Raw genomic sequence first — 112482 nt, 5'->3', positions numbered from 1 at the left:
CTCGCGGGTGGATGACATCAGCTGTTGTGGCCGCCTCCGCTGTGCTGGCCGCCCTTGCGCCCGGCTTCGGAAGCCTTTTCGCGGTCATTGGCAAAATTGCCGCCGCTGTTCTGCCCACCTTTGCGACCCGCTTGCGCGGCGCGCTCGGGATCATTCTTGAAGTTGCCGCCACTGGCCTGGCCGCCCTTGCTTCCGATGTCCTGATAGAACTCCTTGTCGTGGCTTGCGGCGGTCGCCTCTCCACCTTTGCGGCCCGCTTCGTTCACGCTCATGCTGTCTTTCTTGTCAGCCATTGGGTCCCCCAGAAAATTGGATCGACAAAGTCGGACGATGCCTTTCGCGTCGTCACACCTGTTCTGAAAGAGTCCGGCAGGCCAAGTTCAGCCGCCTGAGACGAGTGGTAAATGGCCTTGCGCCATGCCCTTGGCGCTTGCGCTAGGCCTGTTCCTCGGCCAGCTGCGCGATCTCTCCGATCAGCCATTGCAGTGCGGCATCGTTCTGCCGTTGCGCCACGCTGACCAGGTCCAGCTGGAAAGGCCCGAGTGCGAAGGGCAGGTCCAGCAATGCCAGCGGCATGAGCGCGGCGAAGTGCCGGGCCAGCCGTGTCGGCAAGACCACCGCCAGGTCGCTGGCCGCGACGACGTGCGGCGCCTGCAGATAGCTCGGCGTGGTGTACACGACCTCGCGGCTCAGGCCCTGCTCCTGAAGCCACAGGTCGACCATGCCGCGGGTCTGGCCGCCGTGTACCCAGAGGTGCCGCAGCTGCAGGAAAGCCGGTAGATCAAGTGGCCGTTGGGCCAGCGGGTGCCCCTTGCGCAGCACCACCTGCAGGCCTTCGCTGGCCCAGCGGCGGGTCTGGAAGCGGGTCGGCACCTCGAGGAAACGGCCCAGCGCCAGGTCGATTTCGCCGCGGTCGAGCGCCTCGGCCGGCAGCGTCGGGGTGAGCGGCTCGATCGCCAGTCGGACGCCCGGCGCCACCTGGGCCAGGCGCTTCATCAGCGCCGGCATGCACAGCAGCTCGACGTAGTCGGTGACGGCTACGGTGAAATGCGCCTGGCTGCTGGCCGGATCGAACAGGTCGCCGGCATTGAGCGAATCCTCGATGCGTGCAAGCGCGTCGCGGATCGGCAACTCGAGGCCGAGCGCCCGCGGCGTTGGCTGCATGCTGCGGCCGACGCGAACCAGCAGCGGATCGTCGAGCAATTCGCGCAAACGCCCCAGCGCATTGCTCACCGCCGGCTGGCTGAGGGACAGGCGTTGCGCAGCGCGTGAGACGTTGCGCTCGCGCAGCAGGGCGTCGAGCACCTTCAGCAGATTAAGATCGAAGCCAGATATATTCACTTGGTGAATCCAAACCATCACAAGACAAAATTTCAAAAATAGTACCGGCTTCGTCTAAGGTTGGTCTCCTGTTTTTCGCCCCTGCGATGAGGATCGTGCAATGCAGCAAACCCGCTACGACATCCACTGCGCCGCCGTCATCGGCGCCGGAACCATGGGCCGCGGTATCGCCATGAGCCTGGCCAGTGCCGGCATCGAGGTGCTGTGGCTGGACAAGGACGCACAGATGCTCGAGCAGGCGCTGGGCGTGGTCGCCGACACCTTTGCCCACAACGTGCGCCAGGGGCGTATCGACGAGGGCGAAGCGGCTGCCCGGCGCCAGCGTATCCGGCCGGTCGCCGGCTACGCGGAGCTGGCCGAGGTCGATCTGGTGATCGAGGCGGTCTACGAGAACCTGGCGCTCAAGCAGGCGATCTTCGGCGAGCTGGATGGCGTGGTTCGCGCCGGTGCGATCCTTGCCAGCAATACCTCGGCGCTGGATATCGATGCCATCGCCGCCGTCACCAAGCGTCCCGAGCAGGTGCTGGGCCTGCACTTCTTCAGCCCGGCGCACATCATGAAGCTGCTGGAAATCGTCCGCGGCGCGCAGACCGACAAGGCCGTGCTGGACGCCGCGCTCGAGCTGGGCCGCCGCATGGGCAAGGTGGCGGTGGTCTCCGGCAATTGCCCGGGCTTCATCGGCAACCGCATGCTCAAGACCTACGTGAGCGAGGCGCGCGCCATGCTGCTCGAAGGTGCCTACCCGCACCAGGTGGACGCCGCCCTGCAGGGCTTTGGTTTCGCCATGGGGCCGTTCCGCATGTACGACGTGGTCGGCATCGACCTCGAATGGCGTGCCCGCGAGCTGGCCGGCCAGGGGCAGGACGATCCGCTGGTGCAGGTCGACAACCGCCTCTGCGCGCTCGGCCGCTTCGGCCAGAAGAGTCGCATGGGCTATTACCGCTACGCCGAAGGCAGCCGCCAGGCCGAACACGACCCCGAGGTCGATGCGCTGGTGCAGCAGATCGCCGAACGGCTGGGCTATCAGCGCCGCGCGATCGGCGCCGAGGAGATCGTTGAGCGCTGCTTGCTGGCGCTGGTCAACGAGGGCGCGAAGATCCTCGAGGAAGGCATCGCGGCCAACAGCCACGATGTCGACCTGGTGTACCTGAATGGTTATGGCTTCCCGGCCGACAAGGGCGGGCCGATGGCCTGGGCCGACGCGCAGGGTGTGACCGGCATTCGCGATCGTCTGCTGGCGCTGCAGGAACGCTTCGGCGCGCACTGGCAGCCGGCCGCGCTGATCGAACGCCTCGCGGCTGAAGGCAAGCGATTCAGCGACGTGCAGGAGGGCCGCGCATGAACTACGTGGCCCCGCTGCGCGACATGCGCTTCAACCTGCACGAACTGTTCGACGTCAGCGCGCACTGCGAACGGCTTGGCAATGGCCTGGATCGCGAGCTGATCGATGGCGTACTGGAGGAAGCGGCGCGCTATACCGGCGGCGAGATCGCCCCGCTCAATCGCAACAGCGATGAAGAAGGCGTGACCCTGGAGAACGGCGAGGTGCGCACGCCGCAGGGCTTCGTCGAGGCCTACCGGCAATACGTCGACAATGGCTGGGCGAGCATGACCGGGCCGACCGAATATGGTGGCCAGGGCTTTCCGCAGCTGGTGGCGTGCAACTTCCACGAGATGCTGATGGCCGCTTCGCTGTCCTTTCGCATCTACTCGGGCCTGACCGAGGGCGCGGTGCTGGCGTTGTACAAGCACGGCAGCGAGGCGCTGAAGAACGCCTATCTGGAGAAACTGGTCAGCGGACGCTGGAGCGGCACCATGTGCCTGACCGAACCGCAGGCCGGCACCGACCTCGCGCTGCTGCGCACCAGGGCCGAACCGCAGGCGGACGGCAGCTACAGGGTCACTGGCAGCAAGATCTTCATCTCCGGCGGCGAGCACGACATGAGCGAGAACATCGTGCACCTGGTGCTGGCCCGTCTGCCGGATGCGCCGGCCGGGGTGAAGGGCATCAGCCTGTTGCTGGTGCCCAAGTTCATCGCCAACGCCGACGGCACCCCGGGCGAGCGTAACGCACTGGCCTGCGGCGCCATCGAGCACAAGATGGGCATCAAGGGCGCGGCAACCTGCGTGATGAACTTCGACGGCGCCACCGGCTGGATCGTCGGCGAGCCGAACCAGGGCCTGGCGTGCATGTTCACGATGATGAACGACGCACGCTTCCAGGTCGGCCTGCAGGGGCTGGGCATCGCCGAGCAGGCCTACCAGGGCGCCCTGGCCTATGCCCGAGAGCGGCTGCAGTCGCGCTCGCTGGCAGGCGCGGCGCACCCGGACAAGCCGGCCGACCCGATCATCGTGCACCCGGACGTGCGGCGCATGCTGCTGACGCAGAAGACGCTGGTCGAGGGCAGCCGCATGCTCGCCGCCTACTGCGCGCGCGAGCTGGACCTCGAACACGGCCACCCGGATGCGGCGGCCCGCAAGGCCGCCGGCAAGCGCGCGGCGCTGCTGATTCCGATCGTCAAAGCCTTCTTCACCGACATGGGCCAGGAAGTCGCCAGCCTCGGCGTGCAGGTCTATGGCGGTCATGGCTATATCCGCGAGTGGGGCATGGAGCAGCTGATGCGCGACAGCCGCATCACCCAGCTCTATGAGGGCACCAACGGCATCCAGGCACTGGACCTGATCCGCCGCAAGCTGATGGGCGATGGCGGCGCCGAGCTGAAGGCGATCGCGGACGAGTTCCTGGCCCTGTGCGACGCGTTGGCAGACGTCCAGGCGCTGGCCGATCTGGTCGCGCCGGTGCGGGCGCGCCTGCAGGAGTGGCGCGCGCTGACCGATGAGGTGCTGGCCCGTATCGCGCAGGATCCGCAGGAGATCGGCGCGGTGTCGGTGGATTTTCTCCAGTATTCGTCCTACGTCTTATTGGCCGGGCTCTGGCTGAAAGCCGCCGGCCGCGCCCAGCAGGTGCTGGCGGCGGGCAGCGACGAGGCCGCGTTCTACGACGCCAAGCTGCACAGCGCGCGCTTCTACGTGCGACGCGTGCTGCCGCGTGCCAGTGCGCATCGCGAGGCGCTGCTCGGCGGGGCGGACTGCCTGATGGCGATGCCGGAGGCGCAGTTCGCGTTTTGATCTGTGCCTGATGCGCTCAATGCGTGTTCCCGCCAGGTCGGCGGGCGTGGCCGCCCCGTTCGCCAGCAAGCTGGCTCCTACAGGTGAGCGGCCTCTGGCCGTTTTCGTACCAACCAGGCCCGCGTTGCCTTTCGTAGGAGCCAGCTTGCTGGCGAAGCGTCCAACGCTCAAATCCTCCCCCCGCGGGGAGGCGGTCTTTTCTGGAATAAGGAGGCACCGATGCACCCGTTCAGTTTCGCCACCACCGCCCAACTGATCTGCGAGCCGGGCTCGGCCAAGCGCCTGGCCAGCCTGTGCCGTGAGCGCGAAGCGCGCTCGGTATTGATCGTCACCGACCCGGGCATCACCCGCCTGGGCCTGCTCGACCGGGTGCTGCCGGGCTTCGCGGCCGAGGGGGTAGAGGTCGCGGTGTATGACCAGGTGCTGGCCGACCCGCCGGAATCCGTCATCCTGGCGGCGGTGGAGCAGGCGCGGGCGCAGCAGGCGGGGCTGATCGTCGGCTTCGGTGGCGGCAGCTCGATGGACGTCGCCAAGCTGGTCGCGCTGCTGGCGCACCCGGACAACAGCCAGACCCTGCAGGACATCTACGGCGTCGGCAACGCCAAAGGCCAGCGCCTGCCGCTGATCCAGGTGCCGACGACCGCCGGCACGGGTTCGGAAGTGACGCAGATCGCGATCGTCACCACCGGCGAGACGACCAAGATGGGCGTTGTCTCGCCCTTGCTGCTGCCCGACCTGGCCCTGCTCGATGCGGACCTGACGCTCGGCCTGCCGCCGGCGGTGACGGCGGCGACCGGAATCGACGCCATGGTGCATGCCATCGAGGCCTACACCAGTGCGCTGAAGAAAAACCCGCTGTCCGACCTGCTGGCCTGCGAAGCGCTGCGGCTGTTGTCGGACAACCTCGAAGAGGTGGTGCGCAACGGCACCAACCGCGAGGCGCGCCAGGCCATGCTGCTGGGTGCCTGCCTGGCCGGACAGGCGTTCGCCAATGCGCCGGTTGCCGCGGTGCATGCGCTGGCCTATCCGCTGGGCGGCAACTTCCATATTCCGCACGGGCTGTCCAACGCGCTGGTTCTGCCCCATGTGCTGCGCTTCAATCTCGAGGCCGCCCGGCCACTGTACCGCGAGCTGGCGCCGATCCTGCTGGGCGCACGCCTGCAGGCCGGACGCTGTGCCGCCGAGCAGCTGATCGAGACGTTCGACCAGCTCAGCGCCCAGGTCGGCCTGCCCACGCGCCTGCGCGACGCCGGCGTGCCCGAGGCGATGCTGCCGCAGCTGGCGCGCGAGGCGATGCAGCAGCAACGGCTGCTGGTGAACAATCCGCGCGAAGTCACCGAGGCCGACGCGCTGGCGATCTACCGCGCGGCCTATTGACCGACGCTCGACATTCAGGAGGCGGCGATGACCGCGCAACCGAAACGCCTGCGTAGCGATTACCGGCACTTTCAGCCGATCACCACGCGCTGGCACGACAACGATATCTACGGGCACGTCAACAACGTGACCTACTACGGATTCTTCGACACGGCGGTCAACACCTATCTGATCCAGCAGGGCGGGCTGGATATCCATGGCGGGGAGGTGGTGGGGTTCGTGGTCAGCTCGTCGTGCGACTACTTCGCCTCGATCAGCTTTCCCGACCTGATCGAGGTCGGTGTGAGGGTCGCCCAGCTGGGCAATTCGTCGGTGCAGTACGAGTTGGCGATCTTTCGCCAGGGCGAGCATGAAGCCTGTGCCGCCGGGCGTTTCGTGCATGTCTTCGTGCGCCGGGCCGACAACCGGCCGACGCCGATACCCGAGCGTCTGCGCGGTGCACTGGAGGCGCTGGCCTGAAACGAAAAAAGGGCCGGCAGCGCAGTGCTGGCCGGCCCTCGACAGGCGGTTGATGCTCAGCGGTGATGCTTGTGCCACTTGTGCTTGTAGTGGCCCTTGCCCGGATGACCGTAACGGTAGCGTTCGCGGTAGCCGCGGCCATCGCGATAGTCGTCGTCATCGTCGCCATAGGCATTGCCCAGTGCACCGCCGGCACCACCGCCCACGGCCGCGCCGATCAGCCCGCCGGTGCTGCCGCCGACCCGCTGGCCGATGACGTTGCCGCCAGCCGCGCCGAGGCCGCCGCCGAGCGCCGCTTCGGTGCGGCTGCGCTTGTCCGCGCCGATGGCGCCACCGGCGGCGCCGCCGACCCCGGCGCCAATCGCGGCGCCGGTGGTGCCACCCAGATGTTCCCCGACGACCGAGCCCAATGCCCCGCCGAGCGCGCCGCCCACGGCCGCCTCGGTATTGCTACCGGCAAACGCGGTGCCGCTGAGCAGGCTCGCAGACAACAGCAGAATCGACGAATACTTCATAGGAAAACCCCGATTGGTGGATTGCGCCGCGATCTGAACCCGTAACGCCGCCGTCCACAAGCATTCATCGATAAATTGCGTGAGCCATCTCTCGATTGACAAGTATTTGAAATAGTTGAGGAACTTGGTCGCAAGCGAAGCGGTCAGAGGCCATTCGGCTTGCGCTGCCGTGGGCGCTAGGCGCCGGGTTCGGCGGGGCTGTAGACCCGTGGCTCGCTGTGGTGCGGCAGGTGGATCAGGTTGAGGTTGTGCTGCTGTGCCCAGCGCGCGGCCAGCCCGGTCGGTGCCGACAGGCTGACCAGGGTGCCGATGCCGGCGCGCTGCACCTTGTGGATCAGTTCCAGGCTGCAGCGGCTGGTGACGATCGCCAGACCGCCGGCAGCCTCGAGCCGCTGCCGCGCCAGCGCACCGATCAGCTTGTCCAGTGCGTTATGCCGGCCGATGTCCTCGCGCGCCAGCCGGATCTCGCCGCTGGCGTCCATGAACAGCGCACAGTGCACCGCGCCGCAGTCGTGCGCCAGGGGCTGGAAGGCCGCGATGCGCTGGCGCAGACCGTTCAGATAGCCTGGCTCGGGCAAGGCCGAAGGTGGCAGCGGTGCCAGCCGCGGCAGCGCCTGTTCGAGCGCCTCGACTCCGCACAGGCCGCAGCTGCTGGTACCCGGCAGGCCGCGGCGCTGCTGCTTGAGCCGCCAGAAGGCGCGGCTGGATATCTCGACCTCGGCCTGCCGCGCGCTACGGGTGCCGCTGAGACGGAGGTCGTAGATCTCGCCGCGGTGCTCGACGATGCCGGCGCCCAGGCTGAAGCCGACCACGAAATCCTCGAGATCGGCCGGCGAGACCATCATCACCGCCTGGCTGATGCCGTTGTAGGCCAGCGCCAGGGCGCATTCCTCGGCGAGCTCGACCGGCTGCTCGGCCGGCTCGCCAAGAGCGTGGAAGTGATAGCGACGACTCGCGCCAACCGGCACGGCATCGACGACTTTCAGGTTGGCACGGGCAGCGGATCTCATGGCGTAAACGTCAGACAGGGCACGGGTTCAATTGTGAACCCGGGCTGCCGGCGAACGTTCCGCGCCCGGCGATGGCCGGTCGCGCTGGCGCTAGGCGTCCCTGCCGGCGGCGAGCATGTCGCGCACGTGCTGGGCCAGGGCATCGACGCTGAACGGCTTGCTGATCATGTCCATGCCCTGTTCGAGAAAGCCCGAACTGGCAGCCTGCTCGGCGTAGCCGGTCATGAACAGCACCGGCAGCTCGGGGCGGTGCTGGCGGGCGATGTCGGCCAGCTGGCGGCCGTTCATGCCGGGCAGACCGACGTCGGTAACCAGCAGGTCGATGTGTTCGCTGCTTTCGAGGATGCGCGCTGCGGCGCGCGGTTCGGCGGCCTCGATCGCGCAGTATCCGAGCATGCCGAGCACATCGAGGACCAGCAGGCGCACGGCCGGGTCGTCCTCGACCACCAGCACGGTTTCGCCTTGTTGCGCCTGTGGTGCTTCGCTTGCCTGGCGCAGGTCCTCGGCCGGCAGCGTCAGCTGCGGATGCACCGGCAGGTACAGGCGTACCTCGGTGCCCTGGCCCGGCTCGCTGTCGATCAGCACATGGCCGCCGGCCTGGCGGGCGAAACCGTAGATCATCGACAGGCCGAGGCCCGTGCCCTGGCCGATCGGCTTGGTGGTGAAGAACGGTTCGAAGGCGCTGGCCAGTACCTTGGCACTCATGCCGCAGCCGCTGTCGATCACGCTCAGCGTCACGTAGGGGCCGGCTTCCAGGTCGCCGACTTCGCCATCGCGCCGCAGCTCGACGTTCGCCGTGGCGATGCACAGGGTGCCGCCGTCGGGCATCGCGTCGCGCGCGTTGATCACCAGGTTGAGCAGTGCGCTTTCGAGCTGGTTTTCGTCGCTGATCGCCGGCAACAGATCGGTGGTCAGCTGGGTATCGATGCGGATGTGGCTGCCGAGCGTGCGCACCAGCAGGTCGTGCATCGACACGATCAGGCCGTTGAGCTCGACCCGGCGCAGGTTCAGCGGTTGCCGGCGGGCAAAGGCCAGCAGGCGATGGGTCAGGGCGGCGGCGCGATTGGCCGAGGTGAACGCGGCCTCGATGAAACGGCCGGTTTCCAGGTGGCGGCCCGACTGGTTGTAGCGCTGAATCAGCTCCAGGCCGCCAATGATGCCGGTGAGCATGTTGTTGAAGTCATGGGCGATGCCGCCGGTCAGCTGGCCGACCGCCTCCATCTTCTGCGCCTGGCGCAAGGCCTCCTGCGCCTGCTCGCGGCTGGCCATTTCCTTGAGCAGGCGTTCGTAGACCTGCGCCAGCGCCTCGGTGCGCTCCTGGATGCGGCTTTCGAGCGTCTCGTTCAGCTCGCGCAGCGCCTGCTCGGCCTTCCAGCGTTCGGTCACGTCGATGGCCATGGCGAAGAAGCCGCGCACCTTGCCCTGCTCGTCGTGCCTGGGCAGGTATTGCACCAGGGCGTGTCGAGCCGAGCCGTCGCAGTGCGGCGCATAGGCTTCGAAGTTCACCGGCTCGCCGGCCAGCGCCCGCTGGATGGCGGACTCGCGGATCAGATAGGCCTTGTCGCCGATCACCTCGCGCACGGTCTTGCCGTACAGCCACTGCGGTGAATGACCGAACCAGTCCTCGTAGTGACGATTGTTGAAGCGGAATCGCTGCTGGTCGTCGACATAGCCGATGAGGATGGGCAGCGAGTCGGTGATCGCCTTGATCTCCGTCTCGCTCTTGCGCAGCGCCTGCTCGCTGGCGTGCTGGCGGGTAATGTCCATCACCGCGCCGGTGAAGTGCAGCGCCTCGTCGCCGTCGCGCTGACAGCGGCCGCGTGCCTGGGCCCAGCGCGGCGTCTCGTGCGCAGCGGCGAGCCGATAACGCTCGTTGAAGGGGCCGCCCTGGCGCAGGCAGCGTTCGACGGCCTGGCGCACCGCGCTGCGGTCCTCCGGGTGGATGTGCGCGAAGAAGTCCTGGACGTGGAAGCCCTGTTGCCCGGCCTCGCTACGCTCGTCCAGGCGCGACAGCAGCTCCAGTTCCTGGCCGGGCAGCGCGCGGTTGGCATCCCAGTCCCAGATGCCGATCAGGTCGCTGGCCTCGAGCGCCAATTGCAGCCGGCGCACGCTGTGGCGCTGGAAGTCGGCGTCCAGCTGGTGGCGCAGCGCGGCCTGCGACAGGCGTTCTTCGGTGCGGATCTGCTGGGTGGTCTCACGCAGGCACAGCAGTAATCCGCAGATGCCGCCTTCGCTGCCGCGAATGGGGCTCAGGGCGAGGTCGAACCAGGCGTCGTAGGCCTGGCCGTCGCGCTCTAGGCGCAGCCGTTCGCTTTCCAGCAGACGGGCCTCGCCACGGCGCGCGCGGTCGCAGGCCGGTGCCAGCAGCGCCCAGCTCTCCTGCCAGCCGCGGCAAGCCGGCGCTCCCAGCTCGGCCGGATGGCGGCTGCCGATGAGACGGGCGTGTGCGTCGTTGTAGAGCTGGATGTCCGCCTCGCCCCAGAGAATGCACATCGGCAACGGGGCTTCGAGTACCGTCTCGACCAGCAGGCGCAGCGTGGCTGGCCATGCCTCGGGCGCGCCGAGCGGCGTCGCGGTCCAGTCGTGCCGGCGAATCCGTTCGCCCATTTCGCTCTCGCTGTGCGGCCAGCGCTGCGCTAATGCCATGCGTTCTCCATCCCTTTGCACCGGGCTCGACGGCCCCTGGTTCGCTTTGTATCAGCTGCAGGTCGCGCGACCTGCAGCGGGCGGTGTCAATCGAACGTCCGTTGTCGAACGACCCGCCAGTCATCTGGCGCAGAGTGTAATGATTTCGGCCCGCTGCCGCTGCTGTTTCGTCTAGCCGGCGGCCTCCAGGCTTTGCACCAGATCACGGTAATCGTCCACGGCGGCGAATTCCTCGGTGTCCTTGGCGCCGCGTCGGCTGTCGGGCTCGCGCACCGCCAGCAGATGCGCCACGCCGAAGCGCCCCGCACTGCGCAGGATCGGCAGGCTGTCGTCGATGAACAGCGCGCGACCCGGCTCGAACGCGATGTCCTGCTTCAGCGCATGCCAGAACTGCGCCTCCTCCTTCGGGTAACCATAGTCGTGCGAGCTGATCAGGCGATCGAACCAGGGCGCCAGCTCGACGCGCTCGAGCTTGAGCGAGAGCGAATCGCGGTGGGCGTTGGTGATCAGCACGACCCGCTTGCGCGCCTGGCGCAGCGCGGCGAGGAAGGTATCGGCCGCCGGGCGCAGGGCGATCAGGTGGGCGATCTCGCGCTTCATCTCGCGGATCGGGAGGTCCAGCTCGCGCGTCCAGTAGTCCAGGCAGTACCAGGTCAGGCGGCCCTGGTGCTCGTTGAACAGCGGACCGAGCTCGAGCTCGGCCATCGCCTGGCTGATGCCGTGGCGTTCGGCGTAGCGGGCCGGAAGAAACTCGAGCCAGAAATGGTTATCGAAATGCAGGTCCAGCAGGGTTCCGTCCATGTCCAGCAGGACGGTGTCTATCTCGCGCCAGGGCAGGTTGGCAGTCATGGCAGGCTCGCGGCAGGTGGCGGATCGGCGGTGCGTTCGCTGGCAAAGCGCTCGCAGCCGCCGCGAAAAAGCCGGGTTATGATAGCCCCTCGCGTTTGCAGGAGTGCCCCATGCGCCAGAAACCCACCGTGCTCGCTCGTGAGATCGTTGCCAGCAGCCGCCTGTTCCGCGTCGAGGAGCTGCAGCTGCGGTTCTCCAACGGCGTGGAGCGCACCTACGAACGCCTGGTCAGTCGGGGTTCGGGCTATGGCGCGGTGATGATCGTCGCCATGGCCGATGCGCGCAGCGTGCTGCTGGTCGAGGAATATTGCGGCGGAACCGACAGCTACGAGCTGTCGCTGCCCAAGGGGCTGATCGAGCCCGGCGAGGATGTACTCGAGGCGGCCAATCGCGAGCTGAAGGAGGAAGCCGGCTTTGGCGCCCGTCAGCTGGAGTTTCTCGCCGAGCTGTCGCTGTCGCCCGGTTACATGAGCCAGAAGATCCAGGTGGTCCTTGCGCGCGACCTGTATGTCGAGCACCTGCCCGGCGACGAGCCGGAGCCGATGCGTGTCGAGCGCTTCGACCTGGCCGAGCTGTCGAGCCTCGTGCAGCACCCGCAGTTCAGCGAGGGGCGGGCGCTGGCCGCGCTGTACCTGGCGCGCGATCTACTGACCCAACGCGGGGAGTTCGCCGCATGAGCCATCCCTATCTGCCTTCGGTCATCGAGCTGGTGCGCAAGGCCGGCGATGCGATTCTGCCGCACTGGCGCCGCGAGCTCGCGGTTACCGCCAAGGCCGACGACTCGCCGGTGACCGCGGCCGACCTGGCGGCGCACGATGTGCTCGTCGAGGGGCTGCGAGCGCTCGATGGCGGCATTCCGGTGCTGTCCGAAGAGGACTGCCAGCTGCCGCTGACCGAGCGGGCCGGCTGGCAGCGCTGGTGGCTGGTCGATCCGCTGGACGGCACCAAGGAGTTCATTGCCGGCAGCGACGAGTTCACCGTCAACGTGGCGCTGATCGAGCGTGGCGTGGTGCGCTTCGGCGTGGTCGGCATCCCCGCCAGCGGGCGTTGCTACTACGGTGGCGCCGAGTTCGGCGCCTGGCGCAGCGAGGCCGATGGCAGCAGCCAGCCGCTGCGTGTGCGGCAGGCGCCGCATGAGCGCTTCACCCTGGTCGCCAGCCGTCGGCACAGCAGCCCGGCGCAGGAGCACCTGGTCAGCAGCCTGCGCGAGCGCTTCGGTGACCTGGCGCTGGCCAACGTCGGCAGCTCGCTGAAGTTCTGCCTGCTGGCCGAAGGCAAGGCCGACTGCTACCCGCGCCTGGCGCCGACCTCGCAGTGGGACACGGCGGCCGCCCAGGGTGTGCTCGAAGGTGCCGGCGGCGAGGTCATCGAGGTCACTGGTGCGCCGCTTCGCTACGCGGCGCGCGAGGGCTACCTGAACCCATCGTTTCTCGCCCTGCCCAAGGGTGTCGACTGGCGTGCGCGCCTGCTGGAGCTGGCGCAGCACGCCTGACCCTTCAGCGGCGTTCGGCGACCGGCGGCGTCTCGGGCAGGAACCAGTTCATCAGCAGGGCGCAGATGCCGCCGGTGGCGACGCCCGACTCCAGTACGTTGCGCAGTGCCGCCGGCAGGTGCGCGAGGAATTCCGGCACCTGGGAAAAGCCCAGGCCCAACGCCAGCGAGACAGCGATGATCAGCAGGGCACGGCGATCGAGCTGTACGCCGGCGAGGATGTTGATGCCGGCGGCGGCCACCGCACCGAACATCACCAGCGCGGCGCCGCCGAGCACCGGCTCGGGGACGGCCTGCAGTACGCCGGCGACCACCGGGAACAGGCCTAGGATCACCAGCATCGCCGCAATCCACATGCCCACGTAGCGGCTGGCGATGCCGGTCAGCTGGATGATGCCGTTGTTCTGTGCGAACACCGAACTCGGAAAGGTGTTGAACAGCCCGGCCAGCAGCGAGTTGGCGCCGTTGACCAGCACGCCGCCCTTGATCCGCTGCATCCACAGCGGGCCCTCGACCGGCTGGCGCGACAGCTTGCTGGTGGCGGTGATGTCGCCGATGGCTTCGAGCGAAGTCACCAGGTAGATCACCACCATCGGAATGAACAGGCTCCAGGAGAAACTCAGGCCGAAGTGCAGCGGCATCGGTACCTGGAACAGCGCGGCCTGGTGCATGCCGCTGAAGTCCAGCCGGCCCAGCCAGGCGGCCAGCGCGTAACCGATGGCCAGCGCGATGATGATGGCGCAGCTGCGCATCCACACCACCGGCATCCGGTTGAGAACGACGATGGCGCCGAGCACCACGCCCGAGAGCAGCAGGTTCTCGCCGTTGGCGAAGCTGCCGTCACCCATTGCGGCGAAGCCGCCGCCCATGCTGATCAGCCCGACCTTGATCAGGGTGAGGCCGATCATCAGCACCACGATGCCGGTCACCAGCGGGTTGATCAGTCGCTTGACGAACGGCAGCACGCGCGACACGCCCATCTCGACGAAGGAACCGGCGATCACCACACCGAAGATCGCTGCCATCACCGCCTCGACCGGCGTGCCGTCCTTGACCATCAGCACGCCGCCGGCGATCAGCGGGCCGACGAAGTTGAAGCTGGTGCCCTGCACGATCAACAGGCCCGCCCCCAGCGGGCCGAAGCGGCGGCACTGCACAAAGGTGGCGATGCCGGAAATCACCAGCGACATGGAGACGATGATATTGGTGTCGCGTGGCGACACGCCGATGGCCTGACAGATCAGCAGGCCCGGCGTGACGATCGGCACGATGATCGCCAGCAGATGCTGCAGCGCAGCGAGAAAGGCGACCCAGGGCCGCGGTTTGTCGTCCAGGCCAAGGACCAGGTCATGGGTGGCCGGTGCGTCGGAAGTGTGCGCGTTCATGGGGCGGGTCCGGGAAAAAGCCGCGATTCTACCGGCGCGCCGGACGGCCGCACAGCGCCGGCCGAAACGAAACAGCCCGGCGCGAGGCCGGGCTGTTCAGGCAGGACGGCCGGCTCAGCCGTCGAGCAGCGCCTTGTTGCGCACTGCGCCCTTGTCGGCGCTGGTGGCGAGCAGGGCGTAGGCCTTCAGTGCGGTGCTGACCTTGCGTGCGCGCGGCTGCACCGGTTTCCAGCCCTTGTGGTCCTGGTGCAGGCGACGGGCCTTGAGCTGCTCGTCATCGACCAGCAGGTTGATGCTGCGGTTGGGAATGTCGATGAGGATCTTGTCGCCGTCCTCGACCAGGCCGATGGCGCCGCCGGCTGCCGCTTCCGGCGAGACGTGGCCGATCGACAGGCCCGAGGTGCCGCCGGAGAAGCGACCGTCGGTGAGCAGGGCGCACTGCTTGCCCAGGCCCTTGGACTTGAGATACGAGGTCGGGTAGAGCATTTCCTGCATGCCCGGGCCGCCCTTCGGCCCTTCGTAGCGAATGATGACCACGTCGCCCGGCTTCACCTCGTCGGCAAGGATGCCCTTCACCGCGGCGTCCTGACTTTCGTAGATCTTCGCCGTGCCTTCGAAGACGAGAATCGACTCGTCGACGCCGGCGGTCTTCACCACGCAGCCGTCCAGGGCGATGTTGCCGTACAGCACCGCGAGGCCGCCTTCCTGCGAGTAGGCATTGTCGACACTGCGGATGCAGCCCTCGGCGCGGTCGGTATCCAGGCTCGGCCAGCGCGTGCTCTGGCTGAAGGCGACCTGGCTCGGGATGCCGGCCGGGCCGGCCTTGAAGAAGGTATGCACCGCTTCATCGGCGGTCTGGGTGATGTCCCACTCGGCGATGCCTTCCGCCAGGGTCCGGCTGTGCACGGTCGGGACCTGGGTGTTGAGCAGGCCCCCACGGGCCAGTTCGCCGAGGATGGAGAAGATGCCGCCGGCGCGGTGCACGTCTTCCATGTGGTACTTCTGGATGTTCGGCGCCACCTTGCACAGCTGCGGCACGCGGCGCGACAGCTGGTCGATGTGGCGCAGGTTGAAGTCGACCTCGGCCTCCTGCGCGGCGGCGAGCAGGTGCAGGATGGTGTTGGTCGAGCCGCCCATGGCGATATCCAGGGTCATGGCGTTCTCGAACGCCGCGAAGCTGGCGATCTCGCGCGGCAGCACGGAGGCATCGCCTTGGCCGTAATAGCGCTGGCACAGCTCGACGATCAGGCGCCCGGCGCGCAGAAACAGCTGCTCGCGGTCGGCGTGGGTGGCCAGCGTGGTGCCGTTGCCCGGCAGCGACAGGCCGAGGGCTTCGGTCAGGCAATTCATCGAGTTGGCGGTGAACATGCCGGAGCAGGAGCCGCAGGTCGGGCAGGCGCTGCGCTCGTATTCGGCAACGGTCTCGTCGGAGCAGGAGTCGTCGGCGGCGGCGACCATGGCATCGACCAGGTCCAGGCCGTGGCTGGCCAGCTTGGTCTTGCCCGCTTCCATCGGCCCACCGGAAACGAACACCACCGGGATGTTCAGGCGCAGGGCGGCCATCAGCATGCCGGGGGTGATCTTGTCGCAGTTGGAGATGCACACCAGTGCATCGGCGCAGTGGGCGTTGACCATGTACTCGACCGAGTCGGCGATGATCTCGCGGCTCGGCAGCGAATAGAGCATGCCGTCGTGGCCCATGGCGATGCCGTCGTCCACGGCGATGGTGTTGAATTCCTTGGCCACGCCGCCGGCCTTCTCGATCTCGCGGGCGACCAGCTGGCCGAGGTCCTTCAGGTGCACGTGGCCGGGCACGAACTGGGTGAAGGAGTTGGCGATGGCGATGATCGGCTTCTTGAAGTCCTCGTCCTTCATGCCGGTGGCGCGCCACAGGGCACGGGCGCCGGCCATGTTGCGGCCGTGGGTGGAGGTTTTCGAGCGGTAGTCAGGCATGACGGTTCCTGCGGCTGATCAGGGGGCGATTAGGGTAGCGTGAGCGCCTCGCGCGCTGCATGCAAACGGCGGTAGCCGTGCGTCTGTCGATGACCGGTCCGCGGGATCACCGCGTGGGCGGCCGGCTCACAAGCACGCCGGGGGATGACTGGCGAAGAGGATCGATTCTACGCCCGGCCCCCCGCCGCGCCAAGGCTGCGCCCGGCGCGTGGCAAAAAGGCGCTGCTCGGGTTGTGTCTTCCGGTGCGTGACTGATGTCACAACGCCATGGCAAGGGATGGCAAGGTGACATAACGGAATGAGCGAACTTCAAGGCGAGCGGCGCAGCCTGCATGCGCTGCGCGAACATATCGATTGCCTGCTGGCCCGCGGCGCGGTGATCAGCAGCCGTGAGCCGCTGCGCCTGCAACTGCACGGACGCATGCTCTTGGTCGATCACGGCATGCTGATTGCCGAGCAGGGCGCCCTGGACCTGATCCGCATGCTGGCGACCATGGACTGGGACAGCGGCCAGCGCGACCGCATCATCGACATGTGTCTGAAGCAGCTCGATCAGGCGATCGAGCAGCTCGTGCCGCAGGCGCCCCGCGCGCAGCCGACCCCGGAGCGGGTCGAGTGAAACTCAGCTGTTGGGCAGCAGGCGGCAGGTCAGGCTCTTGATGTAGCGCGTCTCCGGGATCGCCGGATGCACCGGATGGTCCGGGCCCTGCGCGCCACGTTCGAGCAGCTGGATGTTGCGGTCCAGATGCCGCGCCGAGGCGAGCAGGATGTTCTGCAGATCGTCCTCGGGCAGGTGCATCGAGCAGCTGGCGCTGACCAGGATGCCGTCCTTGGTCAGCAGGCGCATGGCGGTTTCGTTCAGGCGACGATAGGCCGCCTCGCCGTTCTTCAGATCCTTCTTGCGCTTGATGAAGGCGGGCGGGTCGGTGATCACCACATCGAAGCGTTCCTCGGCCGCCTTGAGCTCCTTCATCGCCTCGAAGGCATCGCCCTCGACGCAGGTCATTTTCTCGCTCAGCCCGTTGAGTGCCGCATTGCGCTCGACACCATCGAGGGCAAAGGCCGAGGCGTCGACGCAGAACACTTCGCTGGCACCAAAGGCCGCTGCCTGCACGCCCCAGCCGCCGATGTAGCTGAACAGGTCGAGTACCCGCTTGCCCTTGACGTAGGGCGCCAGGCGCGCGCGATTCATGCGATGGTCGTAGAACCAGCCGGTCTTCTGCCCGGCCACCACGGGCGCCTCGAATTTCACGCCGTTTTCCTCCAGCGCGACCCACTCGGGCACTACGCCGAAGGCGGTCTGGACGTAGCGCTCCAGGCCCTCGGCATCGCGCGCGCTGGAATCGTTCTTCCACAACACGCCGCGCGGCTTGAGCACCTGTACCAGCGCTTCGAGCACGGCATCCCTGTTGCGCTCCATGGTCGCCGAGGCGAGCTGTACGACGAGAATGTCGTGGAAGCGGTCGACCACCAGGCCGGGCAGCAGGTCGGCGTCGCCGTACACCAGGCGGTAGCAGGGCACCTCGAACAGCCGTTCGCGCAGGCTCAGGGCTACCTGGATGCGATGCACCAGCAGCGACTTGTCGAGGCTGTGCTTGAGGTCGCGCGACAGCAGGCGCGCGCAGATCAGGTTGTTCGGCGAGACGCCGACGATGCCCAGCGGCTTGCCGTTGGCGGCTTCGAGCACAGCCTGGTCGCCGGCGACAAAGGCGCCGAGCGGCGTTGCCGCGGTGTCCACTTCGTTGCTGAAGATCCACAGATGGCCGGCGCGCAGGCGGCGGTCGGCATTGGCTTTGAGGCGCAGGCTGGGCAGGGACATGGGCGGCTCCAGATGAAGGGGCGGGCATTCTAAACGAGCGCAGGCGACTGCGCCGGTCGGAATCGCCGCAGTCGCCTGCTCGCCTCGGCCGCTAGCCGCCGAGCGCCTCGACCAGGGCCTTGCTGAAGGCCGGAATGTCGTCCGGCTTGCGGCTGCTGATCAGGTGCCCGTCGACCACCACCTGCTGGTCGACCCAATCGGCGCCGGCATTGCGCAGGTCGTCGGCCAGCGAAGGCCAGCTGGTCATGCGCTTGCCGCGCACCAGGTCGGCAGAGATCAGCAGCCAGCCGCCGTGGCAGATCACGGCGATCGGTTTGCTGGCGCGCGCCGCGTCGCGCACCAGCGCCTGGGCCATCTCGTCCATGCGGATATTGTCGGAGTTGACCACGCCGCCGGGCAGCACCAGGGCGTCGTAGTCCTCGGCGCGGACGCGGTCGAAGCTGTGGTCGACCTTGAACTCGTCGGCCGGTGTGGTGTGGTTCCAACCGCGCACCGTGCCGCTCTTGGCCGAAAGGATTTCGGCGCTGGCGCCGGCCTGCTCGAGGGCCTCCTTCGGGCCGGTCATCTCGACCTGCTCGAAGCCGTCGGTCACCAGGATTGCCACGCGTTTGCCTTGCAGTCTGGCCATGTAGTTGCCTCCTCGGTCTTGGAAAAGGACGTTCGCCGATCGCGAGTCACTTGAAATCCGACCGCCTTCTCGGCCAAAGTTCGGCCGATTTTCCGCTGGCACTTTGCCGCCCACCCGCCGAGCTTTTCCGATGGCCGTCGAACTCACCGCCGAACAGATTCGCCATGTCCTGCAGGGCATCAGCGTGCCGCCGCAACCGCAGATCATGGTCGACCTGCAGATGGAACAGGTCATGCCGGTGCCCGACCTGAAGACCATTGCCCGGCTGATCAGCCAGGACCCGGGGCTCTCCGGCGCGCTGCTGAAGATCGTCAATTCGAAGTTCTTCGGACTGACCAACCGCATCGCCTCGATCCAGCAGGCGGTCAACCTGCTGGGCTGCGACACGGTGATCAACCTGATCAACGCGCAGTCGATCAAGGGGGAAATGACCGATGAGACGATCGTCACCCTGAACCGCTTCTGGGACACCGCACAGGACGTCGCCATGACCAGCCTGACGCTGGCCAAGCGCATCGGCTACCAGTCGCCGGATGAGGCCTACGCCTTGGGCCTGTTCCACAACTGCGGCATTCCACTGATGCTCAAGCGCTTCCCGCAGTACATGGCGGTGCTCGAAGAGGCCTATGCCAGCACCGATGCCGAGCAGCGCATCGTCGACATCGAGAACCGCGTGCTGTCGACCAACCACGCGGTGGTCGGCTACTTCACCGCCAAGTCCTGGAACCTGCCGCTGCATCTGTGCGACGCCATCGCCAACCATCACAACGCGCTGTCGCTGTTCGCCGACGACTCGGGGCGCGACGCGCAGCTCAAGACGCTGCTGGCGATCCTCAAGATGGCCGAGCACATCTGTGCCTGCCATCGCGTGCTCGGTGGCCAGGCCGAAGACCATGAGTGGGACAGCATCGCGCATCTGGTCCTCGACTACGTCGGTCTGTCCGAATACGACTTCGAGTGCCTCGAGGAGAGCATCCGCGAGCTGGGCGTCGGCTGACCGCCGCGGCGTTAGCTGCTAAGGTCGCGCCTCTGTACCGCCGTCACCTGCCGTCATGCCCGAACTCCCCGAAGTCGAAACCACCCGTCGCGGCATCGCGCCGCATCTGCTCGGCCAGACGATCGAGCGTGTCGTCGTACGCGACCGGCGCCTGCGCTGGCCGATTCCCGAGGACCTCGACGCGCGCCTGTCCGGCCAGCGTATCGAGGCGGTGGAGCGGCGCGCCAAGTACCTGTTGATCCGGGTACAGAGCGGCACGCTGATCGCCCATCTGGGTATGTCCGGCAGCCTGCGCCTGGTGCCGGCGGAGCTGCCGGCGGCCAAGCACGAGCACGTCGACATCCTGCTCGGTTCGGGGCAGGCGCTGCGCTACACCGACCCGCGTCGCTTCGGTGCGCTGCTCTGGAGCGAGCTGCCGCTCGAGCATCCGCTGCTCGCCAGCCTCGGCCCCGAGCCGCTGGACGAGGGCTTCGATGGCCGCCGGCTGTACGAGCTGTCGCGCGGGCGCAGCATGGCGGTCAAGCCGTTCATCATGGACAACGCCGTGGTGGTCGGTGTCGGCAATATCTATGCGAGCGAGGCATTGTTCGCCGCCGGCATCGATCCGCGGCGCCCGGCAGGCGGCATTTCGCGGGCGCGCTACGAGCGCCTGGCCGCTGAGATCAGGCGCATCCTGGCCATGGCCATCGAGCGCGGCGGCACGACGCTGCGCGACTTCGTCGGCGGCGACGGCAAGCCCGGCTACTTCCAGCAGGAGCTGTTCGTCTACGGACGTGGCGGTGCGTTCTGCAAGCAGTGCGGCAGTACGCTGCGCGAGGTCCGTCTCGGCCAGCGCGCCAGTGTCTACTGCGGTCGCTGCCAGCGCTGACCCGGCAGCGCGTGCATTGACGGTGTTCACGACTAAGGCGCCGTGGCCGCTGCTATAGTGCGGCGACAACGATAACGCCTCGTTTCACAGCTGAAGGACCACATCATGAAACTGTTCCGCTCCACTGCTGCTGTGCTGGCCCTGACCACCGGAATGCTGGCCCTGCCGGCGCACGCCCAGGTGGTCGAGCAGAACAGCACGGCCGACCCGATCTACAACGTCGAGGCGCCCAAGGCCTATTCGATGATCGGCGATCTGGTCATCGCCCGGCCGCTGCTGATCGGCGCCACCGTGATTGGCGCCGGCCTGTTCGTGGTCAGCCTGCCGTTCAGCGCACTGGGCGGCAACGTCGCTGAGGCTGGCCAGGCGCTGGTGGTCGAGCCTGGCAAGGCGGCATTCGTGCGCTGCCTGGGTTGCACGCGCAGCGGCTACGGCAACCAAGACTAAAGACCATGCGGCCGGTGGGGGTTGACCCTTCCGGCCGCGGTGACCTTGCAGTAGGCTTTGCCCGCACCGCGATGTGCAAAGCGAAGCTCCCTCCTTGAAGCGATTTCTCAAGATTGTCCTGCCGCTGATCGGCGCCCTGGCGCTGTTCTGGTCATTCTGGGCCAGCCATGGCTGGCTCGAACTCTGCGCCGGTCTCGCGCTCTTCCTGTTCGGCATGCAGTGCCTGGAGGAAGGGCTGCGCCAGCTGGCCGGGAGCCGCCTGGAGCAGCTGCTCGGGCGCGCCACCGCGACCCCCTTCAAAGGTCTGATGTTCGGCATCAGCGGCACCATGCTGCTGCAGTCGAGCACCCTGGTGTCGCTGCTGACCATCGCTTTCATCAGCACCGGACTGATCCAGCTGGCCGGCGGCATCGCCATTCTGTTCGGCGCCAACCTGGGCTCGACCAGTGGCATCTGGCTGCTGGCGCTGCTCGGCCATAACCTCAGCCTGAGCCCGCTGGCACTGCCGTTGCTGGTGGTCGGCGTGCTCGCCGGGTTCACCGGTGAGCGCGGCAAGGGCATCGGTCGCGTGCTGCTCGGCATTGCCTTCATCTTTCTCGGGATCGATCAGATCAAGGACGGTTTCGCCGGTTTCGGTGGCGCGGCGGACTTTTCCGCGTACCAGGCCGAGGGGCTGGCCGGCCAGCTGGGCTTCGTCGCGGTCGGCCTGCTGGCCACCGTGGTGCTGCAGTCGAGCCACGCCACGCTGATGCTGACGCTCGCCGCACTCGGCGCCGGGCAGCTGACCCTGGGGCCGGCGCTGGCGATCGCCATCGGCGCCAACGTCGGCACGAGCGTGACGACCGCCTTTGTCGGCTCGCTCGGCGGCAACCGCTGTGGCCAGCGCCTGGCGCTGGCGCATGTGATCTTCAATGTGGTGACCGCAGTGGTCGCCCTGGCGCTGCTCGCGCCGTTGACCTGGGTGGTGCACTGGCTGAGCGAGCCGCTGGGCCTGGGTGACAATGCGCTGATTCAGCTGGCGCTGTTCCACACGCTGTTCAACGCCCTGGGTGTCGCCCTGTTCTGGTTCTGGCAGGCACGGCTGGCGCACCTGCTCGAGCGGCTGTTGCCCGAGCGCCGCGAGCCGGCCGTGCTGATTACCGAGTTGGCCCAGCCAGTGGCGCCGCCGCAGCAGACCCATGCGCGCTACCTCAGCGAGCGGGCCCTGGATTCCGCCGACTCGGCGGCCAGCGCCGTGGCGCAGGAGCTGCAGCACCTGACCCGGCTGAGCCTGGAGGTGATCTGTCATGCGATCTATCTGCCGATCGATCTGCTGCAGCATCCGGAGCGGCTCGACGACGCCCTGCTGGTAGGGCGCCCGAGCGACCAATCGCTGGATGCCGAACAGCTCTACCAGCGACACATCAAGGGCGTCTACGGCGACCTGCTGGCCTTCATGGGACGGCTGGACACGCCGCTCGACGAGCAGCACCAGAGCTTCTGGCTGAGCAGCCAGGTGGCTGCGCTGCAGCTGGTCGATGCGGTCAAGGACAGCAAGCATCTGCAGAAGAACCTGGGCCACTACCTGCGTGGCGACGAATCGGCGGCACGCCAGGCCTACGTCGAATTGCGTCGCCATCTGCTCCAGGCACTGCAGGAGATCCGTGCGCTGAGTCGTTCCGAGCTGCCCGAGGAGCGTTGGCGGGAGCGCCTGGCATGGCTGGACGATCAGGCGGCGAGCTTCGATGCGGCATTCCGGCGGCAGTTGTTCGAGGCGGTCCGCAGCCACACCCTCGATGGTCTGCAGATGAGCTCGCTGATGAACGACCTGGGTTACGCCAGCCGCATCATCCAGAGTTTGCGCAATGCGCTGATGCTCGGCGATGCGCAGGAACTGACCCGGCAGCTGCGCAGTGTGGAGGCCGACGACGGCCCGGTCATCGTGCAGGCGTAGCCGGCACCGTGAGGGCGCGGCCGATCCCGCGCGGATCGCTGGCGGCCTGTACCGCACCGCTGCGCTTGTCCCAGAACAGCACCTGCTGGTTGCCGTAGTCACGCTCGATCAGGCTCAGCCGGTGGCCGCGAGCGCGCAGTGCGGCAAGCTGCGACTCGTCGAACGCGTCGGCCTCGTACTGCACCCGGTCCGGCAGGTACTGGTGGTGGAAACGCGGCACCGCCGGCCAGGCCTCGACGGGCCGGCCCTCCAGATACGCAAGCACCGACAGCAGCACCATGCTGGGGATGCGGCTGCCGCCAGGCGTGCCGAAGCTGGCCATGGCCGCGTCGCTCTCGATAAAGGTCGGGCTCATGCTCGACAGGGGTCGCTTGCCGCCCGCGATGGCGTTGGCCTGGCTGCCGACGAGGCCATAGGCATTGCTGCCTTCGATGTCCGCGGCAAAGTCGTCCATCTCGTCATTGAGCAGCACGCCGGTGCCGGGCACGGTGAACGCGGCGCCGAACATCATGTTCAGCGACAGGGTGGCGGCCACCGCATTGCCCTCGGCATCCATTACCGCGAAATGGGTGGTGTGCTCGCCTTCGCGCCAGGGCGAGGCGGGCGGCAGCTCGGCGCTCGGCGTGGCCCGGGTGCGGTCGATGCCCGCGGCAAGCCGATCCAGGTAGGACGGGGCGAGCAGCCGGGCGAGCGGCGGTTCGACGAAGTCCGGATCGCCCAGCTCGCCGCGGTCGCGGTAGGCCCGGCGCAAGGATTCGATGATCAGATGGCTGCGCTCGACGCCATCGCTGGCGCGCCAGTCCAGGCGCTGCAACAGGCCGAGGCTCTGCGCCAGGATCAGCCCACCGGCAGACGGCGGCGGGGCGCCGATCAGCTCGTGGCGCGTATCGATGGCGAAGCGCAGCGGTTCGCGCTCGACGGTGCGGTAGCCGGCCAGATCGTCCAGCGTCCAGATGCCGCCGGCGGCGCGCACGCCCTCGACCAGGCGCTCGGCGAGTGGGCCGCGGTAGAAACCGTCATGCCCTTTGTCGGCGAGTAGCCGCAGCGTGGCGGCGAGCTCGGGCTGGCGCAGCCGATGACCGAGCGGGGGCAGATCGCCTGCGTGGAGGAACAGGCGGGCGCTCTCGGCGTCGTCGCGCAGCGCGTCCAGGCGCCAGCCGGCGCGCTGCCGATACACCGAGTCGACCTCGAAGCCGCCTTCGGCGAGCGCGATCGCCGCCGCCAGGCTGCGCTGCAGCGGCAGGCGACCACGGCGCTCGGCGAGCTCGACCAGCGCCGCCGGCGTGCCGGGAATCGCGGCGGCCAGCGGACCGTTGAGCGAGAGTTCGCGGCGCACCTGGCCATCGCGGCGGTAGAGATCGGCGCTCGCCTGCAGGGGCGCGCGTTCGCGGGCATCGAGAAACCGGTAGTGCGGTGGCTCGCCGGCTTCGCGCAGCAGGAAGAAGCCGCCGCCGCCCAGCCCGGAACCGTAGGGCTCGACCACGGCCAGTGCGGCGGTGACGGCCACCGCGGCATCGAAGGCGTTGCCGCCGCTGGCGAGAATGTCGCGGCCGACTTCGCTGGCCAATGGATGCGCCGTGGCCACGGCACCGCGTTCGGGAACTGCGGCCTGCGCCGTGCAGGCCAGCAGGAGGAGGGAAAGGCAGGCACCGGTCAGGTGGCGCAGGGCGCCGCCGCTGAGCCGTGCCGCGCCGACCATCAGGCCTTGCCGGTGATGATCAGGTACTTCTGCATCAGTTCGTCCTTGCTCTCGACGTTGTTCTCGTCGAGCGGAATGCAGTCTACCGGGCACACCTGCTGACACTGCGGCTCGTCGTAGTGGCCGACGCACTCGGTGCACAGGTTGGGGTCGATGACGTAGATTTCCTCGCCCTGGGAAATCGCGCCGTTCGGGCACTCGGGCTCGCAAACGTCGCAGTTGATGCAGTCATCGGTGATTTTCAGGGACATCGAAGCGGACTCCCGCCATGGCTCTTGTCATGGCACAGCAATAGAACGACGCGCAATTGTGCCGCAAGCGCGCCCGCCGTGCACGGGCGCGTCGATCAGCGCTGACCGAAGCGCGTCTTCAGCGCCTGCATCACCACCGGATGCACGAACTTGGAGACGTCGCCCTCGAGCGAGGCGATCTCGCGCACCAGCGTCGAAGAGATGTAGGAGTACTTCTCCGAGGGCGTGAGGAACAGGCTTTCGACGTCGGGGGCGAGCTGGCGGTTCATGTTGGCCAGCTGGAACTCGTATTCGAAGTCCGACACCGCGCGCAGGCCGCGCAACAGCACGTTGGCCTGTTGCTCCTTGACGAAGTGCGCCAGCAGTGTGGAGAAACCCATCACCTCGACGTTCGGCAGGTGGCGAGTGACTTCGCGGGCCAGCTCGACGCGTTGCTCCAGCGGGAACAGCGGATTCTTCTTCGGGTTCGCCGCCACGGCGATGATCACTTGATCGAACAGGCGCGAGGCGCGCTCGACCAGGTCGGCGTGGCCCATGGTGATGGGATCGAAGGTTCCCGGATACAACACTCGGTTCATCGCGGCGTCCTGACGCAGGCGTTGGGGGTGCCGATGGTAGCGGCTGCAAGTCGGCAGCGTAAAGCATCAATCCCCCAGCCGAAAAAACGGGTGATCGGCGGCGATTTCACGCTTTGCGCAGGGAATTCGCCAGCGTATCCGCGAACTTGGCGCTGAATGCGTAGATCGACAGCTGCGGGTTGGCACCGATGCTGGTGGGGAATACCGAGCCATCATGGATCGACAGGTTGGCCAGCTGGTGATGCCGGCCAAGGCTGTCGACCACCGCCTGGCGTGGGTCTTCGCCCATGGCGCAGCCGCCCATTACGTGCGCACTGCCAAGCCGCACACGGTAGCGCTCCAGCGGCAGCCGTGCGATCAGCTCGCGCGCCGCCGCGGGGCTCCTGGCGTAGCGGGCGTCGCCGTGCAGCGGCAGCACGGCGCGCGCACCGGCCGCGAACTGGATCTCGGCCATGCTCAGGTAGGCGCGGCGAATACCGTCCCAGAGGTAATCGGTCAGCGGGTAGTCGAGCACCGGCGAGCCGTCGCTGCGCAATTCGACACGGCCGCCGACGCTTTGCGGGTGAAAGCCGTCGCGCAGCAGCGCGATCATGGCGTGGGTGTGCGGCAGCTCGGCCATGCGCCGGGCGTTGTCCTGGCCCAGGCCGCCGAGCAGCGTGGCGGCGAGTGCCGGGTGCACCGGCGGCACCTCGAGCTTGTAGCCGATGCCTTCGTCCGGCCAGAGGAAGTGGTCGCTGTGGATCGACTGCGGCGCGCCGTAGAAGGGTTTGATCGGTTCGGCGAAGCGCGCCGCGGAAAAATTCACCAGATGCAGGAAGGTGCGTCTGCCTAGCCGATCATGCGGGTCGGGGGCCGCCGAACGTTTGAGGAGCGCCGGGGTATTGATGCCGCCCCCGGCGAGGATGTAGTGACGTGCGTGCACCTCGATGCGCCGGCCGGTGGGCGCCACGCCGCGCTCGTCCAGGGCCAGGCATTGCAGCGCGCGGACCCGCTCGCCGTCGTGCAGCAGGCGCTCGGCGCGGGCGAGGTAGAGCAGCTCGCCGCCGTTGTCGAGCAGCGCCGGGATGCTGGTGACCAGCATCGACTGCTTGGCGTTGGTCGGGCAGCCCATGCCGCAGTAGCCGAGGTTCCAGCAGCCACGCACGTTGCGCGGGATCACGCCCCACTCGTAGCCGAGTGCCGCACAGCCGCGACGCAGGACGTCGTTGTTCGGGTTGGGTTCGACCGTCCAGGGCGCGACGCCGAGGCGTGCTTCCATCCGCGCGAACAGCGGCGCCATGGCTTCGGCCGAGTGGCCGGAGACGGCATGCTCGCGCGCCCAGTGGGCGAGCGTCTGCGGCGGCGTACGAAAGCTCGAGGTCCAGTTGACCAGCGTGGTGCCGCCGACCGCGCGCCCCTGCAGGATGGTGATGGCGCCGTCCTTGCTCTGCCGGCCCAGGCCTTCCTGGTACAGGCTGCGGTAAGCGGTGGTCTCCTGCATGTCGAAGTCGCGGCTGCTGCGCAGCGGGCCTTCCTCGATCAGCAGCACGCGCAGGCCCGCGGCACTGAGCAGCTCTGCGCTGGTCGCACCACCGGCACCGCTGCCGACGATGACGACGTCGGCTTCGAGTGTCAGGTCCTGTTCGAGCCGGGCACCGTTGCGGGTCTTCCAGCCGCGGGCCAGGCCCTCGGCGACGGGGTCGGGAAGGCTCATGGGATCAGGCTCCAAGCGTGGGTGGGCCGGGGTAGCCGCAGTGCGCCCAGGCTTCGCGGCGGCCGTACCAGCCCATCTGGATCAGCTGCAGCAGGGTCGCCTGGCCCTGACGCAGCAGATCGAAGTGGCTGGTGCGCCAGCGCTCGAGAAAGGTGAGCAGCTGCGCGTCGCTGGCATCTTCCCAGCGCCCCCAGATGCCGGTGGCCGGGCCGCGGGTGATGGGCAGGGCGAGCAGATCGAACAGCTGCCGAACCTGCGTCAGCAGCGCTGGCGAGAGGTGCGCCAGATTGCCGTCGAGTTCCTCCAGCGTGCCCTCGACCGCGCCGGCGAGTGCCGGTGGCGCGACGCTGCCGGCGAGCACCACCTCGGCGAGGCGACGCAGCAGCGGCAGATCGCCCTGGCGCAATGTCGCGAACCCCGCGGCGGCCGGCGCCTCGCCGATACCCTGCAGGCCGGCCAGCAGGCCGACCCCGCCGAGCACCAGGCTGCCGCCCAGGCCCAGCTTGAGCAGTCGTCGGCGCGTCAGGGTCGAGGCTGGATTCATCATTACCTCAGCGCACGAGCAGCTGACGGATCAGCCGCTGCAGGCGCCCACCGTAGGGCGGATAGATCAGCCGGGCGGCGTTGAAGCGCGGCTTGCTGAACACGGCCTTGGCCTTGCTGAAGGTCAGAAAGCCCTCGTGGCCGTGGTAGTGGCCCATGCCCGAGGCGCCGATGCCGCCGAACGGCAGGTCGTCCTGGGCGACGTGCAGCAGGGTGTCGTTCAGGCAGACGCCGCCGGAGTGGGTCCGCTCGAGGACCTGCTGCTGCTCGGCGCGGTCGTGGCCGAAGAAGTAGAGCGCCAGGGGCCGGGGGCGCGCATTGACGTAGGCGATCGCCTCGTCGAGCGAGGCATAGGGCAGTACCGGTAGCAGCGGGCCGAAGATCTCGTCCTGCATCACCTGCATGTCGTCATTGACGTCGAGCAGGATGTGATGCGGCAGGCGCCGGCCCTGGCCCTCGTCGAACAGCGGCAGGAGCAGCGCGCCGCGTGCCCGGGCGTCGGCCAGGTAGCCCTCCAGGCGGAGCAGCTGACGCTCGTTGATGATGCTGGTGTAGTCCGGGTTGTCGGTCAGCTGCGGAAAGAAGCGCTGTACGGCCAGGCGATAGGCCTCGACAAAGGCTTCCAGGCGCTGCTGGGGAACCAGTACGTAATCGGGCGCAACGCAGGTCTGGCCGGCATTGAGCGTCTTGCCGAAGGCGATCCGCTCGGCGGCCTGCTCCAGCGGTACGTCGGCCGCGACGATGGCCGGCGACTTGCCGCCCAGCTCCAGGGTCACCGGCGTCAGGTTGGCCGCGGCGCTCTGCATGACCTGCCGGCCGACCTCGGTGGAGCCGGTAAACAGCAGGTGATCGAAGGGCAGGCGGGTGAACTGCTTGCCGGTCTCGACATCGCCCAGAACCACCGCAACTTCGTGTTCGGCGAAAACCTGGCCGAGCAGGTCGCGCAGCAGGCGGCCGGTCGCCGGCGCCGATTCGCTCATCTTCAGCAGCGCCCGGTTGCCGGCGGCGAGCGCGCCGATCAGCGGGCCGATGGCCAGATACAGCGGGTAGTTCCACGGCACGATGATGCCGACCACGCCCAGCGGCTGGTAGAGCACCCTCGCGCTGGCCGGCTGGAAGGCCAGCCCGACCCGGCGCCGTGAGGGTTTCATCCAGCGGGCCAGGTGGCGCTTGGCATGGCGGATGCCGTGCAGGCTGGGCATGACCTCGGCGAGCAGCGTCTCGTCGGCCGAGCGGTTGCCGAAATCGGCGCTGATTGCCTCGACCAGCGCCTGCTGGTGGCTGGCGATGACCTCATGGAGTGCCTCGAGCCATTGCAGGCGCTGCTCGAGGTCCGGCATGGGCAGCTTGTCGTAGGCCCTGCGCTGGCTGGCGTAAAGCGCGTGGAGGCGCTTGGTCTCGGCGGACTGGTCGACAAGCATGGGCAGGCTCGGCAAGGGTTGATGCGAGATTTCTAGAGTAAATGCTCTAATCTGTCAACGCAGCGTGCCGCCGGACGCGTGAGCGTGTACCGTGGCGCTCTTTCGCCGTCGTCCCTTCGAGTCGCCTGCCATGGCCCCACGTGCAAAGACCCGAGATCGCATCATCGAAGCCAGCCTGGAGCTGTTCAACGCCCAGGGTGAGCGCGCGGTGACGACCAACCACATCGCCCAGCACCTGGGCATTTCGCCTGGCAACCTGTACTACCACTTCCGCAACAAGCAGGCGATCGTCGCGGAGCTGTTCGGCGCCTACGAGCGGCGTGTCGCCGAGTTTCTCCGCCTGCCGGAGCAGCGGTCGCTGACCGTGGCCGACAAGGCGGCTTACCTGGAGGCCCTGCTCGAGGCCATGTGGCGCTATCGCTTCCTGCACCGCGACCTGGAGCACCTCCTGGCGGCCGATACGCAGCTCGCCGAGGGCTACCGCCAGTTTGCGCAGCGCTGCATGGCGCAGGCGGCAACGCTGTATCAAGGCTTTGTCGAGATCGGCGTGCTGCGCATGACCCCGGCGCAGATCGAAGCGCTGGTGGTCAATGCCTGGATCGTCCTCACGTCCTGGGTCAGTTTTCTCGGCACCGTGCGAGGCGACTCCGGCGAGCTGGACGAGGCCCAGCTGCGGCGCGGCATCTATCAATTGCTGGCGCTGGAAACCGCGTTCGTCACGGAGTCGGCGCGGGGCGAGGTCGACGCCTTGCTCGCGCGCCTCTACGTGCCGCTGGAGGCGGTGCTCGGCGCTGGCTGAACGGCGCTGCGCAGGCGTTCGCCGAGCCAGCCGGCGATGCGTCGTTCCAGGTAGTAGCGCGGCCGCAATGGCGTGCCTTCGACGAAGCCGACGTGGCCGCCGTGGCGATGCAGTTCGAGCTGGGTGCAAGGCGACAGTTCGGCCACCTCGGGAATGCTGTGGCGAAACACGAACGGGTCGTCCTCGGCCTGGATCAGCAGGGTCGGTACCGCGATGCCACCGAGGTAGTAGCGGCTCGATGCGCGTCGGTAGTAGTCGCTGGCATCGCTGAACCCATGCAGCGGTGCGGTGATACGGCCATCGAAGTCCCAGAATGTCCGCATGCCGTCGAGCGTGCCGAGTGCGTCGAGCGTGGCCAGGTGCTGATCGAGGCCGCGCTCGCGGAACAGACGCTGCTTGTCGCGCACGTAGGCGATCATCGCCTTCATGAAATGCGCCTGATAGACGCGTGAAAAGCCCAGGCCGATGCGGTCGGCGCACTGGTCCAGGCGAAAGGGCACCGAGACCGCGACGGCGGCGCGCACGGGGCAGTCGGCGCCGCGCTCGCCCAGGTACTTGAGCAGCACGTTGCCGCCCAGCGAATAGCCCACCGCGTGTAACGCAGCCTGCGGCCGGCACGCCTGCAGGTGCTCGATGACTTCGGCCAGGTCGTCGCTGGCGCCCGAGTGGTAGGCCCGCGGCAGCAGGTTCGGTTCGCCCGAGCAGCCCCGCCAGTTGATCGCCACGCTGCTCCAGCCCTGTGCCGCGAGACGCTGCTGCAGGCCGAGCACATAGAGCGATGCGGACGAGCCGGTCAACCCGTGCAGCACCAGCGTCAGCGGGGCCTGCGCGTCGTGCGGGCCGTGCCAGTCGAGGTCGATGAAGTCGCCATCGGCCAGCCACAGCCGCTCGCGCCGCCGCGCCAGTTGCGGTGCACGGCGGAAAAAGGGGTTCCATAGCGTCTGCAGGTGCGGCCCCGGCAGCCACCAGGCGGGCTGAAACGGGAGCTCTGCGGGGGCTTGCATGGCGTTCATGGCACGAAGCTAAGCCGCCGCCGGTCGCGTCGCAAGGGCCATGCACTCGCTGAATGCACGGCCGTGGGCAGGGCATATGCCTTTGGGGATATGGTCAAGCCTGGCGGGCCGTCCGAGAGTGTCGGCTGGCCAGAAACGCTCGGGAACACTCACGATGCCTTGCTCCTTCGATCACCTGTTGCACGCCGCCCGCCAGCAGACCGAGCCGCAGCGGTTGCTGTTCGTCTTCGCCGTGGCGGAATTGCCCGATGATGCCAGCGCCGCCGAGCGCGAACGGTTCGCCCAGGGCGGCGGCGGCTCGCTGCGCCCGGTGCTCTGCGTGGACAAGCTGCCGGAGGAGCTGGAGAGCTTCGCCGTGCTGCTGGCCGAGTCGCAACGCACCGGGCAGGCCTGGGACCTGGTGTTCGCCGCCGCGCTACCCGGCGTGGGGGGGCTGACGCCGGGCAGCGAGGATGCGCAGGCACCCCTCGAGGCGATGGTCGCGTCCATCGAGAGCGGCAGCGTGGGTCGCTTCGCCGCTTTCGACCGTGCCGGGCAGACGGTGGATTTCTACTAGGCGGCGTTGCGCTCCCACAGCGCGTAATACACCTTGCCGGCCTTTTTCTCGCGGTGCAGCCGCCAGTTGGCAGGCAGGCCGAGTGCCGACGGCGCCGCCTCGCTTTCGGTGTAGATCCAGGCGCGCTCGGCCAGCCAGCCCTTGCCTTCGAGTAGCTCGCAGGCCGGCAGCAGCAGGTTCTTGTTGAACGGCGGGTCGAGAAAGACCAGGTCGAACGGGGTCGCGGCCTGGGTTTCCAGATAGCGCAGGGCATCGCTCTGCAGCAGCTGGCCATTGCCACAGTTGAGCGTGTCCAGGTGCTTGCGCAGGCTGGCGATGGCATTGGCATTGGTGTCCAGCGCCAGGGCCATCCCGGCACCGCGTGACAGTGCCTCGAGATAGAGCGCGCCGCTGCCGGTGAAAGGATCCAGCACGCGCGCTCCTGACAGGTAGGGCATCAGCCAGTTGAACAGCGTCTCGCGCACCCGGTCGGGCGTCGGCCGCAGCCCGTCGGCGTCCGGAAACGCGAAGCGCCGCGAGCGCCATTCGCCGCCGATGATGCGAAGCTGGCCCTTGCCGCCATGGGCGGAGGGGCGTACGGGTGGGTTGGCCATCAGTGCTCCGGAACTGCGCTGGGTCGTTCAGCAGGGTGGTCGGTGGGCGGCGGCAGCGGCTGCTGCGCCACGCTCGGGCCGGCGGTGACGATGACGAAGTCATCGGCGCTCAGGTACTTGCGCATTGCCTGGCTGACCTGTTCGACCGTCAGGGCCTGGACCTGCTCCATGAAGTCTTCAAGGTAGGTCAGCGGCAGGTCGTAGAAGCCGATGCTGCCCAGTTGACCGACGATATCGGCGTTGCTCGCGGTGGACAGCGGGAAGCTTCCGGCGACCTCGCGCTTGGCGCGCTCGAGTTCCGCCTCGCTCGGCCCCTTGGCCAGATAGTCGCGCACCAGTTGCTGAACCAGCTGCAGCGAGCCGTCGGTGAGTTCGGCGCGCGTCTGCATGCTGATCATGAAAGGCCCTGCGGCACGCATCGGGCTGAATCCCGAATAGATGCCATAGGTCAGCCCGCGCTTCTCGCGCACTTCTTCCATCAGCCGGGTGCCGAAGCCGCCGCCGCCGAGAATCTGGTTGCCCAGGTACAGCGCGGCGTAGTCGGGGTTGCCACGCGCGATGCCGAGCTGGGCGAGCATCAGGTGGGTCTGGTTGGACGGGAACTCGATATGCCGTTTACCCGGCTGCGGCTCGCTCGGCGCCGCGGTCGCCGGCAGCGCCGGGCCTTGCGGAAGCGCGGCGGAGACCTGGGCCGCTGCCGCCTCGGCCTGCTCCCGGCTGAGATCGCCGACCAGCGCGATCACCAGGTTGCCGGCGGCGTAGGCGCGCTGGTGAAAGGCGCGCAGCTGCTCGGCGCTGATCGCCGGGATCGATTCGGCAGTGCCTTCGCTGGGGTGGCCGTAGGGATGGTCGCCGTAGAGCTGGGCGAACAGCTCCAGGCTGGCCAGCTTGCCGGGGTTCTGCTTCTGCAGTTCGAAGCCGGCCAGCAGCTGGTTCTTGATCCGTTGCAGCGACTCCTCCGGGAAGGTCGGCTTGCCGACCACCTGGCTGAACAGTGCCAGCGCGGCGTCGCGCTTGTCCGGCGCGCTCAGGCTGCGCAGGCCGACGACGCCCATGTCACGGTAGGCACCGTTGCTGAAGTCGGCGCCCAGATCCTCGAAACCGCGGGCAATGGCGCTGACGTCCTTGCCTTCGATCCCTTCGTTGAGCATCGCGTTGGTCAGCAGCGCCAGGCCAGGCGTGCCTTCGTCCTGCGCGCTGCCGGCGGCGAAGGTCAGGCGCATGTCGAACATCGGTAGCTCGGGCGCGCGCACGAAGAGCACCTTGGCGCCTTCGGCGGTCCGCCAGGTCTGGATGTCCAGATGCCGCCGCGCCAGGGGCTTGTCGCTCAGTTGCTCGAGCGTTTCCAGGCGAGGCTCGGCCGCGTCGACGGCCTTGCTGGCGTCTTCCGCCTCTTTGACCGGCGCGGTGGGCGCGCTGGCCGATTCGGCGGGCTGAGCGACCGCCAGCGGTGCGTTCGTGCCGGTCGCCTGGTCACAGGCGGACAGGCCGAGACAGGCTGCCAGCAGCAGGGCGATGGCGCCGCGCGGCCACAGGCTTGGCTTATTCATCTTGGCTTTCCTTCTGCTCGGGGCCTTGTTCCGGCAATACGTGGGCAACGCTCATTCGCGAGCGGGTGAAATAGTGGCGCGCCGCCTGCTGGATGTCCTGCGGCGTCACCGCCTCGAGTGCGGCGAGCTCGTCGTCCATCAGCCGCCAGGACAGGCCAACGGTTTCCAGCTGGCCGATGGTGGTGGCCTGCTGGGTGATCGAATCGCGCTCGTAGACCAGGCCGGCGATGACCTGCGCGCGCACCCGTTCGAGCTCATCGGGGCTCGGCGGCGTCTGCTGCAGGCGCTCGAGCTGGCGCCAGAGTCCGGCTTCGGCCGCCTCGAGATCGTGGCCCTTCTGCAGGTTGGGCGTGGCGCTGAGCACGAACAGGCTGTCGCCGCGGGTATAGGCGTCGTACCAGGCCGAGGCGCTGGTCACCAGCTCCTCGCCGCGCTCGAGGGTTTCGGCCAGGCGCGCACTGTAGCCGCCGTCGAGCAGGGCGGCGATCAGGCGCAGTGCATGCACCTGCCGCGGGTTTTCCGCGGTGGACAGGCTGGGCACGTTGAAGGCCATCAGCAGGCTCGGCAGCTGCGTGCGCAGATGCAGCGTCAGGCGCCGCTCGCCGGGCTCGTCAAGCTCCAGCGGAGCCTTGGCGGTGGGAATCTCGCGGCGGGCCACCGGGCCGAAATGGCGCTCGGCCAGGGTCCTGACCTCCTCAGCGGTCACATCGCCAACCACCACGAGGGTGGCGTTGTTCGGTGCGTACCATTTCTCGTACCAGGTGCGCAGGTCGTCGACGGTCATGCGCTGCAGGTCGCTCATCCAGCCGATCGTCGGGTTGCGGTAGCCACTGGACGGGTAGGCGATCGTCTTGAAGCGCTCGAAGGCCAGCGCGCTGGGTTTGTCATCGGTGCGCAGGCGCCGTTCTTCCTTGATCACTTCGATCTCGCGCTCGAACTCCTCCGGTGGCAGGCGCAGGCTGGCCAGGCGGTCGGCCTCCAGCTCGAAGGCGACCGGCAGGCGGTCGCGGGCCAGCACCTGGTAGTAGGCGGTGTAGTCGTTGCTGGTAAAGGCGTTTTCCTCGGCACCCAGCTCGCGCAGGATGCGCGAGGCCTCGCCCGGGCCCAGCTTGGCGCTGCCCTTGAACATCATGTGCTCGACCACGTGGGACAGGCCGGTCAGCCCGGCGCTCTCGTAGCTCGAGCCGACCTTGTACCAGAGCTGGGAGACGACGACCGGCGCGCGGTGGTCTTCGCGCACGATGACCTTCAGACCATTGTCGAGGAAGAATTCGTGAGTGGGCTGGCTGTCCGCGGCCGAAGCCAGCGGGACATGCAGCGCGATGAGCAGCAGGGCCGCAGCGCGGCGGAATGTCGGGAACATGCAGAAGATTCCGGATTCGATGGCGTAGACCGTGTGCCGACGCCAGCACGCGGCCATGGTACTGAGCTGCGCCGACCAGGCAAAGCCGCTGGTCGAAGCGGCCTGCCGCGGCGGCCTGTCGCGGCTCGGGCGCCTTTGGCGCAGGCGCTCGGGTAGGTGCTAGGATAAGCCCCCGTCCGGCCGGCGGCGTGGCTGCCGGCGTAACGCCCCCTTGAGAATACCGTCTGCATGTTTGGTTCAAACGACGACAAGAAGACGCCGGCCGAGGCCGGCGAAAAGAAAGGGCTGTTCGGCTGGTTGCGCAAGAAGCCGCAGACGCCTGCCGCCGAGCCGCCGGCGACCGAACCGCCGGAAGAGAGCCAGCCACTGGCCGATGAGCCCGACCGCGAAGCCGAGCAAACGGAGCGCGAGCAACTGGCCGCGGCGCACGAAGCGCCGGTGCATGAGCCCGCCCCTGAGCCGGTCGAGCCGCCCTCGGTGCAGCTCCCCGAGCCCGAGCCTGTACCGAGTGCCGAGCCCACGCAGCCGACCGCTGCTGCGCCGGAGCCCGCTGCGCCGACCCGGCTGGGCTTCTTTGCCCGTTTGCGCCAGGGCCTGTCCAAGACCAGCGCCAGCATCGGCGAGGGCATGGCCAGTCTGTTCCTTGGCAAGAAGGCGATCGATGACGACCTGCTCGAAGAGCTGGAAACACGCCTGCTGACCGCCGACGTCGGCGTCGAGGCGACTGGCGCGATCATGCAGAACCTGACCCGCCGGGTCTCGCGCAAGGAGCTGGCCGACAGCGGCGCGCTGTATCGCGCGCTGCAGGAAGAGCTGGCCGGGCTGCTGCGCCCGGTCGAGCAGCCGCTGGTCGTCGATGGCGCCAAGCAGCCCTACGTGATCCTCGTGGTCGGGGTGAACGGCGTCGGCAAGACCACCACCATCGGCAAGCTTGCCAAGAAGCTGCAGAACGAAGGCAAGAAGGTCATGCTCGCCGCCGGCGATACCTTCCGCGCCGCGGCAGTCGAGCAGCTGCAGGTCTGGGGCGAGCGCAACCGTATTCCGGTGATTGCCCAGCATACCGGCGCCGATTCCGCCTCGGTCATCTTCGATGCGGTGCAGGCGGCCAAGGCGCGCGGCATCGACGTGCTGATCGCCGATACCGCCGGTCGTCTGCATACCAAGGACAACCTCATGGAGGAGCTGAAGAAGGTGCGCCGGGTGATCGGCAAGCTGGACGAGACCGCGCCCCATGAAGTGCTGCTGGTGCTCGATGCCGGCACCGGGCAAAACGCGATCAACCAGACCCGCCAGTTCAACCAGGCGGTCGCGCTCAGTGGCATCGCCCTGACCAAGCTCGACGGCACGGCCAAGGGCGGCGTGATCTTCGCGCTGGCCAAGCAGTTCGGCACGCCGATCCGCTACATCGGCGTCGGTGAAGGGATCGACGACCTGCGCACCTTCGAGGCCGATGCCTTCGTCAAGGCTCTGTTCGGTCAGGACGAGCGATGATCCGCTTCGAACAGGTCGGCAAGCGCTATCCCAACGGCCACGTCGGGCTGCATGAGCTGTCGTTCCATGTGCAGCGGGGCGAGTTCCTCTTCGTGACCGGGCATTCCGGCGCGGGCAAGAGCACCTTGCTGCGTCTGTTGCTGGCCATGGAGCGCCCGACCAGCGGCAAGCTGCTGCTGGCCGGGCAGGATCTGTCGCGCATTACCACCGCGCAGATCCCCTTTCTGCGTCGGCAGATCGGCGTGGTGTTCCAGAATCATCAGTTGCTGTTCGACCGCACGGTGTTCGACAACGTCGCCCTGCCGCTGCAGATTCTCGGGCTGAACAAGCGCGAGATCGGCCAGCGGGTGATGACCGCGCTCGAGCGCGTCAGCCTCAAGGACAAGGCGCTGCAGTTTCCCGCGGATCTCTCCACCGGCCAGCAACAGCGCGTCGGCATCGCCCGCGCGGTGGTGCACCGGCCGGCGCTGCTGCTGGCCGACGAACCGACCGGTAACCTCGATCCGCGTCTGGCGGCGGAAATCATGGGTGTGTTCGAGGACATCAACCGTCTCGGTACCACCGTGCTGATCGCCAGCCACGACCTGGCTCTGATCGCGCGCATGCGTCACCGCATGCTGACCCTGCAACGTGGTCGCCTGATCGGCGACGGGGAGGCCGGCCGATGAGCGCATCCCGCAAGAACGACACCAAAGCCAGCCCGAGCACGGCCGAGCGTGTCGGTGGCTCGGTCAAGAAAGTCGAAGCGAAACACGATGAGCCGGACTTCAAGACGCTGTTCCATGCCTGGCTGGAGAGCCACCGCGCCAGTCTCGTCGATAGCCTGGGGCGCCTGCTCAAGCAGCCGATCGGCAGTTTTTTCACCTGCCTGGTCATGGCCGTCGCGCTGAGCCTGCCGATGGGCCTGGCGTTGCTGCTCGACAACGTCGAGCGGCTAGGCGGCTCCTGGCAGCGTGCCGCGCAGATTTCGGTGTTCCTCAAGCTGGATGTCGACGCCGCCGCGGGCGAGCGCCTGCGCGACGAGATCGCCGCGATGCCGGACGTGGCTGAGGCGCAGTGGATCAGTCGTGACGCCGCGCTCGAGGAATTTCAGCAGCTGTCGGGTATCGGCGAAGCGCTCAGGGAGCTGCCGGATAATCCGCTGCCCGGCTCGGTGCTGGTGACGCCGAAGGAAATCGACAAGGAAAAGCTCGAGGCCCTGCGCCAGAGCCTGGCCGAGCTGCCTGGCGTCGAACAGGCGCAGCTCGATCTGCTCTGGGTCGAGCGGCTGACGGCGATCCTCAAGCTCGGCGACCGTTTCGTCTTTGGTCTGACCCTGTTGTTGGTGGCCACGCTGCTGCTGGTGATCGGCAATACCATCCGCCTGCATATCGAGAACCGTCGCACCGAGATCGAGGTGGTCAAGCTCGTCGGTGGGACCGATGGTTACGTGCGTCGACCGTTTCTCTACATGGGGGCGATCTACGGCCTGGGCGCCGGGCTGATCGCCTGGGGCCTGCTGGCTTACGGCCTAGGCTGGCTGAACGAGGCGGTGGTGCGGCTCGCCGGGCTCTACGGCAGCGATTTCGGCCTGGCCGGCGTGCCCGCCGGCGACGCGCTGTCGCTGGTGGTCGGTGCCGTGCTGCTGGGCTACATCGGCGCCTGGCTGGCGGTCGCGCGGCACCTCAGCGAGCTGGCGCCGCGGTAGGCTAATTTTCTGTTTTGAAAGGTCTTTTTCCGGGGGTTGTGGGAACTTATCCACAGCCCTTGCAGTCATAGGGCCCAGTGCTACACTGCAGCAGCTTCACATCTGGAGGAACTGCATGACAACTTCTCTGCAACCTGTTCACGCCCTGGTCCCGGGAGCCAATCTCGAGGCCTACGTGCAGACCGTAAACAGCCTGCCGCTGCTTACCGTCGAGCAGGAGCGCGAGCTGGCTGAGCGCCTCTTCTATCATCAGGACCTCGAGGCCGCTCGGCAGATGGTCCTTGCGCACCTGCGCATCGTCGTCCACATCGCTCGCAGCTACTCGGGCTACGGGCTGGCCCAGGCCGACCTGATCCAGGAAGGCAACGTCGGACTGATGAAAGCGGTCAAGCGCTTCAATCCCGAGATGGGCGTGCGTCTGGTGTCCTTCGCGGTGCACTGGATCAAGGCCGAGATCCACGAATTCATCCTGCGTAACTGGCGCATCGTCAAGGTCGCCACGACCAAGGCGCAGCGCAAGCTGTTCTTCAACCTGCGCAGCCAGAAAAAGCGCCTGGCCTGGCTCAGCAATGACGAGGTCAACCGCGTCGCTGACAGCCTGGGAGTCGAACCGCGCGAGGTGCGCGAGATGGAAGGCCGTCTCAGCGGTCACGACATGGCCTTCGACCCGCTGGACGATGCGGACGATGACAGCGCCTACCAGTCGCCGTCCCACTACCTCGAAGACCAGCGCTACGACCCGGCGCGCCAGCTCGAGGACGCCGACTGGAGCGACAGCTCTTCGGCCAGCCTGCACGAAGCGCTGGAAGGCCTGGACGAGCGTAGCCGCGACATCCTCCAGCAGCGCTGGCTGAGCGAGGAGAAGGCGACGCTGCATGATCTGGCCGCCAAGTACAACGTCTCCGCCGAGCGTATTCGTCAGCTTGAAAAGAACGCGATGAACAAGCTCAAGGGCTGCATCCAGGCCTGAGATTGCGGCAACGACCAGAACGCGGAGCCTGCCCTGTGCAGGCTCCGCGTTTTCGTTTCCGTGGTTCGGCGTGCGCCGTGTTGCTCAATCCGGCGTGGCGCTGGCGATCGCGGCCTGCAGGGTATCGAGCAGCTGCGCGCTGCTGATCGGCTTGTGCAGCCAGAACAGGTGCGCGGCCGGAGCGGACACCTCGACCTGTGCCGCTGCCGAGATCACCACGACCGGCAGGGCCGTTAGCGCCGGGTTGGCGCGGATCTCCTCGAGAAACTGCCGGCCGCTGCCATCGGGCAGGTGCAGATCGAGCGTCATCGCCTGATAGGGAACCTTGGCCAGGCACTCGCGGGCCTGTTCCAGGCTCTGTACGCGGTCGACCGCATAGCCCCCCTCGCTGAGCATCAGGTGCAGCAGGCGGCCGGTGTCGGGCTCATCCTCGACAACCAGCAGGCGCGGGCGATCACCTTGCTCCGGCGATTCGCTGGCCATTGCCGGCTGAATCGGCAGCTCGAACCAGAAGGTCGAGCCGCGGCCCTCCTCGCTGTCGAAACCTACGCTGCCGCCCATGCGCTCGACGAGCTCTTTGGTAATCGCCAGGCCGAGCCCGGTGCCGGCCTTGGTACGGCTGTCGGAAGAGTCCGCCTGGGCGAACTTGGTGAAGACCTGGCTGCGAAAGCTGTCCGGGATGCCAGGGCCCTGGTCGGTTACGCAGACGCGGATACGGCCGTCGCCGTGCCGGGTATGCACGCGGACCTCGCCGCCCTGATGGGTGAATTTGATGGCATTGGACAGCAGGTTGCTCAGCACCTGCTGCAGGCGCAGGCCGTCGACCCAGACGCGCACGTCCGGCACCGGCTCGAGCGTACAGCGCACCCCGTGCTGTTCGGCGAAGCCCTGAGTGCTGGTCAGCGCCTCTTCGAGCAGTTGCGGCAGGCGATGTTCGCGCAGGTCGAAGGTCATCTTGCCGGCGGCGATCTTCTCCATGTCCAGCAGATCGTTGATCAGGTGGCCGAGGCGCACGCTGTTACGGTAGGCGATCTCCAGCATCTGCTGCATGGCCGGAGGCGCCTTGCCGAGTGCGCCGCCGTTGATCAGGCCGAGCGCGCCGGTAATGGAGGTCAGTGGCGTACGCAGCTCGTGGCTGACCGTCGAGACGAACTCATTCTTCAGTTGCTCGATGCGTTTGCGTTCGGTCAGGTCCATCACGGTGCCGGTGATGCGCTGGGCCTGGCCATCGGCATCGCGCTGGATATAGCCACGCAGCAGCACCGGAACGATACGCCCGCTCTTGTGCTGCAGGCGCAGTTCGTCGGTGAAATGATCGATCTGCGACAGCATCGTCCTGGCCAGCCGTGCACGCTCGTGGGGCAGGTCTTCGGCAACCACGAAGCGCTCCCACAGCCGCAGGTCGCAGGGGAATTCCTCGGCACGGTAACCGAGCATCTCCCAGGCGCGTGCGGAGGCGTACAGCGTGCCGGCCTCCAGATTGAGGTCCCAGAGGCCGTCATTGCTGCCCTTCAGGGCGAGTGAAAGGCGCTCTTCGCTCAGCCGCAGGTCGTGTTTGCTGCGCCGGATCGTTTGCGTCATGCGCTCGGCCAGCGCCTTGGCACGGCGGTGACGCAGCGCCAGCGAGGCGGTGAGAAAGAACAGCAACAGGCTCATGCCGATGCTGAGCAGCACCAGCGTGCCCCAGTTGCCGTGAAAGCGTGCGTCGAATTCCGGCAGGCTGGTCATGCGCAGCGTCCACACCTGGCCATAGGCCCGCAGCTGCTGCAGCTCGCTGTATTGCCCGAGCACCGGAGCGCGGCCTTCGTCGGAGGCGAAGATACGCTTCTCGGGCTGCTCGCCCTGGCCCGCATAGATGTTCAGCTGCAGCGGCAGGTCCATGTTGCGCAGGATGCCGTTGACCAGATTGCCGACGCGATAAGGGCTGTAGACGAAGCCCTTGAGCGCCTGCATACGCTGCTCTGGGCTGCCCAGCGGCATGCCCTGCTGATAGACCGGCACGTAGAGCAACACACCGGCCTGAGTCTTGCCGTGGGTTTCCTGGACCAGCGTGACCTTGTCGGTGATGCTCGTCAGGCCTTGCTCGGCCGCGCGCTGCATGGCCTGGCGGCGTGCCGGGTCGGAATACATGTCGAAGCCCAGCGCGGCGCGATTGCGTGCGGTGAGCGGTTCCAGGTAGACGATCGAGGTGTATAGCGGTCGTTGTCCGGGCGGGTGAACGGCGTACTCGGCAAGCCCTTCTTGCTGCACCCGACGCTCGTGCGCCTCCAGCTCCTCGGGGAGGATCGCACGGCTGAAGCCGACCCCCTGGATACCGGGATAATGATCGGCCAGCTGCAGGCGCTGCACATAGAGACGCCACTGCTCGCGGCTGACCGTGCCGCTCGCATCGAACAGCCCGGCGCCGCCGAGCAGGATTTGTTCGTGATCGAGCAGGCGCTTGCGAATGGACTCGGTGACCTTTTCGCTGAGCATATGGAACTGCTGGCGTGCTGCGCGCACTTCGCGGTTCTGGAAATGCTGAAACAGCACCAGCTGGACCAACAGCGTGAAAACCAGCACCAGCCAGGCAACGCCGTTGCGCCAGTCGAACAACTGCTTGAGGCCCGGTATCGGGCTTGGATCGATGGCAGGGTCGCTCATGGCCTTCACTGCTGGGCGCCGCTGGGCGCGAGGGATTACGGCTCGATCATGGCCCGCTCCACGGGGTCGGGGACACGTCAGCGTGGCGGTGCCACCTAGCTTACCCGCGGTCCCGGGCCATTGATACCGGCGTTACGAGCAATGCTGGCGTTCATGCTGGCCATAGGGCATGAGTTCGCGTTGCCAGTCGATCGCCTCGGCGGCGCAGGGGCGCGCCAGGCCGAAGCCCTGGCCGTAATCGCAGTGCTGCTCGAGGAGGAAGCGCGCCTGTCCGGCCTGCTCGATGCCCTCGGCGACCACCTTCAGCCCCAGGTTGTGCGCCAGGCCGATCACTGAACGGGTGATCGCGGCATCCTCGCGGTCATCCGGCAGGCCGGAGACGAAGCCCTGGTCAATCTTCAGCTTGTGCACGTTCATGCGCTTGAGCCGCAGCAGCGAGGAGTAGCCGGTGCCGAAGTCGTCGATGGCCAGCCGCACCCCGAGTTGTCGCAAGCGGTGCAGGAGCTCGATGGCGGCGTCCGGATCCTGCATCACGGCGCTCTCGGTGATTTCGAGTTCGAGATAGCGGGCTTCCAGGCCGGTTTCAGCCAGCGTCGTGGCGACCTGCAGGTCGAGCTCGCCAAGGCCGAACAGGCGGCTGGAAATGTTCACCGCAACGAACTCGACGGGGCGACCCTGGGCACGCCACTGGCGCATCTGTCGGCAGGCCTGCTCCAGCACCCAGCGGTCGATGGCTCCGATCAGACCGTTTTCCTCGGCCATCGGAATGAACAGTGCGGGCGACACATGGCCGTGCTGCGGGTGTTCCCAGCGCACCAGCGCCTCGAACCCCTGAATGCGGCCGGTGGCCAGATGATAGATCGGCTGGTAGTGCACGCGTAGCTGGTGCTGCTCGAGGGCCTGGCGCAGGGCGGTGGCCAGCTCGACGCGCTGTTGCGCCAGGCTGGTCAGCTCCTGACTGTAGAACGCGTAGGTCGAGCGTCCGCTGCCCTTGGCCTTGAACAGCGCCGAGTCGCCGTTGCGCATCAGCTGCTCGACGTCGCGGACGTCGTTGGGGTATTGCACGATGCCGATGCTGGCGCTGGTGAACAGGTTGCGCTGCTGCAGCTCGAACGGCAGGTTGAGCGCATCGAGCACATGCAAGGCGAGGGCGGCGGCCTGGTCGGCACTGCAGTCTTCATGAAGGATGGCGAATTCATCGCCGCCCAGTCGCGCCAGCGTCATGCCGGGCTGGACGAATTCCTCCAGGCGGCGCGCCACGGCCTGCAGCAGGGCATCGCCGAGGTTGTGGCCGAGGCTTTCGTTGATGTCCTTGAAATGGTCCAGGTCGATCAGCAGCAGCGCGCCGCTGCGCCGACTCGCCCGGGCGCGCTCCAAACTCTGCGTTGCCCGCTCGCTGAACAGCAGGCGGTTGGGCAGCCGGACCAGCGGATCGTAGTGCGCCAGCTGGTCGAGCTCGTCCTGCGAGCGCTTGAGTGCGGACAGGTCGGAGAACACCGCAACGAAGTGGCTGATCTGGCCGGCTTCGTCATAGATGCAGCGCAGGTTCTGCCACTGCGGGTACACCTCGCCGCTCTTGCGCCGGTTCCAGATCTCGCCGCTCCAGGCGCCGTCCTTCTGCAGGATCCGCCACATCTCGCGGTAGAAATCGGGGTCGTGCTTGCCCGAAGCGAACAGCCGGGGTGTCTTGCCCAGTACCTCCTCGATGGAATAGCCGGTGATGCGGCTGAATGCGGGGTTCACATGGATGATGTGCTGGCGATGGTCGGTGACCAGCACGCCCTCGAGGGTGCTGTCGAACACCGCGGCCGCCTGGCGCAGGCTGCATTCCTTCAGGCGCAGCGCCTTCTGCTCTGCGGCCAGGCGCCCCAGGTGACGGCGTTCGAGCACATAGAGCATGCAGCTGGTCAGCAGGATGAACAGCGTGCCCTTGCCGAGCTGCCAGAGGTAGGCGCTATCGTCGTCCTGCAGCAGCCAATGCAGCAGCGGGTCGCTGAACAGCAGCCAGAGCATGGAGAGTGCGAAATAGCCGAGGCTGAGCCGCAGCAGATGCTTGTTCATCTTCAAAACCGGTCACCGGTACTTCATGAAGGCCCCGCCCGGCGGGACACGCAGCGGCCCGAGCGGCCGTGCAAACGGCACAATGATAGATGGATTTTCAATGAACTGCGTCACGCCTTTCTTGCCGCCGGTCATCCATCGGCTGGGTCAAGGCGTCGCAGGTAGTCGCTACCGCCTAGCTGGCGAACCTGCTGGCGGATCCAACTGGCCCGGCGCTCGATGTAGCGGGTCGGCCGGCTGGCGTTCCAGCTGCGCGGGTTGGGCAGCACGGCGGCGAGCAGGCTGGCCTGGCGTGCCGACAGATAGGGCGCCCCGCGGCCGAAATGTTGGCGCGCGGCTGCTTCGGCGCCAAAGATGCCGTCGCCCCATTCAACACTGTTGAGATAGACCTCGAGAATGCGCTGCTTCGGCCACAGCAGCTCGATCAGCGCCGTGAACCAGGCCTCCAGGCCCTTTCGCAACCAACTGCGGCCCGACCAGAGAAACAGGTTCTTGGCCACCTGCTGGCTCAGCGTGCTGGCTCCGCGTAGCGAGCCGCCGGCCTGGTTGTGCTGCAGGGCCGCATGGATCGCGGCGAAGTCAAAGCCCCAGTGCTCGGCGAACTTCTGATCCTCGGCGGCGATCACCGCCATCTTCAGGTCGTCCGGCAGTTCTTTCCAGGGGCGCCACTGGCGCTCCAGGTCGATGCTCGGGCCGGAGACCCATGACTGCACCTTGCGCTCGATCATCAGTGCCGTGAACGGCGGGGCCACCCAGCGCAGCGCGAGCACCAGCAGGGCCGACAGCGCGGCGGACCAGAACAGCAGCTTGAGTAGGCGGTGCAGGAGGGAGCGAAGCATGGGCGCTTGGTCGGCGGCGGGAGGAGCGGGCATTATAGCGGCCTCCTCGGCCCGCTCACGTTGCCTGTCATGATTCGTCCGTTCCTGCTGATCTCTGCCTTCTATGGACTGACCGGCGTCGCCCTTGGCGCGTTTGCCGCGCATGGTCTGCGCGCCCGGCTGACTGCCGAATACCTGGCGATATTTCAGACCGCCGTGCTCTACCAGCTGGTCCATGCGCTGGCGCTGCTCGGTGTCGCGCTGCTGACGCGCCACCTGCCGGGGCGTTTGCCGGTTGCAGCCGGCTGGTCGTTCGCCCTCGGCGTGTTGCTGTTCTCCGGTAGCCTCTATCTGCTGACCCTGACCGGGGTAGGCAAGCTCGGCATCGTCACGCCCATCGGGGGCGTCGCCTTCATGGTGGGCTGGTTCTGCCTGCTGCTGGCCGGCTGGCGGCTCCGCTAGCCGGCCAGCAACAGCCCGGCGCCTTTGCCTTGGTCGTGGATGAGGTTCGGGCTAGAATGCCCGACCCCCAATCGATGGCGGCGATCCCCATGCAGATTCACTTGAATGGCGAACCCTACGAGCTGCCCGACGACCAGAGCGTCGCTGATCTGCTCGAGCGGCTGGAGCTGAGCGGTCGCCGGCTTGCAGTGGAACTGAATCTGGACATCGTTCCGCGTAGCGAGCACGGCACAACGCGCCTGAAGGCAGGTGACCGCGTCGAAGTGGTCCATGCCATCGGCGGCGGTTGAGCGCCGCGCAGCCCGCAGTCCCGGCGACCCAGTCGCTTCCCGCAACGTCCGAACGAGGAATTCCCGATGAGCGCAGTTGCGCACGACAAGCCCTTTATCCTGGCCGGCCGGACCTATGAATCGCGTCTGCTGGTCGGTACCGGCAAGTACAAGGACCTGGAAGAGACCCGCACCGCGATCGAGGCGTCCGGCGCCGAAATCGTCACGGTGGCGGTGCGCCGCACCAATATCGGCCAGAACCCGGGCGAGCCGAACCTGCTCGACGTCATTTCGCCGGAGCGCTACACCATCCTGCCGAACACTGCCGGTTGCTATACCGCCGAAGAGGCGGTGCGGACCTGCCGCCTGGCGCGCGAGCTGCTTGATGGGCACAAGCTGGTCAAGCTGGAAGTGCTGGCCGACCAGAAGACCCTGTTCCCCAACGTCATCGAGACCCTCAAGGCCGCCGAGGTGCTGATCAAGGACGGCTTCGACGTCATGGTCTATACCAGCGACGACCCGATCATCGCGCGCCAGCTCGCCGAGATGGGCTGTATCGCGGTGATGCCGCTGGCCGGCCTGATCGGCACCGGGCTGGGCATCTGCAATCCGTACAACCTGCGCATCATCCTCGAAGAGGCGACCGTACCGGTCCTTGTCGATGCCGGTGTCGGCACCGCTTCGGACGCCACCATCGCCATGGAACTCGGCTGTGAGGCGGTGCTGATGAACAGCGCCATCGCCCATGCGCAGAACCCGGTGTTGATGGCGCGTGCGATGAAGCATGCGATCGAGGCGGGGCGTCTGGCCTATCTCGCCGGACGCATGCCGAAGAAGCTCTATGCCAGCGCCTCGTCGCCGCTGGAAGGGCTGATCCGCTGACCCCTCGGCGGTGCGTGCGCACTGCCGATGCTTGACCCTGAAGCCGACTGTGGAGTCGGCTTCGTTCATTTCAGGATGCCGTTCATGACCGATGAAACCCAACAGGCGCAGCAACCGGCTGACGCTGCGCCGCGCATGCGCACCATCAAGAGCTTTGTGATGCGAGCCGGGCGCACCACCCTCGGCCAGCAGCGCGGGCTGGAGCTGGGTTGGCCCAGGTTCGGCCTGGAGCTGAGCGACGGTCGGCTCGACTTCGACCAGGTATTCGGGCGTCAGGCCCCGCGGACCTTCGAGATCGGTTTCGGCATGGGGCACTCGACCCTGGAAATGGCGGCGGCAGCGCCCGATCAGGACTTCATCGGCGTCGAGGTGCACAAGCCGGGTGTCGGTGCGCTGCTCAGCGGACTTCTGTCACAAAATCTGCAAAACGTGCGGATCTACAGTTGCGATGCGCTGGAAGTGCTGCGTGAATGCGTCGCCGACGCCAGCCTGGATCGGGTGCTGCTGTTCTTCCCCGACCCCTGGCACAAGAGCCGTCACCACAAGCGGCGCATCGTGCAGCCGGCATTTGCCGAGCTGGTGCGGCAAAAGCTGAAGATCGGTGGCGTGCTGCACATGGCTACCGACTGGGAGCCCTATGCCGAGCACATGCTCGAGGTGATGATGGCTGCGCCCGGCTACCGCAACCTGGCCGAGGACGGCCGTTACGTGCCACGCCCGCCGGAGCGCCCGATCACCAAGTTCGAGCGGCGCGGTGAGCGCCTGGGGCATGGCGTCTGGGACCTGAAGTTCCAGCGCTGCGAATGATCGACCACCGCCGCCGGAGAAGCGGTGCAGGCGGGGCCATGTCCTCGTCGCCAATCCAACACTTAGGCCACGGACGGCAGCTGGTGCCCGCAGGGTAGCGCTCGGTCGTCCGATCCACAGGGAGAAGACGATGAACGCAAAGTTGGGAGTGCTGCTGCTGGCCGCCTGTGCCGCTTCGTCGGCGTATGCCAAGGTTGACGCCACACAGGCCGCCCGTCTGGGCACGGATCTTACCCCGCTTGGCGCCGAGCGAGCCGGTAATGCCAGCGGTACCATTCCGCCATGGAGCGGTGGCGTGACAGCACCGGCCGGCTACCAGCCGGGCATGCATCACCCCGATCCGTTCGCCAGCGATACACCGCTCTATCGCGTCGATCAGAGCAACCTGAACGAATATGCCGAGCTGATTCCGGCCGGGCTGCGCGATCTGCTCGAGCGTCATCCGGACTTCTACCTGCGCGTATTTCCCACTCGGCGAAGCGCTGCGGCGCCGCAGCGCATCTATGATGCGACCCGCTTCAATGCGCAGAGCGCCGAGCTGATCGCCAACGGTAACGGCATCAAGGGCGCGGCATCCGGCATCCCCTTCCCCCTGCCGCAGGACGGCATGGAGGTGATCTGGAACCACATCCTGCATTACAAGGGCGACCAGACCCACATGATCAACAACCAGGCGGTGGTGATCGGCGGCAAGGCGTCCTACATCAAGCGCGATCGCCACGTCTATTACGTCTACAACCGTGATGGCATGACGCAGGGCGAGCTGAACAACACGCTGCTGTATTACAAGTATCGCGTCACCGCACCTTCGAAGCTGTCCGGCACCGCACTGGTGGTCCAGGATCCGGTCGATCAGGTGCTGACCATCCGCAAGGCCTGGCGCTACAGCCCGGGCGACCGCCGTGTTCGCCGCCTGCCTTCGCTGGCCTACGACTCGCCGCAGCCGGACACCAGCGGCCTGGCAACCGCCGATGTGGTGGATTCCTTCAATGGCGCCCCCGATCGCTACGAATGGACCCTGCTCGGCAAACGCGAAATGCTGGTGCCCTACAACAGTTATGCGGTGCACCAGAAGGGCATCGCCTATGACGATATCGTGCGTCCGGGCACGCTCAATCCCGAGCTGCTGCGTTACGAGCGGCACCGCGTCTGGGTGGTCGAGGCGACCCTGCGCACCGGGTTCAGCCATTCCTACGACAAGCGCCGGTTCTACATCGACGAGGACAGCTGGGCGATCCTCGCGGCCGACCTGTACAACGAGAAGGGCGAACTGATCGGCCTGCAGGAAAGCCATCCGATCAGCTATTACGAGGTGCCGATGTTCAACAGCACGCTGGAGACGCTGTATCACCTCAAGGATGGCAACTATTTCGTCGATGGCCTGGACAACAACGAACCCATGTACGACTTCGACGTGCGACTGACGCCGCGCGACTTCTCGCCGCAGGCACTGCGCCGCGGGCTCTGATCCTCAGCAGGCTGCCGCGTGGGTCGGGCGCTGGCGTGCGGCGTGGCCGAACGGGCATCGAGGCATCCCGGGGCGGTCTCCAGCCGAGCCCGGACGCGCCGTCAGGCGCTACACACCGCGGCTTGATGCCCGTCAACACCTTCGCTGCCGGGCCGCGGGACGATGCACCACAGCGTTCGCATCGCCCGCGAGCGAGCCAGCAGGAGGACAGCGATCATGTTCAAGCCCGGCCAGGTGGAAGTCAGCCAGTTACCCTCCGAGACCGTTCCCGGTTATCAGCTAACGCTCGACTACCACGTCGAGGGTGAGGCGGCAGTGCCCGAATGGGCCTGTTTCCATCTGCATGGCTCAGTCGGCCAGGTGGCGGTCGACGAGCGTTTTCGCATGCACCGGGACGTGGCCTTCAACTTCCTGCAGCGGATCGGCCAGCGCCTGCGCCAGCGCGGTCTGCGCGTGGCTCGGGCGCCGTTGTTCGGCCTGCACGCCGACTACGATCCGATGTTCGAGGACCTGCGTCGGCAGCTGCATTGTCAGCCGGGCGAGCCGATCGACCTGGAGCGCTTCCTGCGTAGCGGGGCGGGCGATTAGCCGGATGCCGTTGGGCTAGTTGCGGTCGGCGATCACGCCGATGATGAACAGCACCAGAAGCAGCACGGGCGCCAGCGTATAGTTGTTGAACTGCGCCAGGCCCTTGGCCAGCCACGGGCTCAGATAGATGATGCCCAGCCCGTAGACAATGGCGCAGAAGATCACGAAAAGCAGGGTGCGCAGGATGAAATTCAGGCCGCCGATGTTCTTCTGTACCCAGGCATTGAGCGCCGGGCCGAAGAGCACGAAGAGCGTGGCCATGATCGCCAGCGAGATGTCCGACAGATGGCTGCGGCTCCAGCGCGACAGTGTGGCGATCAAGTCGAGTACGAGGTCCATTCGGCTTCCTTAGGGCAGGAACAGTTGCAGCAGGTCGTTGAGAAACAGCTGGCCATGCGGTGTCGCCAGCAGGCGCTGGGCATCCCGCTCGAGCAGTCCGCGGACTTCGGCCTGGCGACGGCCCTCGGCGAGCCGCTCGAGCGGCAGGCCGGTGCGCTCAGTGAACAGCATCGCGGGCACGCCGTCGGTGAGCCGTAGCACGTTCATCAGGAACTCGAATGGCAGCTCCTCGTCCGGCAGGCACTTTTCGCCGGCTCGAAAGGCCTTGTCGGCCGCCAGATAGTCTTTGGGCAAGCGCGTCTTCCAACGCCGCAGGATGCGCCCGTCGGCCAGGGTCAGTTTGGCGTGGGCTCCGGCGCCGATCCCGAGAAAGTCGCCAAAGGTCCAGTAGTTCAGGTTGTGTCGCGCCTGACGCCCGGGCTGCGCATAGGCAGAGGTTTCGTACTGTCGGTAGCCGGCTTCGCTCAGTGTCTGTTGGCCGGCTTCCTGGATGTCCCAGAGCAGGTCGTCCTCGGGCAGCTGCGGCGGCCGGCTCCAGAACACCGTGTTCGGCTCGAGGGTGAGCTGATACCACGACAAGTGCGTCGGCTGCTGGGCGATGGCGGTCTGCAGATCCTGCAGTGCATCGGCCAGATTCTGCCCCGGCAGCCCATGCATGAGGTCGAGGTTGAAGTTTTCAAAGCCCGCCGTACGCGCCATATCGGCGGCACGGACCGCTTCGGCGCCATCATGGATGCGGCCCAGCGCCTTGAGCTTGTCGGCCTGAAAGCTCTGTACGCCAATCGACAGGCGATTGATGCCGGCGCTGCGGTAATCGCGGAATTTGGCCTGCTCGAACGTACCGGGATTGGCTTCAAGGGTGATCTCGATATCGTCGGCGAAGCCCACGGCCCGCTCGAGCATCTCGAGTACGCGCCCCAGCGCCGATGCGGAAAACAGGCTGGGCGTGCCGCCGCCAAAGAAGATCGAGGTCAGGCGACGGCCCTGCACGTAGGCCAGGTCTTCGCGCAAGTCGGCCTCAAGCGCCGCGACGTAGGCGTCCTCGGGCAGCTGCGCATCGGCGGTATGCGAGTTGAAATCGCAGTACGGGCATTTGCGCACGCACCAGGGGATATGCACGTAAGCGGCCAGCGGTGGCAGCGCGAACCCCGGGAGTGTCTGGCTGGCGGCGGGGATCATATCCCCAGTCGCGCTTTCAGCTGCGCCATGGCCCGGGCCCGGTGGCTCAGCCGATTCTTCTGCTCGGGTGGCAGTTCGGCGCTGGAGCAGTCGGCTTCCGGTACCCAGAACAGAGGGTCGTAACCGAAACCGTGCTCGCCGCGCGGGGCGTGCAGGATGCGTCCGTGCCACAGGCCTTCGCAAAGGATCGGCAGCGGATCCTCGGCATGCCGAACCAGCGCCAGCGCGCAGACGAACTGCGCGCCGCGCTCGGCATCCGGGACCTGACTGAGGGCATCCAGCAGCTTGGCGTTGTTCGCGGCGTCGCCCAGGCCATCGGCGTAGCGTGCCGAATAGATCCCCGGAGCCCCGCCGAGGGCGTCCACGGCCAGGCCCGAGTCGTCGGCCAGCGCCGGCAGGCCGGACACGCGTGCCGCGTTGCGTGCTTTGAGAATCGCGTTCTCGATGAACGACAGGCCGGTCTCTTCGGGCTCCACGTCGCTGAACTCACCGACCGAGCGCACGCGCACCGCATCGCCGAGCATGGCCTGCAGTTCCTTGAGCTTGCCGGCGTTGTGGCTGGCCAGCACCAGTTCGTTGAAAGGCATCATTCGTCTGGGAAGAATTCCTGGTTGAAGTCGAAGTTGACCGGCTCGCCGCCCATGGGTTGCACGCTCAGGCTGAAACGCAGGGTCTCCTGCGAATCGAAGGGAAATTGCGCCAGGTAGTAGATGGCGGCGTCGCCTTCCTTGAGTTGTTTGAACTGCAAGGGGTAGTCCTGGCCGAGCAGGTTCTTCACCTTGCCGCTGACCAGCGCCGGCACCGGCTTGCCCTGCTTGAGCACCGATACGTTGACCACGCCTTGTTTCTTGCTGCGCACCAGCCCCGCCGCAGCGGCCACCTCGGGCTGCAGGAAGCCCGAGTTGAAGGCGCTGTAATGGATGTCGTACTCGCCGACGCTATGCTTGCGCTCGGCCAGTGCCGGAAGGGCCAGCAGGCTGGCCAACAGAACGATCAGGGCACGTTTCATGGTGGTTCTCCTGTCCAAACGGCCGCTCAGCGGCCAGGTCCGATGACGCGGTAGATGCCGATTTCGCCGAGCAGGTTGGGCCACAGTCGACTGGCCCAGCCATGGCGGTGATCGCGGTCGACCGCCAGCCGATCGAGCACTCGCGCACCCCGTTCACGGCAGAGGCGCTCGAAGTCCTCGAAGGTGCAGAAATGGATGTTCGGCGTGTTGTACCAAGTGTAGGGGAGGAACTCCGAGACCGGCATGCGGCCCTTGCTCGCCAGATACCAGCGGCAACGCCAGTGACCGAAGTTGGGAAAGGTGATGATGCACTCGCGACCGACGCGCAGCATTTCCTTGAGCAGCTTGTCCGGGTAGTGCACGGCCTGCAGGGCCTGGGTCATGACGACCATGTCGAAACTGTCGCTGGCGAAGTTGCCCAGCCCCTTGTCCAGGTCCTGCTCGATGACGTTGACGCCCTTTTCGATACAGGCAGCGATATTGTCCGGGTCGATCTCCAGCCCGTAGCCGCTGACGCCCTTGTGGTCGCGCAGCCAGGCCAGCAGCTCGCCATTGCCGCAGCCGAGGTCGAGCACTCGGCTGCCGGCCGGAATCCACTCCTGGATGATGTCCAGATCGGCGCGCATGTTCGCTCCTTATACGGCGATGCGGTGCATGTATCCGCGGAAGGCCTGCAGATAACGCGGGTTGGGAATGAGAAAGGCGTCGTGCCCTTGCGGCGCGTCGATCTCCAGGTAGCAGACGTCCTTGCGCGCGGCGAGCAGGGCGTCGACGATCTCGCGCGAGCGCTGCGGCGAGAAGCGCCAGTCGGTGGTGAAAGACATCACGCAGAAGCCTGCCTTGGCACCCTCGAAAGTCCGTGCCAGGTCGTCATCATGCGCGGCGGCGGGGTCGAAGTAATCCAGCGCCTTGGTCATCAGCAGATAGGTATTGGCGTCGAAACGAGAGGAAAACTCCTCGCCCTGGTAGCGCAGGTAGCTTTCGACCTGGAACTCGACGCTGTTGAAGTCGTAGTTGAGCTTCTCGCTCTTCAGCTCGCGGCCGAACTTGGTGCCCATGGCATCGTCGGACAGATAGGTGATATGCCCGACCATGCGCGCCAGCATCAGGCCGCGTTTGGGAATGACGCCCATTTCCTGGAAGTGGCCGCCATGAAATTCCGGGTCCGAGAGAATCGCCTGACGCGCGACTTCGTTGAAGGCGATGTTCTGCGCCGACAGCTTCGGCGCCGTGGCGATCGCCAGGCAGTGGCGGACGCGCTCGGGATAGGTGATCGTCCATTGCAGCGCCTGCATGCCGCCGAGGCTGCCGCCAACGACTGCTGCCCACTGCTCGATGCCGAGCTGATCGGCCAGGCGCGCCTGGCTGTGGACCCAGTCTTCCACTGTGACGACCGGGAAGTCCGCGCCGTAGACCTTGCCGGTGGCAGGGTTCAGGCTGCCGGGCCCGGTCGAGCCGTTGCAGCCGCCGAGGTTGTTCAGGCTGACGACGAAAAAGCGTTCGGTATCGATAGGTTTGCCCGGGCCGATGCAGCTGTCCCACCAGCCCGGCTTGCGATCGTCCATGCTGTGGTAGCCGGCCGCGTGGTGATGGCCGGACAGCGCGTGGCAGATCAGCACCGCATTGCTGCGGCTGGCGTTGAGTTGGCCGTAGGTTTCGTAGATCAGCTGGTAATCGGCCAGCGTGCGGCCGCAGGCGAGCGTCAGCGGTTCGGCGAAGTGCGCGACCTGCGGGCTCACCAGGCCAACGGAATCGGCTGGAATGGCAGTGGGCATCGACCCTGGCTCTTGCAGACGGAAGGTCGCAGAGTCTAAAGGGAAGCGCGCGTCAATTCATCCTGTATCGCCGGCCCGCTCGGCTTGGCCGAGGCCGACCAGGTTGACCACCTTGTGCTGTCGGCGGATCGGCGACGGGCGGCGAAGCGCGCGGAGCATCTCGCCGGCCTGCGCGGCCTGCTGCTGGAGCTCGTCGACATAGCGCGCCAGCAGCTCGCCGCGCCGGGCATCGCTGGCCAGCTGCTTGAGTTGCAGCATGTGGCCTTCGATCTGTTGCTTGTGTTCCAGCGAGAACTGCAGCAGCGGCGTCAGCGCGTCGCTGGCCCACAGATCGGCCTGCTGGCGCACCCGGGCATGCAGGCCGATGACTTCCTGAACCAGGGTGGCGAAGAAACGGCGGGTCAGGGCGTGCTGCTCGGTGAGCAGGGTCTTGAGCTGTCGGCGGAACTGATCGGCCTTGTGCTGCAGTCCGCGTAGCTCGCGCAGAAAGGGTTCGGTGCGAAAGCTCGGGGCATCGAGGCCGTGCAGCGGATTCTCTTCGTTGTGCCGGCGGTAGATGGCCTCGAGCATCTTGTTCGCGCGCTGGGCTTCGAGCTCAAGCGCAGCAAGATCCTGATCGAGCGAACGGAAGAAGTGCTGGATCGCCAGGTTGATTCCCAGCGTGGTGAGGCTGCCGGTGAGGCTCCGGCGCAGGCGACCAAGGTGCTCCTGCAGACGCTCGGCACGAATCGCCACGCGCAACTGCTCGCCCTGGCGTTGCAGCAGACGCTGGTTGGTTTTCAGGTCGAGCAGGCGCTTGTGATGGCGATTGTGCTCATGGCGAGTGCGGGCCGTCAGTTCCAGCAGCGTCTGTCCGCTGCCCTGCCGGCGTTCGTCAAGCAGGTTGCGCTGCTCGGTGATTCGCTCCAGGCGCCCGTTGAGCACTTGCTGGCTGTTGTGCATCAGGCTCAGAACCTGCTGCACCACGCCTTCTTCGATCAGTCGCTCCTTGTGTGCCAGGACCCGTTCGCTGAGCAGGCGTTCGAGCTGGTCGATGCGACTGCGCTCGAGCAGCGCTTCATCGTTCCGGGCCCTGGCCAGCAGTGCCTGCTTGGCGGACAGCGGCAGCACGTCTTCGACGCAAATGCCCAGCTGCTGGGCGGTGGTCGCGCGTATCTGGTCGATGCTCTCCTGCACGAAGCCTTCCCCGGCCAGGTCGTCCCAGAGCACGTCGATCTTGTTCAGAATGGCAAACAGATTGCCCTCGGTGTCCTCGCCAAGGGGCGCGATATGTCGCTGCCAGATCTGCATGTCGCTAGCGGTGATGCCAGCGTCGGCCGACAGCATGAACAGCACCGCCTGGGCGTTGGGCAGCATGGACAGGGTCAGTTCCGGCTCGCTGCCGAGGGCATTGAGCCCGGGCGTGTCGATCACGCGCAGGCCCTGGCGCAGCAAGGGGTGGTCGAAGTTGACCAAGGCATGCCGCCAGGCCGGCACCAGTACCTTGCCCGGCACATCAGCCGGCTCCAGCGCCTGGGCGTCGAATCCGAGTTCGATGGCGACCTCGGCCGGCACCGCCTTGGTGGTGGCGATCTGGCCGAAGGCTTCGGTCATGTTGGTCGGGTCATGCGGATCGAGTGGCAACTGCAGCCACTGCCGAGGCATGCGCCTGAGCTGGGCGAGCCCGGCATCTTCCAGGCGCGTCTCGATTGGCAGCAGGCGGATGTAGGAACGCTCCGAGCGCGGGTCGAAGAACAGCTCGGTCGGGCACATGGTGGTACGCCCGGCCTGCGAAGGCAGGATGCGACGGCCGAAATTGGCAAAGAACAGACTGTTGATCAGTTCGGTCTTGCCGCGCGAGAACTCGCCAACGAAGGCGAGGGTGATGTGGTCCGTGCGCAGCAGGCGCAGGGCGCGCTCCAGTCGAGCGTCCACCGCTTCGCTGGTCAGGCGGTTGTGAGCCAGCCAGCTGCGATAGCGGGTGATCTCGCGGATGAGATCACGCTTCCAGCCAATGTAGGCGTCCACCTGCCGGTCGAGTCGTTCCATGTGCATCCCTGCCGTGTTGGAAACGGAGTGGCTCGCGCGGTGGCGATTCTGTTCGCCAGGCCGCGCGCCCGCTGCGAGGCCCGGCCGCAGCCGATGGCCAGGCTAGTCTAGAGCGGGCCGGCGGAGCTGCAAACCGCGCAGGCCCGCCCGGCGAGCGGTCGATGATCAGAGCTTGAAACGGTTCTCAGATCAGCGTGCGCAGGATGTTGGGCATGTGCGTCATGGTCGCCAGGTTGCCCACCACCAGCATGTCCAGCAGCTTGATCGCGAGAAACGCGAAGATCGGCGAGATGTCCAGGCCGCCCATGCTTGGCAGCAAGCGCCGGAAAGGTGCCAGGACCGGCTCGCACAACTGGTTGATCAGCTCGGCGGCCGGGTTGTGGCTCTGTGGGGCGACCCAGGACAGGATCACGCTGATCAGCAGAGCCCAGAAGAAGATGTTGAGAAACAGGCCGGTGATGCCGACCAGTGCCCAGATCAGCAGCAGCACCGGGTTGCCGGTGGTGCCGTAGGCGATCAGCAGGATCAGGCCCATCAGTACCATTTGCACCAGCAGCGCGAGAATCAGCGATGACAGGTCGAGACTGCCGATGCTGGGAATGACCCGGCGCATCGGGCGCAGCAGCGGGTGCGTGGCGCGGACGATGAACTGGCTGAGCGGGTTGTAGAAGTCGGCGCGCGCCAGCTGCAGGATGAAACGCAGCAGTACGATCAGCAGGTACAGGCTGCCGAGCGTCTGCACGACAAGAATCAGGGCTTGCGAGAGTTGGGACATGAATGCTCCTTATTGGCCCAGTTGTTCGGCCAGTTCGGCCGAGCGCTTGGCGGCGGCGTCCAGGGCCTGCTGCACCAGCTGCTCGAAGCCGCCGGCCTGGAAGGCTTTGATCGCCGCCTCGGTGGTTCCGTTCGGCGAGGTTACCCGGCGGCGCAGCTCGCTGGGTTCGACGTCGCTTTCGCACGCCATGCGGGCCGCGCCCAAGGCCGTGTGGGCAGTCAGCTGCGCAGCTGTCTCGCGTGGCAGGCCGAGGCGCTCGCCAGCTGCCGTCATGGCTTCCATCAGCAGGAAGAAGTAGGCCGGGCCACTGCCGGAAACTGCGGTCACCGCGTCGATCAGTCCCTCGTCTTGTAGCCACAGGGCCAGGCCCACTGCGCTGAGCAGCTGCTCGGCCTGCTGCTTCTGCGCGCTGCTGACCTGGGCGTTGGCGTACAGGCCGCTGACGCCCTGGCGCAACAGCGAAGGTGTGTTGGGCATGCAGCGAACGATCGGGCGCGGCCCGCGGGCGCCCTCGCCAAGCCAGCGTTCGAGGCTGGCGCAGCTGATGCCGGCGGCGATGGAGACGATCAGCGCCTCCGCCCCCAGGTGTGCGGCCAGCTCTCGGCAGACCGTCTGCATCACCTGGGGTTTGACCGCCAGCACCACCACCTCGGCGCCGGCGAGCGCCTGTGCATTGTCGGCGAAGACCTCGATACCGTGCTCGGTTGCCAGGCGCGCACGCTGCTCGCTGCCCGGGTCGCTGGCACGGATGGATTCGGCGGCGATGCCCTGGCCGCGCAGGCCGCCAATGAGGCTGGCAGCCATGTTGCCGGCACCGATGAAGGTGATGCGGGGATTGCTCACGGGAACTCCTTTGGTCTATTCAGGCAGGGCGCCCGTAATCACGGGCGCCGAACAGTGCCGTGCCGATGCGGACCCAGGTCGCGCCTTCGGCGATCGCGGCTTCCAGATCCTGGCTCATGCCCATCGAAAGCGTATCGAGCGGCAGGTCGAGCGAGTCCTTCAAGTGACGCAGGCGGGCAAAGGCTGCGCGTTGTTCCTGAGGATCGTCAGTGGGTGCGGGAATGCACATCAGGCCGCGCAAACGCAGGTTCGGCAAAGCCGCGACCGATTCGGCCAGTGCCGTGACGTCTTCGGGCGCACAGCCGGATTTGCTGGCCTCGCCACTGACGTTGACCTGCAGGCAGAGGTTAAGTGGCGGCAGGTGCGCTGGACGCTGAGCCGAGAGGCGCTGGGCGATCTTAAGACGGTCCACCGAATGCACCCAGTCGAAATGCTCGGCGATGGGTTTGGTCTTGTTCGACTGGATGGGCCCGATGAAATGCCAGGTCAGCGCCAGGTCGCCGAGTTGCGCCTGCTTGTCGAGTGCTTCCTGCAGGTAGTTCTCGCCGAAATCGCCCACGCCGGCGGCGAAGGCTTCGCGGATCGCGGCCGCCGGCTGGGTCTTGCTCACGGCCAGCAGACCGACTGCTGACGGGGTTCGACCCGCAGCTTGAGCCGCCTCACGGATGCGTGCTGCGACCTTTGCAATATTGTTCGCTATCGTGGACATTACCTGCGCCCGCCGCCTAGGGTCTGCGCGGCATTCTACCCGCTTGCCTGTAATTGGGGAGTCCCATGGATATCACTGAGCTGCTGGCGTTCAGCGCCAAGCAGGGTGCATCGGACCTGCACCTTTCCGCCGGCCTGCCGCCGATGATTCGCGTCGACGGCGACGTGCGCAGGATCAACCTGCCGGCGATGGACCACAAGCAGGTGCATGCGCTGATCTACGACATTATGAACGACAAGCAGCGCAAGGATTTCGAGGAGTTTCTCGAAACCGACTTCTCGTTCGAGGTCCCCGGCGTGGCGCGTTTCCGGGTCAACGCGTTCAACCAGAACCGCGGCGCCGGTGCGGTATTCCGGACCATTCCGTCCAAGGTGCTGACCATGGAAGACCTGGGAATGGGCGAGGTGTTCCGCAAGATCACCGACGTGCCGCGTGGCCTGGTGCTGGTTACCGGCCCGACCGGCTCGGGTAAGTCGACCACCTTGGCGGCGATGCTCGACTACCTCAACAACACCAAGTACCACCATATCCTCACCATCGAAGACCCGATCGAATTCGTCCATGAGTCGAAGAAGTGTCTGGTCAACCAGCGCGAGGTCCATCGCGACACCCTGGGTTTTTCCGAGGCGCTGCGTTCCGCACTGCGTGAGGACCCGGACATCATCCTCGTCGGCGAGATGCGCGATCTGGAAACCATCCGGCTGGCGCTGACAGCCGCCGAAACCGGACACCTGGTATTCGGGACCCTGCACACCACCTCGGCGGCCAAGACCATCGACCGTGTGGTCGACGTGTTCCCGGCCGAGGAAAAGGCCATGGTCCGCTCGATGCTCTCCGAATCGCTGCAGGCAGTGATTTCGCAGACACTGCTGAAGAAGATCGGAGGCGGTCGGGTTGCGGCTCACGAGATCATGATCGGCACCCCGGCGATTCGTAATCTGATCCGCGAAGACAAGGTGGCGCAGATGTATTCGGCCATCCAGACCGGCGGTGCGCTGGGCATGCAGACGCTCGACATGTGCCTCAAGGGGCTGGTCGCCAAGGGCCTGATCAGCCGCGAGAGCGCCCGCGAGAAAGCCAAGACCCCGGAAAATATCTGATCGGCCCGGCGGCCCTGCCGCCCGGTCGCCAAGTGCCGCATGACGCGGCTTCGCCAGACGATTGCGAGTCAGCCAAATGGAATTCGAGAAACTGTTGCGCCTGATGGTGGAGAAGGGCGGCTCCGACCTGTTCATCACGGCCGGCGTGCCGCCGTCGATGAAGGTCAACGGCAAGATCATGCCGGTCAGCAAGACGCCGATGTCGCCGGAGATGACCCGCGAAACCGTGCATGGGGTGATGAACGAGCAGCAGCGTCGCGAGTTCACCGAGAACCACGAGTGCAACTTCGCCATCAGCGCTCGGGGGATCGGGCGTTTCCGGGTCAGTGCGTTCTACCAGCGCAACCTCGCCGGCATGGTCCTGCGGCGGATCGAGACCAACATCCCCACGCTCGAAGACCTCAAACTGCCCGACGTGTTGAAGAAGCTGGCGCTGACCAAGCGGGGGCTGGTGCTGTTCGTCGGGGCGACCGGTACTGGCAAATCCACGTCGCTGGCGGCAATGATTGGCTACCGCAACAAGAACACCAGTGGCCACATCATCTCCATCGAAGACCCGATCGAATTCATCCACCAGCACCAGAGCTGCATCGTGACTCAGCGCGAGGTGGGCATCGATACGGAGTCGTTCGAGGTGGCGCTGAAGAACACCCTGCGCCAGGCGCCTGACGTCATCCTCATCGGCGAAGTGCGGACCCGCGAGACGATGGATTATGCCGTGGCGTTCGCCGAGACCGGCCACTTGTGCCTGGCCACGCTGCATGCCAACAACGCCAACCAGGCGCTGGACCGCATCATCAACTTCTTCCCGGCTGATCGGCAGCAGCAGGTATGGATGGACCTGTCGCTGAACCTCAAGGCCATCGTCGCCCAGCAGCTGGTGCCGACACCCGACGGCAAGGGGCGGCGAGCGGTGATCGAGGTGCTGATCAACACCCCGCTGGCCGCCGACCTGATCCGCAAAGGCGAGGTACATGAGCTCAAGGGGCTGATGAAGCGATCCACCGAGCAAGGCATGCAGACCTTCGATCAGGCGCTCTACAACCTCTATGTGCAAGGCGAGATCACCTACGAGGACGCCTTGGCTCATGCCGATTCGGCCAACGACCTGCGCCTGATGATCAAGCTGGGCTCGGAAACCGACAGCGAGCACCTCACCAGCGTGTCCCAGGGGCTGCGCCTGGAAGTCAGTGACGACGATCCGGGCTTCCGGATGCGCTGATGCCGGGCCGGCTCGACGCAACGCCGGGCGCTTCCCGGCCGATGCGCCGGCCGGCGCGTCCTACCAGAGCCGCCGCCTGGCCGGTGCGTCGGTCACCGTTACGTGCGTCGATCAGCAGTTCGCAGATGGCAGTGCCTTCGGGGAGGTCCTTCCAGAACCGCGCCGGCAGACCCTTGAGCAGAGCCTCGCGGTTGACCCGCGCCGGGTTGAAGACGCTGCGGTAATAGGTCTGCCAGAGCGCCTCGTCCGGATCCGCCGTGGTGCGCGCGAGCGCCTGCCAGGTGGGCGGGCAGGGGCTGATCAGCGCGGCCTGGCGACCGTTCCAGAGGGCGGCAGCCTGTGGCGTTGCAATCATCCAGGGCGTCCCGCCCATGCGATTGGCGAAATGCTCGATCGCCAGGTCGAGCACATCATGTGCCGGCTCGTGCCAGGCCACGAAGTGCTCGGCCGGCTCGCCCAGGGGGCGGAAGCGAACGAAGGCATGTAGATGGTGGAGCTCGCGCTGCACCGCCTTTACCCGCCGCTGCAACAGGCTGCCGTCGCGGTCGCCGGCGAGCATCGCGCAGCGGTCGCCCCGGCTGGCACGCCAGAGTACTCGGTAGAGCAGGCTCCAGCGATCCTCGCTGCGAAAACGGGCGGCGAGCTGGAGCAGGGCGGGGAGTTCGCGCGGTATGCGGAGCGAGCCTGCCGGCTCGGTTGGGGGTAAATCCGTCGCCGCGCTGAAGAGCTCGGTCTGGTCGGTGGTAGCGTCCAGCCAGACGACTTCGGATGGCGCTAGGCCTGCCAGCAGGCAGTGGCGGGCTTGCAGACGCCACGCCTCGAAGGTGCCGTCGAAGCGGATCGGCTGCATCACCACAGCTCCAGTTGGGTCGAGTGATCGCGCAGGCGCTGACGCAGGACGGCCGATTCGAGCGTGGCCTGCTGCGGCCGGTAGTCCTGGGTGATGATGAAGGGGGCCGCTTTTTCCACGGCACAGCGCAAACGCTGCAGGTCGGCGTAGCGCAGTCGCCGCTCGCGGCGCAGTTCGACCAGCCGCCGGGCGTTGAGGACCCCAATCCCCGGTACCCGCGCTATCAGCGCAGGCTCGGCACGGTTCAGGTCCAGTGGAAAGAGTGCCCGGTTGGCCAGCGCCCAGGCCAGCTTGGGGTCAATATCCAAAGCCAGGTCGCCAGCTTTCGGTAGTAGCTCCTCGCTCTTGAATCCGTAGCCGCGCAGCAGAAAATCCGCCTGGTAGAGACGATGCTCGCGCAGCAGCGGCGGCGGTTGCTGCGGTACCGAGCGCGGGCTTTGCGGAATGGGGCTGAAGGCCGAATAGTAGACGCGCTTGAGACGATAGGCGCCATAAAGGGTCTCGGCGGTACGCAGGATGGTCCGATCATCGGTCGCGTCGGCACCGACGATCATCTGCGTGCTTTGCCCGGCTGGCGCGAAGCTGGCCGCCCTGTGTTCGGCTTGCGCCTGATGTGCACCCTCGTGAATCACCTTCATGGCCAGGCGAATGCTGCCAGCCTGCTTCTCCGGTGCCAGGCGTGACAGGCTCTGATCGGTGGGCAGCTCGATATTCACGCTCAGGCGATCGGCGTAGCGGCCGGCTTCCTCGATCAGTAGCGGATCGGCATCGGGAATGGTCTTTAGGTGAATGTAGCCGCGAAAGGCGTGCTCCTCGCGCAGCAGCCGGGCCACGCGATTGAGCTGCTCCATGGTGTAATCGGCCGAGCGGATGATGCCGGAACTGAGAAACAGCCCGCTGACCAGGTTGCGCCGATAGAAGTCGAGCGTCAGGCGGACCACCTCCTCCGGCGCGAAGCGCGCTCGCGGCACGTCGCTGGAGCGGCGATTGATGCAGTACTGGCAGTCGTAGAGGCAGAAGTTGGTCAGCAGGACCTTGAGCAGTGAGACGCAGCGGCCGTCGGGCGTGAAACTGTGGCAGATGCCCATGCCGCTGGTCGAACCCAGGCCGTTGCGCCCTCTCGAGCTACGCTTGGGGGCGCCGCTGCTGGCACAGGACGCGTCATACTTGGCAGCATCGGCAAGAATGCTGAGCTTTTCGATCAATTGCATGGCGGGGCACGTGATACTGTTTATGCGTACAGTATCACGCTGCGCGAGCCTTACAACTCCGGCCGGCGAACGGTCGGCAACGAAGGGGGAGAACTCATGTATCAGGACACCCACAGCAAGGTCATTGGCTACCTGCTATGGATCTTCGGCTTTCTCGGCTCGCATCGCTTCTATTACGGCAAGCCGGTTACCGGCACCATCTGGTTCTTCACGCTCGGCCTGTTCTTCGTTGGCTGGATCATCGACCTGTTCCTGATTCCCTCGATGGACCGCGAGGCAGATCTGCGCTTTCAGGCCGGTCCGATCGACTACAACATCGCCTGGATTCTGCTGACCTTTCTCGGCGTATTTGGCGTGCACCGTCTGTATCAGGGCAAGTGGATCACCGGCATCCTCTACCTGTTCACCGGCGGCCTGTTCTTTATCGGGGTGCTCTACGACTTCTGGACGCTGAACGACCAGATTTCCGTGCGCAACGCCGAGCGTCGCGGGCTCTGAAAAAAGCAAAGGCCGGAGCGGGCTCCGGCCTTTTGCGTCACGCCTGGTAGACGAGCTTGCCGTCGACCAGCGTGTAGCGCACCGCGCCGGGCAGGCAATGTCCGAGGAAGGGGCTGTTGCGCCCCTTCGATAGCCAGCGCTCGCCGACCAGGGTCGAGGCGTTAGGGTCGAACAGCGTCAGGTCCGCGGCTTCGCCTACCGCCAACCGGCCTACCGGCAGCCCGAGGGCCTGTGCCGGGCCGGACGCCAGCCGGGCCAGTAGGGTCGGCAGGTCGAGCAGGCCGTCCTGCACAAGCGTCAGGGCCAGTGGCAGCTGGATTTCCACGCCACTGATGCCAGGTTCGGTTTCACCGAACGGTGCCAGTTTGGCATCGGCCTCGTGCGGCTGGTGGTGACTGGCGATGGCGCCGATCACGCCCGCGCGCACTGCCTCGCGCAAGCCGTCGCGGTCGGCCAGGCTGCGCAGCGGCGGTTGCACGTGATACAGGCTGGAAAAACCGTGCAGCGCTTCGTCGGTGAGAATCAGTTGGTAGAGGGCGACGTCGGCCGTTACCGGCAGGCCGCGGGCCTGGGCGTCGGCAATCATCTGCGCGCCGCGGGCGCTGGTCAGCTGGGTGAAATGCGCGCGCACGCCGGCGCGCTCGACCAGGAGCAGGTTGCGCGCCAGGGCAACCGTTTCGGCCGTCTCGGGAATCCCGGCCAGGCCAAGGAAGCTGGCGGCCGGGCCCTCGTGAGCGAGGCCGCCGGCGGCCAGGTCGCGATCCTGCGAGTGAATGACCACCGTCAGGTCGAACGTCGCGGCGTACTCCAGCGCCCGGCGCAGGTTACGCGTGCTGCCAAACTCGGTCAGCCCGTTGCCGAAGGCGACGCAGCCGGCGTCGCGCAGCGCGACCAGCTCGGCCAGCTGTTCGCCGGCCAGGTTGCGAGTCAGGGCGCCGATGGGGAACACCTTCGCATGGCCGGACTCGCGGGCCCGGTCGAGAATGAGTTCGGCAACCGCGGTAGTGTCGAGTACCGGCTTGGTGTCCGGCGGGCAGCACAGGCTGGTCACGCCGCCGGCTGCGGCCGCCAGGGTTTCGCTGGCAATGCTGCCTTTGCGGCTGTAGCCCGGTTCACGGAGCGCCACTGACAGATCCACCAGGCCCGCCGTGGCGACCAGTCCGCCAGCTTCGATGCGCTGCTCGGCGGCAAAGCCTGCCGGTGCGGTGCCGATGGCGGCGATGCGGCCGTTTTCCACATGGATGTCGGCGATCTCGTCCCGCCCGCTGGCCGGGTCGATGACGCGCGCGCCGAGGATGCTCGTCAGCATCGGGTCTGCTCCTCGGTGAGATGTTCGGATTCGAGCTGGCGCTGGGCGGTCTGGCCGCTCATCGCCATGGACAGGACGGCCATGCGAATGGCGATGCCGTAGGTGACCTGGTTGAGGATCACCGATTGCGGGCCGTCGGCGACGGCGGATTCGATCTCGACACCGCGGTTGATCGGTCCAGGGTGCATGACGATGGCATCGGGTCTGGCCAGGGCAAGACGCGCAGTGGTCAGGCCGTAGAGGCGGTAGAACTCACCTTCGCTCGGCAGCAGCCCGCCCTGCATGCGTTCGCGCTGCAGCCGCAGCATGATGATCACGTCGACGTCGCGCAGGCCCTCGTTCATATCGTTGAACACTCGCACCCCATACTGCTCGAGCCCTTCGGGCAGCAGGGTGCGCGGGCCAATGACGCGGATGTCGGGGCAACCCAGGGTGCGCAGGGCCAGCATGTTCGAGCGCGCCACCCGCGAATGCAGGATGTCGCCGACGATCGCGACCGAAAGGTTTTCGAAGCTGCCTTTGTGTCGGCGGATGGTCAGCATGTCGAGCATGCCCTGGGTCGGGTGCGCATGGCGGCCATCGCCGCCATTGATCACCGCCACGTTGGGGCTGACATGTTCGGCGATGAAATGTGCCGCGCCCGACTCGGCGTGCCGCACTACGAACATGTCGGCGGCCATGGCCTCCAGGTTACGCAAGGTGTCGGTCAGCGTTTCACCCTTGCTCGTCGAGGATGTCGAAACGTTCAGGGTAATGACGTCGGCTGACAGGCGCTGGGCGGCCAGCTCGAAGGTTGTGCGGGTGCGCGTCGAATTCTCGAAGAACACGTTGCACACCGTCTTGCCGCGCAACAGCGGAACCTTCTTGACGGCCCGTGCGCCGACTTCGAGAAAGGAATCGGCCGTATCGAGGATTTCGGTGAGCAGTTCGCGGGACAGACCGTCCAGCGAGAGGAAGTGGCGCAGCTGTCCGTTGTCGTTCAGCTGCAGCGGGCGCTTGGCAGCGGTAGGCATCATCGCGGGATCTCAGTTGGCGGCGTCGAGCGTCTGGAATTCGAGTGCGAGTGGCGCAGGGCCGAGCAATTTTACCCGCTGGTCAGCGGGCAGCGACAGCGTTGCACCCACCACATCGGGCCGGATCGGCAGTTCGCGTGCATCGAGGTCGAGCAGGCAGACCAGGGTGACACTGGCGGGGCGGCCGTAATCGAACAGTTCGTTCAGCGCGGCACGAATAGTACGGCCGGTCATCAGCACATCATCGACCAGTACCAGATGTTGCCCCTCGATCTCGAATGGCAGTTCCGACGGGCGCACCTGCGGGTGCAGTCCGTTCTGCGTGAAATCGTCGCGATAGAAGGAGACATCGAGGATGCCCAGGGCCGTTTCCCGGCCGCCGGCGGCTAGCAGCGCCTGGGCGACCCAGACGCCACCGGTGCGAATGCCGACGAAGCGTGGTTCGGCGATACCGCGGCGCGACAGATGATCGTCCAGTGCCGCGGCCATTTGTGGCAGCAGCTGGTCGGGGTTGGGCAGGTTCATGCGGTCTCCTTGAAATCAGTCATGCTGGCCGTGCTGGTCAAGCCAGCCTTCCAAAAGCAGTGCGGCAGCCAGCGCATCCACCGGGCGCTCGCGGTAGCCGCCACGCTGGCCCTGGTGCAGGCGCTGGCCCTTGGCCTCGAATGTGGTGAGGCGCTCGTCGTGAGTGTGCACGGGCAGGTTGAAGCGACCCTGCAGCCGGCGGGCAAATCTGAGCGCGCGCTCGCTCATTTCGCTGGGCGTTCCGTCCATGTTCAGTGGCAGGCCGACGACGATCGCATCGGGCTGCCACTCGCTGACCAGCCTGGCGACCTGGTCCCAGTCCGGCACGCCGTTCTGCGCCTTCAGGACACAGAGTTCGCGCGCCTGGCCGGTGACGGCCTGGCCGACGGCTACGCCGATCTGTTTGGTACCGTAGTCGAAGCCGAGTAGCAGTCGCGGCGCGCTCATGCATGGCCCGCCTGGCTGCTGAGCAAGGCGAGATCGATGCCGAGGCTGGCGGCCGCGGCCTTCAGGCGCTGTTCGTGCGGCAGCTGGAAGAGGATGTCGTGCCGAACCGGACAGCTGAGCCAGGTATTGTCGGCCAACTCCGCTTCGAGCTGGCCGGCATCCCAGCCGGCGTAGCCGAGGGCGACCAGGTAGTGCTGTGGGCCGTGGCCGTCGGCGATAGCGAACAACACATCCTGCGACGTGGTCATGGCCAGCTCGCCCAGTGCAAGGGTGGCCTGATAGCTGTGGCTGCCCGGATGCAGCACGAAGCCGCGATCGGTCTGGACCGGGCCACCGGCAAACACCGGCAGGCTCTGGCAGATGATCGGGCAAGGCTCGTCCGGGCGCAGTTGCTCGAGAACGTCCGCCAGATTCAGGCCGCTCGGGTCGTTGACCACCAGCCCCATCGCGCCTTCCGGGCCGTGCTCGACGACATAGATCAGCTTCTGGGCAAAGTTGGGGTCGGCCATGTGTGGCATGGCCATCAGGAATTGATGCTTGAGGTAGCTTGGCGCGGTGTTCTTCATGCCGGCTAGCTTAAGCGCTGGGCGGGCGGCCGGCTACTGGGTGGTGCGAACCGACCCGGGTCAGCGGCTGGAGAGGCGGTCGCCGCGTTCGAAACGCCAGGTCCGGATGATTTCCACCTGATCGAACTTCTTCGCCAGCTCGCCGCTGAACGGCGCGAAGGGGGCCGCGAGCCGAACGATGCGCATGGCGGCGTCGTCCAGCAGCTTTTGTCCTGACGATTCGATGACGCGCAGTTCCTGTACCGTGCCGTCACGATTGATCGTCACGAGCAGCCGCAGGCTGCCGTAGATGCGCTGGCGCCGGGCTTCGTCCGGATAGTTGAGGTTGCCGATGCGCTCGACCTTTTTACGCCACTCGTCGCGATACCAGGCGCTGATGTCGCGCATGGTTGCCGCGCTGTTCTGACGGTTCACCCGCGGGCGCTTGGCATAGCGCTCGATGTCTTGCGCAAGCTCGGCCTCGAGGCTGGCAATCTCGGCGCTCAGTTGTGAGGAGTCGAAAGCCGGCGTCGGTTGAGGTTCGGGCTGGGGTTTTTCCTGGCGCTTGACCGGTGTCTTGTCCGGCTGTGGCGCGCGCGTCGCGACTGCAGCCTTGGGCGCTTCCTGGCGCACCGAGCGGGGCGGAGTGGCCGGCGGTGACACCTTGCGCACCTCGGTGTCGTGAAATGGCGCCTGCTCGGTCGTTTTGGGCGCTGCCTTGTGCTCCAGCGTACCGCTGCCCTGCTGGTTGTCCTGTGCGAGGAAGTCGGCCTGTTCGGGCTGCTTCTCGCTGCGAAACGTGGACAGCGTGATTTCCAGCGTCTTGCTGATCGAGCGCGGCTCGCTCAGTGAAAAGCCGAGCCCGAGGATCAGCGCCACATGCAATACCGTTGCGACAAACAAGGTGAAGCCCAGACGATCCGCAGGGCGCACCTGAGAAGGTTGGGGGGTGGGCTGACGGGCTGCTGCGTTCATCGCTATGGGGTCGGTTCGAAGTGCGGCGCAGTCTGCCGGCTTTGGGCTTCAGGCTGCAAGCGCGGCGCTCAAAGCTGTTAGCTGGTTCAAGCTTGCAGTCTGGCTGCGATGACATCCATGAGCCGCTCACCGATTCGCGTATCGAAGGCATTATCGATCTCGCGGATACAGGTCGGACTGGTGATGTTGATTTCGGTCAGGTAATCGCCAATCACGTCCAGGCCGACGAACAGCAGCCCGCGTGCGCGTAGTTCCGGTCCTACGATCGACGCGATCTCGCGGTCGCGTTCGGAAAGCGGCTGCGCCACGCCGCGTCCGCCGGCCGCCAGGTTGCCCCGCGTTTCCCCAGCCGCTGGGATGCGCGCCAGGCAGTAAGGCACCGGTTCACCGTCGATCATGAGGATGCGCTTGTCGCCGTCCTTGATCGCAGGGATGTAGCGCTGCGCCATGATCTGCCGGCTGCCGTGCTCGGTCAGTACCTCGAGCATTACCGAGAGGTTCGGGTCGCCCTCGCGATGACGGAAGATCGATGCGCCGCCCATCTCGTCCAAGGGTTTGAGAATGATGTCACGATGCTCCGCGGCGAACTGACGCAGAATGTCCGAGCGCCGGCTGACCAGCGTCGGCGGGGTGCACTGTGGGAATTGGGTGGCAAAGAACTTTTCGTTGCAGTCGCGCAGGCTCTGCGGACGATTGACTACCAGCGTGCCGGCCTTTTCAGCGAGTTCGAGTAAGTAGGTAGCGTAAACGTACTCGCTGTTGAACGGTGGGTCCTTGCGCATGAGGATGACGTCCAGCTCGGCGAGCGGCGCGTCGATTTCCTCACCCAGCTCGAACCAGCGCTGCGAATCATTGAACACCCTGAGCGAACACATCCGCGCGCGCGCCTGGCTCTGCAGCTGGTAGAGGTCGCGCTGCTCCATATAGTGCAGTGACCAACCGCGCGCCTGTGCGGCAAGCAGCATGGCAAGCGAGCTGTCCTTCTTGAAGGAGATCTGCGCGATGGGGTCCATGATGATTCCGACGCGAATGGTCATGTGCGTTGCTCCGGCGGTTGGCAGGTTTGTGCCTGGGTTCGACCGCGGCAGATTGGCGTCGGTTGAGCACTGGGTCAAGGAAAAAACAGCCACTTGCGGCGTCGATGGCATGCCGTCAATCGACTGTGCTACAAAGGCTTGCGCTCGTGCCGATGCCCCAGCATGCGGCGGCTCGCACTGCGCGAAGAACGAACGAAGATTGATTCACCGAGGCGATGGTAGGGCGAAATGGAACAGCACTCCGAGGGCTTGAAGGTCATGGTGATCGACGATTCGAAAACGATTCGTCGGACCGCTGAAACCCTGCTGAAAAAGGTAGGGTGCGACGTCATCACCGCGGTGGATGGATTCGATGCATTGGCCAAGATCGCCGATACCCACCCCCGCATCATCTTCGTAGACATTATGATGCCCAGGCTGGATGGCTATCAGACCTGTGCGCTCATCAAGAACAACAGTTCCTTCAAGTCGACGCCGGTCATCATGCTCTCGTCCAAGGACGGGCTGTTCGACAAGGCCAAGGGGCGGATCGTCGGGTCTGATCAGTATCTGACCAAGCCGTTCAGCAAAGAAGAGCTGCTCGGTGCGATCAAGGCCCATGTGCCGGACTTCGCGCCAGTGGAGCAGGCATCCTGAACCTTGGCATAGACTTGCCGCTGAAGCCTTTGTAACGGAGATAACATGGCCCGCGTTCTTATTGTTGATGACTCGCCGACCGAAATGTACAAGCTGGCTGCGATGCTCGAGAAGCATGGCCACGTAGTGCTCAAGGCCGAGAACGGCGCCGACGGCGTGGCCCTCGCGCGGCAGGAAAAGCCCGATGCGGTTCTGATGGATATCGTGATGCCGGGGCTCAACGGCTTTCAGGCCACGCGCCAGCTGACCAAGGATGCGGAAACCAGTCACATTCCTGTGATCATCGTCACCACCAAGGATCAGGAAACCGATAAGGTCTGGGGCAAGCGCCAGGGGGCCAAGGATTACCTGACCAAACCGGTGGACGAGGCAACCCTGCTCAAGACCCTGAACGCCGTGCTGGCGGGCTAAGCATCGCGCACGCGGACAAGGGAATGGCCGGTATGTCGGAACAGCAGACACCCTTCCAGCGATTGCTTGAGCTTGATGCGCGGTCGCGCGCATCGGCTGCCGGTTTGCCCTCGCAACAGGAGGCGGTGCAGACCTGGGGGGGGATCGGATTTCGTATGGGCGGGCGGCTGTTTGTCGCGCCGATGGGGGAGGTCAGCGAAATTCTCCACGAGCCTCGTTTCACCGCTCTGCCAGGCGTCAAGGATTGGGTGAAGGGAGTGGCCAACGTGCGAGGCCGGCTGTTGCCGGTAATGGATCTGTGCGGTTACCTGGGGTACGAGTTGGCGCCACTGCGTAAGCAGCGGCGGGTGCTGATCGTCGATCACCAGGAAGTTTTCGCGGGGCTGACCGTGGACGAGGTCTTCGGCATGCAGCATTTCCCGGTGGAAGCCTACTCCGAGGAGCTGCCGCCAGTGGAAGCGGCGATCCAGCCTTTCCTGCACGGTGTTTTTCAGCGCGAGCAGCCCTGGTTGGTGTTCAGTCCGCACGCTCTGGTTGGGCATCCGTCATTCATGGATGTGTCGTGCTAAACGGATGAGTTGTAGGCGAGGTCGGCCTTGGGCCGGCCTTTTGGTTCTTGATGGAAGCGTACTGGGGGCCAGGCGGGGGCTCGGATAATGAGAAAGATCAATGCCAATGCTTTGTTGAGCGGAGTGCGGAGCAACACGCTCATCACGGGTCTCTTCGTCGTTCTGATCGTTGCCATCGTATTGCTGTTCGCGAACTTCGCGTACATCAATACGCAGGCCGATTACGACAACGAATACATCGCCCATGCTGGCGAGCTGCGAGTGCTGTCCCAGCGTATCGCGAAGAACGCGGTTGAAGCCGCGGCCGGTACGCAAGAAGCCTTCGTGTCTCTCAAGGAAGCACGCAACGAATTCGACAAGCGCTGGGGCTACCTCGCTCAGGGCGATGAGGCCATCGGCCTGCCGCCTGTGCCGCAGTCGCTGGCGACCGAAGTCGAGGCCGTGCAGCAGGACTGGAACACCCTGCGCCGCGACACCGACGCCATCCTGGCGAGCGAGCAGACCGTACTCTCACTGCATCAGGTCGCCACGACGCTCGCCGAGACGATTCCGCAGCTGCAGGTCGAATACGAAGAGGTGGTCGACATCCTGCTCGAAAGCGGCGCACCCGCTGCGCAGGTTTCGGTCGCTCAGCGCCAGTCCTTGCTCGCCGAACGTATTCTTGGCTCTGTCAACAAGGTACTTTCCGGCGACGAGGATTCGGTACAGGCGGCGGACATGTTTGGTCGCGACGCCAGCCTCTTTGGCCGGGTATTGAATGCGATGCTCGAAGGCAACGTTGCCATGGGCATCTCCAAGGTGTCCGACGAGGAAGCCCTGGACCGCCTGGGCGAGATTTCCGAGTTGTTCCAGTTCGTCTCCGGTTCGGTAGACGAAATTCTCGAAACCTCGCCTGAGCTGTTCCAGGTGCGTGAGTCGGCGAATAGCATCTTTGAAGTCTCGCAAACCCTGCTCGACAAGACCTCGGCGCTGTCCGGCGGTCTGCAGGCGCGCGCCGATGCGCGCTACCTGAATACGCTTGCTGGCTATGTGCTGGGTGCGCTGGCTCTGGCGGCGATCATCCTGATCGGTCTGGTCATGGTTCGGGAGGCCCGTCGGCGTCTCAGCGAGACGGCGGAGAAGAACGAGCGTAACCAGGCCGCGATCCTGCGGCTGCTCGATGAAATCGGCGACCTCGCAGACGGCGACCTGACGGTGGCAGCGACCGTGACCGAGGATTTCACTGGCGCCATCGCCGACTCGATCAATTACTCGATCGATCAGCTGCGCGAACTGGTGGCGACGATCAACCAGACCGCGGTGCAGGTGTCCGGTGCGGCCCAGGAAACCCAGGCAACCGCGATGCACCTCGCGGAGGCTTCCGAGCATCAGGCCCAGGAAATCGCCGGGGCTTCGGCTGCGGTGAACGAGATGGCGGTGTCCATTGACCAGGTATCGGCCAACGCCGCGGAGTCCTCGGCGGTAGCAGAGCGCTCGGTAGCCATCGCCAACAAGGGCAATGAGGTGGTGCATAACACCATCACCGGCATGGACAACATCCGCGAGCAGATTCAGGACACCTCCAAGCGAATCAAGCGTCTCGGGGAGTCGTCACAGGAGATCGGGGACATCGTCAGCCTGATCAACGATATCGCCGACCAGACCAACATCCTCGCGCTCAACGCCGCGATCCAGGCATCCATGGCGGGCGATGCGGGTCGTGGCTTCGCGGTGGTAGCGGACGAGGTTCAGCGTCTGGCAGAGCGCTCCTCGGCGGCTACCAAACAGATCGAGGCGCTGGTCAAGACCATTCAGACCGACACCAACGAGGCGGTGATTTCGATGGAACAGACCACTGCGGAGGTGGTGCGTGGAGCGCGCCTGGCGCAGGACGCGGGTGTCGCCCTGGAAGAGATCGAGAAGGTATCCAAGACGCTTGCGGCGCTGATCCAGAACATTTCCAACGCGGCGCGTCAGCAGGCATCCTCGGCCGGCCACATTTCCAACACCATGAACGTGATCCAGGAGATCACTTCGCAAACGTCCTCGGGTACCACCGCTACGGCGAAGAGCATCGGTAACCTCGCGAAGATGGCCAACGAGATGCGTCAGTCGGTTTCGGGCTTCACCTTGCCGGAAACGAACGGACAGGCCTGAGCGCTGGGCGATGGCGGCTGAACCTGCCGTCGCCGGTCTTGAACGAGGGCACGACATGCAGCCGCAGTTTGACTGGTCGCTCGAACCCCCGGTCGATATGTCGCTCACGGAATTTCGTGATTGGCAGATGCTGCTCGAAGAGCGCTCCGGCATGGTGGTGAACGAGGGGCGTCGCGCCTTTCTCCAGACAAACCTCCGGGCGCGCATGCGCGAGGTCGGTGTCGGTGATTACGCGAGCTATTACCGGCGGGTGACCGACGGTCCCCGCGGCGCGGTGGAGTGGTCGACCCTCATGGATCGGCTGACGGTGCAGGAAACCTGTTTCTTTCGGCATCCGCCCTCGTTTTTCGCCCTGGAGACTTACCTGGCCGGCCGCCTGGCCCGCGAAGGGATGCGCAGACCCTGGTCGCTGTGGAGCGTTGGTTGTTCCAGCGGCGAAGAGACCTATTCCATGGCCATGAGTGCAGCCGAGGTGCTGCGTGAAGCCTCGGTTAGCGGCAGTTTCGGCGTCACCGGGACGGATATCAGCCTCAGCGCGCTGGGCAAATGCCGTGAGGCGACTTACGCGGGCAGGCGCCTGGAGCAGGTCCCGATTGAGCGTAGGGAACGCTACTTTCAGAGCGTCGCCGACAGTCGCTTCCAAGTCACCGCTACGCTGGCCTCGCGCGTCTGCTTTGCGAAGCTGAACGTGCTGGACCTGGCCGACGCGCCAATGTCCGGCCTCGACGTCATCTTCTGTCAGAACCTGCTGATCTATTTCCGACGCTGGCGTCGGCGCGAGATCCTCAATCGGCTCGCTGAACGGCTTGCGCCTGGCGGCTTACTGTTGATCGGGGTGGGCGAAATGGCAACTTGGCAACATCCGGACCTGACGCCGTTGGACGACGATCGGGTTCTGGCCTTTATCCGGAAAAAACAATGAGCGGAGTCGCTATGGGTGATCGGCACGATTATGTCGCCCTGGAGTGGGTGAAAGGCGAGATCGCCGAGACGCTTAAGCAGGCACGCCAGGCGCTCGAAGCCTATGTTGAGTCGCCGGCGGACCCGACTCAGATGGGCTTCTGCCTGACCTATGTGCATCAGGTCCACGGTACGCTGCAGATGGTCGAGTTCTTCGGTGCTGCGCTGCTCGCCGAAGAGATGGAGCAGCTGGCTCGCGCATTGCTCGAGGAGCGTGTGGCCAATCGCACCGAGTCGCTCGAGGTCCTGATGCAGTCGATCCTGCAGCTGCCTGCTTACCTGGATCGGATCCAGAGCGCGCGGCGCGACCTGCCTATGGTCGTGCTGCCCTTGCTCAACGACCTGCGTGCCGCACGCGGAGAAAAGCTGCTTTCGGAAACCAGCCTGTTCGCTCCCGATCTGTCCAGCCGGCTGCCGGCGCTGCCGCGCGAGTCGGTGGAGCGATTGCGGACCGACGACCTGCCGGGGTTGCTGCGCAAGCTGCGCCAGATGCAACAGACGGCGCTGGTCGGGATCATTCGCAACCAGGACCTGGCAACCAACCTCGGCTATATGGCGAGGGTGTTCGTCCGGCTCGAACAGCTATGCAAGGACGCGCCGCTCGCGCCGCTCTGGCAGATATCCGCGGCGCTCGTCGAAGGGCTCGCCAGCGGTGGCGTTGCCAATGGTGCATCCATCCGAACGTTGCTACGCCAAGTCGACCGTGAGCTCAAACGTCTGGTCGAGCAGGGCGTGGACGGCCTCAATCAGCCGGCTCCGGAAGAGCTGATCAAGAATCTGTTGTTCTACGTGGCCAAGGCGCCCGGGCAGTCGTCCCGGCTGCTCGCGGTCAAGGAGCAATATCGCCTAGACGAAGCGCTGCCGGACACCGCGATCGTCGACCAGGAACGCGCGCAGCTGGCCGGCCCTGACCGGGGCGCCATGCGCTCTGTGGTTGCCGCGCTCTGCGAGGAGCTGGTCAGGGTCAAGGACAGTCTCGATCTTTTCGTTCGCAGCGAGCGCAAGATACTGACCGAGTTGCTCGGACTCCCGGCACCGCTCAAGCAGATTGCCGACACGCTGGCGGTATTGGGCTTCGCCCAACCGCGTCGGATCATTCTTGACCAGATCGTATTGGTACAGGCGCTGGTCGATGGCGACCGCGAGCCGGACGATGCAGTCCTGATGGACATCGCCGGCGCACTGCTCTATGTCGAGGCCACGCTTGCCGGCATGGTGGGCTCGAGCGAGGATCGGGGCGAAGACAGCCATTTGCCGACGACCGACGTCGCGCGCATTCATCAATTGGTGATCAAGGAAGCGCGCACGGCCCTGGAACAGGCGAAGGACGCCATCATCGAATTCATTGCCTCGCAATGGAACCACGAGCATCTGGCGCGGGTGCCTGAATTGCTTACCCAAGCGCGTGGCGGCCTGGCGATGATCCCCCTGCAGCGCGCGGCAGCTTTGTTGCAGGCCTGCAACGGCTACATCGAAGAACAGCTGCTGGCCCGCAAGGCGGTACCTGACTGGCAGAGCCTCGACGCCCTGGCCGATGCGATCACCAGCGTCGAGTACTACCTGGAGCGACTGGCCGACGATTGTGGCAGCCAGGGCGATCTGATTCTAGATGTCGCCGCGGACAGCTTGGCGGATCTGGGCTATCCGGTTGAGGGCCCCGCGCACGCCGAGACGTGCAGCAGTGCCGACGCGGTGTCGAACGAGCCCGACGAGATCGAGGTGCTCCCTGCGGATGAGCCGGCGGCAGGGGCCGGAGAGGAATGGCTCGTTGCCGCTGACGCGTCGAACGACGAAATCGCGTTGTCGGCCGAGCTCTTGGTCGAGGAAATCGATTTCGACACCCAGCCGTCCGATCCCTGGGCAATTGAACCGGAGCTTCCGGTCATAGCCGACAGCGGCGATGCGACGCTGGGGTCGAGCGACTTGCCCGTCGACAGCCAAGGCTCTCAAGAGGCGGCGTTGGCCAATGATGACGCGGCCCTCTCTTCCGACTTCATGCAGGCGGAGGTTGCTTCCGAAGAGGCCTGGGCGCTGTTCGACGAGACGGTTTCCGACTCCCGGCCTGCCAGCTGGGATGAAAGCGAGCTGCTCGATCTGCAACTGCCGGAGGTTGAGCTCCCGCCGCTGGCGGCGGAAACGGTGGAACACACTAGCGAGCCGGAGCAGGTCACCCTTGAAGATGTGATGGCCGCCCCGGTAGCCAGTATCAACCCGCCGGCGCAGGATGCCCCGCCGAGCCTGTTGCCGCCGCCGGCGGACGAAGAGCCGGTGGACGACGAATTGCTCGAGGTCTTCATCGAGGAGGCTGCCGAGGTATTGGAGACGATCGGCGAGAACCTGCCGGCCTGGGCTGCAGCCGATGACAGTGATGCGCTGGTGGAGATCCGCCGCGCATTCCATACCCTCAAGGGCAGTGGACGGATGGTTCGCGCACTGGTGATCGGCGAGTTGGCCTGGTCGATCGAGAACCTACTCAATCGGGTCCTCGACGGCAGTATCCAGACCGACGAAGCGGTACAGCATGTAGTGGCTGATGTGGTGGCGTTGATGCCCGAGCTTGTCGAAGAGTTCGCCGGCAAGGCCCAGCGCCAGCGCGACGATGTCGACCGTCTGGCTGCCGCCGCGCATGCGCTGGCCAGAGGCGAGGCGCCTGTGGCCATCATGCCGGCCCAGCCAACCACTTCGTCCGCGTCGGCTCTTGAACTGCCGGTCGCCGACGAGCTTGATCCGCAGTTGCTGGAAATATTCCGCAACGAGGCGGAGGCACATCTGGCGACCTTGGTCGGTTTTCTCGCCGATTGCGCGCAGTCCCTTCCTCAGCCGGTGACCGATGCGTTGCAACGTGCCCTGCATACGCTCAAAGGCAGTGCGCACATGGCCGGTGTATTGCCCGTGGCGGAGATCGCGACGCCACTGGAGAGGATGGTCAAGGAGTTCAAGAACAACCTGCTGCAGATCGACCTGGCCGAGGCAGAGCTGCTGCACGATGCCGAGCAGCTGCTGCGCCAGGGGCTGGCGAATCTGGACGAGCAGCCGCTGGCGGCCATCCCGGGCACAGACGCGTTTCTCGAGCGCGTCCAGGCGTTGCACCAGCGCCGCCTAGCCGAGGCGGCTTCACGCACCGAGAATGACAAGGGCGAAGCGCGTGACCCTAGTGTGATCGCCCGCTTCTTGGCCGAAGGCATGGATATTCTGCTCGATGCCGAGGCACTGCTGCGCAGCTGGCGCGACCATCCCTCCGAGCGTCAGGAACTCACCGCTCTGCTCGATGAGCTGGCCGCACTGGGCCGCGGCGCGCAGATGGCCGATCTGCCGCAGATGGACGATCTGTGCCAGGCGCTGCTGGCGCTTTATGGTTTGGCGCAAGAGGGCCGTCTGCTGCTCGACGAGCAGTTTTTCGATACCGTCGAGGCCGCACATGAGGCTCTTGTCGGGATGATGGATCAGGTGGCGGCGGCCCTGCAGGTCACGCCGCAGCCCGAGTTGGTCGAGCGCCTTCAGGGGCTGCGTCAGGCGGCACGGCCCGAGACAACGCTGAATGTCAGCGAGCCCGTGCAGTGTGATGAGCCGGTTCTGGAGCCTGCATCATCTAGTGCCGAAGCCGAAGCCGAAGCCGAAGCCGAAGCCGAAGCCGAAGCCGAAGCCGAAGCCGAAGCCGAAGCCGAAGCCGAAGCCGAAGCCGAACCGCAAGATTTTGATCAGGATATGGTCGAGATCTTCCTCGATGAGGCGGTGGACCTGCTGGAGAGCGCCGGTGAGGCGCTGGAGCGCTGGCTGGCCGAGCCGTCTGATCAGTTGACCCTGTCCTCGTTGCTGCGCGATCTGCATACGCTCAAGGGCGGCGCACGCATGGCGGGAGTCCGTCCAGTAGGCGATTTGGCTCACGAACTCGAGTCGCTTTACGAAGGGCTGGCCGACGGGCGCTATGCCTACTCGGGTGCGCTCTCCGGGTTGTTGCATCGCAGCCACGACCAGCTGGCCCAGCAGCTCGAGCAGCTACAGGCGCACGAGCCGATGGTTTCTGCCGCACCCTTGATCGAAGCGATCAGGGCCTATCGGCAGGGCGCGATGACCGAGCTTGATGAGCCGGTCGATCGCCTGCAAGCCGAATCGACGTTGCCGGCCGACGAACAATCCGATGTTCTCGTCGACGAGCCGCTGGACCAAGCTGTGCCCGAAGCCGAAGCCGAAGCCGAAGCCGAAGCCGAAGCCGAAGCCGAAGCCGCGGAGACCGAAACGGATGTGGGCGTCGGGGCCGACGAACCCGCGTCGCTCCCACGGGCCATGGCAGACGAGTCTTCGGTGCCTGCCGTATCACCCGAGCACGACCCCGAACTGGTGGAAATCTTCCTCGAGGAAGGGCTCGATCTGATCGAAAGCGCTGCAGCCGGCCTGCATCGCTGGATGGCCGATGTCGACAACAGTCTTGAGCTCGAAGCCTTGCAGCGCGATCTGCATACGCTCAAGGGCGGTGCGCGCATGGCCGAGGTCCGCGAGGTAGGCGATCTCGCTCATGAACTGGAGTTTCTTTACGAAGGTCTGTGCGCTGGCCGTTACCGGGCCAGTCCGGTGCTGTTCGAGCTGCTGCTTGGTGCGCAGGATGCACTCGCTGCCATGCTCGAGGCGCTACGCAACGGCGCTCCCATCCCTGACGGGAACGCCCACATCGAGGCGATTCGGCACTTCCGTCTCAACCCTCAAGAGCAACTGAGCGAGCCAAGCACGGTCACGCTGCGTGCCGCCAGCCAGCCGAATGCAGCTGCCGAAGCGGAGATTCTGGACATCTTCGTCGAGGAAGCCGACGAACTGCTCGAGGAGCTGGACGCTGCCTTGGGCCGCCTTGACGGCGCGGCAGCGGACGGAGGGCAGCTCGGCGAGATGCTGCGCATCCTTCACACGCTCAAGGGAGGTGCCCGTCTGGCCGGCCAGGCGGACCTGGGCAATCTGGCGCATGACCTCGAACAGCGTCTGACCGAGGCGCAACAGCAGGGAGCGCCCTGGGCCGATAGCCTGCATCTGGATGTGCAGCGTGGTTATGAGGCGCTGCAGAACGCTGTCGATCAACTCAAGGAAGTTCTGGCCAGTGACGGCGAGACAGCGAGCGCTGCCGAGAGCACCGAGCCTGCTGTGGTCGCGCAGCTGCCACGGCCCATCGTCGCCGCGAGTGCGGCGGACGACCTGGCCAACCATACGCCGGCCAAGGTTCTGCCTTTCATTCGACGTGCCCAGCAGGCAGCCCAGGACGCCGCGGCGCGCAGGGCACCGCAGGAGATGATCAAGGTTCCGGCCGAGCTGCTTGAAGGGTTGGTGAACCTGGCCGGGGAGACCTCGATTTTCCGTGGTCGGGTCGAGCAGCAGGTCAGCGATGTGAGCTTCACGCTGAGCGAGATGGAAGCCACCATCGAGCGGGTCCGCGATCAGTTGCGTCGCCTCGACACCGAAACCCAGGCGCAGATTCTCAGCCGCTATCAGGCCGAGGCAGAGCGCGCCGGCTACGATGACTTCGACCCGCTCGAAATGGACCGTCATTCGCAGCTGCAACAGCTGTCGCGCTCGCTGTTCGAGTCGGCCTCCGACCTGCTCGATCTGAAAGAAACGCTGGCGGCGCGCAACCGCGATGCCGAAACGCTTTTGTTGCAACAGGCGCGAGTCAATACCGAGCTGCAGGAAGGCCTGATGCGCACCCGCATGGTGCCGTTCGAGCGGCTGATACCGCGCCTGCGGCGCATCGTCCGGCAGGTTGCCTCCGAGCTGGGCAAGCAGGTCGAATTCGTGGTCGGCAACGCCAATGGCGAGATGGACCGCAGCGTGCTCGAGCGCATCGTCGCCCCGCTGGAGCACATGCTGCGCAATGCGGTCGACCATGGGATCGAGGCTACCGCCGCCCGGCGGGCAGCCGGCAAGCCCGAGCAAGGCACGATTCGTCTGGATCTCGGCCGTGAGGGTGGCGACATCCTGCTGACGCTGAGCGACGACGGCGGTGGCATCAATCTCGAGGCGGTCCGGCGCAAGGCGATCGAGCGGGGGCTGATGACCAACGACAGCGAGCTCACCGAGCACGAGATCCTGCAGTTCATTCTGGAAGCCGGATTTTCCACGGCTGCGCAGGTGACCCAGATCTCCGGGCGGGGCGTGGGCATGGACGTGGTCCACTCGGAGGTCAAGCAGCTCGGTGGCTCCATGAGTATCGAGTCGACGCCGGGCCAGGGTACCCGCTTCCTGATTCGCCTGCCGTTCACCGTGTCGGTGAACCGGGCTCTGATGGTGTATTCGGGCGAGGATCTCTACGCGATTCCGCTCAACACGATCGAGGGCATCGTGCGGGTCTCGCCCTATGAACTCGAGGCCTATTACCAGCCCGGTGCGCCGCGCTTCGAGTATGCCGGCCAGGCCTACGAACTGCGCTACCTGGGGGACCTGTTGAACAATGGTCAGCGACCCAAGCTGGTCGGGCAAAGCCTGCCGTTGCCGGTGATTCTGGTGCGCTCCAAGGACCACAGCGTTGCTGTGCAGGTGGACAGTCTCGCCGGTTCGCGTGAAATCGTGGTGAAGAGCCTGGGCGCGCAGTTCGCCGGAGTGGCGGGCATTTCCGGGGCCACCATTCTCGGGGATGGACGCGTGGTGGTGATTCTCGACCTGCTGGCGACCATTCGCCTGCAACACGCGCAGCAACTGATCCAGCAGCGTCCGCAACTGCTGCCGCAGGTGCCCGAGTCGGTCGAGCCCGAACATGGGCGGCCGACGCTGGTGATGGTGGTCGACGATTCGGTGACCGTGCGCAAGGTGACCAGCCGGTTGCTCGAGCGCAACGGCATGAACGTGATGACCGCAAAGGATGGCGTCGATGCGATCAGTCAACTGCAGGAACGCAAGCCGGACATCATGCTGCTGGACATCGAGATGCCACGCATGGACGGCTTCGAGGTCGCGGCGCTGGTGCGCCATGACGAGCGTCTGAAGGACCTGCCGATCATCATGATCACTTCGCGTACCGGCGAGAAACACCGTGAGCGGGCGCTGGCGATTGGCGTCAACCATTACCTGGGCAAGCCCTATCAGGAGTCGCTCTTGCTGGAGAGTATCGAACAGTTGGTGCACGGTCATGCCTGAGTCCAGTTCCGCTCGCATCGCCGTGCTCGCCGACACCTCGCTGCAGCGGCACGTCCTGCAGCAGGCGCTTGGCGCCAATGGTTATCAGGTCGTGCTCAATAGCGACCCGGCTCGTATGGAGCCGGCCGATCTCGCCGAGGCCGAGGCCGATCTGTGGCTGGTCGATCTCGCGCAGACCGAAGATTCGCCGCTGGTCGATGCGCTGCTCGCCCGCGACGGCACCCTGGTGCTGTTCGGCGAGGGCCATGCGCCCGAGCGTCATTCGGAACATTACCCGCGCTGGGAGCGTCGACTGTTCGGCAAGCTCAAGCGTCTGGTCGGCGACCCCAGCCGGGAGGTCGGGCCGCGTCTGGACGTGTTGCAAGGCAAGCCTGGCGACGGTGGTAGTGGCCGGCTGGCGCTGCCTCCGACATTGCAGGCTGCCTTGGCCGAGCCCGGCACGGTGGCGCCTGAGGTCTGGTTGCTGGGGGCGTCGCTGGGCGGCCCCGAAGCGGTCAAGGCGTTTCTCGACGCGTTGCCGGCAGGGCTGCCGGTAGGCTTCGTCTACGCGCAGCACATCGAGGCGAGTTTCGAGCAGACTCTATGCCAGGTCATTGGTCGGCACAGCCAATGGCATGTAAGTCTGTGCCGCGATGGCGACGCGGTGCGCTGTGGCGAGGTGGTCATCGCGCCGATTGGCAACGAGCTGGCGTTCAGCGCCGATGGCCGCATGGCACGCAGTGCGCGCTGCTGGCCCGAGCCCTACAGTCCGTCGATCGATCAGATGATGCTCAACCTTGCGCAGCAGTTCGGCGCGCGTTGCGGGGCCATCGTGTTCAGCGGCATGGGCAGCGATGGCAGTACCGCGGCGGCCTACCTGCTGCGTCAGGGAGGGCGGATCTGGACCCAGCGGGCCGATTCCTGCGCCTGCTCCAGCATGCCGGACAATCTGCGAGACGGCGGCTACAGCGCGTTGAGCGGGGACCCGCGAGAGCTGGCCCAGGCGCTGGTCAACCATTTCGCACAGCGTGCCACTGCCACGCTCACCCAGGGGGTTCAGCCATGAGCCAATCGCTTGTTTCTTCCGAGGCTCCGGCCACGCTCAACTGTCTGTTGGTGCCGCTTGCCGACCGCCACCTGCTGATGCCCAACGTTACGGTGGCCGAGCTCATTGCCTACCGTCAGCCGCAGGCTACGCCGGGGTTGCCGGCCTGGTTGCTGGGACAGGTGCAATGGCGAGATCTGAACCTGCCGCTGCTCTGCTTCGAGGCGGCCGACGGCGGCGAAGCCCGATTAGGCGCGCAGGCGCGGGTCGTGGTGCTCAATGCGCTTGGCGGGCGCGATCACGTCAAGTTCATCGCGCTGCTGGTGCAGGGCATTCCGCGTCCGGTCAAGGTCGATGCCGGCCTGCCGCGCGCGAACGTCGCGCTAGGCCCGCTAGAGCTCGATGCGGTGAATCTGGGCGACGTGCAGGCGCGTATTCCCGATCTGGTCGCGCTGGAGCAGAAACTGGCGGACGCGGGGCTGATCTGAGGCTCCCGGCCTTCAGGCCAGGTCCCCCCATAGATACTGCGCTACGCTGAGCGCAACGACTGGCGCAGTTTCGGTACGCAACACGCGCGGCCCCAGACGAGCCGGCAGGAAGCCCTGCTGGCGCGCCTGGTCGATTTCCGCCTCGCTGAGGCCACCTTCCGGCCCGATCAACATCGCCAGGTTGCTTGGCGCAGCGTGCTCGGCGAGCGGGCTGGCAACCGGATGCAGCAGCAGTTTCAGATCGGCCTCGATGCCCAACCATTGCGCCAGGGTCTGCGGGGCGTGAAGGGTGGGTAGCACCGAGCGGCCGCACTGCTCGCAGGCGCTGATCGCAATCTGCCGCCAATGGGCCAGGCGCTTGTCCGCTCGCTCGTCGTTCAGGCGTACCTCGCAGCGATCGCTGATGATCGGCGTGATCTCCGTTGCACCGAGTTCCGTGGCTTTCTGAATGGCCCAGTCCATTCGCTCGCCGCGCGACAGGCCTTGGCCCAGGTGGATTTTCAGCGGCGACTCCGCCTGGCCGTGAAGCCGTTCGTCGAGCTCGACCTGCACCTGCTTCTTGCCGACCGCGCAGAGCCGGCCGCGATACTCGAAACCGCTGCCGTCGAACAGCTGGACTGCATCACCGACCCCCAGACGCAATACGCGCGCAATGTAATGGGCCTGGGCATCCGGCAGCTCGTGCCGGCCAAGAGTCAGGGTGAGATCGACGAAAAAGCGGGATAGGCGCATGGGTAACGAGCGAGCCGGCTGCACACAGAAAGGGTGCGCGATTGTAGCGCGTTGGCCCTGGCTGTGCGCCGTCAGCCCGGGTCGCGGAAGTCCGGATAGCGGCCTGGTACGGCGACCGTGACGGCATCGCGGGTGGCCAGGTCGATGCCCTGCTCGGCGACTTCGGCGAGAAAGTCGATCTGTTCCTCGGTGATGCAGTAAGGCGGCAGGAAATACACCACGCTGCCCAGCGGTCGCAGCAGCGCGCCGCGGCTCAGCGCATGTTCGTAGACGCGCAGTCCGCGGCGCTCCTGCCAGGGGTAGGCGGCCCGGCTGGCTTTGTCCTGGACCATCTCGATCGCCAGGGCCATGCCCGTCTGGCGAACCTCGGCGACATGGCGATGGTCGGCCAGGTGTGCGGTGGCCTGCGCCATGCGCGCTGCCAGGCGCTTATTGGCTTCGATGACGTTGTCCTGCTCGAAGATATCCAGCGTCGCCAGCGCGGCGGCGCAGGCCAGCGGATTGCCGGTGTAGGTGTGCGAGTGCAGGAATGCGCGCAGGGTTTCGTAGTCGTCGTAGAACGCCTGATAGACCCGGTCTGTGGTCAGTACGGCGGCCATCGGCAGATAACCGCCGGTCAGCGCCTTCGACAGGCAGAGGAAATCCGGTGTGATACCGGCTTGTTCGCACGCGAACATCGTGCCGGTGCGACCGAAGCCCACGGCAATTTCGTCGTGGATCAGGTGCACGTCGTAGCGATCGCACGCCTCGCGCAACAGTTGCAGGTAGGCCGGGTGGTACATGCGCATGCCGCCGGCGCCCTGGATCAGCGGCTCGACGATGACTGCGGCAATCTCCTGATGGTGCTCGGCCAGGGTCCGCTCCATGTGCGCGAACATGCTGCGCGAATGCGCTTCCCAGCTCATGCCTTCCTCGCGCAGGTAGCAATCGGGGCTGGGCACCTTGAAGGTATCGAGCAGCAGCGGCTTGTAGGTGTCGGTGAACAGGGCGACATCGCCGACCGACATCGCCGCCACGGTTTCGCCGTGGTAGCTGTTGGTCAGGGTGACGAAGCGCTTCTTGCGCTCGCGCCCGCAGTTGCGCCAGTAATGGAAGCTCATCTTCAGCGCGACTTCGATGCCGGTCGAGCCGTTGTCGGTGTAGAACACCCGGTCGAGCCCCGCTGGGGTCAGCGCCACCAGTCGTTCGGAAAGCTCGACCACCGGCTGATGGCTGAACCCGGCGAGCATGACGTGCTCGAGCTGATCGAGCTGGTCGCGGATGCGCTGGTTGATCCGCGGGTTGGCATGCCCGAACACGTTCACCCACCAGGAACTGACCGCATCGAGGTAGCGGTTGCCGTCGAAATCCTCGAGCCAGACACCTTCACCACGCTTGATCGGAATCAGCGGCAGCTGTTCGTGATCCTTCATCTGCGTGCAGGGGTGCCAGAGCACGGCGAGATCGCGTTGCATCCAGATCTGGTTCAGGCTCATGGTGTCGGGCTCCTTCATCGGGACGCCGCAGCCTAGCAGAAGGCGGCAGGTCGGTGCGGGCGGATCATATCGACAGGTGCGATGGTACGAAGCGAAAAAATGCGCTCTACGTCGATAGGTTTATCGCTAGGCTTCACAGCATTGTTGAGAGGGAAAGTGTCATGCAATGGCGTAATACTGCACACCGTTACGGGCTGGTCAGCGTCCTGCTGCACTGGTTGATCGCTGCGGCGGTGTTCGGCCTGTTCGGGCTCGGCCTGTGGATGGTGGGCCTGGACTACTACAGCAGCTGGTACCGCACCGCACCGGACCTGCACAAGGGCATCGGCGTGCTGGCCTTCCTGGTCATGCTGGTTCGTCTGGGCTGGAAGGTATTCAACCCTCAGCCGCAGCCGCTCGCCAACCACGGTCCCGGCGTTCGCACCCTGACCCGGTTGGGGCACGGGCTGCTCTATCTGGGGTTGTTCGCGGTGATGATCAGCGGCTACCTGATCTCGACCGCCAAGGGGCGGCCGGTCGACGTCTTCGGCTGGTTCGAGGTGCCGGCACTGGTTTCCTCCCTGCCGCGGCAAGCCGATGTGGCCGGGGTGATCCACGAATACATGGCCTGGGCGCTGGTGATCCTTGCCGTGCTGCACGCCCTGGCGGCACTCAAACATCATTTCATCGATCGAGACGCGACCCTCCAGCGCATGCTGGGTCGTGGCTGACAACCAAAGGAGAAGCTCGGATATGTTCAAGCACCGCATCGCTGCCCTGGCACTGGGTTCGGCGCTGTTCGCCGGCCAGGCGATGGCCGCTGACTATGTGATCGATACCGAGCGCCAGCATGCCTTCGTCAACTTCAAGATCAGCCACCTCGGCTACAGTTGGCTATGGGGCACCTTCAAGGAATTCGACGGGCGCTTCAGCTTCGATGCCGACCAGCCCGAAGCCAGCAAGGTCGAGGTGAACCTGGAAACCGCCAGCGTCGATACCAACCATGCCGAGCGCGACAAGCATCTGCGCAGCGACGACTTCCTCAACGTGCAGGCCCATCCGAAGGCGACCTTCACGTCGACTTCGGTGAAGTCGACCGGTGAGGGCACGGCTGACATCCATGGCGACCTCACCCTCAATGGTGTAACCAAGCCGGTGGTGATTGCCGCCCGGTTCATCGGCGAAGGTGAGGATCCCTGGGGTGGCTACCGGGCGGGTTTCGAAGGCCAAACGACGCTGAGGCTGAAGGATTTCGACATCGCCAAGGACCTCGGCCCGGCAGCGCAGACGGTCGATCTGATCATTTCCGTCGAAGGGGTGCGTCAGTAACGCCTCCCCGAGGGATTGAACGCCGGCGCTTGCCGGCGTTCTGCTTTGTGGTCGCTTGCGCCAAAGCGCTCTGCCGCGGGCCGTCGAAGGCAGCAGATGCGGCCGCTGGCGGTTTGCAAACAGTGGTGGATGTAAGTATATTTCCGGGCTTCGCCTTCCGCTGCGGCGTGCGCCGCCGACGGCCAGCCAGCTTCTGAAAGAGGTCTCCCATGTCGATCAAGCCAGCCAGTGCTGCTCTGGTTTCCGTTCTCTGCTTCGCTGCGTTGCTGGTCGGCTGCGACGAGCAGTCCGCGCCAGAACAGCAGCAGCCAGCGCCCAAGGTCGGTATCGTCACGCTGCAGACCGAGCCTTATGCTCTCACCACCGAACTGCCCGGTCGCACTCGCGCGTACCGGATCGCCGAAGTCCGCCCGCAGGTCAGTGGCATCATCCAGAAGCGTCTGTTCGCCGAGGGCAGCGAAGTCAAGGCCGGGCAGCAGCTGTATCAGATCGACGCCGCCGTCTATGAGGCGACGCTCAAGAGTGCGCAGGCGCAGCTGGCGTCGACCAAGTCGCTGGCCGATCGCTACGCCGATCTGGTGAAGGACCAGGCCGTAAGCCGCCAGGCCTACGACGAAGCCCGTGCCGCCAGCCTGCAGGCCGAGGCAGAGGTCGAGCGTGCCCGCATCGATCTGCGCTACACCAAGGTGCTTGCGCCGATCTCCGGCCGCATCGGACGGTCGGCCGTGACCGAAGGGGCTCTGGTGAGCAACGGCCAGGCGCAGGAACTGGCGACGATCCAGCAGCTCGATCCGATCTACGTGGACGTGACGCAACCGGCACGCGATCTGCTGGCGCTGCGGCGCGATCTGGAGCAGGGCCGGTTGCAAAAGGCGGGCGACAACGCTGCCAAGGTCACGCTCACGCTCGAGGACGGCAGCCAGTACGCCCACGAGGGGACGCTCGAGTTCAGCGAGGTGTCGGTCGATCCGGGCACCGGGTCGGTCACCCTGCGCGCGACCTTCCCGAATCCCGACCGGCTGTTGCTGCCTGGCATGTTCGTGCATGCGGAGCTCGTCGCCGGCCTGAAGAAAGAGGCCATTCTGGTACCCCAGCAAGGCGTTACCCGCAATGCCAAGGGCGAGGCGACCGCCATGCTGGTCAACGCCGAGAACAAGGTCGAAGTCCGCACCCTCAAGGTCCGCAGCACGGTCGGCAACCGCTGGCTGGTCGAAGAAGGCCTGCAGCCTGGCGATCGCGTGATTACCGAGGGCCTGCAGTTCATCCAGCCCGGCGTCGAAGTCAACGCCGTTCCGGCCACCAATGTGGAGCCGCGCACTGGCGCGGCGCCCGCTGACCAGGGCGCAGAAGGCTAAGGGGTAGCGAGTTCATGTCCAGATTCTTCATCGACCGGCCGATCTTCGCCTGGGTGATCGCGCTGGTGATCATGCTGGCGGGTGGGCTCTCCATCCTCAAGCTGCCGATCAACCAGTATCCGAGCATCGCGCCCCCTGCCGTCGGCATCCAGGTCAGCTACCCCGGCGCTTCGGCACAGACCGTGCAAGACACCGTGGTGCAGGTGATCGAGCAACAGCTCAACGGTATCGACGGCCTGCGCTATATCAGCTCGGAGAGCAACTCCGACGGCAGCATGAGCATCACCGTCACCTTCGAGCAGGGTACCGACCCGGACATCGCGCAGGTGCAGGTGCAGAACAAGCTGCAGCTGGCCACGCCATTGCTGCCGCAGGAAGTGCAACAGCAGGGCATCCGCGTGACCAAGGCGGTGCGCAACTTCCTCATGGTGGTGGCGCTGGTGTCCGAGGATGGCCGGCTGGACAAGAACGACCTGGCCGACTACATCGTTTCGAACATCCAGGATCCGCTGTCGCGGACCAAGGGCGTCGGCGACTTCCAGGTGTTCGGTTCGCAGTACGCGATGCGTATCTGGCTCGATCCGGCCAAGCTGAACAACTACGCGCTGACGCCGGTTGACGTGAAGAGCGCGATCCAGGCGCAGAACGTACAGATTTCCGCCGGCCAGCTGGGCGGGTTGCCGGCGGTCCAGGGCCAGCAGCTGACGGCTACGATCATCGGCAAGACGCGTCTGCAGACCCCCGAGCAGTTCCGCAACATCCTGCTCAAGGTCGACAGCGACGGATCCCAGGTGCGCCTGGGTGACGTCGCCCGCGTCGAGCTCGGCGGCGAAAACTACGCCATCAGCGCCGAGTACAACGGCATGCCGGCCACCGGCATCGCCATCAAGCTGGCCACTGGCGCCAACGCGCTGGACACCGCCAAGGGTGTGCGCCAGACCATCGGCGAGCTCGAGCCGTTCTTCCCCGCGGGCGTCAAGGTCTATTACCCCTACGACACCACGCCAGTGATTGCCGAGTCCATCCAGGGCGTGGTGGATACGCTGTTCGAGGCCATCGTCCTGGTCTTCCTGGTGATGTATCTGTTCCTGCAGAACTTCCGCGCGACGCTGATCCCGACCATGGCGGTGCCGGTGGTACTGCTCGGCACCTTCGGCATCCTGGCCGCCTTCGGCTTCAGCATCAATACGCTGACCATGTTCGCGATGATCCTGGCCATCGGCCTGCTGGTGGACGACGCCATCGTGGTAGTGGAGAACGTCGAGCGGGTGATGAGCGAGGAGGGGCTGTCGCCGGTGGAGGCGACCCGCAAGTCGATGGGGCAGATCCAGGGGGCGCTGGTCGGTATCGGCCTGGTGCTCTCGGCAGTATTCCTGCCGATGGCGTTCTTCCCCGGTTCCACCGGGGTGATCTACAAGCAGTTCTCGATCACCATCGTCTCGGCCATGTCGCTTTCGGTGCTCGTGGCGCTGGTCTTCACCCCGGCGCTCTGCGCCACGCTGCTCAAGCCGATCGCCCAGGGCGAGCACCATGAGAAGCGCGGTTTCTTCGGCTGGTTCAACCGCAGCTTCCAGCGCGGCGTCGGGCGCTACGAGCGCGGCGTCAAGGCCATGCTGCGGCACAAGGCGCCTTACCTGCTGCTGTATCTGGCGATCATCGGTGTGATGGCCTGGACCTTCACGCGGATTCCGACCTCGTTCCTGCCGGAAGAGGATCAGGGCGTACTGTTCGCCCAGGTGCAAACCCCCGCCGGTTCCACGGCGGAGCGGACCTACGAGGTGTTGCGGCAGATGCGCGAGTACCTGCTCAACGAGGAGCAGGACGTGGTGCGGTCGGTGTTCACCGTCAACGGCTTCAACTTCGCCGGTCGCGGGCAGAACTCCGGCCTGGCGTTCATCGGCCTGAAGCCCTGGGAGGAGCGCGGCGAGGACGGCCAGAGCGTGTTCGATCTGGCCCAGCGTGCGCAGCGGCATTTCTTCACCTTCCGTGACGCCATGGCGTTCGCCTTTGCCCCGCCTGCGGTGATGGAGCTTGGCAACGCGACAGGCTTCAACGTCTTCCTGCAGGACCGCGCCGGTGTCGGGCACGAGGTGCTCAGCCAGGCCCGTGACAAGTTTCTGCAGCTGGCCGGGCAGAACCCCAAGCTGACCGGCGTGCGTGCCAACGGTCTGCGTGACGAGCCGCAGTTCAAGCTGACCATCGATGACGAGAAGGCGCGTGCGCAAGGCGTGTCGCTGTCGGACATCAACCAGACGCTGTCGATCGCCTGGGGTGGCAACTACGTCAATGACTTCATCGATCGCGGCCGGGTGAAAAAGGTGTACATGCAGGGCCGTCCGGATGCGCGGATGAACCCCGAGGACCTGGCCAAGTGGTATGTGCGCAATGCCGACGGGCAGATGGTCCCGTTCAGCGCCTTCGCCACGGGCGAGTGGATTTACGGCGCGCCGAAGCTGTCGCGCTACAACGGCGTGCCGGCGATGGAGATGCTTGGCGCCGCCGCACCCGGCTACAGCTCGGGTGAGGCAATGGAAGAGGTCGAGAAGATCGCCGCCCAGCTGCCGCCAGGCGTCGGTATCGCCTGGACCGGGCTGTCCTATGAGGAGCGACTGGCCGGTTCCCAGTCCACCGCGCTCTATGCGCTGTCACTGCTGGTGGTGTTCCTCTGCCTGGCGGCGCTCTACGAGAGCTGGTCGATTCCGTTCGCGGTCATGCTGGTGGTGCCGCTGGGGATCATCGGTGCGCTGCTGGCGACCTACGGGCGCGGGTTGTCCAACGACGTTTACTTCCAGATCGGCCTGCTGACGACCATCGGTCTGTCGGCGCGCAACGCGATCCTCATCGTCGAATTTGCCAAGGCCTTGCACGAGCAAGGCATGAGCCTGGTCGACGCGGCTGCCGAAGCCTGCCGGATGCGACTGCGCCCGATCGTGATGACGTCGATGGCCTTCATCCTTGGCGTGGTCCCGCTGGCGATCTCCAGTGGCGCCGGCTCCGGCAGCAAGCACGCCATCGGTACCGGCGTGATCGGCGGCATGTTGTCTGCGCTGGTCCTGGCGATCTTCTGGATTCCGCTGTTCTACGTGCTGATCGCCAGCCTGTTCGACCGCAAGAAGCCCGCCGAGAAAGGCGCGCAGGAGAGCTCATCGTGAACAAGTCCCTGTTGAGTCTGGCATTGCTGGCGACGCTCGGGGGCTGTTCGCTGATTCCCGAGTACCAGCGCCCTGAAGCGCCGGTGGCCGCCCAGTGGCCGCAGGGGCCGGCCTACGACGAGCGTGCGACTGCCGTGCAGGCTGTCGAACTCGGCTGGCGGAATTTCTTCCGCGATCCGGCCTTGCAGCAGCTGGTGTCCATCGCCCTGGAAAACAACCGCGACCTGCGCGCCGCCGCGCTGAACGTCGATGCCTATCGCGCGCTGTACCGTATTCAGCGCGCCGACCTGCTGCCCGCGGTCAGCGCCGATGCGGGCGGCACCCGCACGCGCATGCCTGGCGATCTGAACATGAGCGGCGAGCCGGCGATCAGCAGCCAGTACAGCGCCACCTTTGGCGTGTCCTGGGAGCTGGACCTGTTCGGTCGCCTGCGCAGCCTGCGTGAGCAGGCGCTGGAAGAGTTCTTTGCCAGCGAAGCGGCGCAGCGCAGTACCCAGGTGAGCCTCATCGCCAGCGTCGCCAACGCCTGGCTGACCCTGCAGGCCGACCGGGCGCTGCTCGATGTTACCCGGGAGACACTGCAGACCTACGAACGCAGCCTGTCGCTGACCCAGCGCAGCTTCGACGTCGGCGTCGCTTCGGCACTCGAGCTGCGCCAGGCGCGCAGCGCCGTGGAAACGGCACGGGTAAGCATCGAGCGCTACACGCGCCAGGTCGCGCAGGATCGTAATGCGCTGGAGCTGCTGCTCGGTCAGAACCTGCCGGCGACGATAGACGGGAATTTCGGCCTCGATCGCGAGCAGCTCGGCGACTTGCCGGTTGCCCTGCCTTCGGATGTGCTGCAGCAACGCCCGGACATCCTGCAGGCCGAATACCAGCTGCGCGCAGCCAACGCCAATATCGGCGCCGCACGCGCGGCGTTCTTCCCGAGCATCAGCCTGACCGGCGCGGCGGGTTCGGCCAGCGGCGAGCTGTCCGGTCTGTTCGAGGGCGGCTCGAAGTACTGGACGTTTTCACCGAGCATCAGCGTGCCGATCTTCAATGCCGGGCAGCTGCGGGCCAATCTGGACTATGCGCGCATCAGCCAGAACATCCAGGTTGCCCAGTACGAGCAGGCGATTCAGACGGCCTTCCGCGAAGTGGCCGATGGCCTGGCCGCACAGGGCACCTATCGGCGCCAGGTCCAGGCGCAGCGTGACCTGGTCAAGACCAGCGAGGAGTACTTCAATCTTGCCGAGCGCCGTTACCGCACGGGCATCGACAGCTATCTGACTGTGCTCGACGCCCAGCGGCAGCTTTTCGAAGCCCAGCAGCAGCTGATCATCGACCGGCTCGCGCAGCTGACCAGCGAGGTCAACCTGTTCAAGGCGCTCGGCGGGGGCTGGCAGGAGAGCACTTCGGCCCGGCCTGCCAAGGCGCCGGACGAAGGCTGACCCGTTCAGCCGCCAGGATAAAAAAAGGTTCTTCGCGGACTCTGGGGGAAGAGCGAGTTGACAGTCAGGGAAGCAGGTAAATTGGCAGTCGCCAAACACACCCTCCACCTGTCCCTGCTGTCGCCGTGCATCCTATTGATCTTGCCTCGTTCTGGCCAGGCTATGACGCCGTTGCCTGCCGTTCATCCGCCAACAACTCCCTTCTGATTGAGCTCGAGCCTCAAGCCGGTTCAGTGCCCAAGTGCGGGCGTTGTGGTCAGCTCAGTCCGTTGATTCACGAGCGCCGAATTCGTCTGGTGCGCGATCGTGATCTGTTCGATCAGCGCGTCTTGCTTCAACTACCCGTGCGCCGAGTCGATTGCCTGCACTGTGGTCGGGTGACCGAGCGGATCGACTGGCTGGAGCCTGCATCTCGCCTGACCCGGCGGTTACGGGTCTGGCTCGAAAGCTTGCTGCGGCTGCTGCCGATCAGCCACGTCAGCCAGCTCACCGGCCTGCACTGGCACACCCTCAAGACGCTCGATAAACGACGCTTACAAGCCGAGGTAGGCACCTTCGATTCAAGCGGTGTCCGCCGCCTGGTGATGGATGAGTTCGCCCTACACAAGGGGCATCGCTATGCCACGGTCATCATGGATGCCGAGCGAACACGGGTGCTGTGGGTCGGCCATGGCAACAGCCGTGAGGCGATCCGCCCGTTCTTCGAATTGCTCGGCGAGCACTGCCAACAGATCGAGGCGGTGGCTATGGACATGAATACGGCTTTTGACCTGGAGGTGAAGAAGCATTGCCCGCAGGCCGAAGTGGTGTACGACCTGTTTCACGTCGTCGCGCGCTACGGCCGGGATGTGATCGACCGTATCCGGGTCGACCAGGCCAACCTTCTGCGCGAAGACAAGCCGGCACGAAAGGCGGTCAAGCAGAGTCGTTGGCTGCTGCTGCGCAATCGCGACAACCTGAGGGACGGACAGGCCGTGCAGTTACAGGAGCTGCTTGCTGCCAACCAGCCGTTGGCTACGGTCTATGTGCTCAAGGATGCGCTGAAGGACGTCTGGTACGCCCCCAGCGTAAGAGAGGGCTGGCGGCGCTGGCGAACCTGGCTGCGACATGCTCGCGAGAGCGACCTCGCGCCGCTGCAACGCTTCGCTCGCAACCTGCGCAAATACGCGCGAGGCATCCTTGCCAGTGCTCACTTCCACATGCATACCAGCGTCCTTGAGGGTGTTAACAACCGCATCAAGGTAATCAAGCGCATGGCCTATGGATTCCGGGACTCGGAGTACTTCTTCCTGAAAATCAAGGCCGCCTTCCCCGGGAAAGCGCGATGAACCTAAAAAAAAGCCGCCCTTGCAGGCGGCTTTTTCGTCTCGTCGATCAGCGGTTGCGCGTCAGCAGCGCAGGCTTTTCGCCCTCGCGCTTTCGCGATGACGGCAGCTGGTCAAGCATCTCGGCGCTGATCACGCCGCCGCGCGACTTGTGGATGATCACCGGCTGTTTTTCCGGCTTGGCCACTTCCTGCTGGCGGGCGGCGACCTCCGGCTCGCGGCGGCGGTTGTCGGCGTTGCGCCGTGAACCGTTGCGGCCCTGGCCCTGCCCCTGACCCTTGGCACCTTGACCTTGGCCCTTGCCCTTCGGGCGGCCGGCACCGCCGGCGCCACGACCTGAATTGGAGCCGGCACCCGCGCCAGCGGCGCGCGGCTGGCCGGTATTGCCCGATGCCGGGCGGCGGCCGCGGCCTGGCTTGTTCTGGTACGGGCTGACGTAGTCGACCCGGTTGCCGAAGTTGTCCACCTCGTCGTCGAGAAACTCTTCGGGGTCGCGGTCGGGCGGCAGCTGCGGCGGGCGGGTGATCGCCTGGGTGGGTTCGCCAGCACCTTCACGAGGCTTCTTCGCCTTGCCCTTGCCGCGGCGGTTGCGTGGCTTCTTCTCTTCGCCTGCGGCGGTCGCTTCCGGCTTCTCGGTGCGCGGCTTGCGCTCACCGCGGGCCTGGCGAGGCTGGCGCGGCTCACGCACTTCCGGCTTCTCTGCCTCCACGGCAGCAGCGTCGAAGCCCATCATGTCGCCAGCAGGAATGTTCTGCTTGGTCAGCCGCTCGATGCCCTTGAGCAGCTTTTCCTCGTCCGGGGCCACCAGCGAAATCGCCTCGCCACTGCGCCCGGCGCGGCCGGTGCGGCCGATGCGGTGCACGTAGTCTTCCTCGACGTTCGGCAGTTCGAAGTTGACGACGTGCGGCAACTGGTCGATGTCCAGGCCGCGGGCGGCGATGTCGGTGGCCACGAGGATGCGAATCGCGTTGGCCTTGAAGTCGGCCAGCGCCTTGGTGCGGGCATTCTGGCTCTTGTTGCCATGGATCGCCGCAGCCGACAGGCCGTGCTTCTCCAGGTATTCGGCCAGGCGGTTGGCGCCGTGCTTGGTACGGGTGAAGACCAGCACCTGCTCCCAGGCGCCCTGGGTGATCAGGTGGGCGAGCAGGGCGCGCTTGTGGCTGGCGGCAATGCGGAAAACCCGCTGCTCGATACGCTCGACCGTGGTGTTCGGCGGTGTGACCTCGATGCGTTCCGGGTCGCGCAGCAGCTTGTTGGCGAGGTCGATGATGTCCTTGGAGAAGGTCGCCGAGAACAGCAGGTTCTGCCGTTGGGCCGGCAACCGCGCCAGGACTTTCTTGACGTCGTGGATGAAGCCCATGTCGAGCATCCGGTCGGCCTCGTCGAGCACGAGGATTTCCACATGGGACAGATCGACGGCGTTCTGGCCGGCCAGATCGAGCAGGCGGCCGGGGCAGGCGACGAGTACGTCAAGCCCCTTGGCCAGGGCCTGGATCTGCGGATTCATGCCGACACCGCCGAAGATCACCGCGCTTTTCAGCGGCAGGTCACGGGCGTAGAGCTTGAAGCTGTCGTGTACCTGGGCGGCGAGCTCACGGGTCGGTGTCAGCACCAGAACGCGTGGCTGCTTCGGTCCGTGGCGGTGTTCGCGGTCCGGGTGGCCGTTGGGGAACAGCAGTTCGAGCACCGGAAGGGCGAAGCCGCCCGTCTTGCCGGTGCCGGTCTGGGCGGCAACCATCAGGTCGCGGCCTTGCAACACGGCGGGAATGGCCCGCTGTTGCACGGGGGTAGGCTGGGTGTAACCGGCGGCCTCGACGGCACCGGCCAAAGCCTCGGAGAGACCGAGGGAAGCAAAGGACATGAGAGATCCTGTCTTGTAGAGGGCTTGGCCCTGGGATGATCATGCCGGGCTCGAATCGCGACTGGCGTGCGATCCCGTCCGGTTCTGCCGCGGTGAAGAAGGGCGGCATCCGGACGTAAGGCCTGGCGGAAGCGCGGAGTATAGCAGAGCTTCGCACGCCGCAATGCTAGGACCGCATCGCATTGTGCAGGTTCACTGCGCCGCCGTCACCGACGGCGCAGGCCGATTCAGCGCGAAAGTCCCAGCGCGCTGCAGATCGCCAGGCTCGGTTCGGCCTGGTTCAGCGTGTAGAAGTGCAGCCCCGGCGCGCCGCCGGCCAGGAGCTTCTCGCACATCTGGGCGATGACCTGCTCGCCGAAGGCCTGGATGCTCTCGATGTCGTCACCGTAGGCCTCCAGCTGCTTGCGTACCCAGCGCGGGATTTCCGCGCCGCAGGCGTCGGAGAAGCGCGCCAGCTTGCTGTAGTTGGTGATCGGCATGATGCCCGGGACGATGGGGATCTCGACGCCGAGCTTGCGCACCCGCTCGACGAAGTAGAAATAGCAGTCGGCGTTGAAGAAGTACTGGGTGATGGCGCTGTCGGCGCCGGCCTGGGCCTTGCGGGCGAAGTTGCTCAGGTCGTCTTCGAAGTTGCGCGCCTGCGGGTGCATCTCGGGATAGGCGGCGACCTCGATGTGGAAATGATCGCCGGTTTCGCTGCGGATGAACTCCACCAGTTCGTTGGCAAAGCGCAGCTCGCCGCTGGCCAGGCCCATGCCCGAAGGCAGGTCGCCGCGCAAGGCGACGATCCGGCGGATGCCGGCGTCCCGGTAGAGGTTCAGCAGGCCCCGCAACTCGGTTTTGCTGTCGCCGACGCAGGACAGGTGCGGTGCCGTCGGCACCTTCACCTCGCTGTCGAGCTGCAGCACGGTGTTGAGGGTGCGGTCGCGCGTCGAGCCACCGGCGCCGTAGGTGCAGGAAAAGAAATCGGGTTGTTGTGCGGCAAGCTGGCGAGCGGTGGCCAGCAGTTTTTCGTGCCCGGCATCGGTCTTGGTCGGGAAGAACTCGAAGCTGATCGAGGGGCGGTGGGATGTGCTCATGGCGAATCCAGAGAAGCAGTCGGGCAGCGTCGCCCGTGTCCTTCTTATCGCGCAAGACGAAAGCGCAGGCGGGACGGCCGCCAGCGCAGTGCACTGGTCGTCACGCTTGCCTTGCGCCATGCGCGGCTTGGGTAGGTGGAAAATGCCGCGGCCTTTTCCACCGTAAGGTTCAGTCGGGTGGCGAAGCGCTTCGCGCCTTGTCCACCCGGTGCATCAGTAGCGGTAGCTGTCCGGCTTGAACGGGCCTTCGACCTCGACGCCGATGTACTCGGCCTGCTTGGCGGTCAGCTTGGTCACCACGCCGCCGAAGCCCTTGACCATCTCGGCCGCGACTTCCTCGTCGAGCTTCTTCGGCAGGACCATGACCGTCACGTTCTGCGACTTTTCGGCCACCGGCAGGTCGGCGAAACGCTCGTTGTACAGGTAGATCTGCGCCAGCACCTGGTTGGCGAAGGAGCCGTCCATGATCCGGCTCGGGTGGCCGGTGGCGTTGCCCAGGTTCACCAGGCGGCCTTCGGCGAGCAGGATCAGATAGTCATCATTGGCCGGATCGACGCTCTTGCCGGTGCGATGGATCTTGTGCACCTGCGGCTTGACCTCCTCCCAGCCCCAGTTGGCGCGCATGAAGGCGGTGTCGATCTCGTTGTCGAAGTGGCCGATGTTGCACACCACGGCGCGCTTCTTCAGCGCCTTGAGCATGTTGGCGTCGCAGACGTTGACGTTGCCGGTGGTGGTGACGATCAGGTCGATCTTGCCCAGCAGCGCCTTGTCGATGGAGGCCTCGGTGCCGTCGTTCTCGCCGTTGAGGTAAGGTGAGACGACCTCATAGCCGTCCATGCAGGCCTGCATGGCGCAGATCGGGTCGACCTCGGTGATCTTGACGATCATGCCTTCCTGGCGCAGGGAAGCGGCCGAGCCCTTGCCCACGTCGCCGTAGCCGATCACCAGGGCCTGCTTGCCCGACAGCAGGTGGTCGGTGCCGCGCTTGATGGCGTCGTTCAGGCTGTGGCGGCAGCCGTACTTGTTGTCGTTCTTGCTCTTGGTGACCGAGTCGTTGACGTTGATCGCCGGCACTTTCAGGGTGCCGCCCTTGAGCATATCGAGCAGGCGGTGCACGCCGGTGGTGGTTTCCTCGGTGATGCCGTGCACGCGCTCGAGTACCTGCGGGTACTTCTCGTGCAGGATCTGGGTCAGGTCACCACCGTCGTCGAGCACCATGTTGGCGTCCCACGGCTGCCCGTCCTTGAGGATGGTCTGCTCGATGCACCACTCGTATTCCTCTTCGGTCTCGCCCTTCCAGGCGAATACCGGGATGCCGGCAGCGGCAATGGCCGCGGCGGCCTGGTCCTGGGTCGAGAAGATGTTGCAGGACGACCAGCGCACTTCGGCACCGAGGGCGATCAGTGTCTCGATCAGCACGGCGGTCTGGATGGTCATGTGGATGCAGCCGAGGATCTTGGCGCCCTTGAGCGGCTGTTCGGCGGCGTACTTCTTGCGCAGGCCCATCAGGGCGGGCATTTCCGACTCGGCGATGATGATCTCGCGGCGGCCCCAGTCGGCCAGGGAAATGTCGGCGACCTTGTAGTCGTTGAAATCGGCAGGCGTCATGACAGCGCTCATGCGATGAGTCTCCATTCGTGGCTAGTGCGAATGGGCGCCGTTGATGCGTTCTAGACAAACGCCCCGGTCGAGCCTGACAGGTGTTGACCTGCTGCAGCGCCCCTCGACTGGGTGGCGGGCACGGCCGAAGCGGAGTCGGCCGGGAAAAACGGGCTGAGTATAGCCGCAGCCCGCGGCATTCCCAAGCGCAGCCGCACGAACTCCGTCGCTTGCGGCGGGGTCACACCAGCAGGTTCGAACGGATTGCGCCGCGGCAAGCGGCGCCAGGAGTTTGCCGATGAAGCGGTTTTCGCCTTTGCTCTGCGCTGGCCTGCTTGTCACCCTCAGCCTGCCCGCTGCGGCGCAGTCCTGCTACGTTCACAGCGAGACGTCGGGCGCGGTGCCGGCGCCCGTGGTCACGGAGAAGTGTTTCGAGTTCCAGGGCATCGACGCTGGCGATTCGATGCGCTGGGTCTGCAGCGATACCGAGGCGGTAGGCAACTCTCGCCGCGAGCTGCGCGACAGCTGCCCGGGCGAATACTTCGGCGTGTGCTCGGCGCCGATGACGCCCGAAACCCTGGCCAACGAACAGTCCGCCGGCTCGCAGGCCAAGCAAGAGACCTGGCCGACGCAGGTGCCGCAGGACGCGCGGATCGTCACCTATCACTACCACGCCAGCGATCGTGCCCAGGCCAAGATCGACTGCGAGCGTGCCGGCGGCCAATGGTCGCGCTGAAGCAGCCCTGCTGCATTTGTCCGCGTTGACCCAAGTGGGGATAATCGCCGGCCTTGCTTTCCGCACAGGGTGAACCATGAAGTCGAGACTGTTGTGTCTGTCCGTGATCCTCGCTGCGATCGGCCTGGCTGGCTGTGATCGCATCGATCCGAATTCCCCGCTCGGCAAGCGCAAGGCGATCTACCAGCAGATGCTGGACACCAAGGAGGACCTCGGCGGCATGTTGCGCGGGCGGCTGGCCTTCGACGGGCAGAAGTTCGCCGCGGGTGCCGCCAAGCTGGACGAGTTGTCTCGCCAACCCTGGCAGCATTACCCACAGGTCAAGGAAGAGCAGAGCGACGCGCGCGACGAGGTCTGGCAGAAGCAGGAGCGCTTCCACGAGCTGGCGCGGGCGCTGGAGCAGCAGACCGCGGCGCTGGTGGCGGTGACCACCCGTAAGCCGGTCACGGCGCAGGGCGTCGCGCCGGCTTTCCAGCAGGTCGAAGACGCCTGCGAAGCCTGCCATCAGGAATTCCGCATCTACTGATCGCGGGCGGGCGCCTGCAGGGCGCGCCGAGCCTGGTCCAGTCGCCGCTTGCTGCTCTCGATGCGCCTGGCATCGCCGCCGGCCAGGGCATCGCGCAGTTCGGCTTCCCGGCGTGCCACCTGGCGCGCGGCGCCGTGCTCCAGCGCGCGTTCGCCCTGCAGTCTCACTAATCCGCGGCACTGCTCGTTGAGCTGCAGCAGCTGGTCCTGCAGCGCTGACTGACGCACCTGATCGCCCTGCAGGCGTGCCTCTTGCAACGCATTGCCGAGCCGCTCGCGCTGTTCGGTGCAGTGCGCTTCGGGCAACTCCGCAGCGCTTGTGGCAAGGCTGCTGACGAGCAGCGCAGCTGCGGTCAGGAACCGATAGGACATGGTGTGGCGCTCTGGCAGTGGGCACCCTGTTATCGACTGCCGGCAGCGGCCGAAAGTGCCTCGCCGTCGGGCGTGTCGAAGCCGGCGATGCCCTGGGCCTGCAGATAGCGGCCCAGCGCCTGGGTCGCCGGATCGCCGAAATAGCGGTGCAGTGCCCGCGCGCGGCCTGGGCCGATGCCCTGGCGTCGCTGCCACTGCGCTTCGCTGAGGCCGGCCAGGCGCGCCCAGTTGTCGCCGGCTTGCGCTGTAGCTCCGGGCGGGGCGCCGAGGGCGCTCAGCCAATGGGCGAACTCCTGTCGGCGCGTCGTGGCAAAGGCGGCGGCCAGGGCCTCGGCGCGCGCCGCGCCGATACCCGGTACCTGGCGCAGGCGGGGCTCGTCGAGCTCCAGCCAGGCGAGCAGATGCGCAAGCAGGCCGGCATCCATCAGCATCCGCCAGGTTCCGCGCGAGACGCCGCGCATTGCCAGCGCGCGGTCGCCGGAGAGCCAGGTCAGGCGGGCCAGAAATTGCTGCTCGCAGCCTTTCGACGGTTGCAGGCAGCTAAGCAGGTGATAACGCGCCGGGTCCGGCGCGTGAATCGCGCTGCGCAAGGGGCTGCGGCTGACCACGCCGTCGACGCGGGGAATGCTCAACCCGGCCAGAGTCAGCGCGATCTGGTCGCCGGGACGGATGTCGAGCGTCTGCCAGCGCTCGAGTGAACCCAGGCTCACCCGGCCGATACGCCGGTCGTCGAGCTGCACCGGCTCGAGCTGCAGCAGGGGTGTGATGCGGCCCGTGCGGCCGATACGGAATTCGAGGGTGCGCACGGTCGCCAGTGCCGAGCGCAGCGGGTACTTCCAGGCCGCCGCCCACGCTGGCGGTTCGGCGCGCCAGCGCGCGGCCGGCGGGCGTTGCGCCTGGCGCAGGACGACGCCATCGGTAGCAAAGGGCAGCGCCTGGCGGTACCAGCGCTGGCGCCATTCGCGCGCCTCGGCAAGGGTCGCCAGCGGCTGGGTCAGGTCCTTGCTCTGGCCGAAGCCCAGCGCCTCGAGCTGCGCCAGCCGCGCCGGCATGCTGGTGGGGCCGCCGGGCCAGTCCCAGACGAACAGGCCGATGCGTTCACCGACCTGTGGGTCGATTCGCTGGCGGCGCAGGGCGCCGGCGACCAGGCTTCGCGCATTGGCGCTGCCGTGTTCGGCCTGGATGTGGCCGTCGAGCCGCCAGTAGAGCTCGCCCTGCAGGATCAGCTCGCCCTGGCTCGGCAGGCGCCTGGTCAACGTCGGGATCAGCCGGGCGTGGCGAGTCCAGTCCTGGCCGCTGCGTCCGTCGCCGCGGCTGATCAGGCGCTGCAGGACGCCATCGCGATAGACCAGCGTCACGGCCACGCCGTCGACCTTGGGCTGGATCCATAAGTCCTTGCGGGTGCGCATCCAGTCGGCCACTGCGCGTTCGTCGGCGAGTTTGTTCAAGCCTGTCTGGGCCACCGGATGCACCAGCGGGCCGCCGGCGGTGGCCAGGGCGTCGGGCGAGGCGATGGGGCCTGGAAAACAACGTTGCCAGCTGTCCAGCCGAGCGCGCGCCTGGTCGTAGAGTTCGTCGTCGATGAGCGCGACGCCGCGGCGATGATAGGCGTCGTCCCACTCGGCAATCCGCGCGGCGAGCGTGGTGATCTCCCGCTCGGCGCGTTCGGCCGACCACTGAGGGCAGGCGAGTGCGAAGGGTGAGGCGGCGAACAGGAGCGCCGCGATGAAGAGACGTGGCATGGCGAGCATCCTTGCTCCGAACTGACCGGCCCATTTTCGCCCGCCGGGGGCGGTCGCGCCGTGCGTCAGCGCATGTTGAACAGTTCCTGATGGAAGTCCTGCAGCGACAGGCCGCGGGCGATCAGATCGTCACGCAGGCTCTGGCCGAAGCTTGCCGGCCCGCAGAACCAGACATCGGCATTCTTCCAGGAAGGCGCCATTTGCCGCAGGCGTTCAGGCGTCAGGCGCCCGTCCTGCCTGGAGACCATCAGGTGCAGGCGCACGCGGGCCTGTTCGGCCAGTTGGCGAATGCGCTCGATGAAGGCCTGATCCGGTTCGCTGGTGCAATAGAACAGCTCGACGTTGCTGCCCCCGCCGGTCAGCGCCAATGCCTGCAGGCGGCCGATGAACGGCGCGATGCCGATACCGCCGGCGACCCAGATCTGCTCGTTGCGCCGCCCGCGGAAATCGAAGCAGCCATAGGGCCCCTCCACGGTCACGGCATCGTCTTGCTGCAGGCGCTGCGGCAGGCTGCGGGTGTAATCGCCGATGCCCTTGATGGCAAAGGTGAGCTTGCCGTCGTTGCGCCAGGCCGAGGAAATGCTGAACGGGTGCGGGCCTTCGGCCGGGTCGAAGGTGACAAAGGCGAACTGGCCGGCCTTGTGCCCGGGCCATGCGCCCTCCAGGCCGATATCGACCTGCAGCACGCGGTTGTCCTTGTGGTAGGTGAGCTGTTCGATGCGTCCGACTACCTTGTGCTTGCGCCCGACCTGGCGCGACAGCGACAGGACCGCGGCCCAGCTGCCGGCTGCCAGCAGCAGGCCCATGACCAGGCCGAGCGGGGTACGCCAGTAGGCGAACGGCATCAGCACCACGGAATGGAAGACCAGCAGCAGATAGAGCGCCGCCAGCCAGCGGTGGGTCTTGAAGAACCAGCGGTAGGGAAAGCGTTTGATCAAAGCCAGCACGATCAGCAGGGCCGCCCCATAGAAGGCCCATTCGCCGATCGTTTCGGCCAGCCCGCGCTGGCTTTGCAGCAGGCCGGCCAGGCCTTCCTGGGCTTGCCGGGCGCCGCGCCGCGCCGGACGCTCCAGCCAGCCGAAGCCGACCAGCCACTTGGGGATCTGTGCCCAGCCCCAGTGGATCACCGCCAGCACCAGGCTGGCGATGCCCAGCCATTTGTGCAGGCGGTAGGTCTTGTCGAGCCCGTCGAACAGCGGCTCCATGCGCACCGGGCGTGCGGCGAGGAAGATCGCCACGCTCATTGCCCCCATCACCAGTACGCCGCTGAAATGAACCATGGTCGAGCGCAAGGGCCAGAACTTGAGCGGCTCGATCAGCAGGTCATCGGCCATCAGCCAGAGCGCGACCAGCGCGGCGAACAGCCCGATAAAGGTCAGTTTGATGGGTTTCATCGCGCCTCCTCGCGCAAGGTTCCATACGGCTCATGCGCAAGCATGCGCCTCCGGTGACATACCGATATGACCGGCGTCAGGTTCTTCCCGGTTCAGCGGGACAGGCCCTGGGTCGCGGTTTTTTTCTACAATCGGCCCCTGGCCCCTTTCGGAGCGAAGAGCCCGTGCAATCCGTGATATCCATCCAGCAGCTCACCAAGACCTATGCCTCCGGGCACCCGGCGCTCAAACGCATCGACCTCGAAATCCACAGGGGCGAGATCTTTGCGCTGCTCGGCCCCAACGGTGCCGGCAAGACCACGCTGATCAGCATCATCTGCGGCATCGTCAACCCGGGCGGCGGGCGCGTGCTGGTCGACGGCCACGACATCGTTCGTGAATACCGGGCTTCGCGCTCGAAGATCGGGCTCGTGCCCCAGGAGCTGTACAACGAGGGCTTCGAAAGCGTCTGGGCCACCGTGCGCTTTTCCCGCGGGCTGTTCGGCAAGGCGCCAGATGATGCCTATATCGAGAAGCTCTTGCGAGACCTGTCGCTATGGGACAAGCGCGACGCGCGCATTCTCGATCTGTCCGGTGGCATGAAGCGCCGCGTGATGATCGCCAAGGCGCTCTCGCACGAACCCACGATTCTGTTTCTCGACGAGCCGACCGCCGGCGTCGACGTCGAGCTGCGCCGCGACATGTGGGAGATGGTCCGCGGCCTGCGCGAGCGTGGCGTGACCATCATCCTCACCACCCACTACATCGAAGAGGCCGAGGAAATGGCCGATCGCATCGGGGTGATCAACCGCGGCGAGATCATTCTCGTCGAGGACAAGGCGGTGCTGATGCACAAGCTCGGCAAGAAGCAGCTGACGCTGATTCTGCAGCGACCGCTGGAGCGCGTTCCGGAGGCGCTTGCGGCCTACCGCCTGGAGCTCTCGGCCGACGGCACGCAGCTGGTCTATACCTTCGATGCCCAGCATGAACACACCGGGATCGCCGAACTGTTGCGGCGCCTCGACGAGCACGGCATCGACTTCAAGGACCTGCAGTCGAGCCAGAGCTCGCTGGAGGAAATCTTCGTCAGTCTGGTCAAGGGCAGCCGCACATGAATGTCTACGCGATTCGCGCCATCTATCTGTTCGAGCTGGCACGCACCTGGCGCACCCTGCTGCAGAGCATCGCCACGCCGGTCATTTCCACGTCGCTGTACTTCGTGGTGTTCGGCTCGGCGATCGGCGCGCGGATGGAAGCCATGCACGGCATCCCCTACGGCGCCTTCATCATTCCCGGCCTGGTGATGATGGCGCTGCTCACCGAGAGCGTCTCCAATGCCTCGTTCGGCATCTACATGCCGCGCTATTCGGGCACCATCTACGAGGTGCTCTCGGCGCCGGTTTCCTACGTCGAGATCGTCATCGGCTATGTCGGCGCCGCGGCGACCAAGTCGCTGATCCTCGGCGTGATCATCCTCATCACCGCGCGGTTGTTCGTCGATTACGAGATCCAGCATCCGCTGATGATGGCGCTGTTCCTGGTCCTGACCGCCGTCACCTTCTGCCTGTTCGGCTTCATCATCGGCGTCTGGGCCGATGGCTGGGAAAAGCTGCAGATCGTCCCGGCGCTGATCGTCACGCCGCTGGCCTTTCTCGGTGGCAGCTTCTATTCGATCGAGATGCTGCCGCCGCTGTGGCAGAAGATCACCCTGTTCAACCCGGTGGTGTACCTGATCAGCGGCTTCCGCTGGAGCTTCTACGGCGTCTCGGACATCGACGTCGGCGTCAGCCTGGCGATGATCCTCGGCTTTCTCGCCGCCTGCCTGCTGGCGGTATGGTGGATCTTCCGGACCGGCTACCGGCTGAAGAGCTGATACGAGCCGATCTCATTCCCACCCGCATCGCAGGTAGTATGGCGGTGCATCATTCATTTCGAGGCAAGCATGAAATTCGTTCCTTCTCTCGCCGTTCTGGCCGTTCTCAGCCTGGCGGCCGGTTCCGCCGCCGCCTTCAACCTCGGCGAGGCCGCCCGGGCGGTGTCGGGCATCACCGGCAACGGCACCACCCAGAGCACGTCGCAGACCCAGGCACTCGGCCTGATCGGCCAGCTCGACGAACTGGGTGTCACGCCCGCCCAGGCGCTCGGTGGCAGCGGTGCGCTGCTGCAATTGGCCAAGCAGCAGCTGAGCAGCACCGACTACGCCCAGCTCGCCAAGTCCGTTCCCGGTATCGACAAGCTCACCGGCGACAGTGGGCTGGAGCGGCTTGGCCAACTGGGTGCACTGACCGGATTGCTGGGCAAGTCGGATACCCGCGTCGATGCACAGACCGCCGCCGCGGTGGACGACGTGCAGAGCCTGGCCGACGTCAACCAGGCGTTTTCCGCGCTGGGCATGGACGCCGGCATGGTCGGCCAGTTCGCGCCGATCCTGCTGCAGTACCTGGGCAGCCAGGGAGTGGGCGGTTCGCTGCTGCAGAGCATGGGCGGCATCTGGGGCGTCGGCGGCGCCTGATTCGCACCCGCCAGGATAAAGGAGCCCCGTCCGGCATTGCCGTCGGGGCTTTTTCATTCCGTCGTGCGCGTGCTACCAGGAGCCATAAGGGATGCCGTGCTTTTCGATATAGGCTCTGGAGGTTTCCGAGAGGGGACGGTGGCCTCCGTGGGAGGTTCCTTCATAGGGTCCCTTGGGCTCGATTTCCGCCTGTGCGCGCAGGACTTCGATGGGCCCGCCGCAGGTGCTCATGACCCAGCCCCTGACCACGCCGCCAGGGGCGAGGCCCAGCGCCAGGGCATGGCGGTATTCGCTGGTGCGGCAGGGCGGATCGAGGCGCTCGCTCATCAACTGCCGCGCGCGTTCGGGGATATCGACAATGACCCGGTAGGTCTGGGGCTCGGCCAGGGATTGCCAGCGGACGTAAATGCGTTTGGGCAGGTCGGCGCCGTTGACGTGGCGGCCTGCGCCCCAGCCTAGGCCTCTGCGCCAGCCAGCGGCGTTCCCGCTGCCATCGGACGGTCTGGCGATCGATACCGTGCCCCCGCCCATCCGATAGAAGAGGTTGCCATGTATATCCTCCACATCGGCGGTTTCCACCCAGACTTCCATATAGTCCGGGGCCAAGAAGCCCAGGCGCCAGTATTTGTAAGGCAGGCTGCCGGGGTTTCTCTCGGCGCCGGCGCAGCCGCCGAGCAGCAGAAGGAACAGGACAAACAGCGGTGCTCTCATCGCTTTTTCTCCCGGGGCCTGTCGGCATGGCGTCTCCGTCCGCGCTCGGCCGGGGCATTGACGAAGATCACATCGAGCACACTGCCGCCACGTCCGGCGGCGGCATTCCAGTTGGCCGACAGATGGACGTAGCGCTGGCGCAGCAGGCGTTCCTCTTCCATATCCAGCGCGCCGCTGCCGCTTCTGGCCCAGGCCAGCAGCTTGTCGCTGATAGGTACAAGCTCTGCGGGTAGAGAGAGTTTACTGTCTTGCTCGTCGATGAAGTCGAGCGGGACGCCTGCCTCCACCGCCAGCGCATGCATGACCCGCATATACACCCGCGAAAGATGTCCATAAACCCGGCGCTCCAGATAGGGCGCCGCCAGCACGTATTTCATCTGGTCACTACGCCCGCCGCTGAAGGGTGTGAAGTGTTCCCAGACGTCCGTTTCCAGCCGCGCGGTACGGTCCTGCGGGTCGAGCAGGTCGGCCTGGCGGGCATATTCGGTATCGCGTTGCGCCTGCTGGTAGGCCAGGGTGCTGAATGGGCTGGTCGCCCGGCTGACCCAGTTGCTGCGCGGGCGTATCGGGTAGAGCCGCTCGCTGTCCAGCGGCGGATAGCCGCCGCCCAGGTCCGAATGGGCGCCGGGCAGGACGATTTCCCAGTGCGGCGGGGCAACCTGGTTGAGGGCGAAATTGCGCCGGTATTCGTCGCGGGCGACCAGATGCACCACCTGGCGGGCCGCATCGGGCGCCAGATAAAGGTCGATACCGCCGTTGACGTTATCGCTGGGATCGCCCCAGTCGTCCCAGCCGCCGAGGGCGGCCACGGTATCGAACAGGCCGATGAAGTTGATGACGACGTCGTCCCGCCAGTCGAAGCCGGATACCAGGCCGAGCTTGCCCGCGCGGCGCAATGTGCCCAATGGTCCCCGCTCGCGCAGGAGGATCTGATTGGCGAAATGCCGGGCCGCCGCCGCGCCGCGGCTGAAACCGAAGAGATCCAGTTCCAGCTTGGCCGGAGTGGAGCCGGGGTTTTCCTCTTCGAAACTGTCCAGGGCTTGTGCGAGAAGCGTCAGGCCTTCGTCGACCTTGGCCAGCACCCCCGTCGCGCCGCGACCGAAGGCCTGGCCGGGAAAGCGGGTGTCCGGCTTGCCGGTGGTCGTACCGACACCCGTGACATAGACGCGGAAAATGCTGGGATTTCCTGCTTCCTTGGGTACCGGTTCGTCGCGGTACAACTCATACAACCGCCAGATATTGCTCACATCGTTGGCATAGCTGCTGTCCGGGTCGAGATGATGCGCTTCGCAGCGCTGGACCATGGCCAGGGCCTCCTGCTCGCCGAGGCCGAGCGCGGGTGCGCGGCACTGGGCGCCGATGGCGCTGTTGGCGGCATTGTTGCCGGTGCCGTCGAAGAACACGCCGATGCGCAGGGTGACGGCCTGGCGGCTGCCCAGCTCTTCCTCCTCGTCTTCCTCTTCCAGCCCGTACGGCGCGGGATCGCCGGGCTCCTGCTGCCAGGCGCGGGCATTGGGCGACGCTGGTCGTTGCGGCAGTTCCGGCGCGGCGGGCGCCCGTGCCACAGGCGCGCCGTCGAGGTTCAGCGGCTCGGGCGGCACGAAGGGCGCCGGGGTGTGCGAGGTGCCGATGATGACGGTGCCCGAGCCGCCGATCACCACGCTGCCGTGGTCGCCGAGGCTGCCCAGGGTGGCGGCTGGTTTGCCATTGATCAGCACGTTGGGGATGAGGTTGCTCGTCAGGGTGCTGCCGCATGCGGTGGTATCGCCGGCGCGGGCGGCGGGCAGGCCGTCGAAGAAGACATCGGGCGAGCCGCTGGCGATGGGGTTGTCGCCATGCCCCTTCTTCGGGCAGGAAGTGGCGTCGCCGAGGCGGGCGGCGGGTTTGCCGGACATGACCAATCTCCCTATCGGTATGCGAGCCGGTACCTTGCCGCACGGGCAATGGCGAACGCAAACGCCGCTCGGTTTTTTATGGACTGGTTCGCGGGTTGCAAGCTGGTTGCGCCAGAACTTGCGCAGTAGCGGAATGCAAAAAGCCCCGTACGACCTTCGCCGGCGGGGCTTTTCTTGCAGCTTGAGGCTTGCAAAAGCAGTGATGAGCTTCAAGCCACAAGCTGCAAAAAGCATGGCCAGCAGCCACACTGGTTCTTCGCTTGCAGCTGTAGGTGGGGTCACGCTTCACCGACCCGACGAGCGTAGGGTGGATGTAAAAGGCAACATCCACCCTACGCTCGCTTGTAGCTTGCAGCTGCTTTACAGTCCCGCTGCCGCGCGCAGGGCGTCGGCCTTGTCGGTGCGTTCCCAGGTGAAGGCGGTGAAGGTGTCGGCACCCACCGTCATTTCGTAGGGGTTGCGGCCGAAGTGGCCGTAGGCCGCGGTGGCGCGATACATCGGGTGCAGCAGGTCGAGCATGCGGGTGATGGCGTAGGGGCGCAGGTCGAAGTGCTCGCGCACCAGGGCGATGATCTTGTCGTCGCCGATCTTGCCGGTGCCAAAGGTGTTCAGCGAGATGGAGGTCGGCTGGGCCACACCGATGGCGTAGGAGACCTGAATCTCGCAGCGCTCGGCCAGGCCCGCGGCAACGATGTTCTTCGCCACGTAGCGGCCGGCGTAGGCGGCGCTGCGGTCGACCTTGGACGGGTCCTTGCCGGAGAAGGCGCCGCCGCCGTGGCGGGCCATGCCGCCGTAGGTGTCGACGATGATCTTGCGTCCGGTCAGGCCGCAGTCGCCGACCGGGCCGCCGATGACGAACTGGCCGGTCGGGTTGATGTGGTACTGGGTGTCCTTGTGCAGCAACTCGGCCGGCAGGCTGTGCTTGATGATCAGCTCCATCACCGCTTCGCGCAGGTCGCTCTGCTTGACGTCGGGGTTGTGCTGGGTCGACAGCACCACGGCATCGATACCGGCGACCTTGCCGTTCTCGTAGCGGCAGGTGACCTGGCTCTTGGCATCCGGGCGCAGCCACGGCAGCAGGCCGTTCTTGCGCGCCTCGGCCTGGCGCTCGACCAGCGCGTGGGAGAAACGGATCGGCGCCGGCATCAGCACGTCGGTCTCGTTGCTGGCGTAGCCGAACATCAGGCCCTGGTCGCCGGCACCCTGGTCTTCCGGCTTGGTGCGGTCGACGCCCTGGGCGATATCCACCGACTGCTTGCCGATGATGTTGATGATGCCGCAGGTGGCGCCGTCGAAACCGACCTCCGAGCTGTTGTAGCCGATGTCGACGATGACGTCACGCACCAGCTGCTCCAGGTCGACCCAGGCACTGGTGGTCACTTCACCGGCAACGATGGCCACACCGGTCTTGACCAGGGTTTCGCAGGCCACGCGGGCGTGCTTGTCCTCGGCGATGATGGCGTCGAGCACCGCATCGGAGATCTGATCGGCGATCTTGTCCGGATGCCCTTCGGATACGGACTCGGAGGTGAAAATCGAGTATTCGCTCATCTATCGGTTTCCTAATTACCGGTGGGTGAGGCGGTCGTCAGCGGCGGGCCGGGCAAACGACCGGACCTGGATCTGAAAACCGTTCTTCAAGCCAATGTAGAGACTCTCGCCGGGCGTGAGCCCCGCGGCATCGGCCCAACGGGCCAGGTCGTCCTGTTCGAAGCCCAGCCAGAGATCGCCGCAGGCCTCCCTGGCCCAGCTCTGGTTGTGGCTGCACAGCTCGGTGACCAGCAGGCTGCCGCCCGCCTTGACCAGCCGTGCCAGCTGTTTCAGCGCTTCACCCGGCGCGGCCAGGTGGTGCAGCACCATGTTCAGCACTACGCAGTCGGCGGGAGGGCAGTGATCCTGCAGGGCGTCGGCGAGGCGCAGTTCGACATTGCCGAGGCCCTCCTCGGTACAGCGGGCCCGGGCCAGGTCGAGCATGGCCGGGCTGTTGTCCAGCGCCGTGACACGGGTGAAGCGACCGGCCAGCTCCGGCAGAAAGCTGCCGTCGCCGGGACCGACTTCCAGTGCCGTGGCGCCGGCTTCGAAGCTCAAGGCGTCGAGCAGGGCCACCACGCTGTCACGGTATTGCGGCAGGCCGGCGATCAGGTCTTGCCGAGCCTGGAAGCTGCCGGCCATGCGCGCGAAGAAATCCTCGCTGACCGCGCTGCGCTGGGCGTGCACCTTGGCGACACGCGCCTGTACCGCCTCCGGCAGCTCGAGGCGGTCGACCTCCTCCAACAGGGCTGCGTGCAGCGCGCCGCCGAGGGCGTCCGGCTGCGGCAGGTGGCGCCGGTAGAAGATCGCGTTGCCCTCACGCCGTGTCGCCAGCAGCCCGGCCTGGGTCAGCACCTTGAGGTGATGACTGATGCCGGACTGGCCGGTCGCGAAAATCTGCGCCAGTTCCAGTACACCGAACGAGTCGTTGGCCAGCACGCGCAGCACATTCAGGCGCAGGGCGTCGCCGCCGGCCTTGCACAGGGCGGCCAGCTGGTCGCAGGCATCGAAACGGATCTGGGATATACGCAGGCTCATAAGCCGCGCAGTCTAGTCGGCTATTTTTCGACCAGCAAGGCCAATATCAAAAAGTTTTGATATTGGCCTTGCCGCACTGCAGCCGCCTCAGTGCAGCAGCCGGGTGATGCCCAGCGAACAGGAGATCAGGCCGAGCCCGAGCAGGAAGTAGTTGGGCAGCACATCGAGCAGCTGCTGGATGCGCCGGCTGCCGCTGATCTGCCGGGACAGCAGGCCGTAGGCGATCAGGATGCTGATATCGATCACCGCCCAGATGACGATCAGCATCGCCGCCTGTGGCGCGAACGGCTCGGCGGGCAGGATGAAGCCGGGCAGAAAGGCCAGAAAGAACAGGATGTCCTTGGGGTTCGATAGGCCGACCGCCAGCGCCCGCCAGAAATAGTGCGAATCGCCCCGCCCGGTCGCGGCTGCTTCGCTGCCGCCGCCGCACAGGCCGTCGCAACCGAGCCAGATCAGGTAGAGCCCGCCGATGACCTGGCCCCATTCGACCACCACCGGCTCGATGTCCATCGCCAGGTAGATCATCAGCAGGGCGCAGATCAGCAGCAGCTGTGCCGAGAGCACACCGCCCAGAATGGTCCACAGCGGCCAGGCCCGCCGGGCATCGGCGACCACCAGGGCGACCACCGGGCCCGGCGAGGCGATCAGCAGGGCGACGGCGGCGGCGAAAGCGAGGTAGGTGGCGTTCATAGCTCGGTCACCAGGTCGTATACCCGCGAGCGGCGTCCCAGCCGTTCGGTGTAGAGGTTTGCGCTGCCGATCGCGAAGGCGCGCTGCATCCAGCGATCGGTGCCATCAAAGGTCGCGCTGAACGGGCTGCGCGCGTGGGCGGTGCGGCGGTTGTCGATGATCAGCAGGTCGCCAGTGCACAGGCGCACCGGCTCGGCGACCTCCCAGGCTACCGCCCGCAGATGTTCCAGCCGGGCGCGCGAATGATCGCTGAAGGCCAGCATGAACTGCGGGTCCAAACGCATAAACGGCCTGTCGGGGTCTCCGTACAGCACGGTCTGATGGCGGTCGATGTCGATGCGCTGGTTCTTGCCCTCGGGTCCGTAGTCGGAAAGGAAGTTGTACGGCTCGCGCAGGAAGAAGGCCTGCTCTTCGTAATTCAGCCGCTCGAGGAGGGTATCCACCGAGGCGATGTAGGTGACCGCTTCGGCGGCCGGGTCCTGGCGCAGGCACAGCAGGACCAGGTAGTCGGGCAGCACGGCGTGAAAGGCATTCTCGGTGTGCAGGTCCAGCTCGGTATCGAAGCTGTCGGAGGTCGCGGCGCGGGCCTGCGCTCGCTGCGGGAAGAAGTTGTTGACCAGGCTGCCGTCCGACTCCTGGCGGTAGCCGATGGGCTCGCCCAGCAGGGCGGTTGCCTGCAGCAGCAGATGCTCGCTGCGCTGATCCGGCTTGCCGAGTGCGTCGCGGCTTTGCGGTGTCGCCGGGATGTCGCCGATCGGCAGGTCTTCGAGCAGCAGGTAGCCGCGCCGGTTGCCGAACAGCCGGAAGTCGACGATCCGCGCGATCTGCTCGGGCGTCAGGCCGCCGTTGCGAATGGCCGTGGTCAGCAGATGGTCAATTTGTTCGTCGAGCATGTCATCCTTCCCTGCGATCTGATTGTTGGAGGCGCCATACAGGCGGCGCCGGCGCAGTATCGACAGGGGCCAAGGGGTTGGAAAAATGGAAAAAAGCAGCGGCAAGGATGAGTTTTAGTCATGCCTGATTCGGCCGCCGGCGCGCCGCGCATGCCGCCGCTCTATGCCTTGCGTGCGTTCGAGGCGGCTGCGCGGCTGGGCTCTTTCACCGAGGCGGGGCTGAGCCTGTGCATCACCCAGAGCGCGGTCAGCCGGCACGTGCGCACCCTCGAGCAGAGCCTGGGCTGCCAGCTGTTCGAGCGCCGCGGCCCGCGCCTGTCGCTGACCGACGCCGGACGCGTGCTGGCGCAGGAGCTCAAGGTGGGTTTTCGCACCATCGAGAACGCCTGCGTTGCGGTGAGTCGCCAGGAGGGCGCGTTGCGCCTGAAGGCGCCGACCACGCTGACCATGCGCTGGCTGCTCGACGTGCTGGAAACCTTTCGCCTCGACCAGCCGCAGGCGCGCGTACAGCTGACCAGCGCCTGGATGGACCTCGATGCGGTGGATTTCGACGGCGAGCCCTTCGACTGCGCGGTGCTGCTGGGCAACGGCAGCTTTGCCCCGGACTGGAAGCACCTGAAGCTGTTCGACGAATGGCTGGTGCCGGTCTGCGCGCCGGCGTTGCTGGGCGATCAACCCTGGGATGCGGCGCGCCTGGCCAGCGCCGAGCTGATCCACCCGTCGCGTGACTGCCGCGACTGGCGGCGCTGGCTCGAGCGGGTCGGGCTGGGCCAGACGATCGCCTGGCAGCAGGGCAAGCTGTTCGACACGCTGGAGCTCGGCATTTCTGCCGCGGCGCAGGGGCACGGGGTGTCGATCGGCGATCTGGCGCTGGTGGCCGCCGACCTCAAGCATGGCACCCTGGCGTTGCCGTTCGACCGTGCGGTGCGCTCGGGGGACAGCTACTACCTGGTCTGGCCGGCGCGTGGCGATCGCCATCCGGTGCTGGCGCGACTGAAGGACTACTTGCTCGCCCACCTGCCCGACGTGCAGGGGCTGGGCGTACAGCTGCTCGACTGAGCGGCGGCTGGTCACGGCCGTTGTTCGTCCATCCGGTCATTGCCCCTTGCGGTCCCGGTAGGGGAAAATAGTGGCCTTTTTCTCAGTACCACCCCCCGCAGGAGATTCAGCGATGCCCAGCCGTCGTGAGCGAGCCAATGCCATCCGCGCCCTCAGCATGGATGCCGTGCAGAAAGCCAACAGCGGCCATCCGGGTGCCCCCATGGGCATGGCGGACATCGCCGAAGTGCTCTGGCGCGACCACCTCAAGCACAGCCCGACCAATCCCAAGTGGGCCGACCGTGACCGCTTCGTGCTGTCCAACGGCCACGG

General features: G+C 66.0%; 102 protein-coding genes, 1 pseudogene and 1 riboswitch (1 of these 104 only partly in view). Of the genes and pseudogenes, 47 read left to right on the top strand and 56 right to left on the bottom strand.

Features of this window, described 5'->3' with window-relative positions:
- Positions 1-32 precede the first annotated feature (32 nt).
- A pseudogene (locus CL52_RS19025) lies at positions 33-293 on the bottom strand (con-10 family general stress protein); the annotation flags it as partial.
- Positions 294-435: 142 nt separating this feature from the next.
- Positions 436-1341 (bottom strand): LysR family transcriptional regulator, encoded by a 906-nt coding sequence (locus tag CL52_RS19020; protein WP_043223338.1) that lies wholly within the window; start codon positions 1339-1341, stop codon positions 436-438.
- A gap of 100 nt (positions 1342-1441) precedes the next feature.
- Between CL52_RS19020 and CL52_RS19015 the strand changes: the two genes are divergently transcribed.
- The 4 genes from CL52_RS19015 (at position 1442) to CL52_RS19000 (ending at position 6306) form a co-directional block, all read left to right on the top strand.
- Positions 1442-2683: a 3-hydroxyacyl-CoA dehydrogenase gene (locus CL52_RS19015; RefSeq protein WP_043222487.1), complete on the top strand. Its 1242-nt coding sequence runs from the start codon at positions 1442-1444 to the stop codon at positions 2681-2683.
- Positions 2680-4470: an acyl-CoA dehydrogenase C-terminal domain-containing protein gene (locus CL52_RS19010; RefSeq protein ID WP_043222484.1), complete on the top strand. Its 1791-nt coding sequence runs from the start codon at positions 2680-2682 to the stop codon at positions 4468-4470. The genes CL52_RS19015 and CL52_RS19010 overlap by 4 nt, the downstream gene beginning before the upstream one ends.
- Positions 4471-4689: 219 nt before the next feature.
- On the top strand, positions 4690-5847 hold the full coding sequence (locus CL52_RS19005) for an iron-containing alcohol dehydrogenase (protein ID WP_043222482.1): 1158 nt from the start codon (positions 4690-4692) through the stop codon (positions 5845-5847).
- 27 nt (positions 5848-5874) lie between these two features.
- Positions 5875-6306, top strand: coding sequence for an acyl-CoA thioesterase (locus tag CL52_RS19000; protein ID WP_043222480.1), 432 nt, complete (start codon positions 5875-5877; stop codon positions 6304-6306).
- A 56-nt stretch (positions 6307-6362) separates the two neighbouring features.
- On the opposite strand, the gene CL52_RS18995 is transcribed toward CL52_RS19000, so the two are convergent.
- The 4 genes from CL52_RS18995 to yrfG all read right to left on the bottom strand — a co-directional run bounded on the left by CL52_RS18995 (position 6363) and on the right by yrfG (position 11326).
- Complete coding sequence (locus tag CL52_RS18995; RefSeq protein WP_043222478.1) at positions 6363-6821, bottom strand: YMGG-like glycine zipper-containing protein; 459 nt, start codon at positions 6819-6821, stop codon at positions 6363-6365.
- Between the two features lie 176 nt (positions 6822-6997).
- A complete protein-coding gene (gene fdhD / locus CL52_RS18990) occupies positions 6998-7831 on the bottom strand; it encodes a formate dehydrogenase accessory sulfurtransferase FdhD (RefSeq protein WP_043222476.1) in 834 nt (277 codons plus the stop codon).
- 90 nt (positions 7832-7921) lie between these two features.
- Positions 7922-10477: a PAS domain-containing hybrid sensor histidine kinase/response regulator gene (locus CL52_RS18985; RefSeq protein WP_043222474.1), complete on the bottom strand. Its 2556-nt coding sequence runs from the start codon at positions 10475-10477 to the stop codon at positions 7922-7924.
- Positions 10478-10648: 171 nt separating this feature from the next.
- On the bottom strand, positions 10649-11326 hold the full coding sequence (gene yrfG, locus CL52_RS18980) for a GMP/IMP nucleotidase (RefSeq protein ID WP_041108478.1): 678 nt from the start codon (positions 11324-11326) through the stop codon (positions 10649-10651).
- Positions 11327-11436: 110 nt separating this feature from the next.
- Here yrfG and nudE point away from each other — a divergent pair, with 110 nt between their 5' ends.
- Together nudE and cysQ are read left to right on the top strand one after the other, a co-directional pair.
- Positions 11437-12003, top strand: a complete 567-nt coding sequence (gene nudE, locus CL52_RS18975) for an ADP compounds hydrolase NudE (protein WP_041108476.1) — start codon at positions 11437-11439, stop codon at positions 12001-12003.
- Entirely contained in the window at positions 12000-12818 is an 819-nt protein-coding gene (cysQ, locus tag CL52_RS18970) for a 3'(2'),5'-bisphosphate nucleotidase CysQ (RefSeq protein ID WP_043222472.1), read from the top strand. The genes nudE and cysQ overlap by 4 nt, the downstream gene beginning before the upstream one ends.
- A 4-nt stretch (positions 12819-12822) precedes the next feature.
- Here the strand turns inward: cysQ and CL52_RS18965 are convergent, their stop codons facing one another.
- Positions 12823-14202, bottom strand: a complete 1380-nt coding sequence (locus CL52_RS18965) for a nucleobase:cation symporter-2 family protein (RefSeq protein ID WP_043222471.1) — start codon at positions 14200-14202, stop codon at positions 12823-12825.
- A gap of 114 nt (positions 14203-14316) precedes the next feature.
- A complete protein-coding gene (ilvD, locus tag CL52_RS18960; protein ID WP_041108470.1) occupies positions 14317-16155 on the bottom strand; it encodes a dihydroxy-acid dehydratase in 1839 nt (612 codons plus the stop codon).
- Positions 16156-16453: 298 nt separating this feature from the next.
- On the opposite strand from ilvD, the gene CL52_RS18955 reads away from it, so the two are divergent.
- Positions 16454-16774 (top strand): hypothetical protein, encoded by a 321-nt coding sequence (locus CL52_RS18955; protein ID WP_052264600.1) that lies wholly within the window; start codon positions 16454-16456, stop codon positions 16772-16774.
- A gap of 3 nt (positions 16775-16777) precedes the next feature.
- Here CL52_RS18955 and CL52_RS18950 read toward each other — a convergent pair whose 3' ends face one another.
- Together CL52_RS18950 and CL52_RS18945 are read right to left on the bottom strand one after the other, a co-directional pair.
- Positions 16778-17974 carry a class I SAM-dependent rRNA methyltransferase gene (locus CL52_RS18950; RefSeq protein ID WP_041108468.1) on the bottom strand — a complete coding sequence of 399 codons (1197 nt, stop codon included), beginning with the start codon at positions 17972-17974 and terminating at the stop codon, positions 16778-16780.
- Between the two features lie 91 nt (positions 17975-18065).
- The gene (locus CL52_RS18945) at positions 18066-18602 is read right to left on the bottom strand and encodes a type 1 glutamine amidotransferase domain-containing protein (RefSeq protein WP_041108466.1); all 537 of its coding nucleotides are present in this window, start codon (positions 18600-18602) and stop codon (positions 18066-18068) included.
- A 130-nt stretch (positions 18603-18732) separates the two neighbouring features.
- On the opposite strand from CL52_RS18945, the gene CL52_RS18940 reads away from it, so the two are divergent.
- From CL52_RS18940 to CL52_RS18925, 4 genes are all read left to right on the top strand, one after another.
- Positions 18733-19599, top strand: a complete 867-nt coding sequence (locus CL52_RS18940; protein WP_041108464.1) for an HDOD domain-containing protein — start codon at positions 18733-18735, stop codon at positions 19597-19599.
- A gap of 55 nt (positions 19600-19654) precedes the next feature.
- Positions 19655-20467: a bifunctional DNA-formamidopyrimidine glycosylase/DNA-(apurinic or apyrimidinic site) lyase gene (gene mutM / locus CL52_RS18935; protein WP_043222468.1), complete on the top strand. Its 813-nt coding sequence runs from the start codon at positions 19655-19657 to the stop codon at positions 20465-20467.
- Positions 20468-20572: 105 nt separating this feature from the next.
- Entirely contained in the window at positions 20573-20914 is a 342-nt protein-coding gene (locus CL52_RS18930) for a hypothetical protein (RefSeq protein WP_041108460.1), read from the top strand.
- A gap of 94 nt (positions 20915-21008) precedes the next feature.
- Entirely contained in the window at positions 21009-22847 is a 1839-nt protein-coding gene (locus CL52_RS18925) for a Na/Pi cotransporter family protein (protein ID WP_043222465.1), read from the top strand.
- Here the strand turns inward: CL52_RS18925 and ggt are convergent.
- The 6 genes from ggt to CL52_RS18895 form a co-directional block, all read right to left on the bottom strand.
- On the bottom strand, positions 22831-24546 hold the full coding sequence (gene ggt / locus CL52_RS18920) for a gamma-glutamyltransferase (RefSeq protein WP_052264599.1): 1716 nt from the start codon (positions 24544-24546) through the stop codon (positions 22831-22833). The genes CL52_RS18925 and ggt overlap by 17 nt on opposite strands.
- Positions 24546-24797, bottom strand: a complete 252-nt coding sequence (locus tag CL52_RS18915) for a YfhL family 4Fe-4S dicluster ferredoxin (protein WP_008568547.1) — start codon at positions 24795-24797, stop codon at positions 24546-24548. Before CL52_RS18915 ends, ggt begins: the two co-directional genes overlap by 1 nt.
- Before the next feature lie 95 nt (positions 24798-24892).
- Positions 24893-25375 (bottom strand): pantetheine-phosphate adenylyltransferase, encoded by a 483-nt coding sequence (gene coaD / locus CL52_RS18910; RefSeq protein WP_041108454.1) that lies wholly within the window; start codon positions 25373-25375, stop codon positions 24893-24895.
- Between the two features lie 106 nt (positions 25376-25481).
- A complete protein-coding gene (locus tag CL52_RS18905; protein WP_043222457.1) occupies positions 25482-27068 on the bottom strand; it encodes a GMC family oxidoreductase in 1587 nt (528 codons plus the stop codon).
- Between the two features lie 4 nt (positions 27069-27072).
- The gene (locus CL52_RS18900) at positions 27073-27612 is read right to left on the bottom strand and encodes a hypothetical protein (RefSeq protein ID WP_043222454.1); all 540 of its coding nucleotides are present in this window, start codon (positions 27610-27612) and stop codon (positions 27073-27075) included.
- A gap of 7 nt (positions 27613-27619) precedes the next feature.
- Complete coding sequence (locus tag CL52_RS18895; protein ID WP_043222451.1) at positions 27620-29032, bottom strand: coniferyl aldehyde dehydrogenase; 1413 nt, start codon at positions 29030-29032, stop codon at positions 27620-27622.
- Between the two features lie 130 nt (positions 29033-29162).
- Between CL52_RS18895 and CL52_RS18890 the strand changes: the two genes are divergently transcribed.
- Positions 29163-29831: a TetR/AcrR family transcriptional regulator gene (locus CL52_RS18890; RefSeq protein ID WP_041108445.1), complete on the top strand. Its 669-nt coding sequence runs from the start codon at positions 29163-29165 to the stop codon at positions 29829-29831.
- Here the strand turns inward: CL52_RS18890 and CL52_RS18885 are convergent.
- Positions 29795-30835 carry a hydrolase gene (locus CL52_RS18885; protein ID WP_425288335.1) on the bottom strand — a complete coding sequence of 347 codons (1041 nt, stop codon included), beginning with the start codon at positions 30833-30835 and terminating at the stop codon, positions 29795-29797. The two genes, CL52_RS18890 and CL52_RS18885, sit on opposite strands and share 37 nt — an antisense overlap.
- A gap of 163 nt (positions 30836-30998) precedes the next feature.
- Here CL52_RS18885 and CL52_RS18880 point away from each other — a divergent pair, with 163 nt between their 5' ends.
- Positions 30999-31400, top strand: a complete 402-nt coding sequence (locus CL52_RS18880; RefSeq protein WP_043222449.1) for a hypothetical protein — start codon at positions 30999-31001, stop codon at positions 31398-31400.
- Here the strand turns inward: CL52_RS18880 and rsmD are convergent.
- From rsmD to CL52_RS18865, 3 genes are read right to left on the bottom strand one after another with little or no spacing between them, the layout of a single operon-like run.
- Positions 31397-31993, bottom strand: a complete 597-nt coding sequence (rsmD, locus tag CL52_RS18875) for a 16S rRNA (guanine(966)-N(2))-methyltransferase RsmD (protein WP_041108441.1) — start codon at positions 31991-31993, stop codon at positions 31397-31399. The genes CL52_RS18880 and rsmD overlap by 4 nt on opposite strands.
- The gene (locus tag CL52_RS18870; RefSeq protein WP_043222448.1) at positions 31993-33543 is read right to left on the bottom strand and encodes a M16 family metallopeptidase; all 1551 of its coding nucleotides are present in this window, start codon (positions 33541-33543) and stop codon (positions 31993-31995) included. Before CL52_RS18870 ends, rsmD begins: the two co-directional genes overlap by 1 nt.
- Positions 33536-34906 carry a M16 family metallopeptidase gene (locus tag CL52_RS18865; RefSeq protein WP_043222446.1) on the bottom strand — a complete coding sequence of 457 codons (1371 nt, stop codon included), beginning with the start codon at positions 34904-34906 and terminating at the stop codon, positions 33536-33538. Before CL52_RS18865 ends, CL52_RS18870 begins: the two co-directional genes overlap by 8 nt.
- 228 nt (positions 34907-35134) lie before the next feature.
- Here CL52_RS18865 and ftsY point away from each other — a divergent pair, with 228 nt between their 5' ends.
- The 4 genes from ftsY to rpoH all read left to right on the top strand — a co-directional run bounded on the left by ftsY (position 35135) and on the right by rpoH (position 39054).
- Entirely contained in the window at positions 35135-36397 is a 1263-nt protein-coding gene (ftsY, locus tag CL52_RS18860) for a signal recognition particle-docking protein FtsY (RefSeq protein WP_043222443.1), read from the top strand.
- The gene (gene ftsE, locus CL52_RS18855) at positions 36394-37065 is read left to right on the top strand and encodes a cell division ATP-binding protein FtsE (protein ID WP_041108434.1); all 672 of its coding nucleotides are present in this window, start codon (positions 36394-36396) and stop codon (positions 37063-37065) included. Before ftsY ends, ftsE begins: the two co-directional genes overlap by 4 nt.
- Entirely contained in the window at positions 37062-38084 is a 1023-nt protein-coding gene (gene ftsX / locus CL52_RS18850) for a permease-like cell division protein FtsX (protein ID WP_043222442.1), read from the top strand. Before ftsE ends, ftsX begins: the two co-directional genes overlap by 4 nt.
- Positions 38085-38199: 115 nt before the next feature.
- Positions 38200-39054, top strand: coding sequence for an RNA polymerase sigma factor RpoH (gene rpoH, locus CL52_RS18845; RefSeq protein ID WP_043222440.1), 855 nt, complete (start codon positions 38200-38202; stop codon positions 39052-39054).
- A gap of 84 nt (positions 39055-39138) precedes the next feature.
- On the opposite strand, the gene CL52_RS18840 is transcribed toward rpoH, so the two are convergent.
- The 3 genes from CL52_RS18840 to mtgA form a co-directional block, all read right to left on the bottom strand.
- Entirely contained in the window at positions 39139-41697 is a 2559-nt protein-coding gene (locus CL52_RS18840) for a CHASE domain-containing protein (RefSeq protein WP_043222438.1), read from the bottom strand.
- 132 nt (positions 41698-41829) lie between these two features.
- A complete protein-coding gene (dibA, locus tag CL52_RS18835; RefSeq protein WP_043222437.1) occupies positions 41830-43758 on the bottom strand; it encodes a phosphodiesterase DibA in 1929 nt (642 codons plus the stop codon).
- A 131-nt stretch (positions 43759-43889) separates the two neighbouring features.
- Positions 43890-44597: a monofunctional biosynthetic peptidoglycan transglycosylase gene (mtgA, locus tag CL52_RS18830; protein ID WP_041108646.1), complete on the bottom strand. Its 708-nt coding sequence runs from the start codon at positions 44595-44597 to the stop codon at positions 43890-43892.
- Positions 44598-44666: 69 nt separating this feature from the next.
- Here mtgA and CL52_RS18825 point away from each other — a divergent pair, with 69 nt between their 5' ends.
- The 6 genes from CL52_RS18825 to CL52_RS18800 all read left to right on the top strand — a co-directional run bounded on the left by CL52_RS18825 (position 44667) and on the right by CL52_RS18800 (position 49052).
- Complete coding sequence (locus tag CL52_RS18825) at positions 44667-45038, top strand: DUF423 domain-containing protein (protein WP_043222434.1); 372 nt, start codon at positions 44667-44669, stop codon at positions 45036-45038.
- 89 nt (positions 45039-45127) lie between these two features.
- On the top strand, positions 45128-45328 hold the full coding sequence (gene thiS / locus CL52_RS18820; RefSeq protein ID WP_043223328.1) for a sulfur carrier protein ThiS: 201 nt from the start codon (positions 45128-45130) through the stop codon (positions 45326-45328).
- Positions 45329-45394: 66 nt separating this feature from the next.
- Positions 45395-46189, top strand: a complete 795-nt coding sequence (locus CL52_RS18815) for a thiazole synthase (RefSeq protein WP_043222432.1) — start codon at positions 45395-45397, stop codon at positions 46187-46189.
- Between the two features lie 84 nt (positions 46190-46273).
- Entirely contained in the window at positions 46274-46996 is a 723-nt protein-coding gene (gene trmB / locus CL52_RS18810; protein WP_043222429.1) for a tRNA (guanosine(46)-N7)-methyltransferase TrmB, read from the top strand.
- Positions 46997-47126: 130 nt separating this feature from the next.
- A complete protein-coding gene (locus CL52_RS18805) occupies positions 47127-48464 on the top strand; it encodes a DUF1329 domain-containing protein (protein ID WP_043222427.1) in 1338 nt (445 codons plus the stop codon).
- A gap of 216 nt (positions 48465-48680) precedes the next feature.
- Entirely contained in the window at positions 48681-49052 is a 372-nt protein-coding gene (locus CL52_RS18800; protein WP_074519906.1) for a DUF5064 family protein, read from the top strand.
- A gap of 15 nt (positions 49053-49067) precedes the next feature.
- Here CL52_RS18800 and CL52_RS18795 read toward each other — a convergent pair whose 3' ends face one another.
- The 10 genes from CL52_RS18795 to CL52_RS18750 all read right to left on the bottom strand — a co-directional run bounded on the left by CL52_RS18795 (position 49068) and on the right by CL52_RS18750 (position 57709).
- Positions 49068-49391, bottom strand: coding sequence for a DUF3392 domain-containing protein (locus CL52_RS18795; RefSeq protein ID WP_043222424.1), 324 nt, complete (start codon positions 49389-49391; stop codon positions 49068-49070).
- A 9-nt stretch (positions 49392-49400) separates the two neighbouring features.
- Positions 49401-50570 carry a radical SAM family heme chaperone HemW gene (gene hemW, locus CL52_RS18790; protein ID WP_043222423.1) on the bottom strand — a complete coding sequence of 390 codons (1170 nt, stop codon included), beginning with the start codon at positions 50568-50570 and terminating at the stop codon, positions 49401-49403.
- Entirely contained in the window at positions 50567-51160 is a 594-nt protein-coding gene (gene rdgB / locus CL52_RS18785) for an RdgB/HAM1 family non-canonical purine NTP pyrophosphatase (RefSeq protein WP_041108414.1), read from the bottom strand. The genes hemW and rdgB overlap by 4 nt, the downstream gene beginning before the upstream one ends.
- Entirely contained in the window at positions 51157-51579 is a 423-nt protein-coding gene (locus CL52_RS18780) for a DUF4426 domain-containing protein (RefSeq protein WP_041108412.1), read from the bottom strand. The genes rdgB and CL52_RS18780 overlap by 4 nt, the downstream gene beginning before the upstream one ends.
- Before the next feature lie 26 nt (positions 51580-51605).
- Complete coding sequence (gene metW / locus CL52_RS18775; protein WP_041108410.1) at positions 51606-52205, bottom strand: methionine biosynthesis protein MetW; 600 nt, start codon at positions 52203-52205, stop codon at positions 51606-51608.
- A gap of 9 nt (positions 52206-52214) precedes the next feature.
- Positions 52215-53354 (bottom strand): homoserine O-succinyltransferase MetX, encoded by a 1140-nt coding sequence (gene metX / locus CL52_RS18770; RefSeq protein ID WP_043222420.1) that lies wholly within the window; start codon positions 53352-53354, stop codon positions 52215-52217.
- 57 nt (positions 53355-53411) lie between these two features.
- The gene (locus tag CL52_RS18765) at positions 53412-55388 is read right to left on the bottom strand and encodes a dynamin family protein (RefSeq protein WP_052264597.1); all 1977 of its coding nucleotides are present in this window, start codon (positions 55386-55388) and stop codon (positions 53412-53414) included.
- 178 nt (positions 55389-55566) lie between these two features.
- A complete protein-coding gene (locus CL52_RS18760; RefSeq protein ID WP_043222418.1) occupies positions 55567-56157 on the bottom strand; it encodes a YggT family protein in 591 nt (196 codons plus the stop codon).
- A 9-nt stretch (positions 56158-56166) separates the two neighbouring features.
- On the bottom strand, positions 56167-57000 hold the full coding sequence (gene proC / locus CL52_RS18755) for a pyrroline-5-carboxylate reductase (RefSeq protein WP_041108404.1): 834 nt from the start codon (positions 56998-57000) through the stop codon (positions 56167-56169).
- 19 nt (positions 57001-57019) lie between these two features.
- Entirely contained in the window at positions 57020-57709 is a 690-nt protein-coding gene (locus CL52_RS18750) for a YggS family pyridoxal phosphate-dependent enzyme (protein ID WP_041108402.1), read from the bottom strand.
- A 65-nt stretch (positions 57710-57774) separates the two neighbouring features.
- On the opposite strand from CL52_RS18750, the gene pilT reads away from it, so the two are divergent.
- Together pilT and CL52_RS18740 are read left to right on the top strand one after the other, a co-directional pair.
- Positions 57775-58809: a type IV pilus twitching motility protein PilT gene (pilT, locus tag CL52_RS18745; protein ID WP_043222415.1), complete on the top strand. Its 1035-nt coding sequence runs from the start codon at positions 57775-57777 to the stop codon at positions 58807-58809.
- Positions 58810-58885: 76 nt separating this feature from the next.
- Complete coding sequence (locus CL52_RS18740) at positions 58886-60031, top strand: PilT/PilU family type 4a pilus ATPase (protein WP_041108398.1); 1146 nt, start codon at positions 58886-58888, stop codon at positions 60029-60031.
- Here CL52_RS18740 and CL52_RS18735 read toward each other — a convergent pair.
- The gene (locus CL52_RS18735; protein ID WP_043222413.1) at positions 59997-60881 is read right to left on the bottom strand and encodes a TIGR03915 family putative DNA repair protein; all 885 of its coding nucleotides are present in this window, start codon (positions 60879-60881) and stop codon (positions 59997-59999) included. The two genes, CL52_RS18740 and CL52_RS18735, sit on opposite strands and share 35 nt — an antisense overlap.
- Positions 60881-62092, bottom strand: coding sequence for a putative DNA modification/repair radical SAM protein (locus tag CL52_RS18730; protein WP_043222410.1), 1212 nt, complete (start codon positions 62090-62092; stop codon positions 60881-60883). Before CL52_RS18730 ends, CL52_RS18735 begins: the two co-directional genes overlap by 1 nt.
- A 96-nt stretch (positions 62093-62188) precedes the next feature.
- Here CL52_RS18730 and CL52_RS18725 point away from each other — a divergent pair, with 96 nt between their 5' ends.
- Positions 62189-62590: an NINE protein gene (locus CL52_RS18725; RefSeq protein WP_041108393.1), complete on the top strand. Its 402-nt coding sequence runs from the start codon at positions 62189-62191 to the stop codon at positions 62588-62590.
- 37 nt (positions 62591-62627) lie between these two features.
- Here the strand turns inward: CL52_RS18725 and CL52_RS18720 are convergent, their stop codons facing one another.
- The 7 genes from CL52_RS18720 to gshB form a co-directional block, all read right to left on the bottom strand.
- Positions 62628-63899 (bottom strand): dihydroorotase, encoded by a 1272-nt coding sequence (locus CL52_RS18720; RefSeq protein WP_043222405.1) that lies wholly within the window; start codon positions 63897-63899, stop codon positions 62628-62630.
- Complete coding sequence (locus tag CL52_RS18715; protein WP_041108389.1) at positions 63893-64915, bottom strand: aspartate carbamoyltransferase catalytic subunit; 1023 nt, start codon at positions 64913-64915, stop codon at positions 63893-63895. The genes CL52_RS18720 and CL52_RS18715 overlap by 7 nt, the downstream gene beginning before the upstream one ends.
- Positions 64916-64924: 9 nt before the next feature.
- On the bottom strand, positions 64925-65437 hold the full coding sequence (gene pyrR, locus CL52_RS18710; RefSeq protein WP_043222401.1) for a bifunctional pyr operon transcriptional regulator/uracil phosphoribosyltransferase PyrR: 513 nt from the start codon (positions 65435-65437) through the stop codon (positions 64925-64927).
- A gap of 15 nt (positions 65438-65452) precedes the next feature.
- A complete protein-coding gene (ruvX, locus tag CL52_RS18705) occupies positions 65453-65884 on the bottom strand; it encodes a Holliday junction resolvase RuvX (protein ID WP_041108385.1) in 432 nt (143 codons plus the stop codon).
- Positions 65881-66450 (bottom strand): YqgE/AlgH family protein, encoded by a 570-nt coding sequence (locus tag CL52_RS18700; RefSeq protein ID WP_041108383.1) that lies wholly within the window; start codon positions 66448-66450, stop codon positions 65881-65883. The genes ruvX and CL52_RS18700 overlap by 4 nt, the downstream gene beginning before the upstream one ends.
- Before the next feature lie 60 nt (positions 66451-66510).
- A complete protein-coding gene (locus tag CL52_RS18695) occupies positions 66511-67404 on the bottom strand; it encodes an energy transducer TonB (protein ID WP_043222397.1) in 894 nt (297 codons plus the stop codon).
- Between the two features lie 86 nt (positions 67405-67490).
- Positions 67491-68441, bottom strand: a complete 951-nt coding sequence (gshB, locus tag CL52_RS18690; RefSeq protein WP_041108379.1) for a glutathione synthase — start codon at positions 68439-68441, stop codon at positions 67491-67493.
- A 228-nt stretch (positions 68442-68669) separates the two neighbouring features.
- Here gshB and pilG point away from each other — a divergent pair, with 228 nt between their 5' ends.
- The 8 genes from pilG to CL52_RS18650 all read left to right on the top strand — a co-directional run bounded on the left by pilG (position 68670) and on the right by CL52_RS18650 (position 81775).
- The gene (pilG, locus tag CL52_RS18685; protein WP_003282729.1) at positions 68670-69077 is read left to right on the top strand and encodes a twitching motility response regulator PilG; all 408 of its coding nucleotides are present in this window, start codon (positions 68670-68672) and stop codon (positions 69075-69077) included.
- A gap of 45 nt (positions 69078-69122) precedes the next feature.
- A complete protein-coding gene (gene pilH, locus CL52_RS18680; RefSeq protein WP_041108377.1) occupies positions 69123-69488 on the top strand; it encodes a twitching motility response regulator PilH in 366 nt (121 codons plus the stop codon).
- Positions 69489-69520: 32 nt separating this feature from the next.
- A complete protein-coding gene (locus CL52_RS18675; RefSeq protein WP_041108376.1) occupies positions 69521-70057 on the top strand; it encodes a chemotaxis protein CheW in 537 nt (178 codons plus the stop codon).
- Between the two features lie 87 nt (positions 70058-70144).
- On the top strand, positions 70145-72193 hold the full coding sequence (locus CL52_RS18670) for a methyl-accepting chemotaxis protein (protein WP_041108374.1): 2049 nt from the start codon (positions 70145-70147) through the stop codon (positions 72191-72193).
- 55 nt (positions 72194-72248) lie between these two features.
- Positions 72249-73115 (top strand): CheR family methyltransferase, encoded by an 867-nt coding sequence (locus tag CL52_RS18665; protein ID WP_043222393.1) that lies wholly within the window; start codon positions 72249-72251, stop codon positions 73113-73115.
- 11 nt (positions 73116-73126) lie between these two features.
- Positions 73127-80263 carry an Hpt domain-containing protein gene (locus CL52_RS21650; RefSeq protein WP_043222391.1) on the top strand — a complete coding sequence of 2379 codons (7137 nt, stop codon included), beginning with the start codon at positions 73127-73129 and terminating at the stop codon, positions 80261-80263.
- Complete coding sequence (locus CL52_RS18655; protein ID WP_043222389.1) at positions 80256-81308, top strand: chemotaxis protein CheB; 1053 nt, start codon at positions 80256-80258, stop codon at positions 81306-81308. Before CL52_RS21650 ends, CL52_RS18655 begins: the two co-directional genes overlap by 8 nt.
- Entirely contained in the window at positions 81305-81775 is a 471-nt protein-coding gene (locus tag CL52_RS18650; RefSeq protein ID WP_043222385.1) for a chemotaxis protein CheW, read from the top strand. The genes CL52_RS18655 and CL52_RS18650 overlap by 4 nt, the downstream gene beginning before the upstream one ends.
- A 12-nt stretch (positions 81776-81787) precedes the next feature.
- On the opposite strand, the gene CL52_RS18645 is transcribed toward CL52_RS18650, so the two are convergent.
- Entirely contained in the window at positions 81788-82507 is a 720-nt protein-coding gene (locus tag CL52_RS18645; protein WP_041108364.1) for a 16S rRNA (uracil(1498)-N(3))-methyltransferase, read from the bottom strand.
- A 71-nt stretch (positions 82508-82578) separates the two neighbouring features.
- A complete protein-coding gene (locus tag CL52_RS18640) occupies positions 82579-83982 on the bottom strand; it encodes an adenosylmethionine--8-amino-7-oxononanoate transaminase (RefSeq protein WP_043222384.1) in 1404 nt (467 codons plus the stop codon).
- 161 nt (positions 83983-84143) lie between these two features.
- Between CL52_RS18640 and CL52_RS18635 the strand changes: the two genes are divergently transcribed.
- The 6 genes from CL52_RS18635 (at position 84144) to CL52_RS18610 (ending at position 92558) form a co-directional block, all read left to right on the top strand.
- Complete coding sequence (locus CL52_RS18635) at positions 84144-84692, top strand: cytochrome b (protein WP_043222381.1); 549 nt, start codon at positions 84144-84146, stop codon at positions 84690-84692.
- 22 nt (positions 84693-84714) lie between these two features.
- A complete protein-coding gene (locus CL52_RS18630; protein ID WP_043222379.1) occupies positions 84715-85290 on the top strand; it encodes a YceI family protein in 576 nt (191 codons plus the stop codon).
- Positions 85291-85499: 209 nt separating this feature from the next.
- Positions 85500-86645: an efflux RND transporter periplasmic adaptor subunit gene (locus CL52_RS18625; RefSeq protein WP_041108356.1), complete on the top strand. Its 1146-nt coding sequence runs from the start codon at positions 85500-85502 to the stop codon at positions 86643-86645.
- 14 nt (positions 86646-86659) lie between these two features.
- Positions 86660-89797, top strand: coding sequence for an efflux RND transporter permease subunit (locus tag CL52_RS18620; protein WP_043222376.1), 3138 nt, complete (start codon positions 86660-86662; stop codon positions 89795-89797).
- The gene (locus CL52_RS18615) at positions 89794-91230 is read left to right on the top strand and encodes an AdeC/AdeK/OprM family multidrug efflux complex outer membrane factor (RefSeq protein WP_043222374.1); all 1437 of its coding nucleotides are present in this window, start codon (positions 89794-89796) and stop codon (positions 91228-91230) included. The genes CL52_RS18620 and CL52_RS18615 overlap by 4 nt, the downstream gene beginning before the upstream one ends.
- A gap of 125 nt (positions 91231-91355) precedes the next feature.
- Complete coding sequence (locus CL52_RS18610) at positions 91356-92558, top strand: ISL3 family transposase (protein ID WP_074519909.1); 1203 nt, start codon at positions 91356-91358, stop codon at positions 92556-92558.
- A 46-nt stretch (positions 92559-92604) separates the two neighbouring features.
- Here the strand turns inward: CL52_RS18610 and rhlE2 are convergent, their stop codons facing one another.
- The 3 genes from rhlE2 to ahcY form a co-directional block, all read right to left on the bottom strand.
- Positions 92605-94416, bottom strand: a complete 1812-nt coding sequence (gene rhlE2, locus CL52_RS18605) for an RNA helicase RhlE2 (protein ID WP_043222372.1) — start codon at positions 94414-94416, stop codon at positions 92605-92607.
- 227 nt (positions 94417-94643) lie between these two features.
- Positions 94644-95495: a methylenetetrahydrofolate reductase [NAD(P)H] gene (gene metF, locus CL52_RS18600; RefSeq protein WP_043222370.1), complete on the bottom strand. Its 852-nt coding sequence runs from the start codon at positions 95493-95495 to the stop codon at positions 94644-94646.
- Positions 95496-95708: 213 nt separating this feature from the next.
- Positions 95709-97115: an adenosylhomocysteinase gene (ahcY, locus tag CL52_RS18595; protein ID WP_043222369.1), complete on the bottom strand. Its 1407-nt coding sequence runs from the start codon at positions 97113-97115 to the stop codon at positions 95709-95711.
- A gap of 25 nt (positions 97116-97140) precedes the next feature.
- Positions 97141-97226, bottom strand: a riboswitch (S-adenosyl-L-homocysteine riboswitch).
- A 166-nt stretch (positions 97227-97392) separates the two neighbouring features.
- Here ahcY and CL52_RS18590 point away from each other — a divergent pair.
- On the top strand, positions 97393-97830 hold the full coding sequence (locus CL52_RS18590) for a hypothetical protein (protein ID WP_043222368.1): 438 nt from the start codon (positions 97393-97395) through the stop codon (positions 97828-97830).
- Positions 97831-97906: 76 nt separating this feature from the next.
- The gene (locus CL52_RS18585; protein ID WP_043222365.1) at positions 97907-98356 is read left to right on the top strand and encodes a c-type cytochrome; all 450 of its coding nucleotides are present in this window, start codon (positions 97907-97909) and stop codon (positions 98354-98356) included.
- Here CL52_RS18585 and CL52_RS18580 read toward each other — a convergent pair.
- From CL52_RS18580 to CL52_RS18570, 3 genes are all read right to left on the bottom strand, one after another.
- Entirely contained in the window at positions 98350-98727 is a 378-nt protein-coding gene (locus tag CL52_RS18580) for a DUF1090 family protein (RefSeq protein WP_041108343.1), read from the bottom strand. The genes CL52_RS18585 and CL52_RS18580 overlap by 7 nt on opposite strands.
- 29 nt (positions 98728-98756) lie before the next feature.
- A complete protein-coding gene (gene ligB / locus CL52_RS18575) occupies positions 98757-100469 on the bottom strand; it encodes an NAD-dependent DNA ligase LigB (protein ID WP_052264596.1) in 1713 nt (570 codons plus the stop codon).
- 65 nt (positions 100470-100534) lie between these two features.
- Positions 100535-101863 carry a ferredoxin reductase family protein gene (locus CL52_RS18570; RefSeq protein WP_043222363.1) on the bottom strand — a complete coding sequence of 443 codons (1329 nt, stop codon included), beginning with the start codon at positions 101861-101863 and terminating at the stop codon, positions 100535-100537.
- A gap of 164 nt (positions 101864-102027) precedes the next feature.
- Here CL52_RS18570 and CL52_RS18565 point away from each other — a divergent pair, with 164 nt between their 5' ends.
- The 3 genes from CL52_RS18565 to CL52_RS18555 all read left to right on the top strand — a co-directional run bounded on the left by CL52_RS18565 (position 102028) and on the right by CL52_RS18555 (position 104354).
- The gene (locus CL52_RS18565) at positions 102028-102957 is read left to right on the top strand and encodes an ABC transporter ATP-binding protein (RefSeq protein WP_043222361.1); all 930 of its coding nucleotides are present in this window, start codon (positions 102028-102030) and stop codon (positions 102955-102957) included.
- Positions 102954-103715, top strand: a complete 762-nt coding sequence (locus tag CL52_RS18560; RefSeq protein ID WP_041108338.1) for an ABC transporter permease — start codon at positions 102954-102956, stop codon at positions 103713-103715. Before CL52_RS18565 ends, CL52_RS18560 begins: the two co-directional genes overlap by 4 nt.
- Positions 103716-103784: 69 nt before the next feature.
- The gene (locus tag CL52_RS18555) at positions 103785-104354 is read left to right on the top strand and encodes a DUF2780 domain-containing protein (protein WP_041108336.1); all 570 of its coding nucleotides are present in this window, start codon (positions 103785-103787) and stop codon (positions 104352-104354) included.
- Positions 104355-104426: 72 nt separating this feature from the next.
- On the opposite strand, the gene CL52_RS18550 is transcribed toward CL52_RS18555, so the two are convergent.
- From CL52_RS18550 to CL52_RS18525, 6 genes are all read right to left on the bottom strand, one after another.
- Positions 104427-105065 carry a DUF2931 family protein gene (locus CL52_RS18550; protein ID WP_003282697.1) on the bottom strand — a complete coding sequence of 213 codons (639 nt, stop codon included), beginning with the start codon at positions 105063-105065 and terminating at the stop codon, positions 104427-104429.
- A complete protein-coding gene (locus tag CL52_RS18545) occupies positions 105062-106960 on the bottom strand; it encodes a PAAR domain-containing protein (protein ID WP_041108334.1) in 1899 nt (632 codons plus the stop codon). Before CL52_RS18545 ends, CL52_RS18550 begins: the two co-directional genes overlap by 4 nt.
- A 360-nt stretch (positions 106961-107320) precedes the next feature.
- Positions 107321-108511: a methionine adenosyltransferase gene (gene metK / locus CL52_RS18540; RefSeq protein WP_041108332.1), complete on the bottom strand. Its 1191-nt coding sequence runs from the start codon at positions 108509-108511 to the stop codon at positions 107321-107323.
- Between the two features lie 15 nt (positions 108512-108526).
- Positions 108527-109528 (bottom strand): ArsR/SmtB family transcription factor, encoded by a 1002-nt coding sequence (locus tag CL52_RS18535; RefSeq protein WP_043222358.1) that lies wholly within the window; start codon positions 109526-109528, stop codon positions 108527-108529.
- An 87-nt stretch (positions 109529-109615) separates the two neighbouring features.
- On the bottom strand, positions 109616-110218 hold the full coding sequence (locus CL52_RS18530; protein ID WP_041108329.1) for a LysE family translocator: 603 nt from the start codon (positions 110216-110218) through the stop codon (positions 109616-109618).
- Positions 110215-111111: a TauD/TfdA family dioxygenase gene (locus CL52_RS18525; protein WP_043222356.1), complete on the bottom strand. Its 897-nt coding sequence runs from the start codon at positions 111109-111111 to the stop codon at positions 110215-110217. The genes CL52_RS18530 and CL52_RS18525 overlap by 4 nt, the downstream gene beginning before the upstream one ends.
- A 120-nt stretch (positions 111112-111231) precedes the next feature.
- Between CL52_RS18525 and CL52_RS18520 the strand changes: the two genes are divergently transcribed.
- Both CL52_RS18520 and tkt read left to right on the top strand, forming a co-directional pair.
- On the top strand, positions 111232-112170 hold the full coding sequence (locus CL52_RS18520) for a LysR substrate-binding domain-containing protein (protein ID WP_043222355.1): 939 nt from the start codon (positions 111232-111234) through the stop codon (positions 112168-112170).
- Positions 112171-112282: 112 nt separating this feature from the next.
- Positions 112283-112482, top strand: the start of a protein-coding gene (tkt, locus tag CL52_RS18515) for a transketolase (protein WP_043222353.1). The gene runs 1798 nt beyond the window's last position; the window shows 200 of its 1998 coding nt (coding positions 1-200); it begins with the start codon at positions 112283-112285; its stop codon lies off the right edge, out of view.

This window comes from Stutzerimonas balearica DSM 6083 (assembly GCF_000818015.1).
GTDB lineage: Bacteria > Pseudomonadota > Gammaproteobacteria > Pseudomonadales > Pseudomonadaceae > Stutzerimonas > Stutzerimonas balearica.
This window is presented reverse-complemented; position numbering and strand designations above follow the sequence as displayed.

Coding starts and splice junctions, on each gene's coding strand:
- CL52_RS18825 (WP_043222434.1), top strand. CDS start 44,667: ATGATTCGTCCGTTCCTGCTGATCTCTGCCTTCTATGGACTGACCGGC.
- rhlE2 (WP_043222372.1), bottom strand. CDS start 94,416: ATGTCCTTTGCTTCCCTCGGTCTCTCCGAGGCTTTGGCCGGTGCCGTC.
- CL52_RS18940 (WP_041108464.1), top strand. CDS start 18,733: ATGGCCGTCGAACTCACCGCCGAACAGATTCGCCATGTCCTGCAGGGC.
- CL52_RS18955 (WP_052264600.1), top strand. CDS start 16,454: ATGAGCGAACTTCAAGGCGAGCGGCGCAGCCTGCATGCGCTGCGCGAA.
- mutM (WP_043222468.1), top strand. CDS start 19,655: ATGCCCGAACTCCCCGAAGTCGAAACCACCCGTCGCGGCATCGCGCCG.
- CL52_RS18760 (WP_043222418.1), bottom strand. CDS start 56,157: ATGTCCCAACTCTCGCAAGCCCTGATTCTTGTCGTGCAGACGCTCGGC.
- CL52_RS18695 (WP_043222397.1), bottom strand. CDS start 67,404: ATGAACGCAGCAGCCCGTCAGCCCACCCCCCAACCTTCTCAGGTGCGC.
- CL52_RS18725 (WP_041108393.1), top strand. CDS start 62,189: ATGTATCAGGACACCCACAGCAAGGTCATTGGCTACCTGCTATGGATC.
- CL52_RS18965 (WP_043222471.1), bottom strand. CDS start 14,202: ATGAACGCGCACACTTCCGACGCACCGGCCACCCATGACCTGGTCCTT.
- CL52_RS21650 (WP_043222391.1), top strand. CDS start 73,127: ATGGGTGATCGGCACGATTATGTCGCCCTGGAGTGGGTGAAAGGCGAG.
- rdgB (WP_041108414.1), bottom strand. CDS start 51,160: ATGATGCCTTTCAACGAACTGGTGCTGGCCAGCCACAACGCCGGCAAG.
- ligB (WP_052264596.1), bottom strand. CDS start 100,469: ATGCCACGTCTCTTCATCGCGGCGCTCCTGTTCGCCGCCTCACCCTTC.
- CL52_RS18640 (WP_043222384.1), bottom strand. CDS start 83,982: ATGAGCCTGAACCAGATCTGGATGCAACGCGATCTCGCCGTGCTCTGG.
- CL52_RS18995 (WP_043222478.1), bottom strand. CDS start 6,821: ATGAAGTATTCGTCGATTCTGCTGTTGTCTGCGAGCCTGCTCAGCGGC.
- metW (WP_041108410.1), bottom strand. CDS start 52,205: ATGCGCGCCGATCTGGACATCATCCAGGAGTGGATTCCGGCCGGCAGC.
- CL52_RS18740 (WP_041108398.1), top strand. CDS start 58,886: ATGGAATTCGAGAAACTGTTGCGCCTGATGGTGGAGAAGGGCGGCTCC.
- CL52_RS18720 (WP_043222405.1), bottom strand. CDS start 63,899: ATGCTGACGAGCATCCTCGGCGCGCGCGTCATCGACCCGGCCAGCGGG.
- CL52_RS18930 (WP_041108460.1), top strand. CDS start 20,573: ATGAAACTGTTCCGCTCCACTGCTGCTGTGCTGGCCCTGACCACCGGA.
- CL52_RS18550 (WP_003282697.1), bottom strand. CDS start 105,065: ATGAGAGCACCGCTGTTTGTCCTGTTCCTTCTGCTGCTCGGCGGCTGC.
- CL52_RS18730 (WP_043222410.1), bottom strand. CDS start 62,092: ATGCAATTGATCGAAAAGCTCAGCATTCTTGCCGATGCTGCCAAGTAT.
- CL52_RS18885 (WP_425288335.1), bottom strand. CDS start 30,835: ATGCAAGCCCCCGCAGAGCTCCCGTTTCAGCCCGCCTGGTGGCTGCCG.
- coaD (WP_041108454.1), bottom strand. CDS start 25,375: ATGAACCGAGTGTTGTATCCGGGAACCTTCGATCCCATCACCATGGGC.
- yrfG (WP_041108478.1), bottom strand. CDS start 11,326: ATGACTGCCAACCTGCCCTGGCGCGAGATAGACACCGTCCTGCTGGAC.
- pyrR (WP_043222401.1), bottom strand. CDS start 65,437: ATGAACCTGCCCAACCCCGACCAGCTGCTGCCACAAATGGCCGCGGCA.
- CL52_RS18620 (WP_043222376.1), top strand. CDS start 86,660: ATGTCCAGATTCTTCATCGACCGGCCGATCTTCGCCTGGGTGATCGCG.
- ilvD (WP_041108470.1), bottom strand. CDS start 16,155: ATGCCTGACTACCGCTCGAAAACCTCCACCCACGGCCGCAACATGGCC.
- rpoH (WP_043222440.1), top strand. CDS start 38,200: ATGACAACTTCTCTGCAACCTGTTCACGCCCTGGTCCCGGGAGCCAAT.
- ggt (WP_052264599.1), bottom strand. CDS start 24,546: ATGGTCGGCGCGGCACGGCTCAGCGGCGGCGCCCTGCGCCACCTGACC.
- CL52_RS18545 (WP_041108334.1), bottom strand. CDS start 106,960: ATGTCCGGCAAACCCGCCGCCCGCCTCGGCGACGCCACTTCCTGCCCG.
- pilH (WP_041108377.1), top strand. CDS start 69,123: ATGGCCCGCGTTCTTATTGTTGATGACTCGCCGACCGAAATGTACAAG.
- CL52_RS18870 (WP_043222448.1), bottom strand. CDS start 33,543: ATGAATAAGCCAAGCCTGTGGCCGCGCGGCGCCATCGCCCTGCTGCTG.
- pilT (WP_043222415.1), top strand. CDS start 57,775: ATGGATATCACTGAGCTGCTGGCGTTCAGCGCCAAGCAGGGTGCATCG.
- CL52_RS19010 (WP_043222484.1), top strand. CDS start 2,680: ATGAACTACGTGGCCCCGCTGCGCGACATGCGCTTCAACCTGCACGAA.
- CL52_RS18630 (WP_043222379.1), top strand. CDS start 84,715: ATGTTCAAGCACCGCATCGCTGCCCTGGCACTGGGTTCGGCGCTGTTC.
- ruvX (WP_041108385.1), bottom strand. CDS start 65,884: ATGAGCGCGCCGCGACTGCTACTCGGCTTCGACTACGGTACCAAACAG.
- CL52_RS18915 (WP_008568547.1), bottom strand. CDS start 24,797: ATGTCCCTGAAAATCACCGATGACTGCATCAACTGCGACGTTTGCGAG.
- pilG (WP_003282729.1), top strand. CDS start 68,670: ATGGAACAGCACTCCGAGGGCTTGAAGGTCATGGTGATCGACGATTCG.
- CL52_RS18750 (WP_041108402.1), bottom strand. CDS start 57,709: ATGTCCACGATAGCGAACAATATTGCAAAGGTCGCAGCACGCATCCGT.
- CL52_RS18535 (WP_043222358.1), bottom strand. CDS start 109,528: ATGAGCCTGCGTATATCCCAGATCCGTTTCGATGCCTGCGACCAGCTG.
- CL52_RS18555 (WP_041108336.1), top strand. CDS start 103,785: ATGAAATTCGTTCCTTCTCTCGCCGTTCTGGCCGTTCTCAGCCTGGCG.
- fdhD (WP_043222476.1), bottom strand. CDS start 7,831: ATGAGATCCGCTGCCCGTGCCAACCTGAAAGTCGTCGATGCCGTGCCG.
- ftsY (WP_043222443.1), top strand. CDS start 35,135: ATGTTTGGTTCAAACGACGACAAGAAGACGCCGGCCGAGGCCGGCGAA.
- cysQ (WP_043222472.1), top strand. CDS start 12,000: ATGAGCCATCCCTATCTGCCTTCGGTCATCGAGCTGGTGCGCAAGGCC.
- CL52_RS18675 (WP_041108376.1), top strand. CDS start 69,521: ATGTCGGAACAGCAGACACCCTTCCAGCGATTGCTTGAGCTTGATGCG.
- CL52_RS18945 (WP_041108466.1), bottom strand. CDS start 18,602: ATGGCCAGACTGCAAGGCAAACGCGTGGCAATCCTGGTGACCGACGGC.
- CL52_RS19005 (WP_043222482.1), top strand. CDS start 4,690: ATGCACCCGTTCAGTTTCGCCACCACCGCCCAACTGATCTGCGAGCCG.
- CL52_RS18895 (WP_043222451.1), bottom strand. CDS start 29,032: ATGCTTGTCGACCAGTCCGCCGAGACCAAGCGCCTCCACGCGCTTTAC.
- dibA (WP_043222437.1), bottom strand. CDS start 43,758: ATGAACAAGCATCTGCTGCGGCTCAGCCTCGGCTATTTCGCACTCTCC.
- CL52_RS18530 (WP_041108329.1), bottom strand. CDS start 110,218: ATGAACGCCACCTACCTCGCTTTCGCCGCCGCCGTCGCCCTGCTGATC.
- CL52_RS19015 (WP_043222487.1), top strand. CDS start 1,442: ATGCAGCAAACCCGCTACGACATCCACTGCGCCGCCGTCATCGGCGCC.
- CL52_RS18670 (WP_041108374.1), top strand. CDS start 70,145: ATGAGAAAGATCAATGCCAATGCTTTGTTGAGCGGAGTGCGGAGCAAC.
- CL52_RS18900 (WP_043222454.1), bottom strand. CDS start 27,612: ATGAATCCAGCCTCGACCCTGACGCGCCGACGACTGCTCAAGCTGGGC.
- CL52_RS18805 (WP_043222427.1), top strand. CDS start 47,127: ATGAACGCAAAGTTGGGAGTGCTGCTGCTGGCCGCCTGTGCCGCTTCG.
- CL52_RS18865 (WP_043222446.1), bottom strand. CDS start 34,906: ATGTTCCCGACATTCCGCCGCGCTGCGGCCCTGCTGCTCATCGCGCTG.
- metF (WP_043222370.1), bottom strand. CDS start 95,495: ATGAGCACATCCCACCGCCCCTCGATCAGCTTCGAGTTCTTCCCGACC.
- CL52_RS18580 (WP_041108343.1), bottom strand. CDS start 98,727: ATGTCCTATCGGTTCCTGACCGCAGCTGCGCTGCTCGTCAGCAGCCTT.
- CL52_RS18780 (WP_041108412.1), bottom strand. CDS start 51,579: ATGAAACGTGCCCTGATCGTTCTGTTGGCCAGCCTGCTGGCCCTTCCG.
- CL52_RS18840 (WP_043222438.1), bottom strand. CDS start 41,697: ATGAGCGACCCTGCCATCGATCCAAGCCCGATACCGGGCCTCAAGCAG.
- CL52_RS18715 (WP_041108389.1), bottom strand. CDS start 64,915: ATGATGCCTACCGCTGCCAAGCGCCCGCTGCAGCTGAACGACAACGGA.
- CL52_RS18800 (WP_074519906.1), top strand. CDS start 48,681: ATGTTCAAGCCCGGCCAGGTGGAAGTCAGCCAGTTACCCTCCGAGACC.
- ftsX (WP_043222442.1), top strand. CDS start 37,062: ATGAGCGCATCCCGCAAGAACGACACCAAAGCCAGCCCGAGCACGGCC.
- CL52_RS18645 (WP_041108364.1), bottom strand. CDS start 82,507: ATGCGCCTATCCCGCTTTTTCGTCGATCTCACCCTGACTCTTGGCCGG.
- CL52_RS18585 (WP_043222365.1), top strand. CDS start 97,907: ATGAAGTCGAGACTGTTGTGTCTGTCCGTGATCCTCGCTGCGATCGGC.
- CL52_RS18700 (WP_041108383.1), bottom strand. CDS start 66,450: ATGAAGAACACCGCGCCAAGCTACCTCAAGCATCAATTCCTGATGGCC.
- thiS (WP_043223328.1), top strand. CDS start 45,128: ATGCAGATTCACTTGAATGGCGAACCCTACGAGCTGCCCGACGACCAG.
- metX (WP_043222420.1), bottom strand. CDS start 53,354: ATGCCCACTGCCATTCCAGCCGATTCCGTTGGCCTGGTGAGCCCGCAG.
- hemW (WP_043222423.1), bottom strand. CDS start 50,570: ATGATCCCCGCCGCCAGCCAGACACTCCCGGGGTTCGCGCTGCCACCG.
- CL52_RS18665 (WP_043222393.1), top strand. CDS start 72,249: ATGCAGCCGCAGTTTGACTGGTCGCTCGAACCCCCGGTCGATATGTCG.
- CL52_RS18570 (WP_043222363.1), bottom strand. CDS start 101,863: ATGAAACCCATCAAACTGACCTTTATCGGGCTGTTCGCCGCGCTGGTC.
- CL52_RS18590 (WP_043222368.1), top strand. CDS start 97,393: ATGAAGCGGTTTTCGCCTTTGCTCTGCGCTGGCCTGCTTGTCACCCTC.
- CL52_RS18985 (WP_043222474.1), bottom strand. CDS start 10,477: ATGGCATTAGCGCAGCGCTGGCCGCACAGCGAGAGCGAAATGGGCGAA.
- CL52_RS18890 (WP_041108445.1), top strand. CDS start 29,163: ATGGCCCCACGTGCAAAGACCCGAGATCGCATCATCGAAGCCAGCCTG.
- gshB (WP_041108379.1), bottom strand. CDS start 68,441: ATGACCATTCGCGTCGGAATCATCATGGACCCCATCGCGCAGATCTCC.
- ftsE (WP_041108434.1), top strand. CDS start 36,394: ATGATCCGCTTCGAACAGGTCGGCAAGCGCTATCCCAACGGCCACGTC.
- nudE (WP_041108476.1), top strand. CDS start 11,437: ATGCGCCAGAAACCCACCGTGCTCGCTCGTGAGATCGTTGCCAGCAGC.
- CL52_RS18735 (WP_043222413.1), bottom strand. CDS start 60,881: ATGCAGCCGATCCGCTTCGACGGCACCTTCGAGGCGTGGCGTCTGCAA.
- trmB (WP_043222429.1), top strand. CDS start 46,274: ATGACCGATGAAACCCAACAGGCGCAGCAACCGGCTGACGCTGCGCCG.
- CL52_RS18625 (WP_041108356.1), top strand. CDS start 85,500: ATGTCGATCAAGCCAGCCAGTGCTGCTCTGGTTTCCGTTCTCTGCTTC.
- CL52_RS18655 (WP_043222389.1), top strand. CDS start 80,256: ATGCCTGAGTCCAGTTCCGCTCGCATCGCCGTGCTCGCCGACACCTCG.
- CL52_RS19000 (WP_043222480.1), top strand. CDS start 5,875: ATGACCGCGCAACCGAAACGCCTGCGTAGCGATTACCGGCACTTTCAG.
- CL52_RS18525 (WP_043222356.1), bottom strand. CDS start 111,111: ATGCTCGACGAACAAATTGACCATCTGCTGACCACGGCCATTCGCAAC.
- CL52_RS18635 (WP_043222381.1), top strand. CDS start 84,144: ATGCAATGGCGTAATACTGCACACCGTTACGGGCTGGTCAGCGTCCTG.
- CL52_RS18560 (WP_041108338.1), top strand. CDS start 102,954: ATGAATGTCTACGCGATTCGCGCCATCTATCTGTTCGAGCTGGCACGC.
- CL52_RS18650 (WP_043222385.1), top strand. CDS start 81,305: ATGAGCCAATCGCTTGTTTCTTCCGAGGCTCCGGCCACGCTCAACTGT.
- CL52_RS18880 (WP_043222449.1), top strand. CDS start 30,999: ATGCCTTGCTCCTTCGATCACCTGTTGCACGCCGCCCGCCAGCAGACC.
- rsmD (WP_041108441.1), bottom strand. CDS start 31,993: ATGGCCAACCCACCCGTACGCCCCTCCGCCCATGGCGGCAAGGGCCAG.
- CL52_RS18520 (WP_043222355.1), top strand. CDS start 111,232: ATGCCTGATTCGGCCGCCGGCGCGCCGCGCATGCCGCCGCTCTATGCC.
- CL52_RS18765 (WP_052264597.1), bottom strand. CDS start 55,388: ATGCACATGGAACGACTCGACCGGCAGGTGGACGCCTACATTGGCTGG.
- CL52_RS18905 (WP_043222457.1), bottom strand. CDS start 27,068: ATGAGCCTTCCCGACCCCGTCGCCGAGGGCCTGGCCCGCGGCTGGAAG.
- CL52_RS18815 (WP_043222432.1), top strand. CDS start 45,395: ATGAGCGCAGTTGCGCACGACAAGCCCTTTATCCTGGCCGGCCGGACC.
- CL52_RS18950 (WP_041108468.1), bottom strand. CDS start 17,974: ATGTCCCTGCCCAGCCTGCGCCTCAAAGCCAATGCCGACCGCCGCCTG.
- metK (WP_041108332.1), bottom strand. CDS start 108,511: ATGAGCGAATACTCGATTTTCACCTCCGAGTCCGTATCCGAAGGGCAT.
- ahcY (WP_043222369.1), bottom strand. CDS start 97,115: ATGAGCGCTGTCATGACGCCTGCCGATTTCAACGACTACAAGGTCGCC.
- mtgA (WP_041108646.1), bottom strand. CDS start 44,597: ATGCTTCGCTCCCTCCTGCACCGCCTACTCAAGCTGCTGTTCTGGTCC.
- CL52_RS18795 (WP_043222424.1), bottom strand. CDS start 49,391: ATGGACCTCGTACTCGACTTGATCGCCACACTGTCGCGCTGGAGCCGC.